We start from the raw sequence: 115,343 nt of genomic DNA, 5'->3' as shown, positions 1-115,343 counted from the left end.
GACCAAAGTCTTCAAAAAATCACCGCAGGATGCAGCCGTACTGACGCTGACAGTTGCGCTGCCAAACTATGCGGCTCTTGGCCTGCCAATTCTGGGCAGTGTTCTGGGCGAAGGTTCTGCGACTTCACTCTCCGTTGCGGTATCTATCGCCTGTGGTTCTGTGTTGATGACACCGTTCTGCCTGATGATTCTGGAACGTGAAAAAGCGCGTGCGGCGGGTGAATCTGTTGGTTCTACCCTCGCAATGCTACCGGTTCTGATGTGGCGTTCACTGAAAAAACCTATCGTCTGGGGCCCGCTGCTGGGTGTGATTTTGTCCGCGATCGGCATTCGAATGCCTGACTTGCTGCTGTCATCTATCAAACCGCTGGGTCTGTCTGCAACTGCTGCTGCGCTGTTCCTGACCGGTGTGATCCTTTCTGCCCGTAAGCTGAAAATCAACACCGTGGTGTGCGTGGCGACCGTGACCAAACTGCTGATTCAACCGTTCATTGCATGGGGTATCGTGCTGGCGTTGGGTCTGAGCGGACCGGTTGCGATTACTGCGATCCTGATGATTGCGCTATCTGCGGGCTTCTTTGGCGTGGTGTTCGGCAACCGTTTCGGTGTGCAATCGCCGGATGCAGAAGCCGTCTTGCTGCTAAGCTCCGTGCTCTCTATCCTGTCGTTACCGCTGTTTATCTCTTTGACTTCAGGAATGTAAATCATGAACACACCACGCCCACACGACTTACTCTGGCTAACCGATAGCGACGCGCTTGAGGATGTGAGCGAAGAGTGGGTCGCAAGCCAGTGGCGGCCTCGGTTTCCAGTGGTGGTGCGACGTGATGTGATTCATGAGGGGCGCATTCCGGTCGGTGTTCGTGGAATGCGCCGCGACCAGCGGGCGGCTGGGTGGGCGAATGCGGCAAAAATTAAACGCATTGTTTGCCCGGAAGAACTGGCCTCCCGCGACTTATTAGTTAACTCCCCATTTGTTTCTATGCCGCCTGTGCAGGGGGCAATTCAGCTAACACTACGGGAGTGGCCCTGGGTTTGGGGCATTACCGGAAGCTGCGGTTACGCGCTGGCGACGGAAGTCCCGGTGCTGCACGCTGATAGCGATCTCGACTTGTTGATTCGCAGCACCTCGCCGATTGAACGCGAAGCACTGGCGCAATGGCAGCAGGTCGTCGGCCAGTTGTTATGCCGTGCCGATACCCAGGTCGAAACGCCGCACGGTGCTTTTGCGCTGGCCGAATGGTTGCGGGATGGGCGCGTTTTGTTGAAAACCAACCAGGGACCGCAGCTGGTCAGCGACCCGTGGATGTTTTGTCGGGTGGATAAGCGATAGCGTCATCCACCGTTTACGCCAGCTATGGCGGGTGACGCGTTGCTTACCCGCCTTACAAAACCTATTCGACGGATATTGTTGGCAATCATATGAAAATACTCTTCACTTTCCCCGGACAGGGAACGCAACGTGCGGGCATGTTGCAGAAATTACCGCAAGATGGCGACATCATGTCGCAAGTTCGCGCTGTTTTAGGCGCTGAAGCCGACACGCTTGATACCCCAGAAGCGCTTAAACACACTCGCGCTGTTCAGCTGTGTTTGTTGATAGCAGGCGTTGCCGCCGCACAAGACCTTGAACGCCATGGCGTGCAGCCAGATATGGTGTGTGGGTTGTCCATCGGCGCATTTCCGGCAGCGGTAGTGGCAGGGGCGCTGAGCTTCGAAGATGCGTTGCGTTTAGTGGCTCTGCGGGGTGATTTAATGGAGCAGGCGTATCCGCAAGGTTATGGTTTGACGGCGATTACCGGCTTGCAACTCAGCCAGGTCGAAAAACTGGTGGAAGGCAGCGGAACCTATATCGCCAATATTAACGCCGAGCAGCAAATCGTGATTGCCGGGCGCGACGAAGAGATGGCGAACGTCGCCCAGCGTGCGCTGAAATGCGGGGCGCAGAAAGCCAAACAACTGGCGGTCAGCGTGCCATCGCACTGCGAATTACTGGCTGAACCCGCGCTAAAACTGCAACAGGCGTTTGCTGATGTGACGCTCAAGCGACCACGCTGTACTTATCTCAGCGGCAGTACCGCTCGCGTGGCCTGGCAACCTGAGAAAATTGCCGAAGATTTAGCGCTGAATATGTCGCGCACCGTGCGCTGGCGTGATGCGATGATTGCCGCCAACGAACGCGATGTGCGTCTGGCTATCGAAATGCCGCCAGGCAGCGTATTGACTGGCCTGACGCGCCAGGCCTTCCGTGAAGGTGACATGTTGTGTGCAGAACAAAACAGTGTGGAGCTTATCAAACGGCTGGCAGAACGGGTTAAAGCGCAGCGTTAGGCGCATCCGTAAACGAACGGGCGTACATGCGCCCTTCAGCGGCTAATGCCAGCAGGTTCGGGTCCAGTTCGCGGTTGCGGGCAAAAACAATCGCGATGGACTGTTTCATTTGATACGGTTCGGCGAGCTTGAGCAATTGCACTGAATTTTCATAGACTTTCTTCATCCGCCCCGGCATTAACGACAATCCCACGCCCGCCTGCACCAGACTCAGCATTGAGAAAATATCGTTCACACGCGTCACAATTTGTGGCTCAAAACCAGCGATGTGAAACGCCTCCTGGAAACCGTTATAGGTCGCAAATCCTTCAGCGAGGGAAACAAATTTTTCATCACGATAATCGCGAAGATCCGCGAGCTTACTGCTATCGAGCGGAGAGGTGCTGGATGCCGCGAGAAAAATATCGTCCTGGAAAAGTGGCAGCACTTCGAGGTGGTTACGGTCGATTTCACTTTCAGAAATTGAAATCAGAATCGCATCCAGAACACCGTCTTCGAGCATATTGAGCAGCATCTGATTGGAACCCATGGTGAGATCCATTTCCAGTTCCGGGCGACGAAGTTTCATCCCCATGATCAAACGTGGGACGGTTTCGAGCGTCAAAGAATAGAGCGTGCCAATACGCAGTCGCCCCTGTCCAACCCCTGCCGCCTGGCGGGTCTGCGCAATGCCACGCGCCATCAATTCCACCGCTTCTTTGCTGTGTTCCAGCAGCGTTAATGCTGCTGGCAGAGGCACCAGATTGCGGCCTTTATGAATAAATAAGGGGCAACGAACGCCTTCTTCAAGGGTATGCAATGCACGATGGACGCTCACACCGCTAATCCCCAGCGCCTCGGCTGTACGGGCAATGTTTCCCTTTTCCATAAACGACATGAATATTTCGAGCTTACGGAAGGTGATTTCTGCGTCTATTTTCATTGATTGCCTGAATGCCCTGGCCCTGGAAATTTCCCATAAAGTATCCTAAAACCATTATTTCTTCACGGGCTCATCATCTATTTGTTGTTTTTAAAGACAATATTTGTATGTTTTTTGATCGTGTGGCGGTGTGGTTTTGAGATCTGAATTGCAAATTGAATCGAAATTTCTAATTGAGTGAAATAATGTTTCATTTTCTCATAGTTCAGTGAGTAAATACTTCCGAAACGAATTAATTCCGTAACGAAACTATGGATATCAGGGAGTATTAGGGATGCTGGATTTGAAACAAGTTATGCCAAGAATTTCGCTCGTTGCGACCGCTGTTGCAGCAACAATCCTGCTTAGCGGATGTGGCGATGACGCTGCCAAAACGGGCACCGTAACGCTGAAAACTGCATTTAACCAGTCTGAAAACAACCCACAATACAAAGCCTTAGTTTCTTTCAGCGATAAGCTGGAAGCTGCAACGGATGGCCGTTACAAACTCGAAATCCACCCGAACGAACTGCTGGGTGATCAACGTGCTTCATTAGAACTGGTACAGTCTGGCGCCATTCAAATGGCAGTCGTGGCGAATCCACTGGTCGAAAACTTCAATAAAAACTTCTCTGTTCTGGCCATGCCGTACGTCTACGACAACCCTGAACATCAGCGCAAAGTGTTTACTTCTGGTGTGCTCGATAGCTTGTTTGCTTCCACTAAAGGCACGGGTTTTGAAGTGATGACTGCGTATACCGCAGGCGCACGTAGCGTTTACACCAAAGGTTCAGCGGTCACCAGCCCGGCGGACATGAACGGTAAAAAAATCCGTGTCATGCAGTCTGACACGATGATCAAAATGCTCAGCTGCATGGGCGGCACTGGCGTACCCATGGGCCAGGGTGAAGTCTATTCCGCTATTCAGCAAGGCGTTCTGGATGGCGCTGAAAACAACGAAATTACCTACGCTGACCTCAAGCAATACGAAGTGGCTCCTTATTTCTCGAACACGCGTCACGTGATGGTTGCTGACTTGCTGGTAGCGAACGAAAACTTCATTGCCAAAATGGATGAAAAGGATCAGGAAGTATTCCGCAAGCTAGCCAAAGAGAGCACCGCGACACAGTTTGATTTGTGGGATAAGGCCCTTGATGGTGCACGTAAAACCGCGACTGACAACGGCGCAACCTTTACTGAAGTGGATATCAAACCCTTCCAGGAGCGTTGCAAACCTCTGCAGGCAGCGATGTTGACCACGCCTGAGCAAAAAGCGTTGTACGAAACAATTCGTGAATTGGCCAGGTAATTCGGCTTAGAAGTCAGGGGGCAGGAATGCCCCCGTGGAGATATAAATGAAAGCTGTTCAATCCACCCCCTCAACTGCCGTGTCCAAATCTGATTTTTATTCGCAGGTCACGCGAGTAAAACAGGTCGTCGATAAAGTTGCCTCCTCGCTGTGTATTCTGATTGTGGGTTTAATGACGTTATTAGTGACGTGGCAGGTCGCATCCCGTTATCTGTTTAATAGCCCGAGTGCGGTGAGCGAAGTGTTAGCGCGTTATTTGTTTATCTGGTTAGTGCTTATTGGCGGAGCCTACGTTTTTGGCCTGCGTGAGCATATGGCGATTACCTTTATGCGCGATAAAATGCCACGTAAGCTGCGTATTTCAATGGAAATTATCGGTGAGCTTGCCACTTCTGTATTTGCCTTGCTGGTGCTGACTATCGGTGGTTATATCGGTATGAGCCGCCAGATGGCACAGCTTGATTCCGCATTACAAATCCCTATCGGCATTATCTACATTGCGATTCCGTTAAGCGGCGCAATGACGCTGTTCTATTGCCTGTATAACCAATATGGGCTGTTCAGAAAGTTTTCTTCGAAACAAGATTGATTAGGTGTCGACATGGATATTGCAATTATTGTTGCTCTGGTAATGTTCTGCGGAGTCTTTATTTTACTGATAGCGGGAACGCCAATTAGTATCAGTATCGGGATTTCGTCCTTTGCCTCAATGTTACTTATTTTACCTTTTGATGGCGCGATATTAACCTCCGCCCAGCGCGTATTTGTTGGTCTTGATTCATTTGCCTTATTAGCCATTCCTTTCTTTATTCTGGCCGGGAATTTAATGAACAATGGCGGGATAGCCATTCGTTTAATTAACTGTGCAAAGATGATCAGTAACTTCCTGCCAGGTCCATTAGCGCAGACCAACGTGGTCGCCAACATGCTGTTTGGTTCCATCAGCGGTTCTGGTGTGGCCTCTGCGGCAGCGGTGGGTGGCATCATGTCGCCGATTCAGAAAAAAGAGAACTACGACCCGGCGTTTAGCGCGGCGGTGAATATCGCCTCTGCCCCAACGGGTATGCTTATTCCACCGAGTAACTCACTGATTGTCTATGCAACCGTTGCGGGCAGCGTCTCTATCTCTGCGCTGTTTATGGCCGGTTATATCCCAGGTATTTTGTGGGGCTTAGGCGTCATGCTGGTGGCGGGTTTCATTGCGAAACGCCGCGGTTATGTTGCAGATCGTTCTGCGAATAAAGGCCAGACTCTGCGTATTTTGTTCGATGCAATACCAAGCCTGATGATGATTGTCGTGGTTATCGGCGGCATTCTGGGTGGCGTATTTACCGCAACCGAAGCGTCAGCCATTGCGGTGGTTTATTCGCTGGTTCTGGGCATCATTTATCGCAATATCAAAGTTGAAGATTTACCGCAGATATTCCTCAACACGGCGAAAATGACAGCGATTGTTATTTTCATGCTGGCAGCGTCATCGATTATGTCGTGGGTGATGGCATTTACTAAAATCCCTGCGCTGATTGCTTCAGGTCTGCTTTCAGCGACCGACAGCTTTATCATCATTCTGCTGATTATGAACGTGGTATTACTGCTGGTGGGCACCTTTATGGACCCAACGCCTGCGGTACTCATCTTCACCCCAATCTTCCTGCCAATTTGTATGCAGTTTGGTATGGACCCGGTTCAGTTCGGCATCATGATGGTATTTAACCTGTCACTCGGCACGATTACGCCGCCGGTTGGGCCAATCTTATTTACCGGCTGTAAGGTGGGGGATATTAAGATTGAGCGCGTGATCAAACCGCTGCTGCCATTCTTCGCGGTGATTGCCGTGGTGCTGATGTTGGTAACGTACTTACCGTCTATCTCCATGGCGTTGCCACAGAGCATGGGGTTGGTGAAATAAAAGAAGGGTGCTAGCCAAATGCCTTTAACAGTCTGGCGGGGGAAACCCCGCCAGATTTATATCCAGGGAAGGGCGATTTACCGTCACTAAACATCATTCTGATTTTTTGAATAACATAGGCAAATTGTTTCGATTTTAATCATTCTCAGGTCGTCCTATCATTTATCACATCAGAGCAACAACGCTCTACAACAGATAAACGACTTAAGGAATACCACCATGAAAACCATCAAAACTTTTGCTGTAGTTACTGCTCTCTCTGTCATGTCATTCGGTGCATTTGCTCAAAGCATCAGCACCACGGCTTCTACTCTTGACCGTGCAGAAGCAAAAATTGCCGCAAAAGCTGCTGAACAGGGCGCCTCTTATAAAATCACCAGCGCTCAGTTCGACAACCGCGTACACATGACCGCTGAGTTGACCAAATAACGAAGGGTGCTTGAGCCAAATACCTTTCACAGTTGGCGGGGTTTCCCCCGCCGGATTGCTCCTACCGTTGTGATTCACAAGCCATTGTTGCCGCTACCTCCTTGTCGCCATTCCGTATTCGCAGTTCGTAGAGCGAACGACCGGTTAAACAGGTGAATGCCAAAATCGTGATACAGAAAATGAGCAGACACCAGACGATAATGTGGTGCGGTTTCATGGTTTGCTTCTCCTTGCCATCAGGCTGGTAAGAGGCTAACCTCAATGTGTCGAGCATTGGGAGGCCTCACTTTGATTAATAGTCAAGTGGGGCTTTTTCCTGTCTGCCTTTCGGTAAGTTCCTGAGACAGCCAGTCTCAAGCACCCACGCGTATTCTACGAATTTTCTTCCACTTACCTACCTCCAACGCACCGCATTGCGAGGCAGCTTCCGATTTGGTTATTCGCTTAAAAATATATCCAGGCGAGCGACTGAGATCGTCAGCTTCCGCACATAGCAAAAACTATTGTTCTACAAATAACGATCTATTGTTCATTTTATTAGACTTTATCTGCCGTCAAAAACGCATAACATTGGTATCAAGAAATACCCAGTGGATACGTGATGAAACGAGTATCTACATGCAGACAAGTTTTACCGGAGAAAAGCAGTTATGAAACATAAAACAGTCGTTATCACTCTCACAACGCTATTCGCTCTGCTTTCCATGCCTGCTCACGCAATCAGCGAAAAATATAGACAGCAACTTGAGCGAAGCGGATGCACACAATTAACAGATGGCAATGGCTGCGACATTAACAAGAGCAAAGCAGAGAATATGCGCTCAACTGATGCAACCGAACGTCAGGAATTGACATCTTTTTTACGCGATTCGGTTGTCGCTCAAAAAACGGATGCTGCCTATGAAGCCCTTACCGGCTATGGGTTCCAGAACACTGCGCCAGCAGTCTGGAAAAAAGGGAAACTCACGGTAGATCTTGATATCCAAAGCGATATGATCAAACACGCAATAGTTAAACCCTAAACAAGATTTATTATATACATCGCTGTTTATGTCTGAATTTAATTTCTAACGACTCACATTGTATTTTCTCTCAACGATTTAAGAGAGGAAGACTTAATAAAATAAAGTCTTCCTCCGTATAACTAATGGTAAAAATATGATTGCAGCTGAAAGCGGTATGCATCTGATTCTCAAAGATATTGAATTGGATAAGGCAGGGAAGACTATTTCATTAAAAGCACAGCTATTAAGAGTCATCGCATGGACTGATATTAGCGAGAACAATAATGAAGTTTTTCCCATCGTAATTGAACGGGCAAGGTATTCCTCTGGCGCGCCAAAATGGCTCAACAATAATACAACCACCTCGGCCTTTGTTTTGCATCATAAACTCAGTCGCGAGAGAAATACTGAGACATTATTATTTTCAGTTGAGACTGGAGCAACGCTCAATGATATCTACCATCTTGCGAATGCTTGTATGAAAGCTGTGAGTTGGAATATACCTCTTTTGAAAACTAACAATAACCCTATTTAAAATTTATCAACTTACTTTTGCCAGAATATGATAACCAGTAAAATTAATAGGGAAATGAATTGCGCTATATACACATTGGTATATTTCTTGTTTTTTTTGGGTATCTGTGCAACTTCCTTTGCTATTATGACCATTTGCTCAGTAAGCAATTGAGACTCCTAATTGCGCAACAATTTCATGAGTCATTAAAATTTAATGAACATGAAACACTGTATGGAACAGGAACTAAAAAACGGTTACGTGATTTCTTTAAACAACTTTGATTATATGAGCTATATATGAAGATTTTTTTCACCTCGGTAATTTCAATACTACTTATATTATTTGTCATCCCTGCCTTGGGGAAATTTGTTGGACATGAACATGGCTTGTTAGGCTATATCTATGGTTTAATGTGCGTCGTTTTTTGCGTCCCACTCAACTGTATTCTTTACATGCTTCTTTTAGATCCATGGAAAAGAGATTCCAATTAACACCTTAAAATTCTGTTCAAAATATAAAACAGATCTATAGTTCTTTAAATGTGGATCAGGAGGCTCAATGTATAAGCACTACCAGGACATGGCACTATTTGCCTCTCTGGCTGCGGCTGGTAGCTTTACCAAAGTAGCCACGCAGTTTAACTTGCCGAAATCGAGGGTCAGTCAGCGTATAAACGCACTCGAAGAGATGCTGGGTATCCGTCTGTTGAACCGGACTACCAGACGTGTCTCGTTGACTTCGGCGGGTGAAAAGTATCTTTATTTTTGCAATGAGATGCTTGAGATCGGCGCTAAAGCGGATGAGTTTATCCAGTTAATAACCGCACGCCCGGCAGGAAAACTTCGGATAATTGCTCCTGCGGGTTTAATGATCTCTTCGCTTTCAAAGTGGAATCACGACTTCCTCAAAGCAAATCCTGAAGTGAATATTGAAGTGCTCACAGCCGACTCTTTCTTTGGCTCTGTCGAAGGTGCTTTTGATATTGCCTTCCGGGTCGGAAAACCTGTAGAGCAATCTTATATTGGTCGATTGCTGGGTGAGTATGAAAGATTGCTTGTGGCATCTCCTGAATATTTGAAGTCTAAGTCTGTTAGGCATCCCAAAGACTTAAATTTATTAGACTTACATATTCATAAAACATGGAAAAAATTGAACCTTACCAAAGATGATGAAGTAGTCTCCTTACAGGATAATCCGCGGCAGGTGACGGATAATCTTCCCTACTTGCTACAGTGTGCATTACAGGGTTCCGGCGTTGCTGTATTGCCCCGCTATTTTATTCAGCAATATCTTGATGCCAGCAAATTACAAATAGTGCTACCAGAATGGACCATTGAAAAGGTAGATATCTGGATGGTCTATCCGAGCAGCAGAAATAATTCGTTAATTTTAAAAAACTATGTTGATTTTGTTATGAAATCTGGCGTCATCGATCTTAAATAAAAATGATTTTGCCGAAATACCGATCCCTGCCATACGATCCGTATAGAAAGACAGAGATCTGCTGATACCTGTCTTGATATATACCCACCCATAAGCCTTTCCAATATTTCCCCATAAACCACCCTCACATCACAAATTTGCTCAAAAACACTCACTGAGAACTCTCACTTAAGCATTGCTAATGCGTGACTGTAATCACACTAAACCAGCCAATCATCACGATTACGCCCTTTTTTGTGGGGCTTATCACTATTGAGGCTGCGATTTCCACTTCGAAGTGGAAAACAACTCGCTACAAACCTTTAACAGCTGCCGATACCTTAAAAGCCTGACAGCGAAGAGGTACGTAGTGTGAAGAACGGAGCGGTAATGGTTAATGAAGCCGGAAGTACCGAGGTTACACAGCTCACGGAACGGGTGCTGGCGTTTATCTATACGCTGCTAAATAACAGGAACATCACGCCGAACGCGGTGCAAGAACAGATGCTGACTTCCCATGTTCGAGCCATGGCACATCGGTCATTGACTGGTGAACCCTTGCCAGAAGTTGAAGAGAGTCTGTTTGAGGAGATCTCTGCTGACTCGCTGGATATGGCGAAAGAAGTCGTCGAACAGTTTGGCAATTTACCGGTTGAAGAAGCGTGGTTGTTGTCAGTGCATTTCGAAGTCGCGAAAGACAATTTTTGAATAATCAGGAGTTAACGATGGAACAAATTACCGTAGTAATTGGCGACCGCCTGGGTAAAGGCCAGAAAGTAGCAGCAGGGATTGAAAAAGCGGGTGGCCGCGCAGTCGTTATTCCAGGTGTTGCCGCTGATATGAAATTGGGCGACGTAATGAAAGCAGAGAACGCGAGCTTCGGTATCTCGTTCTGCGGCAGTGGCGGTGCAGGCGCAATCACTGCGCAAACCAAACACGGCTACAAAGCCAAGTACGGCATGCGTTCAGTAGAAGAGGGCGTGACCGCCATCAACGAAGGCAACAACGTGCTGGGCTTCGGCTTTATGGATAAAGAAGAACTGGGTGAGCGCCTGGTTCAGGCCTGGGCCAGGAAGCACGGTAATTGAGTATGAAAGAACACTTCTCAGAAACGGTGAGAGTGAAAGGCCGTGGCGACACGAAAGCCAAAGCCTTTGCTGACGCCCTGAATCATGTTCAGGGCTCGGTGATGAAATCGTCTCCCCATATTTTGCTGCGTATTGAGCCACAGGATGTGCAGGTTGTTCAGGCGCGAGTCCAGACTAAGAAAGAGGCATTTTTGTTCTTCTTTCTGAAACGTGAAAAACAAATGTTCAGCGTGGAGCTGGATGTTTCCGTCAATGTGACGGCCATTAATCTCGATAAAGTGGATTTCTCCACGATCTAAAAATCACACAGAAAGGAAATTTTATGTTCCTGATAATTTTAATAAAATCGCTAATTATTGGCGGCCTGGTGGGCGTAGGGGTTGGCGCTGGGGCGGCTCGTATGTTTCATGCGCCAACCACGCAAGGGATGGGCGCGTTTCGTACTCTCGGTGAGCTGAATTCCTGCGAGGGCGATCCGGCTTCACACTTCTCATTTGGACTCGGCTTCTTCTTCAACGCCTGGGCGTCATCGGTCGCAGCAGGTGCATTCACCCAGGATGTTGACCATCGCATTATCCCACACTGGGGTGCGGCTGCGTTGATGATGAAAAACCGCAACGTTGCGGAAACTCTGCACGATCCGCGCAAGATGGCTATCGCGTGCGGCGTCATCGGCATGATTGTAGTGGCGTTCCTTAACACCACGGCTTCTGCGGTTCCGGCAGCGTTACAGGTCACGGCAATCAAAGTTCTGGTTCCTGCGGCGAACTTACTGGTTAACACCGTGATGCCCGTGATTTTCTGGCTGGCGGCGATTGATGCCGGTAAGAAATCAGGCTTCTGGGCCACGATTTTCGGTGGCTGTGCGCAGTTGATTATGGGCAACGCCGTTCCAGGCCTGGTGCTCGGCATCCTGATTGGCAAGGGTGTGGAAGAGAGCGGTTGGAACCATGTCACCAAAGTGATGATGGTTGCGATTGTGGCGCTGTTTGTTCTCAGTGGCTTCTTCCGTGGCTTCGACATGAAGATGATCGAATCCTTCCATCTGACCGTACCTAACTGGCTCGATCTGATTCACAACTCGCTGAGCGGAAAATAAGGGAGCCGATGATGGAAGAAAATAAAGGTTTTTGGTACGCCGACTGGTCTTTCCCGATTTTTGTTGGCCTGCTTTCTTCCGGCGTGTTCGCCGGGACACACATGTATTACCTGTACGGCATCGGCGCATTTAACGAAGTAGCATTTGTTTCAATGCTGCGTGCCGGGATTGATACCGGCGTTTATGGCGCAGTGGCGGCGTTTGGTGCCAGCTTCCTGTTTGCCCGCATCATCGAAGGTTCGCTGGTCGGGATTCTGGATATCGGCGGTGCGATTCAGACCGGCGTCGGGCTGGGTGTTCCAGCACTGTTACTGGGCGCAGGGATTGTTTTCCCAGTGGCGAACTTTGCGGCATCTCTGGCGACAGGGCTGGTGATTGGAGTGGCGATTGGTTACGTGATTATTCTGGCGCGTAAATTCACCATCAACCAGAGCAATTCGACCTACGGTGCAGACGTGATGATGGGCGCGGGTAATGCTTCCGGCCGCTTCCTTGGGCCGTTGATCATCCTGAGTGCGATGACTGCTTCTATCCCGATTGGTATCGGCTCCCTGATTGGTTCTCTGTTGTTTTACCTGTGGAACAAACCGATTACCGGTGGCGCAATTCTTGGCGCGATGATCTTTGGGGCATTTTTCCCGATCGCTTTGTAGCCCAGTGGTGGATAACGCTGCGCTTATCCACCCTACAACATCATTCGTAGGGCGGATAAGCAACGCGCCATCCGCCAGTAAGGAGAAAACCATGTTCGACTTAATCCTGCGCAACGCCCGTCTGGTGGACGATACGGTTATCGACATCGCGCTAAAGGACGGAAAAATTGCCGCGCTGGGTGAAATCAGCGGTATCGCGAAGGAAGAACGCCAGCTCAATGGCGAGTATTACGTCAGCGCCGGCTGGATTGATTCTCATGTTCACTGTTACCAAAAATCCCCTATTTATCATGACGAACCCGACAGTATCGGCATTTATACCGGTGTGACGACGGTTGTGGATGCCGGCAGTACCGGTGCTGATGATATTGACGAGTTTTACGAACTGACGCGCAAAGCCGCGACTGACGTTTACGCCTTGCTGAATATCTCCCGCGTGGGGCTTATCGCGCAAAACGAACTGTCGGAAATGACGAATATCGACAAGGTTGCGGTGCGAGACGCGGTGCAACGTCATCCCGGTTTTATCGTCGGTATTAAAGCGCGCATGAGCAGTAGCGTGGTAGGAGCAAACGGCATCAAACCGCTGGAACGCGCCAAAGAAATTCAGCGTGAAAACGGTGACTTACCGTTAATGGTGCACATTGGTAATAACCCGCCCGATCTCGACGAAATTGCTGACTTACTGACCAGTGGTGACATCATTACCCACTGTTACAACGGCAAACCAAACCGCATTCTGACACCTGCGGGCGAACTGCGAGCTTCTATTTCCAAAGCGATTTCGCGCGGTGTGCGGCTGGATGTTGGCCACGGCACGGCAAGTTTCAGCTTCGAAGTGGCGAAAATCGCCATCAGCAAAGGCATTTTGCCGCATACCATCAGCTCCGATATTTATTGCCGCAACCGCATCAACGGCCCGGTACATAGTCTCGGGATGGTGATGTCTAAATTCCTCTCGATTGGCATGTCTGTGCCACAAGTCATTGATTGTGTTACCGCTCATGCCGCCGACGGACTGCGCCTGGCAAACAAAGGGCGTGTGTCGGTAGGTCTTGATGGCGACCTGACCATTTTTGCCTTACGCCGTCAGCCGACGGTATTTACTGATTCAGAAAGTCAGACACTTCAGGGCGAGCAGTTAATCGTCGCCCTCGCTGCGGTTCGTGCCGGGAAGTGGTTTGACTCCGAACAAGGGAAACAAGAACATGCCTTCGATTTATGAGAAATACAATTTAAAACAAGTGATTAACGCATCTGGCCGCATGACGGCGCTGGGTGTTTCGACTCCGCGTGCTGAAGTGGTTGAAGCCGTGACTACCGGCATGAATCATTATTTTGAAATGAAAGACCTGGTGAACAAAACTGGGGAATACATCGCAAAATTGCTCGATGTGGAAGGAGCGACCGTAGTGTCTTGCGCCTCAGCGGGGATCGCGTTATCTGTGGCGGCAGTGTTAGTTAAAGACAACGCGTGGTTGATTGAAAACCTGCATGCCGCACCGCTTGAGAACAACGAAATCGTGTTGCCAAAAGGCCACAACGTGAACTTCGGCGCACCAGTGGGCACCATGGTTTATCTCGGTGGTGGCAAAGTGGTGGAAGCCGGTTACGCCAACGAATGTTCTGCCGATCAACTGGCTGCTGCGATTTCTCCACGCACCGCCGCCATTCTGTATATCAAATCTCACCACTCTGTTCAGAAAAGTATGCTCAGCGTAGAGCAGGCAGCCGTAGTCGCTCGCAAACATAACCTGCCGTTAATTGTGGACGCAGCAGCGGAAGAGGATTTGCAGTGCTACTACCGTGCCGGTGCGGATCTGGTGATTTACAGCGGCGCGAAAGCGATTGAAGGGCCAACCAGTGGCCTGGTGATTGGCAAAGCGCAGTATGTCGAGTGGGTGAAGCTGCAAACAGGCGGAATTGGCCGCGCCATGAAAGTCGGAAAAGAAGGCATTCTTGGCCTGACTTGCGCCATCGAGCATTATCTGACGGCTGCAAAAGAAAGCGGCGCGCAAATGACAGAAAAAATGACGCCGTTTATCGACAGTCTCAACACGCTTGAGGGCATCAACGCTCGGGTGGTGTGGGATGCCGCTGGCCGTGATATCGCGCGGACAGAAATCAAATTCGACGAAGCGGTTATTGGTATCAGCACCGTGGAATTAGTCAGCGCGCTCAAACAAGGCGAGTACGCGATTTTCTTCCGGGGCTACAAGGCCAACGAAGGAATTATCGAAGCCGATGTGCGCAGCGTGAGCCCACAACAGTTAGAGATTATTTATCACTGTATTAAAGCACTGGTAAGCAAGGAGAAGCAGGCATGAAACTGACCCCGAATTTTTACCGTGACCGGGTTTGCCTGAACGTACTGGCGGGCTCGAAAGAGAACGCCAGAGAGATTTATCAGGCGGCAGAAGGCCACGTGCTGGTCGGCGTGCTTTCCAAAAATTATCCGGACGTTGCCAGTGCCGTCGCCGATATGCGTGAATATGCGGCGTTGATTGAGAATGCACTTTCTGTGGGCCTGGGGGCGGGCGATCCGAACCAGTCAGCCATGGTCAGTGAAATCTCCCGCCAGGTGCAGCCGCAGCATGTCAACCAGGTGTTCACCGGCGTGGGGACTTCACGTGCATTACTCGGGCAAAACGAAAGTGTGGTCAACGGTCTGGTGTCACCAACCGGAACGGTCGGGCGGGTAAAAATCTCCACCGGCCCGCTGAGTTCTGGCGCTCCGGATGGTATTGTTCCTGTGGAAACGGCGATTAAGCTGCTGAAAGATATGGGTGGCAGTTCGATCAAATACTTCCCGATGGGTGGTCTGGAATGTCGTGAAGAGTTTGAAGCGGTGGCGCGTGCCTGTGCGGAACACGATTTCTGGCTCGAACCGACGGGCGGCATCGATCTGGAAAACTTTGAAGAGATCCTCAAGATCGCGCTGGACGCGGGAGTGAGCAAAATCATTCCGCATATTTACAGCTCGATCATTGATAAAGCGAGCGGCAACACGCGTCCGGAAGATGTGCGTACTTTGCTGGATATGACGAAGAAGTTGGTTGGCTAAAACCACCCTCACCCCGGCCCTCTCCCTGAGGGAGAGGGGGAAAACCGGGAAATTCCCTCTCTTGAGGGAGCGGGGGAAAGCCGGGCAATTCTCTCTCTTGAGAGAGCGGGGGAAAGCCGGGCAATTCCCTCTCCTGAGGGAGCGGGGGAAAGCCGGGCAATTCCCTCTCCTGGGGGAGAGGGTTAGGGTGAGGGCGACCAATCTAACAAACAACAAGGATCATCAATGTCTGCAACACGGCCGCAGTATGCCTGGATTGGCACTTACCATCCCAACGGAGCAGGCGTTTACCGCTTCCTGGTCGATGCCGAAAACGGTGCTCTGAGTGACAAAACGTTAGTCTGCGAATCGGCAAATGCCGCGCAACTGACGGCCACGAAAGATGGCAAAACGTTGTATGTCGCCAGTGAAGTGGAAAAGGGTCTCGTTGCAGCATTGCGGGTTGGCGATGACGGAAGTCTGAAGCAACTTAACCAGCTTTCATCAGGTGGTGCGGGGCCGGTTTATCTGGCACTGACCCCTGATGAACGTCATCTGCTGGTGGCCAACTACACCAGCGGCTCCGTTGCCGTATTGCCGGTTCATGATGATGGCAGCCTCGCTGAAGCTATCGATATCCAGCAAGATTCTGGCCCGGCGGGGGCAAAAAAACCTGAAGCCGCCGTAGAAGGTAGCTTTGCGGTAAGCGGGCACAGTGGCCCACACGCTCATATGATCAGCACCGATCCCAGCGGGAAGTTTGTCTTTACCACCGATCCTGGCCTCGACAGGATTTATCAGTATCGCTTCGATATTGAGAGCGGGAAACTGACGCCAAACGATCCCCCATTTATTGCCGCCTCCTCGAAAGGTGCCGGGCCACGCCATTTTGTGTTTACCCCAAAAGGTGACGGTTTGTGGCTAATCAATGAAGAGGCTTCTACGCTGACTCACTATCAATTTGATGCCAGTAAAGGAACATTGACTGAGGGTGACAGTGTTTCTACGTTGCCAGAAGGATTTAAGGGCACGAGCTTCGCCGCGGGTCTGGTGCTGAGCGAAGATGGCAAACAGCTGTATGTCGCTAACCGTCTGCGTAACAGTATCGGGCACTTTACCGTCACGGCGATGGGCAAACTGACTCATCAGGACGATATCTGGACGCGCGGCGACTACCCGCGCACCTTAACCCTCGACCATACTGGTAAGTATCTGTACGTCATGAATCAGCGCAGCGACAACATCACGCGCTTTAGCGTTGAGCGTGCATCTGGAAAACTGACTTTTGTTGAGGAGTACTGTGCGGTAGGAAGTCCGTCACAGATGATCCTGACACCGGCAAAGTAGTGGCTGTAACGGGCCGCCCGATTAACCAAAGGAAACGGCAGTGAGATTCCCTAATCAACGTCTGGCTCAGTTGTTTGAGATGCTACAAAACGAGACGCTGCCCCAGGATGAACTGGCGCGGCGTTTAACAGTTTCTACGCGCACGGTGCGCACGGATATTACTGCCTTAAATGCTTTAATGGCCGGGCATGGCGCGCAATTTGTTCTCAATCGCGGCGCAGGTTACCAACTCAATATTACCGATATGGCGCTCTACCAGGCGCTTCAGCAGCAGCCTTCGCGCCAGTTGCGCATTCCACGTAACTCGCCGGAGCGGGTGCATTATCTGGTGGTGCGTTTTCTGACTTCTGCATTCTCTCTAAAACTCGAAGACCTGGCCGAAGAGTGGTTTGTGAGCCGTGCAACTTTGCAAAGTGATATGGCCGAAGTTCGCGAGTGGCTCGCTCGCTACAACCTGACTATTGAAACGCGTCCGCGCCACGGCATGAAGCTGTTTGGTAGTGAAATGTCGGTGCGCGCTTGCCTGACCGAACTGCTCTGGCAGCTGACGCAAGAAGACAGTGATAATCCACTGCTGACCGAAGAAGCGCTTAACGCTGGCGTGCCGGAGCAACTGTCGGCTGAATTGCACAACTGTTTCACTCGCTGCCGTCTCCGCCTGACTGATGAAGGGGAACAGTTTATTCGCTTGTATTGCGCGGTCGCGGTGCGGCGTATCAGTGAAGGCTACCCGCTGCCAGATTTTAGCGCCGACAATGTCGACGAAGCAGTGCGTGAAGCCGCGCGGCAAATCACCGCGCTGTTGCAGAGGCTCGCTGGAAAACCGCTTTCGGAAGCAGAAGAACAGTGGCTGCAAGTGCATATCGCCTCACGCCAGGTGCAAGAAGTGGCACCGAGTGCTATTAGCGCCGACGATGACGAAGTGCTGGTGAACTACATTCTGAGTTTCATCAACAACAACTATAACTACAACCTGCTGACAGATAAGCAGTTGCATGCTGATTTGCTTACGCATATCAAAACCATGATCACCCGCGTGCGTTATCAGATAAACATCCCCAATCCGCTACTGGGCAATATCAAACAGCACTATCCGATGGCCTATGACATGACGCTGGCGGCGGTGTCGAGCTGGGGTAAATACACGCCTTTTGTTATCAGCGAAAACGAAATTGGTTTCCTGGTGCTGCATATTGGTGTCGGCCTTGAGCGCCACTACAACATTGGTTATCAGCGTAACCCGCGTGTGCTGCTGGTTTGCGATACCGGTAATTCCACGGTGCGCATGATTCAGGCGATGTTGCTGCGTAAATATCCGCAGATAGAGGTGCGGCGTATTATTTCGCTGCGTGACTACGAAGAGCTTGAAAGTGTTGATGAAGATTTTGTTATCTCCACCGCCAGAGTGACAGATAAAGCGAAGCCTGCCGTGGTGGTTGCGCCGTTCCCGACCGAGTATCAACTTGAACAGTTAGGCAAGCTGGTGCTGGTGGACAGAACTCGCCCTTATATGCTGGAAAAATTCTTTGATGCCAGCCATTTCCGTGTCATCGAGGAGCCAATGACGCAGCAGGAATTGTTCAGCACGCTATGCCAGCAGCTTGAGCAAGAAGGGGTGGTTGGTGAGGATTTTTATCCGTCAGTCGTCGAGCGTGAGGCGATTGTCAGTACCGTGCTGGGCGAAGGCATTGCGCTGCCGCACTCATTGGGTTTGATGGCGAATAAAACCGTGGTTTATACCGTGCTTGCGCCGCAGGGGATGAGTTGGGGTGATGATACGGCGCATGTCATCTTCTTGTTGGCTATCAGCAAAAGCGAGTATGAAGAGGCGATGGCGATATACGATTTATTTGTCACTTTCCTGCGCGAACGAGCAATGCCGAGGCTGCGAGACAGCAAGGATTTTGACGAGTTTAAAGCGGTGGCGATGGACTGTTTAAGCCGGTTTTAAGGGGGAAACAACCCTCATCCCGGCCTTCTCCCTGAGGGAGAAGGAGATAAATTCCCTCTCCCTCAGGAGAAGAAGAGAAATTCCCTCTCCCTCAGGAGAAGGAGATAGATTCCCTCTCCTGAGGGAGAGGGTTAGGGTGAGGGCAGAAATTACTTGAGCGTCGTAAACGCCGTGGTCACATGTTTTACGCCACTGACCCGGCTGGCAATATCTGCCGCAGCTTTAGCTTCACGTTCTGTTACCAGACCCAGTAAGAAGACTTCGCTATTCTCGGTCGTAACTTTCACGCTGGTTGATTTCACCTGGTCGCTTGCCAGCAATTGCGAACGCACTTTGGTGGTTATCCACGTATCTGACGAAGCCGTTCCTAAGCCAATCGGTGCCATATTACGGATTTCGTTGTACACCTCAGTGGTGCCATCAACGCCCAGGGCAATTTGTTTGGCTCGTGAAGCGAGTTCAGGATTTGGCGCCTGGCCTACCAGCAGTACTTTTCCTTGATAAGCCGTGACGTTGATACGTGCGTCTTTCTTAATCTGTTCGTCTTTAGACAATGCGCTATTTACGCGCAATTCCAGTGTACCGTCGTCAACCTGAGTACCGACTGAGCGTGGATCTGTCGCAGTTTTCGTGGCGACAGCCGCGGTACCCACTACTGCGGCAGCAACACAACCTTGTAGCAGTACCGCAGTAATAAGGACTGCAAGTGGCTTTAATGCCTTCATCTGTACTCCTTAATCGTCCTGGTGAGGGAATAACGTATTATCAATCAGATCGCATAAGCAGTTTACCGTCAGCATATGCATTTCCTGAATGCGTGCGCTGCGGTGAGAAGGGATGCGGATTTCAACATCCTGCGGCCCTAATAAGCCGGCCAATTCCCCGCCGTCATAGCCAGTCAATGCCACAATAGTCATGTCACGTGTCACGGCAGCTTCTACCGCTTTGACAATATCACGACTGTTGCCGCGGGTCGAAATCGCGAGCAAAACATCACCGGTATGACCGAGCGCACGTACTTGTTTAGCATACACTTCTTCGTGTAAACGATCGTTTGCGATAGCGGTTAAGACCACATTATCGGCATTAAGTGCAATGGCAGGTAAACTCGGGCGTTCAGTTTCAAAGCGGTTGATCATGCTGGCGGCAAAATGCTGGGCATTCGCCGCAGAGGTGCCGTTGCCACAGCACAGAATTTTATTGCCATTGAGCAGTGACTGAACCAGTGTCATTGCTGCACGGGAGATAGCATCTGGCAGAGCTTCAGCTGCGGCAATCTGGGTTTGAATACTTTCCGTGAAGCAGACTTTGATTCTTTCGAGCACGTTTATTTACCTGGTTACTTTAAACATCTGCGGTGAACGCGTTGGTTAACCACTCTATTTCATTGCCGGTGAAGGCTAACACATCGAAACGGCAATCCACAGTATCAAAACTTCCGGATGTGCGGGCTAACCAATAGCGAGCGGCATGTAATAATTTTTGTTGCTTGCGGCGCGTGACGCTGGCAGCGGCACCACCAAAGAGATCAGAGCGGCGGTATCGTACTTCTATAAACACGATAACGGCGCCGTGTCGCATGATGAGGTCGATTTCGCCACCGCGCGAATGAACATTGGCAGCAATAAAGCGCAGTCCTTTGCGTTCAAGAAAGCGGCGCGCTTCTGACTCGTAGTGCGCGCCTGCTTGTTGACGGGTCAGGAGGCTGGAACGATTTGACCCTGACTGAATTGCAGCCAATTTAACTTCCTGTTAATGACGCAATCTGGATTCGCAGATAGCGTACCGGTGTTGCCATTCACCTGATAACCAGGAACCTGGCGGATTTGAGAGAAGTTATTTGCCAGTGACCATGCATCGACACCCATCGCATACAGACGCGCCAGCGAGTAGTCGTTATGCACACTACCCAACGCTTGTTGCATCAAGGATGGGTTGTTACCGGCAAGCATCGGGATTTCACTGAACTGCAAACCATCCATTTCCAGACGGAAATCCGGGCCGTTCACGCCTTGAGAACTGCGCGAGCTGGCATACAGTTGCGCAGGGCTACGGCTGCCGGTACGCATGGCAATCATCGGTTTGATGAGTGCGACTTCATCTGGTGTCGCCACAATATAAGCCGCATCGACGCCGCCGGATGTGCCAGCGGTAATTTGCGCATCAGTCGGTGGTGGTGGAATAGTCAGCCCGCCGATGGTCACACCTTCGGGTTGAGCGGATGCAGGCGTGACCGGCGTCCCGCTTAACGCGATTCCTGAACCGCTGTTAATCCCTTGTTTGAGTTCGGCAACGGAGCCAAATTTCTGTTGCAGCACGGTGCTACCGCCCAGCTTCAGCCATTCATCGGCAAAGGCTTTCGTCACGCGATCGCCAAGTGTTGTGCGCGGTACCAGTAACAGCGGTGCGCGGTGGCCTTGTTGCCAGATATGGTCAGCCGCATCACGGGCTTCATCTTCTGGCGACAGAGCGAAGTAACAGATATTGGCACGGTTTTGCACGTTTTCCGGCTGGTTTAACGCCAGGATATTCAGGGGAGACGTGGTGGTCGCCAGCTGATCAACATTGTTTTTAAGCAGCGGGCCAACCACTATCGTCGCGCCATCTTGCTGGGCCTGAGCCAGTAACTGAGCCAGAGGTTGCGCGGTGGTGTCGTAAACTTTGATTTCAGCAGAAGGCTTCGCTGGAGCAGCGGCTGCCGCTGCTGCCTGAACTTGTGGTGCAGCTTGCGGCGCTGGCGTTGGCTGAGTAGAAGCATCCACAGGCTGTTGGGTTAAATCATCCACCGACGCCGCTGACGGGCTTGCCACCATATTAGGGTCGGTTGGCTGCGGCAGGGCAGCCTGGGTAGTATCGACAGGTTGAGCGCCGGTATCTGTGGTTTGCACCGGAGCGGTAGATTGCGCCACCGGAGCCGAGCCCATGTTTTTCGCCGCTTCAAAACCTTGCTGAATGGTGCGACCAAAAACCGCCGCCTGGCCACTTAATGGCAGCAGAAGGGCAATTTTGTCAGTCGAAGCGGGTTTGTAATTCTCCATATTGCTTAACTGAGTCGGCAGTGTTTTCGCACCCGGATTCTGTGGATAGCGCGTTTGCCAGTCTTTAATACCGGCTTTAAGCATTTCCGGATCGTTACGGTTATCGTTCCAGACGCGTTGCAGATCCAGCCAGCCTTGCAGCGTGTTCTCATCGGCATTGATAACCAGAGAGTTCATCTGTTGGGCTGTCATCAGCGTTAAAGCCTGCCAGGTACCATCAATATTCTTCTGATGCGCAGGGCCGGTCAGTATTGGCTCTTGTGCGATATAGGCACGCAACACTTCAATCGACGGACGGTTCTGGCTGGCGTCAATAACGGCCTGGTAATAGCGTGCATGCTGGTTTTTGTTGAGATCGGCAGGATTGATCTTCGCAAGCGCACTGTTCGCTGCGGCGTAGTCTTTCTGCGCAATTTTAATTTCAGGCACCAGCAGCGCTTGTTCGCGGCGCTGCTCATCGTTCATCTCTTTTGGCAGCTGATTGTAGAGATCAACGGCCTGCTGAGTTTTGCCTTCTTTTACCAACGCATGAATGGCGAGTAATTGCCAGGTGGTCTTGCTATCATCAGCGCTCTGCTGCATTTGTTGCAGGTAATACGCTGAATCGGCAGTGGCTTCGCCCTGCATATGCGCACTCGACTGGTCTGGTGCTTTAGTGGCACAGCCGGCAAAAAACAGCGCGGCCAGCACAACAGGCAGACAGCGCCCGGCTTTAGAACGAATCAATTTAAACGGTACCATTCTGTATCCAGTGTAATTTTTATCTCAGTGTTCAATATTAAATCGGCAATACGGATGAAACAATGAAACAACTCGAATCGGCGGCTATTTCTGCCAGCACGCTCTACATCGTTCCGACACCCATCGGTAACCTCGGCGATATCACACAGCGGGCATTAACCGTGTTGCAAAGCGTTGACCTGATTGCCGCTGAAGATACTCGCCATACTGGTTTACTGCTTCAACATTTCGCCATTAATGCGCGATTGTTCGCATTGCACGATCATAATGAGCAACAAAAATCAGAAACCCTGCTGGCAAAGCTGAAAGAAGGGCAAAGCATCGCGTTAGTTTCTGATGCAGGAACGCCATTAATTAACGATCCTGGCTACCACCTGGTACGCACCTGCCGCGAAGCGGGTATTCGCGTCGTGCCATTGCCGGGGCCTTGTGCCGCCATTGCTGCCTTAAGCGCGGCAGGTTTACCTTCAGATCGCTTCTGCTACGAAGGTTTTCTCCCGGCGAAATCTAAAGGTCGTCGCGATGCGCTAAAAGCCATTGAGCAAGAACCCCGCACGCTCATCTTCTACGAATCAACGCATCGCCTGCTCGATAGTTTAGACGATATCTGTGCCGTGCTCGGTGAATCACGCTATGTGGTGCTGGCGCGCGAACTCACTAAGACCTGGGAGTCTATCCACGGTGCACCGATTGGTGAGCTGGTGGCCTGGGTGAAAGAAGATGAAAACCGCCGTAAAGGCGAGATGGTATTGATTGTAGAAGGTTTTAAAGCGCCTGCAGATGACGCTTTACCCGCTGATGCCTTGCGTACACTGGCACTGCTGCAAACCGAACTGCCACTGAAGAAAGCGGCTGCACTGGCCGCTGAAATCCACGGTGTGAAGAAAAATGCACTGTACAAATATGCTTTAGAAAACAGTGAGAAATAGCGTTTCTCGAGCTGCTTCGCACGCTTTCATTACAGGTATCACTATTGTTAGTACGGTTTAAATAAGCGATGGTAATTTGCTCATACTTTAGGCGGTTCAGGATGAGCAAATTATGGCGGTGTTGATTCGTGGGGATTCAAATATGATAGTGATGCCTCTTTCTTATAGCGCCTCAGCGATTGCACGTTCGTTTGAAGTTATTGAAGAAATCACGATTGCTGAAAAGCGTTTCCTTATTATCTTTGATAAAAAAACACCTCGCGCTTCTATTGTGAAAGCTGAATTAGAAGATGTGGGTGGTGAGCCTCGTCATGTTGCCGTTGCGATGTTGGAACTGAATAACCAAAAAGATATTGGCGATAATGTTGTTTCAGTAGAACGGTTTTGGGAAGACGCAAGCGTTCTTCAGGTGGAAGATGTTTGTGTTGACAAGCGTTATCAGGAACTGGGTTTCGCTACGCAATTATATGAAACTTTGGTTCTCAAATGCGGTGTCGTTTTAATCAGTGATAACACGCAGTATGAAGGCGGGAAAGCTTTGTGGCAGAAGGTTGCCAGGAGCTCGAAAGCGTTGTCTGTCTTTATTCTCGACACGGATGCGGGTAAATTTTTCCCTTACGACGGGACGAAAGCTATTTACGACGGTATTAGCATTCCAGAAGAGAAGATCTGGAGTGTCCACCCGGATCACGACCGCGTCGGTGTTGTACTTATCGCCGAAGATAAGCGAAAAATCGAGACGCTAATCTCTGCAAATTAAAAACCCGCATTCGCGTAACACCGTTCACTTAAGCCAATGAATTAGGGGAAATGCCGGGATTTGGTTCCCGGAGGGACGCCAAACCCGGTGGTCGCCCCGGAAATCTCGTTCTTAAACTAACGGCGTTACGCACTCGCGGGTTTGTTATCATCGAATAAAAGCTAAACAATCACTACTTCAACCTGGCTTTTCTCCAGCGCTATTTTGTCTTCTACGCGAATACTTTCATCGGTAATCACACAGTTGATCTGCTCAAGCGGCAGCACCTGGTTAAATCCGCGACGATTGAATTTGGTCGCATCCAGTACGGCGACCACTCGATGAGCCGCTGCAGCCATGACGGCGCTGATGGAATAGCCTTCATTAAATGTTGTGATGCCGTTAGTCATATCCATACCGTCCGCACCCACGAACATTACGTCGGCACTGATACCTTGCAACGAATGCTCTGCAAGTGTTCCATGCATGGAGTGCGTTTTATGGCGTACAGTGCCGCCGCATACGACCAGGGTAATATCTTGATTTTCCGAAAGTGCAAACGCAGCTGGAAGACTGTTGGTGATAACGGTGATATTGGATTTTTTTAGTAGAGCTTCGGCAATAAGCAGCGTGGTGCTGCCGCTGTCGAGTATGACCGTCATCCCGTCATCAACCATGTTAACGGCGGCATCTGCAATGCGCTTTTTGGGATCTTTAGCGAGGTGGTAGCGGTCTTCCAGAACAACTTCCTGGTTTTCAGCATCCATCAGATAACTACCCGGGCGGGCAGCTCCGCCATGGAATCGAGTGACTAACCCTTTTTCTTCCAGCATGCGCAGATCAGCGCGGATCGTAACTTCCGAGATCCCAAAAGAATTCGAAAGATCGAGCACCAGCGCACTGCCTTGCGAATTGACTATGTCGACTATTTTGTTGCGTCTTTCAAAGGAGTTCATCTTGATTTGCCTGATAATTAACTCCACTCAGTGTAAACGAAAGGGATATGAAAGAGGAACGCTGAATTTCGAAATAATGTGTGAGTCATGGCTCGAAAATGATTGGGCGGATTAGTGCGAGCATTCTCCGCCCTCAAAATCATGCGAGCTTCAGCATGATTTTGCCATTCATCGGTTTTCCACCTAAAGCCTTCACTGCAGCAGCGTAGCTCTCTGGCTCGCCAACGTGCGCGATGAGCGGTTCAAGCTTAATTTTTTTCTCAGCCAGCAAGCGTGCAGCGGTTTGCCATTCCTCTCCTGGCCACGGTCCGGAATAGTTCATCCAACTGCCGGTAATGCTCATCTCTTTACGCAGGATTTGCCCGAACAATGCTGAAGGCAGATTGAGATCGTTATGTAGTGTTCCCACCAGCGCAAGTTGCGCGCGTGGCCCGGCTATATCAATTGCCAGCTCAACAGTTTGTGGCGCGCCAGCCGTTTCCAGTACCAATTGATCAAAACGCATTTCCCGCATCAGTTCACGAATTTCGGCAGCACTCTTCTCCTTACTGTTGAATGCCTGAGTTGCGCCAAGTTGTAACGCGAGATCTAGCTTTTCCTGATTAATATCAATGGCGGTTACCGATCGTGCGCCCAATGCGGCAGCACACTGTAAAGCCAGCAGGCCAATCGTTCCTGCCCCAATTACCACCACATTTTTGCCTTCACAGCCGTTAACCAGATGAAAGGCGTGTAGACCCACCGTAATGGGTTCAAGGAAAGCACCGTCCGCAAGCGTCATACCTTTCGGCAGTGGGAAGATATTTGCGCGTTTCATGACGATAAATTCAGCGTTTCCACCGTCGCTACGCGATCCGACAAAGGCGTAGTTTTTACAAAGTGAGAAATAACTGCGTTGGCATTCAGGGCATTTAAAACAGGGCAGCAATGGCACGCAGGCAACCGCGTCACCGGGCTGTAAATCTTCAATGCCGTGACCACATTGCTCCACGATACCGCTGAATTCATGGCCGAGCGTTATCGGATAAAAATGTGCTCCATTGTGGAAAACACGCGGGATGTCAGAGCCGCACAGCCCTGACCAGTGAATACGTACTAGCACTTCGTCATCTGCATGAAGGAGAGGCATTGGCTGTTCTTCAACGCGTATCTCGCCCTCAGCATGGATAACCACTGATTTCATAATGAACTCCGGAAAGGAAGTGGGGAGCCACAGCCCCCCGAAGGTTTACAAAGCGGAACTGGCTGGTTTGTTCTCAGAAAGCACAGCCTTCTCCTGAGCCACAAAATTGCGTGCACGGCGCCAGGTGAGCAGTACGCCAGTGAAGTAAATTGCACCAATCACGCAGAATCCGACTATGTTTTGCCAGGTCAGCAGTTGGATAAGCAGCCAGGTAATTGGCGAGCCGCCCTGATCCATTGAGGCCACCATGCCTCCCGCTTTCAGCGCGCCAGCATTTGCTGCCAGTTGCGTATGAAGGCCGATAGTTTGCGTGGCAATCCATAGAGTGATAGCCATGATGATGGAGCCAGAAATCAGCGTGCGGAACAGGTTTCCCTGATGCACTGCGACTGCCATAGCGACAAAGAAACCGATGGTTGCCAGGTCACCAAATGGCAAGACCTGATTTCCTGGAACCAACACTGCAATAAGGATTGTCAGAGGGATAAAAATAAGGCTCGCTGAAACTACAGAGGTATGGCCGAGCAGCAGCGCCGGGTCTAAACCAATCAAAAACTCCTGGCTACCAAATTTGGCTTGCAGGCGTTTCCGGGCGTGCTTCGCGATGGGGGTTAAACCATCCATAATAGGTTTGATCACGCGTGGCATAAGCAGCATAACCGCCGCTGTTTTCACTGCCAGTTGCAATACACCTTTAGCGTCATAACCCGCCAGCACACCAATCACAATCCCCATAATAAAGCCGACAGTAACTGGCTCGCCGAATGGACCGAATCGCTTCTGGATATCGTCCGCGCTGAAATGAATACGGTTCAGACCTGGGATTTTTTCAATGATGGTATCGACCAGTACCGCAATTGGCCCAAGATAGGCCGAGGAGCCATGTGGAATGGCGATACCATCAAGCTCGAAGTAATCTCGCGTATCCCTGGCAAACCAATCACCGAGCTTGTAAACGAACGCCGCATGAACCACAACACCTAGAATCCCTAGCCAGTAAGAGCCTGTCGCAAGATGCACCAGTGCACCGGTGAAGGTCATATGCCAGATATTCCAGATATCCACGTTCACCACACGCGTCATACGGGTGACAAGCATTAACACGTTAACCGCAATGGCAATGGGAATGGCCACCAACGCGATTTGCGATGCCCATGTCATTGGCGATGAACCAGGCCAGCCCACATCGACTACGTGAAGGTTTATTTGAAATTGTTCGGCCATAGCCTTTGCTGCAGGCCCGATGGAATCGAGCATCAGACCAATCACCAACCCGATGCCAACAAAACCGATACCAATATGCAGGCCAGATTTAAAGCAGTCCCCAAGTTTCATTCCCAGCAGTTTCGAGAAGATGATGATCACCACCGGCAGCATAACGGTGGGACCAAGGTCGAGGATGTAACGCATGATTTCGCTAAACATGGTTCTACTCCGCGAGGATGGTGAGAATTTTCTGCTGTAATGCTTCGATACCTACGCCGGAGATAAATGGCATTCCGTGTACCACCGGAATATCGCCAAAAGTTCTGTCGACACGGGCGGTCGTGCAGATGAGATCTGCACCGTCCATATAGGTTTCGATTTCGGTCACTCGGCATTGCACTAAATCGAGTTGAATACTGTGGGCTTCACAGAGTTCTTTAATTTCTTCTGCTGCCATTGTGGAAGTTGCCACAGCCCCGCCACAGGCAACAATTACTTTACGTTTCATAGGGTATCTCCGTCTTATACCCTTCATACTTTAAGCTGTAGGTGCGTTGGCTGCGTTTGCTCACCCGAATCACTTACTCATGTAAGCTCATCGGGCCTCGCTCTCTTGCCGCCTTCCCACAACTCAAATTATTTTGGGTATGTTTATAATTTATTATTACGAAGCCGCGCTCATTTGCGGTTCGAGTAGAGTGTTTCGGAATAATTCGCCCAGTTGTGATGACGATACTGCTAATAGCGAATCCATCACTTCCGGGTTTTGCAGCTCACTAAATAGGCGCTTGAGTAACTTCAATTGCGCTTCGGGGTTTTCGACAATCAGGGCAATAATCAATGTCACTGGAATATCGTCATCATCATCGGCACGCTGAAAACGCACTGGTTCGTCAGGACGAATCAGATAAATAGCCGGAGTTTTAGCGTGTATTGCTTCGCAATGCGGGATAGCAACGGCATGGCATTCCAGTGCGATCCCTGTTGGGAAAATGGCTTCTCTTTCGACCAGAGCCTTTGGGTAGCTTTCGTGCACGACACCTTTTGCCAGCATCTCTATACCGATGTGTTGCAGTGCAGCCTCGCAATCTGCGAAATGAATGCCGGTACGTACAAATATTTGAGTCATAGTGGGTCCTCAGGCAGCAGAAAGTGAGCAGCCATAACGATAAGCGCGCAGCACATCCTGAATTTTGTCCAGGATGAGGTTATTCGGTGTGGCGCGCAGCTGTTGTGTCATCACTCGTTCGAATTGCACGGGTAAATACTGGCTCAGCAACCCAAGAGGAATGGCGATAGCACTCAAATTGGTGACAAGGTTTTCAACGCTCTGGCGAATGCGCGGGTGCGGCCAGTAATAACGCATACGATCAGAAAGACTGAAGTGGATATCCACCATCGCCTGGCTAAACGTTGGGTGGTAGTACTTCTTCCAATAGTTCGGCTCATTAAGCATGACTTCATCAATGACCTGTAAAACCTGACTGCGTTTTTCCGGGGCCACAAGTTCACTTTCAATCTTGGCCAGGGCAAAAATCGCTTCGCGCAAAGCGAAAGTTAGCGCTGGGCCTACTTTCAATATCGCAAAGTGATCTTGTACCAATTCCCGATAGGCTTTCCGTGACTGGTAATCCGTAGAGTGAGCCTCGTAAACCAGCGGTGTTTTCTTGATCCATGCGGATAACGCTTCGGCTTCCTGGGGCTGGTAGTGAATAACCTGGGTATGATCAAATTCCACGCCGGGTTGCACAACTATCGCGATCACGCGTTCCAGCGCTTTTTCTAGCCCTAACGCTGCAAAAGCCAGGCGATGTGTCTCGACTGTATTCGCGGCGTCACTTTCACGCGTAACATGCACGCCTTCAATAGCGCTGGACTCGCCACCAGGAACAGGTACTTCGGTGCCAATCACGTAAGTCAGCTGCTTTTTTTGTTCGTCCGTAGCCGTTTGCTCGGCAGCCTGGCAAAGCAGGGCGGCACGATTTGCGACTATTTGCGGATCGAGCGGTACTGCGTCGTCTGCGCAGGACATCGACGCGTCCAGATGAATCTTGCTAAATCCTGCGGCGATATAGGCTTTGATCAAGGCGATAGATTTTTCCATCGCTTCTCCGGCAGATTGATCCTGCCAGCAGTTTGGGCCCAGATGATCGCCGCCGAGGATGATGCGTTCATGGGGAAAGCCAACTTCATTGGCAATCTGATAGACAAAATCACGAAAATTCGCAGGCTGCATACCGGTATATCCACCAAATTGATTGACCTGATTTGATGTGGCCTCGATAAGCACTTTTCTGTCACTTTCCAGATCGAAGCGTAGAGCCGCTTCAATCACCAGTGGGTGTGCCGAGCACACAGAACAGATACCAATATGCTCACCCGATTTATGACGTGCAATAATCTCTTTCATCTCAACCTCCGTTTTCTTTTGTTTATTTTCGTTATGTTTTGAATTGAGAGCAAAGATCATTATTCACTTTCGTGATCAATGTCTGATAAATATTCTGCAATGAGAATTTTCTCTTATTATTTAAATGCTTATGATTATTTGCTGTATTAAGACGTAAGAAAGCGTTCAGCTACCGAAGGCAACTGAACGCTTAAATCGAAAGTGTTTGTTAGTTAAACAAACGGGTTAGCCAGCTTCGCTTCGAGTCAGCGGCTCGTTCTGGGGCAGGCGTGGCGGGTAGCGTGGCGACTTCTCCTAAGCCGCTGGCAATGGCCTCACCAATAGCATTAAGCGCTTGTCTGGCATCAATTCCACGCGCCGTGAATCGCAGTCGTTGGCCACTCTTGACGCCAAGTGAAACGACACGCATCAGGTTTTTGGCATCCACCGTTCTCGACTGGGCATCAAGACTTTCAACCGTAATATCGCTTTCAAATTGCTTAACAGTTTTAACCAGAACCGCGCTCGGCCTGGCGTGCAGGCCGTGTGGGTTATGAATCAGAAACGTTGCTTGCTCACCTTCTGGCAAGGTTTCGGGCTCATGTTCGATTAACGCCTGACCATTAAGGATCGCCAGAATATCGGCGGGCGTTTTGGCTTGTGCAATGGCCTCAGGAACGCTGTCGTCACTTAATGCGTGGGTGAGCTGGCGCAAAATATCCAGGTGTTCATTAGACCTCGCGGCAATTCCGACCACCACATGCGCAACATTCCCGTCTTCCCAGTCAATTCCGTGACGAAACACAATCACTTTCACACCTGTGTTGAGTACGGCATCGCGAGTTTCTGGCGTGCCATGTGGAATGGCGATGCCATTGCCAAGGTAAGTCGAAATTTGTGATTCGCGCACCAGCATCCCGCTCAGATAGTTGCTGGTGGTATGGCCTGCTTCTACCAGGCGTTGTGCGACGTATTTCAACGCCAGCGTCTTATCTGCTGGCTCGTTGCTAAGGTAAATATCCTGTTCACAGAGCTGCATTTTGGCCTCCTTGTTGCACCTGAATTTCAGCTGGATCCGCAGGATGTTTGCGCATCAACCATAAACGCCAACTGCCAAGCATTAGCGCGCCACAGGCAGAACCCGCCAGAATACACAGCACCCATGCCAGAGGTTTACTCACTAACGGTAGGATCAGGAATCCACCGTGTGGTGCCGGAACCTGAATATGCAGGCTATAGCTCAGCACTGCGGAAATACTTGAGGCAATCATCATCATCGGGATCACGCGCAGTGGATCTTTTGCCGCAAAAGGAATCGCGCCTTCGGTGATATGCGTGCAGCCGAGAATGTAGTTCACCATCCCTGCGGCGCGTTCTTCTTCATTAAAACCTTTCGGGAAGAAGGTTGTGGCCAGGGCTATCACCAACGGTGGGGTAATGCAGGCTGCGGAAACTCCAGCCATAAAGTAGTAATTCCCCTGCCCAAGCAGTAAAGTGCCGGTAACATACGCGGCTTTGTTCACTGGGCCGCCAAAGTCAAAGGAGCACATCGCGCCAACTACAATACCCAGCAGGATAGGGTTGGAGTCCTGTAATGAAGCAAGCCAGTTCATCATACCGTTATTAATAGCGGCGATAGGTTGACCGAGCAGTACCATTAATACGCCAATCACCAGTACGCCAATCAGCGGCATAATAAAAATCGACTTCAGCCCTTCATATTGTCGTGGTAAACCCGCGAGAAGATTTTTCACCCATAACATTAAATAACCCGCTGCGAAGCCTGCAATAATGCCGCCAAGAAAGCCTGCGCCCGTAGCGTTCGCCAACAGCCCGCCGACAAATCCCGCCACCATGCCAGGTCTGCCCGAAATCGAGTAGGCAATATAAGCGGTGAATACTGGCACCATAATCGAAAAGGCCTGCTGGCCGATTTTCATCAACATGGCTGCAATGGCGTTATATTCAACGGATTTCGCATCAGCTGAATATATACCCCATAAAAATGAGATAGCGATTAATATCCCTCCAGCGACCACAAACGGAAGCATATTCGATACACCACTCATCAGATGTTTATAAGTCTGACGCCCGAAGGATTCTTTTTCCATTGGTAGTGCAGAAGTGCTTTTCTCTCCTTTTCTTACCGTCACCTCACCGTTAAGGATTTTATTTATTAAATCTACTGGATGGTGAATAGCTTCTTTAACGGGAACTTCTATTACAGGTAGTCCATTAAATCTATCGGGATTAACGTCTTTATCCGCAGCAATAATGACACCCGCTATACCGATTAAATCTTCTGCAATAATTGCATTTTCTACACCGCTCGCTCCGTTTGTTTCTACTTTAATATCGACTGAGAGTTTCTTTGCTGCATGCTTTAATGCTTCTTCAGCCATAAAAGTATGAGCAATACCGGTAGGGCAGCCGGTAACCGCGATTATTTTTTTCATAAGCAGACCTGTATAAGTTTATGTCTACAGTTGTTCGACCTTGATATGAGGTAGCAAAGTCATGATTGCGTTGAGCTTGCCTAATCCGGCGGAGCTTGCTACATCGGCTCCCGTTGCGCTAGCGAGTGCTAAAGCACTTTCAACATCATTGCGGTTTAGCCAGATACTGAGAAACGCAGCCAGGGCTGCATCACCCGCGCAGGCAGAACTCACCAGCTCAATGGCTGGGGCGGTACAAAACCAACAGCGACTTCCATTAGAGAAATACATTCCCCGCGCGCCAAGCGTCAGCAAAATATTCTGTGCACCGAGTGCGTGCATTTCAGCCAGGGCTGCTTTGGCTTGCTGATGATTGCTGACAGATAAACCGAATATCTCCGCCACTTCTTCATCATTTGGCTTAATCAATAGCGGTTTGAATTCCAGAAGCTCACGTAATACCGGATGGCTAATATCCAGAATGACGTTGATTTTTTTCATCTGGCACAAAGTCATTATCTCAGCGTAAAAACTGCTTTCTATGCCTTGCGGTAAACTTCCACTTATGACCAGCTGCCTGGCATCATTTAACTGTGAAATCGTATTGATAATTTGCTGTTTGCAGTCGTCATTGATATAAGAACCAGGATTAACTAATTTATATTCATGCGTGCCATCATTAATAAAAATATTAATTCTTGTAGGTTCTTCTACCCAGGCAGGTGTGACGCCAATTCTCTTTTTATGTAGCTCCTCAACAATATAGCGTCCAGTAAAACCACCGAAGATACCGAGCACGTGCGCGGGTTTTTTAAAGTGATTCAATATCAGCGCGACGTTAACCCCTTTTCCATTAGGGCAATACTCCGTGTGGTGAGTCCGGTTCACCACCTCCGGGGCGATGGGGTCGGTAAAAATGTTCATGTCGATAGCTGTGTTGAGAGTCAGTGTATAAATCACAGTACACTCCTTACAGTTGCCCTTCACAACCACAGACGGTGATAACTTTACGCACCACCTCTTTCATCGCCTGTTTCGCAGGCTGCATGTAATGGCGGGGATCGTTCGCTTTCGGGTTTTGCGTAAAATACTGTTTGAGTGCATCGGAGAAAGCGATTTTCAGTTCGGTAGCCACATTCACTTTGCAAACGCCCAGGCTGATGGCCCGGCGGATGTCACTTTCTGACAGGCCTGATGCGCCGTGTAAAACTAGCGGAATATCCACCTGAGCACGGATCTCAGCCAGGCGGTCGAAGTCGAGTTTAGGCTCTGCGGCATATAGCCCGTGTGCCGTGCCAATTGCCACTGCCAGCGAGTCAATTCCCGTGCGGGTAATAAACTCGCGGGCTTGTTGGGGGTTGGTATAAAGCGCGTCTTTACTATCAACGACCAGATCGTCTTCAACACCACCCAGACGCCCTAATTCCGCTTCCACACTCACATCATAACGATGGCAGAAATCGACAACTTCCTTTACCAGCGCCACGTTTTCTTCAAAAGGAAAATGAGAGCCATCGATCATTACCGAACGAATTCCCGCATGAACTTTGGTTTCGATATCCGGGAGGGATTCATGGTGATCGAGATGAATCGCCAGAGGAAGGTTGTATTCACGAGCCAGATCTCCAGCGATCGCCACGATGTTTCCTGTCCCGGCATAACTAAAGGTTCCAGGCGTGCCCGCAACAATCAACGGTGATCGCATTTCTGCAGCGGTTTCCACGACGACCTGAAGGGTTTCAAGGTTATGAATGTTAAAAGCAGGGACTGCATATCCGAACTGTTGTGCTTTGATGAGCATATTCTTGCTGGAAATGATGAACATAACTTTCTCCGATAACTTTCAATATTAAAGTTAAATTTCAATTTAACCTTCGTTTTGAAAGTAATGTAGCGATCATCCTCGCTGTTAGTTGTGATCCTTGCCGCAAAAATGCGATCATTTTTATAAAATGAAAGTTATTAGATGTATTTTAATTTTGTTTTGTAAGTTGTGGTGAGATTGTTGCTTACCATTAACTAATTGAAAATATTGTATTATTTTTATTTTTCAATCATGGCAAGCAGTTGTGCATTTGACTTCACCCAGTGGAAATTTAAAAATGAAAGTTATTAGTCGGGGAATGCACCCTGAACACCAGCCCAAAAGGTCATGTTGTGGCAAAACCCTCTACCAGTCTGTTGAAAAGGCGCCTGGATATCGCAGAGATCGTCCGTAAAACCGGCGAGATAAAAGTGGACGATCTTGCGGAGATGCTTGCAGTATCGGGTGTCACGATCCGTAACGATCTCAATTATCTGGAGCAGCAGGGCTATCTAAAACGCTCCTTTGGTGGAGCCATTTATACTGCTCAGCCAATGAATGTCACCGTGGGGCGTGAAACCTCGCATGCGCAGCCATTAGATAATGCAATCGTGCTCGAACTTGCCCGTCAGGTTGCCCGCCAGGTTCGTGACGGCGAAACTGTTTATTTGGGCCCCGGTGACGTGTTGCGTAAATCAATTCCCTTCATGGCTGAGTACAGGGAGCTGTGTCTGGTGGTTAATGATTTGGCCCATGTTGCACCCGCGCGTGATTACATTGATGGTGAAATGGTTTTACTCGGCGGAGTTCTGGAAGCTGGTGGTCAAACGCTGGGTGGCGAACTGGCTATTCAGTCTCTCAGGCAGTATCAACCTTCGCGCAGCATGGTTGTTGTCGAGAGCATTAGTGACGATGGCACGCTAAATGTTGCCAGTGAAGCTACTGCGGCTTTGCTCCGTGAGTCGATTAATGCCAGCTCGCAGTGTGTCGTGGTTATCGCTAAACGCCCGGTGCACGGTGAAGCGCGCCATGCGGTTGGGGCGATTGAAAATGTCAGTGCGGTGATAACGCCGCAGATGGTGGCGGCAGAATATCATTCGCGATTTCTTGCCTCTGGGTTATCAAACAGTTACACCAACAACGAATGCCTGACCTGGATTAATCCTGACCTGCATCCAGCACGGTGAAGGAAAACGTATGAACGTGACCATCGCGACACTTGGTGAATTACTTGTCGAATTTCTGGCGAAAAAAGAAAATCAGGGTTTCAGCGCTCCAGGGGAATTTTGGGGGCCGTATCCGAGCGGAGCGCCTGCCATTTTTGCCGACCAGGTGGCGAAGTTGGGCTTCAATTCGCTGCTGTTTAGTTGCGTCGGAAGTGACGCATTTGGCGAGATGAATATTGCCCGTCTGACGCGAGATGGCGTAAATGTCCAGGGTATTTCTGTGTTGCAAAAAGCGACAACCGGAAGCGCATTTGTCAGTTACCGCAACCAGACGCACCGCGATTTTATCTTTAATTTACCTAACAGCGCCTGCGGCCTGCTCAGTGCTGACCATCTTGATGAACGCCTTCTCAGGCAGTGTAATCATTTCCATGTTATGGGCTCTTCGCTGTTTTCATTTCGTTTGATTGATGCAGTGCGAAAGGCTATCGGGATTATCAAAGAGAATGGCGGTACGGTTTCGTTTGATCCGAATATCCGCAAAGAGATGCTCAGCATCCCTGAGATGTCTCAGGCGTTTGAATACATTCTCGATTACACCGATTTCTTCCTGCCGAGCGATGGCGAGCTGGACTTTTTCGGCCTGAGCAAAACTGGCGATGAAAACAAAATTGTCGCCAGTTTGTTTGCCCGCGGAATCAGCCATGTGGTGATTAAACGCGGCCCACGCGGTGCCAGTTATTACAGCAAGGAGCAGCAATATCATGTGCCCGGTTACCCGGTGGATGTGATTGACCCAACCGGAGCCGGGGATTGCTTTGGTGCCACGTTCGTCAGCCTGTTCCTTGCGGGATATAGCGTGCCGGATGCATTAGCCCGCGCAAATGCCAGCGGCTCGCTCGCGATATCCCAGCGTGGCCCGATGGAAGGCACTTCAACGCTTGCCGAAATTGAAGCGTTTATGGCACGCCAGTAAAAGCGGTGGATGACGCTTGCGCTTATCCACCCTACAAAACTCATCTTACTCTGCCGCTAATTTATACCCCCGTAAACGACTGACACTCAGCACAATGGCTAAAACCGTGGCGCTAACCGCCATCCACAAGCTGAGATGTATGGCGCTGTTCTGCGCATAAAGCGACATGAAAACACCGACAAATGCCGCGCCCAGGCACTGCCCGAAGGTGCGCATGATGGCCAGCACACCTGAGGCATATCCGCTGTTTTCCCGTGAGGCATTCGACAGCATCTCTCTGTTATTCGGACTTTGAAAGCAGCCAAAACCTATCCCACAAATCAAACTCCGCAGGCAAATGTCCCACGCTGGTGCGTGTTCCGGAAGCATGGCCAACAACCCAAGGCCAACGGCGAAGATACACAATCCCCCTGTCGAGATGATCGCTGCCGAATAACGGTCGGCGAGGCGCCCTGCATGGGGAGCCGCCAGAATGATCCCGATGGGCCATGGCGTGAACAGCAGGGCGGAAACCAACGCGCTGTACCCGTAAACGCTCTGGAACAGGAACGGTAGCGCGATGAAAGTAATGCCCTGGCTGACAAATGAGGCCAGCGAGGTCAACGCTGCCAGTGAAAAGCGTGACGAAGCAAAGAGGGTGAGTGGCAGCAAAGGTTTTGTCGCGCGTCGCTGAACCCAGATGAAAGCCAGGCCCGTGGCAATGGCTGTGCAGGCGAAAATTAGCGCGATTTTCAGGTCACCGTGACCGGGACGTGTGAAGGCGTCGGCCGCCATCACCAGTGCGCCTAATGTTACTGCCGATAAAAGCGCACCCGCATAATCGAACGGCTCACGTTTTAAAGCCGGATTATTCGGCACCACGCGCATCGTGAAAATCAACGCCATGATTCCCAACGGAATATTAATCGCAAACAGCCACTGCCAGCTCATCGCAGAGAGAATAGTTCCGCCCAGAATCGGCGCAATGGCTGTGCTGGTGCCAATCAGCAATGCATTCAGGCCGAGGACTCGCCCGAGCAGGCGGTTCGGGAAAACCGAGCGTAAAATTGCCGGGCCGATGCTTAATGTCGCCGCCCCGCCAATTCCCTGTAAAACCCGCATAGCAATGAGCATTTCCAGTGACGACGATAGCGCACAACCCACAGAAGCGAGGGTGAAAACGCTGAGGCCAAAGGTGAAGATCGCGCGGAACCCAAGGCGGCTCGCCAGTGCGGCAAAGATGGCGAGTGTCATCGCGGCAGATAACAGGTAACCGTTCGCCACCCAGACGGTGGTCGCGACTGAGGCGTTTAATGAGCGCGCAATTTGCGGCAGTGCGATGTTGATCATCGAGCCATCGAAAACGACCATCGCCGCCATGGTCATCACCGCGACCATCGCTAAGCCGCGCTCGCGTCCTGGTAGTCCTTCATCGCCGGGTTGATCGGTAAATAACGCCATCGTTTAAATCTCTTTCGCTGTATGTGCCAGAAATATAGCGGTGCAGAAGATAGGGCGGAAGGCGCAGCATTTGCATTTATAACCTGCACCAAACGCCTTCTCTCATTTTATTTTGGCTATACTCTGCGCGATGAATGAACCTGATCTGAACTTACTTATAGCCCTGGATGTGCTTCTTGCTGAAGGAAGTGTGGCGAGCAGCGCGCGTCGTCTGGGATTAAGCGCGTCGGCGATGAGCCGCACGCTAAGCCGCCTGCGTGCAACGGTTGGCGACCCGCTACTGGTGCGGGCAGGGCGCAATATGGTGCTGACGCCATACGCCGAGGAAATCCGTGAGCGTACGCAAAATGCGGTGTTTGAAGCGCGCTCGATACTTCGCCCTTCAACGGCGGCGCTCAATCTTGCCACGCTTGAACGCAGTTTTACGTTACGAACCAACGCGGGATTTATCGAAATCTTTGGCGCGGTGCTTATTGCCGCGGTGGCGGCTGTCGCTCCATTTGTGCAGTTGCGATTTATGCCCAAACCTGAGAAATCGGCTAAGTATTTGCGTGAAGGTTTAATCGACCTGGAGGTGGGGGTTCTGGGCGAGATGGGGCCGGAAATTCGCTTAACCGCGCTCTATCGTGACAAATTTGTCGGCGTAGTGCGCAAAGGGCATCCGCTGGAGATGGACGGGGATATTACCGCCGCGAAGTATGCCGCTTTAGGGCATGTCGTGGTTTCGCGTCATGAACAAGGAACCGGCCCGGTAGATGCGCTGCTGGCTGAAATGAATTTGCAGCGCAAGATTGTGTCGATGGTGCCGGGGTTCCCGGCGGCGCTGGCGGTGGCTCAGGCATCCGATTTGGTGGCGCTGGTGCCTGCGACTTTCTTGTTAAACCAGCCGGGGTTAAATGGCAATTCAGGGGAGGCGAGGTTGTTCGTTTTTGAGTTACCGGTGAAAACCAACGACATCACCATTTCGTTGATGTGGCATCCGCGTTCGGAAGCCGACCCGGCGCATCGCTGGCTGCGGCAGTTAGTGTTGAGTGTGTGTCGCGAAAAAGTGCCAGGATGAGGCTGGTGTCGGATGGCGCTGCGCTTATCCGACCTACAAAATCGGTTGGGCGGATAATCGATAGCCATTGTAGTTGTAGGGCGGATAAGCGATAGCGTCATCCGCCGTTTTCACAAGTATCAGTTGTAGGGCGGATAAGCGATAGCCGTTGTAGGGCGGATAAGCATTAGCGTCATCCGCCGTTTTCACAAGTATCAGGTCACTGGAGCTGGGTTAAACACTGCCAGCGCATTATGCAGCCCCCACTGATCCGAGAAGGTCTTCTTGCGCCCACTCGCAACATCCAGAATAAATTTGAACAACTCCCAGCCCACATCCTCAATGGTCGCTTCACCGGTGGCGATAGTCCCGGCATTGATGTCCATTAAATCGTACCAGCGGTTTGCCAGCGCAGTGCGGGTCGCCATTTTAATCACCGGGACTGCCAGCAGACCGTAGGGTGTACCGCGCCCGGTGGTGAACACTTGCACCGTGATACCAGATGCCACTTGTTGCGTACCGCAGACAAAATCACTGGCCGGTGTTGCTGCGTAAATCAGGCCGCGTTTGGTTGGGCGCTGCCCTGGCGAAAGCACTTCGACAATCGCGCTTTGACCGGATTTGGCTATGGAACCGAGCGCTTTTTCTACTACGTTTGCCAGTCCGCCTTTCTTGTTACCCGGGGATGGGTTAGCGCTGCGGTCGGTTTTTCCCATATCCAGATAGTTGTCGTACCATTCCATCTCTTCGAGCAGGCGTTTACCCACTTCTTCATTGACGGCTCGTGGCGTTAATAAGTGGATGGCGTCACGGACTTCGGTGACTTCAGAAAACATCACGGTAGCGCCACAACGCACCAGCAGGTCAGAGGCAAAACCTACCGCTGGGTTTGCGGTCACGCCGGAGAACGCATCGCTGCCACCACACTGCATGCCGACAACTAACTCTGACGCCGGGCAGGTTTCACGCTGGCGCTGGTTCAATTTCACCAGATGGCGTTCGGCGACCGTCAGGATGTCTTCGACCATCGATTGAAATCCGACGTGATGTTCATCTTGCAGGCGCACGATGCTGGCATCCGCGACGTTAATCGCCTGGACGTCATCAGTGCCTTCCAGCAGGCGCTCGGGTTGTAGCTTTTCGCAGCCGAGGCCAATCACCATCACTTCACCGCCAAAGTTAGGGTTCAGGGCGATGTTATGAATCGTGCGAATCGGGATAACTGCGGCAGGGGCGTTAATCGCCACGCCGCAGCCATAGAGGTGATTCAGACCGACCACACCGTCAACGTTCGGATAGCGCGGGAGCAAATCACGTTCAATAATTTTGATGACATAATCCACCACACCCGCGACGCAATGTACGCTGGTGGTGATACCAAGCAGGTTTTTGGTGCCGACGCTGCCGTCTGCATTGCGGTAACCTTCAAAGGTGTAGCCTTCCAGCGGTGGCAAAGGTTCAGGGACTTTGGTGGCTAATGGCAGGGTATGGAGCGGTGGCGCTTTTGGCAATTCAACCAGCGACTCGTCAATCCAGCTGCCGCGCGGAATATCGCGCACCGCATAACCAATGACTTCACCATAACGGATAATTTCACCGTGAACGGGAATATCTACCAATGCCGCTTTGTGTCCCTGCGGGATATGTTCGATAAGTTCCAGTCCATCCGGGAAACGCGTACCGGCTTTCAGACCATTGTCATTAACAATAATAGCGACATTATCTGTCTCATGGACTTTTATATAAAACGAGCCGGGGGATTGTTGTTTAATTTCTATATTCGACATTGTCACTATTCTCCAGGCATTAACCGCACTTGGTAAATTAATTATGTAATCGTGATTTACTCACAAGCTAAATAAAGAATGTCAGGCTGCGAGGAATAAAAATGTGACGCTGATCACTTTATATTATGAGGGGTGGCTCATGGACCAGGGTAATGAGTGAAATTGTGCAATACACCCCACAAACATGTGCGTAAGTTTAATTATTTGCTGTTGTAAGCGTTATTAATTGTGCATATGCCTAATGTCCATTCGATGTGTGCTGGCTATACTGTGTTGCGAATGACAAACACCCGATGAATTTAAATAGCGATATGAGTCCGTAAATATATTCGTGAAATAACGCTTTATATAAATAAAAAAATCCTTGAACTTAAGTACCCTCAACAGAGGATGTAGAAATGATTTTAGATACAGCAGTTGAGTCAAAAAAGGGTAAGCATACTCGATACTTAATATTATTAATTATCTTTATTGTGACGACGATTAACTATGCGGATCGCGCCACTCTCTCTATTGCGGGTACGGAAGTTGCTAAAGAATTGCAGCTCAGTGCAATCTCAATGGGCTATATTTTCTCGGCATTTGGCTGGGCTTATCTGCTGATGCAAATCCCCGGCGGCTGGTTATTGGACCGCTACGGCTCGAAAAAAGTGTATACCTACAGCTTGTTCTTCTGGTCGCTGTTTACCTTTATGCAGGGCTTTGTCGACATGGTACCGCTGGCTTACGCGGGGATTTCCATGTTCATCATGCGCTTTATGCTGGGCTTCTCTGAAGCGCCATCTTTCCCGGCAAACGCCCGTATTGTTGCGGCCTGGTTCCCAACTAAAGAACGCGGTACTGCGTCTGCCATTTTTAACTCCGCACAATATTTCTCGCTGGCACTCTTCTCACCATTGCTTGGTTGGCTGACCTTCGCATGGGGCTGGGAACATGTGTTTACCGTGATGGGCGGCATCGGTTTTGTACTGACCTTCCTGTGGGTGAAGTTTATCCATAACCCAACTGACCACCCGCGTATGTCGAAAGAGGAGCTGGATTACATCTCTAAAGGTGGCGCGGTGGTTGATATGGACCACAAAAAACCAGGTGCGGTCGTCGAGGGACCAAAACTGCATTACATCAAACAGTTGCTCACTAACCGTATGATGCTGGGGGTGTTCTTTGGCCAGTACTTCATTAACACCATTACCTGGTTCTTCCTGACGTGGTTCCCGATTTACCTGGTGCAAGATAAAGGTATGTCGATTCTGAAAGTGGGGATGGTCGCATCAATCCCGGCACTGTGTGGTTTCGCCGGCGGCGTGCTGGGTGGCGTATTCTCTGATTCGTTAATCAAGCGCGGTTACTCACTGACAGTTGCTCGTAAGATACCGATTGTTCTCGGAATGCTGCTCGCTTCAACCATCATTCTTTGTAACTACACCGACAGCACAGCGCTGGTCGTCACCCTGATGGCATTCGCATTCTTCGGTAAAGGTTTTGGTGCCCTGGGTTGGCCAGTGATTGCCGACACCGCGCCAAAAGAGATGGTTGGCCTGTGCGGTGCAGTATTCAACGTGTTTGGTAACGTGGCCTCAATCGTGACTCCACTGGTGATTGGCTACCTGGTTTCTGAACTTCACTCCTTCAATGCGGCGCTGATCTTCGTAGGCTGCTCGGCGCTGATGGCTATGGTCTGTTATCTGTTCGTGGTCGGTGACATTAAACGTATGGAATTGCAGAAGTAATTAACTCAACAGATAACTGGATAAATAAGGGCAACAGATGATTACCAACGTTTTCCCAAATAAATTCAAAGCAGCTTTGGCAGCACACCAGACACAAATCGGTTGCTGGTCTGCGCTGGCAAATCCAGTCAGCACCGAAGTGTTGGGTCTGGCTGGGTTCGACTGGATTGTGCTGGATGGCGAACATGCGCCAAACGATATCACCACTTTTGTTCCGCAGTTGATGGCCCTGACCGGAAGCCACAGTGCTCCGGTGGTTCGCGCACCAACTAACGATCCTGTGATTATCAAGCGTTTGCTGGATATCGGTTTCTATAACTTCCTGATTCCTTTTGTTGAGAATCTTGAAGACGCCCAGCTGGCGGTGGCTTCAACCCGCTATCCGCCTGAAGGAATCCGTGGCGTATCCGTTTCGCACCGCAGCAACGGTTACGGCACCGTGGTGGATTACTTCAAGCAGGTGAATCAGAACATCACCATCCTTGCACAAATCGAAAGCCAGCAAGGCATTGATAACATTGATGTGATTGCGGCAACCGAGGGTGTGGATGGCATTTTTGTCGGCCCAGGCGATTTGTCTGCGGCACTGGGTCACCTTGGAAACCCGTCTCACCCAGAAGTGCAAAGTGCTATCCAACACATTTTTGCTCGGGCAAAAGCGCACGGTAAACCGTCTGGCATCCTGGCACCCGCTGAAGCAGATGCGCGTCGCTACCTGGAATGGGGCGCGACCTTTGTCGCCGTCGGCAGTGATCTGGGCGTGTTCCGCTCCGCGACGCAGAAACTTTGTGATTCCTTTAAAAAATAACATCCACCCGTAATAACGAGAGAGTAAAGCTATGACACTGAAAGTTGGGTTTATCGGCCTTGGCATCATGGGCAAACCAATGAGTAAAAACCTCATCAAAGCCGGTTATTCACTGGTGGTTGCCGACCGTAACGCTGATGTGATTGCTGAAGTAATCGCCGCAGGTGCAGAAACTGCTGCAACACCAAAAGATATTGCTGAGCAGTGTGATGTGATTATCACCATGCTGCCTAACTCCCCACACGTTAAAGAAGTGGCGCTGGGTAAGAACGGCATCATCGAAGGGGCAAAAGCAGGCACCGTGGTTATCGACATGAGCTCCATCGCGCCGCTGGCGAGCCGTGAAATCAGCGAAGCGCTGAAAGCCAAAGGTATCGACATGCTGGACGCGCCAGTCAGTGGCGGCGAACCAAAAGCCATCGAAGGCACGCTGTCCGTGATGGTTGGTGGCGATAAAGCGATCTTCGATAAGTACTATGATTTGCTGAAAGCCATGGCCGGTTCCGTGGTGCATACCGGTGATATCGGGGCGGGTAACGTCACTAAACTGGCAAACCAGGTGATTGTGGCGTTGAACATTGCTGCAATGTCCGAAGCGTTGGTGCTGGCAACCAAAGCCGGTGTGAACCCTGAACTGGTATTCCAGGCGATTCGTGGCGGTCTTGCGGGCAGTACGGTTCTGGAAGCGAAAGCGCCGATGGTGCTGGATCGTAACTTCAAGCCTGGTTTCCGTATCGACCTGCACATTAAAGATCTGGCGAACGCGCTGGATACTTCTCACGGTGTTGGCGCGCAATTGCCGCTGACGGCTGCGGTCATGGAGATGATGCAAGCGCTGCGTGCAGACGGCCACGGCAACGATGACCACAGCGCAATCGCGTGCTACTACGAAAAACTGGCGAAAGTAGAAGTCAGCAAGTAATCAATCGTAGGGCGGGCAAGCCGTGCGCCCCCGCTAATAATTGGTGGATGACGCTTGCGCTTATCCACCCTACAAAACCTGCAAGTAAGCGGTAGATCAGGCATGGACACATTATGAAAATCGTAATCGCACCCGACTCTTATAAAGAAAGCCTCAGCGCCGTTGATGTGGCTAAAGCCATTGAAAAAGGCTTCCGCGAAATATTTCCTGATGCGGAATATGTATCGGTCCCGGTTGCAGATGGCGGGGAAGGTACGGTCGATGCCATGATCAGTGCCACGCAGGGCAAGAAAATCACCACCAGGGTCACAGGTCCATTGGGCGAGCCGGTGACGGCATGCTGGGGTATGTCCGGTGATGGTCAAACCGCGTTTATCGAAATGGCCGAAGCCAGTGGTCTGGCGCTGGTCTCCATCGAAAATCGCAACCCATTGATTACCACCTCGCACGGTACGGGTGAGCTGATTTTACGGGCTCTGGATAACGGTGCACGCAACATTATTATTGGCATCGGCGGCAGTGCAACCAACGACGGTGGCGCGGGCATGGTGCAAGCGCTGGGTGCAAAACTGCATGACGCGATGGGCAAACAGATTAGCCATGGCGGCGGCAGTTTAATGAGCCTGAATAGCATTGATATTTCGAATCTGGACAGCCGCCTGGCAGATTGCGTGATAAATGTTGCCTGTGATGTGACTAACCCATTAATTGGCGACAACGGCGCATCACGCATATTCGGGCCGCAAAAAGGCGCCGATGAAGCGATGATTGTCGAGCTCGACGCGAACCTGGCTCATTTTGCCAATGTGATTAAAAAAGACTTAAACATCGATGTGAAAAACGCAGCAGGTGCCGGTGCGGCTGGTGGTATGGGCGCGGCATTAATGGCGTTTCTCGGTGCGGAATTACGCAGTGGCGTCGAGATTGTGACGGAAGCTTTGCATCTTGAAGAGCATATCCACGATTGCTCGCTGGTAGTGACAGGCGAAGGGCGCATGGACAGCCAGAGTATTCGCGGCAAAGTTCCGGTCGGTGTGGCGGCCGTGGCGAAAAAGTATCGCAAACCGGTGATTGGCATTGCGGGCTCGCTGACCACCGATGTGGCGGTTGTTCATCAATACGGTATCGACTCGGTGTTTAGTGTGTTGACGAGTATTGGTACGCTGGAAGATGCGCTGAAAAATGCCTTCGACAATATTTATCGTGCCTCGCGCAATATTGCAGCAACGGTCGCAATCGGGATGAACATCACTCATTAAGCCTGGTGACATGGAGGGGCAAACCCTCTATAATCCGCGCCGAAGCTGACCAGACAGTCGCCGCTTCGTCGTCGTCCTTCTTCGGAAGGAGACAGGCGGAGGGGAGGAAAGTCCGGGCTCCATAGGGCAGGGTGCCAGGTAACGCCTGGGGGGGTAACCCACGACCAGTGCAACAGAGAGCAAACCGCCGATGGCCCGCGCAAGCGGGATCAGGTAAGGGTGAAAGGGTGCGGTAAGAGCGCACCGCGCGTCTGGTAACAGTTCGCGGCACGGTAAACTCCACCCGGAGCAAGGCCAAATAGGGGTTCATAAGGTACGGCCCGTACTGAACCCGGGTAGGCTGCTTGAGCCAGTGAGCGATTGCTGGCCTAGATGAATGACTGTCCACGACAGAACCCGGCTTATCGGTCAGCTTCAACCATTCAACGAAACGCCCCGCACAGTGCAAATTGTGCGGGGCGTTTTGTTTAAAACAACCCTCACCCTGGCCCTCTCCCTGAGGGAGAGGGGATTGGACCAGTGAGCAGTAGCTAAACTCCCTCTCCCTCAGGGAGAGGGGATTGGAGCAGTGAGAAGTAGCTAAACTCCCTCTCCCTGAGGGAGAGGGGATTGGAGCAGTGAGCAGTAGCTAAACTCCCTCTCCCTGAGGGAGAGGGAATTGGAGCAGTGAGCAGTAGCTAAACTCCCTCTCCTGAGGGAGAGGGGATTGGAACAGTGAGCAGTAGCTAAACTCCCTCTTCCTCAGGGGGAACGAATGATGGAACGCGTTTTTCTCCCTCTCCTGGGGGAGAGGGTTGGGGTGAGGGCAAACAATTGCCATAATAGATACCCATTCTCAGCCGGACCGCACCGCCATGATCAAATCACTGTATATCGACAACTACCGCTCGGTGCGCAAACTCTCCATCGACCTCGAACGGCTGAATGTGGTTATCGGGCCGAATGGCTGCGGTAAATCCAACATCTATAAAGCTATTCATTTGATCCACGGTGCCGCGATGGGGCAGCTATCCCATTGGTTATCGGATGAAGGCGGGATCCAGAAAGTGATGTGGGCGGGCGATCGCGCCAAAGGGTATGCCAGTGCGCCGCGCCGCATGACGCTCGCGGTCGATACCGACGATTTTGAGTATGAATTACAAATCGGTTTCCCCGATAAACTGCCTTATCCCACCATGTTCGATCTCGACCCTATCGTGAAAGAAGAACAAATCTGGTTAAGCGGTTTTCGCCGTCGTCCTTCCTCGTCAATTATGCATCGGCGCAACCAGGCGGTTTTCCTCAACGACGTGAATGGCGAGAAAGTGACGCATGCCGCGACCCTTTACGAAAACGAATCGTTGTTCGGCCAGTTAGGTGAACCGCACCTTTATCCTGAAGTTTCCAGCGCACGTGAAATCCTGCGTAACTGGCGTTTCTATCATGAATTCGATATCTCCAGGGGAGCCGGACTGCGTTTGCCGCAAGTCGGGTATCGCTCTCCAGTGCTGGCGGGTGACGGTTTGAATCTGGCCGCCGCTTTCCAGACCATCGTTGAAATTGGTGATAGCGAATTAATGTTTGCGGTGCTGGATGAAGCTTTCCCTGAATGCACGTTTTTCTGTGATAACAGTAACGGGCGCTTCCAGATGATGATGCATCGACAGGGGATCAATCGCCCGCTGGAGTCAGCTGAGTTTTCTGACGGCACATTGCGATTTCTCTGCCTGACCGTGGCATTGCTCAGTCCACGTCCCCCACGTTTTATTGCTCTGAATGAGCCAGAAAATAGCCTTCATCCGCAGATGCTGCCTGCGCTGGCACGCCTGATTGCCGAAGCGAGTCGTTACACGCAAATCTGGCTCACCAGCCATTCACCTGAACTGGCGACACTTATCGAAAAACATACGCCGTTTACGCTCTATCAGCTGTCGATTGAAAACGGAGAAACGCGTGTTAACCGCCTTTCCTGATAATTTGCTGTAACCAGATAGCTACATACCAGAGAAAAAATCTAAACCTTAACGTTATTGATACAATAAACAGAGATTAATTCTGATGCGCCGCCCTGGCGTGAAGTGTATCAAGTTCTGGTCGCCGTATTGTCACATCGCATTAACCTCAGGAGTTGCGCCAGCTCACAGAGTCCTGGAATGAGTAAGCCCTCTCAAAGAGAATGGTTTATTGAAAATCAATTAAAAACAATTGGTTAGATCTTTGGCTGCTGCTTTCCAATAACTCTTTTCTACTAAATCAACGAAACGCTTAGTGAAACCTGAACATTTTTCTCTAAATGGAGAAAAATCTACTCTTTTGCCTGGCTTGCCCTCGTGGAGTAGCAAATTTTTTCTCCGTTGCTCGCGCTATCCTTTTCGAATCCCGATTACTCGTCCAGAACAATAATTTCAGTCATTAGAATATCGGGTCATCACTCTGTATTTATTCATCACAATTAAAACCTACACTTACAAGCGAGCACTTTATGGAAACGGGAAGCATTACTGCGGTTAATATTCCAGCATCCGGTCGGGCTGGAATGACAGAAAGTGAATGGAAAGCAGCGACAAAATTCGACAGCACTGATGTCGGCTGGGTAATTATGAGTATCGGGATGGCGATTGGAGCGGGAATAGTCTTTTTACCCGTTCAGGTCGGATTAATGGGATTGTGGGTATTCCTGCTCTCATCGGTAGTGGGATATCCGGCAATGTATCTGTTTCAGCGCCTGTTTATTAATACGCTTGCCGAATCACCAGAGTGCAAAGATTATCCGAGTGTGATTAGCGGTTATTTGGGTAAAAACTGGGGCATATTATTAGGTGCGCTCTATTTTATTATGCTGGTCATCTGGATGTTTGTTTATTCCACGGCCATCACTAATGATAGCGCCTCTTATTTACATACCTTTGGCGTGACTGAAGGGCTGTTATCAGATAATCCCTTCTATGGCCTGGCACTGATTTGCATCCTGGTCGCTATCTCTTCGCGAGGTGAGCAGCTTTTATTTAAAGTCTCGAGTTTCATGGTGTTGGCAAAGCTGTTGGTGGTTGCGGCACTTGGGGTATCAATGATTGGCATGTGGCTCCTGTATAACACTGGCGCGCTGCCGCCAATGGGGCTGCTGATTAAGAACGCCATCATTACTTTGCCATTTACGCTGACCTCTATTCTGTTTATTCAAACACTGAGCCCGATGGTGATTTCGTATCGCTCTAAGGAAAAATCCCGGGAAGTGGCACGCTTTAAAGCGCTGCGCGCCATGAATATTGCCTTTGGTATCCTTTTCGTCACCGTGTTCTTTTATGCCGTGTCCTTTACGCTTGCAATGGGTCATGACGAAGCAGTAAAAGCCTATGAGCAAAATATTTCTGCTCTGGCTATTGCCGCCCAGTTTATTGATGGCGCTTCGGGTGCATGGGTGACCGTCGTTAGCGTCATGCTAAATATCTTTGCGGTAATGACCGCCTTCTTTGGTGTTTATCTGGGTTTCCGCGAAGCGACACAAGGTATCGTGGTTAATATTTTGCGCCGGAGAATGCCAGAAGAAAAAATAAACCAAAAATGGGTGCAACGCGGAATTATGGTGTTCGCCATTTTACTGGCATGGAGTGCGATTGTTCTTAATGCGCCCGTCTTAAGCTTTACCTCAATTTGTAGCCCAATATTTGGCATGGTCGGTTGTTTAATTCCGGCCTGGTTAGTTTATAAAGTTCCTGCACTGCATAAATATAAAGGCACTTCGCTGGTGATTATCATTATTACCGGATTGCTGCTGTGTATTTCTCCATTCCTCGCTTTCTCCTGATAAGCAGGTGTTGGTATTGTCGTTCTCAGTATTAAGGTTAAAAAATGGCAAATTCAGAAATGAACCCAGCGTGGGCTGAGCTAATCCGCGCTGTAAAACAAAATGTGAAGCCAGCGGTGGGGTGCACTGAACCCGTTTCACTGGCGTTGGCAAGCGCACTGGCAGCCTCGCATTTGGCTGGGAGAGTGACACGAATTGAGGCCAGAGTTTCACCAAATCTGATGAAAAATGGTATGGGCGTTACCGTCCCAGGCACAGGAATGGTGGGGTTGCCGATTGCTGCTGCGGTGGGCGCATTGGGCGGCGACCCTCATGCCGGTTTAGAAGTTCTCAAAGGCGCGCCGGTAGAGGCGATTGCCGCCGGGAAACTGCTGCTGGCCAGTGGCAAAGTGAAGGTAACGATTCAGGAACCTTGTGACGAAATCCTCTTTACCCACGTCACGGTCTACACCGCAGATGAGTCCGCCAGTGTGGTAATTTCTGGTGCTCACACCAGAGTGAGCCGTATCGAAAAGGACGGCGTGGTGTTGTTCGATGCGAAAGGGGAGGCGTATCCTGCTGAAAACGAGCAGGCGTGCCATATGGAGCGATTTACCCTCGAGCAGATTGTCGAATTTACCCAGGCCGTTCCCTTCGAAGATATTGGTTTTATCCTTGATGCGGCATTGCTCAACGGTGAACTGTCGCGTGAAGGGTTGCGGGCGCAATATGGTTTGCATATTGGTTCGACCCTCCAGCGCCAGCGGGATCGCGGCTTAATGGCTAAGGATCTGTTAACTGACATTATGATCCGCACCGCAGCGGCATCTGATGCACGCATGGGCGGCGCTTGTCTCCCGGCCATGAGTAACTCAGGTTCGGGTAATCAGGGGATTACTGCGACGATGCCGGTTGTCGTGGTGGCGGAGCACCTGGGTTGCGATAGCGAGCGGTTGGCACGTGCGTTGATGCTTTCCCATCTGACAGCCATCTACATTCACCATCAGCTACCTTCGTTGTCAGCATTGTGCGCGGCAACTACGGCGGCGATGGGGGCGGCGGCAGGGATAACCTGGTTGATTGACGGAAGTTATCGCAGCATCTCAATGGCCATAAGCAACATGATCGGCGATGTCAGCGGCATGATTTGCGATGGCGCATCAAATAGTTGTGCCATGAAAGTGTCGACCAGCGCCGCTTCGGCCTGGAAAGCGGTTCTGATGGCGCTGGACAATACTTCTGTCACGGGCAATGAAGGGATTGTGGCGCATGATGTGGAGCAGTCGATCCGCAATCTGTGTGCGCTGGCAAGCCAGTCGATGCAGCACACAGATCGTCAGATCATTGAGATTATGGCCAGTAAAGTCGCCTGATAAAATGGATGCTACAGACTGGCTTCTTCTTCGGCCAGTCTGACATCCGCTTCGATAACAATCGCTTCCAGCTCGTTCAACATCTGGTCGTAGCTAAGTTCGGATTCAGCGGTTGCCGTGATAATGGCAGCCGCTGCCACAGGTGATGAAACTGCTTTTTTTGTACTCTTCCGGGTAGCCAGTTTTTTGCTCACTGATAACTCCTTGCAGTCTAACTTTGGCACTGGTCAGACCGGTAAATCTATCAGTAATGCACGCAATGGGGTATCCGCAACCAGCGTAATGTTAGCTTCGTCACGGATAAAAGCGCCGTCCCCACAGGTAAGCCCTTCTTTTTCCTCGGCAGAAGTGACTGCATGAACCGTGCCGTGAATGGACTGCAAATAGGCGCGCGGACCATGTAACTGGAAACTTAGCTGCTGGCCTTTCTCAAGTTCAATCTGGTGGATCCACACTTGCTGGCGCAATTGCAGGCTACCCTGGCTGCCATCAGGCGAGGCCAGTAATTGCTGTGGCTGATTTGCCAGGGCGAGTTTTTGCACCAGTGGATTTTCACGTTCCGGACAGGCATCGAGCCACAGCTGCATGCGAGTCAGTGAATTTTCTTTACTGAGATTGTGCTCGCTATAGCTAAGCCCTGTCTGAGTAGAAAGCAGCAGCGCTTCACCCGCTTTAGCCTGAACATGGTTACCTTCGCTGTCGCGGTATTCCGCTTCGCCTTCCAGAATCAAATTAAGAATATCGACCTTTGGATAGGTACGCGGCTGGAATGAAGCGCCCGGCGCTAACACTTCCTGGTTGAGTACGCGCAACGAAGCATAGCCCAGCAATTTCGGATCGAAATAGTGACCGAAAGAAAACGTATAGCGTGCCTGGAGCCATCCATAGTCCGCTTTTCCGCATTGTTTGGCAGTTCTTGGCGTAATCATAATTTCTTGACCTCTTTTTACACTGTCCCCATGGTAAAACTCTGGACGCTGCATTGTTAGCCAGTTAATCTGCTGGGTATGTTCAAATTTCCTGAATGAGAACCCGATGGCTAAAGAGAGAGCATTGACGCTGGAAGCATTGCGGGTCATGGACGCAATTGATCGACGTGGAAGTTTCGCTGCCGCTGCTGATGAGCTGGGGCGTGTGCCGTCGGCACTGAGTTACACCATGCAGAAACTTGAAGAAGAACTGGATGTGGTGTTGTTTGACCGTTCTGGCCATCGTACTAAATTTACTAATGTCGGGCGCATGTTGCTCGAACGCGGGCGAATTTTGCTCGAAGCCGCTGACAAACTGACGACAGATGCCGAAGCGCTGGCTCGGGGTTGGGAAACGCATCTGACTATCGTAACTGAAGCACTGGTCCCTGCGACGAAGTTGTATCCCCTGGTGGAAAAACTTGCGGCTAAAGCCGATACCCAGTTGTCGATTATAACCGAAGTTTTGGCCGGTTCCTGGGAGCGCCTGGAGCAGGGGCAAGCTGATATTGTCATCGCCCCGGATTTGCACTTCCGTTCGTCCTCGGAAATCAATTCGCGCAAACTCTACAAAATAATGAGCGTGTATGTCGCAGCACCTGATCACCCGATTCATAACGAACCGGAGCCGCTATCGGAAGTGACTCGCGTGAAATACCGTGGAATTGCAGTGGCGGATACGGCACGTGAACGTCCGGTGCTGACGGTGCGCTTACTCGAGAAACAGCCGCGGCTTACAGTCAGTACCATGGAAGATAAGCGTCAGGCGCTGTTAGCTGGGCTGGGGGTGGCGACGATGCCTTACCCATTGGTTGAGCAGGATATTGCCGAAGGTCGTTTACGCGTGGTAAGCCCTGAATATACCAACGAAATTGACATAATTATGGCGTGGCGACGCGATAGCATGGGCGAGGCAAAAGCCTGGTGTCTGCGAGAGATCCCGAAATTATTGAAATAAAAGATGCCCTCACCCCGGCCCTCTCCCACAGGAGAGGGAGAAAACCGGGATGGTGCTCCCACAGGTGAGCGAGAAAACCGGACAGTTCCCTCTCCTTTGGGAGAGGGTTAGGGTGAGGGGAAATGGCCTACTCGCTAACGAACTGCGTATCCATCTCTTTTGGATCACTTCCGTATTTGTTCTGGCCAGGTGTCCCATTCTGGCAGTTAAACGCCAGAATAATCAGCCAGCCCACAACGGGAATCAACAGCAGTAAAAGCCACCAGGCCGAACGATCGGTGTCGTGCAAGCGCCGGAACTGCACAGCCCAGTACGGCAAGATGATCAGCACACCGTAAATCGTCGTGAGCGCACCTTCATCCCCTGCGATCCGTAGGCCTAACATCTTGTCCAGAATGCTTAATACACCGGTCAGAACAAGGTTCACAAGGATGAACATCCAGTATTCTTTGCGGCGAGCACGCCCACTAAAGCCAACGTAATTTCTTAAAACTTTGAAATACCAATCCATTTGTAGCCTGCCTTGAGTAGTCATCAATCACTTGATCTTTAAGTGATCTATTTTCAAGAATAGCCACGAATAGATTTTACGTAAATCTTAGTGGGATGAATTTTATCAACCTTTGTTAAACCTCTCATCGCGACCGTGTGGCTCATTTAAATCCTGTGCGGGTCCTACGGAAATAATACCGGTCGGGTTAATCGTTTTATGGCTGCGGTAATAGTGATTACGGATATGGGCGAAATCGACGGTCTCTGCAATGCCTGGCATCTGGTAAATATCGCGTAAGAATCCGTACACATTCAGGTAATCGCTAATGCGGTGTTTGTCGCATTTAAAGTGCGTGACGTAGACCGGGTCGAAACGTATCAGTGTGGTCCACAGGCGAATATCGGCTTCAGTAAACTGATCACCGGTTAAATAACGGTGCTGGCCGAGAATTTGCTCAACGCGTGCCAGTGCTTCAAACACTTTGGTCACCGCTTCATCATAAGCTTCCTGGGAAGTGGCGAAACCGGCTTTATACACGCCGTTATTAATCGAGTCGTAAATCCAGCTATTCAGCTCATCAATCTTGCTGCGTAACGGCGGCGGATAATAATCTCCCGCCCGCGCCCCTTTTGCATCAAACGCGGTATTCAGCATGCGAATGATTTCCGCAGATTCGTTGCTGACGATAGTCTGGGTTTTCTTATCCCATAAAACCGGAACGGTAACGCGACCGGTGTAATCAGGGTCGGCTTGCAGATAGAGCTGATAGAGATATTCGTGCTGGTACAAACCATCGCCGGTAGCGTTCGGGAAGTCGTCATCAAACGTCCAGCCATCCTGCAACATCAGCGGGTTCACCACCGAAACCGAGATAAACGATTCGAGACCTTTCAGGGCGCGCATAATTAAGGTGCGATGCGCCCACGGGCAGGCGAGGGAAACATAGAGATGGTAACGATCTTTTTCCGCAGCGAAACCCCCTTTGCCGTTCGGCCCGGGCTCGCCATCGGCAGTCAGCCAGTTACGAAACGCTGACTCTGAACGTTTGAAGCTGCCACCGGTTGATTTTGTGTCATACCAGACATCGTGCCAGACGCCATCGATTAGCTGTCCCATGTTTCTTTCCTCGGTTCATAGACTTTAAAAACGAAAAAAGCGAAGGGATTAACCTTCGCTTTTATTGCAACTAAGTATAGAGCCTTACCAGTTTTTCTTCAGCACGCGGTCGATGCTGTATGCACCCGGTCCGAAGATAGCCAGTAACAGGTAACCACCGGCAATGGTGAAGTTCTTCATAAACATGATGGAGTTCGGGCCCTGGCTGAAGTCGCCGTGGAACAGGAACGCCGTCAGAAGTGTAAACACCGCAGTGATAATCGCCGTGGTACGAGTGAAGAAGCCGAACAGAATGGCCAGACCGCCGCCGAACTCAAGCAGAATGGTCAGTGGCAGCAGGAACCCTGGGACGCCCATCGCTTCCATATATTGTTGAGTGCCAGCGTAACCATTAATTTTGCCCCAACCTGCAACGATAAACAGAATTGGCATCAAAATACGAGCTAACAGTACACCAGCATCATCTAATTTTTTCATTTTACTCTCCAGCGAATCTCTTTTGGGTGCTATCAGCCCAGGGATGTTTGTCTTTGCAATTTCCGGTAGTTACCGATGACTGCGGTTGATGTGGAGGATAATAGACGGGGCGGGTGAGGATTGTTAGCTAGGAAATCTGTCGATGTTTTTCAAATATCTTGATTATCCCGTCACACTCCAGTCTGGAGTATGACGGGGATAGGATTTTACGGGTTATCGCGACTGCTGCTGAATCGTCGCCCGAACCATACGCCATGCGCTCCAGGCACCAAACCCACGTCGGGTCCAGCGCATCAGGAAGCTTGGGTGGCGTACGGTCCAGATAGCCATCACGCTGCTGGCGATCAAAGCATAGCTGCGTAAGCTTAATAACGTGTTCCAGCCGCGGTCATAAGCACCTGTGGCTTCCAACCAGTCACGTCTGCCAGCACTTAAATCCAGCCGTTGTTGTTGAATCTGGCTGAGTAAGAGTGCTTTGCGCTTATCAAGTTCACGTTGGCTCATGATTAATCATCTTCCAGCAATGCACGGTCATTTTCTAGCTCACGCCGCGTATGGCGAAGCAGGGTCGACTGGCGAGATTTTCGCAGCGTCCAGATACCACCGATCAACGCCAACAACAGTAAGACGACGGTCGTTGCGATCATGGCATTCAGACGATACTGCGGTTCGACAGCCCAGAAAACCAGCACCACCAGACTCATTAATCCGAATGCGGCAAACAGCATGGTTAACCCGAGCATCAGCAGCAATTGGACCAGATGAGCTTTTTCCTCTTCCAGTTCAACTACCGCAAGGCGCAGACGCGTCTCCACCATCCCAACGATGATAGTGACGAGGCGATGACCTATGCCGAGGACGCCTTTACCCGGCCCTTGAGGTTGATGGGAGTCAGGCATAATTAGCGTCGAGTCATCAGAACACCGAGCACGACGCCAATCGCCGCACCAATGCCCACGCCAGTCCATGGATTTTCACGAACGTAATCGTCAGCTTTTGCGGCAGCTTCACGCGTTTGCTTAGCAATCACATCACTGGTATCGCCCAGGCGTACACGGCTTTCTTTCAATGCTTTTTCCGCTTTGCCACGCAGTCTTTCGAGTTCGGATTTAGATTTATCCGTCGAAGCACTCAGCACTTCTTCCAGGGTATCTGCCAGGGATTTCAACTCAGCGCGCAAGTGTTCTGATGTAGTATCTTTTGACATAATTTTCTCCAGGTTTTTGAAGTTTGGCGGTTATTTTTATTGAGGAAATCTAGTAATCACGAGCCTCTAAGGTTTTCAGCTCATGCTCAGCTTCAGCAAGCTTCTGTTCACGCTTAGAAATTTTATCTGCGTCGCCTTTCGCGCGCGCTTCTTTAAGATCAGCTTTGCGTTCGGTGATTTCAGCTTTTTGTTCGTTGATTTTCTTCTGATGAGCCGCGCGTAAACTGCTGTCTGTGCAATTGGCGCGAACTTCTTTCAACGCTTTGTTAAGCCCATCAACACGACTTTTGTTCTGATGTTTCTCCGCATAGCCAATTTCACGCTGAATATCCTGCTCTTTTTCGCTACACAGCGAGTTTGCATGTGCCAAAGAGGTCATTGATAACAAGGCGATAGCCAATACGGTACGAGTGTTCATGATAAAAACCTTCCATTGTGATGTACGTTTAGCCATGAGGTTAAGCACACATAGAGTCCAGAAATACGACGAAAAGGATATTGTTTAACGATTTAAGTAAAACCAAGCATAGTCAGAAATTGGGTAAAAACCCAATCCCTATTAATAAATTAGGATTACTGGAAAAGATTAACCGATGCGAATATTTTCGTTGAGCATGCGTGTCAGCCAACGGCCGGCATTGTCTTCTTCTTCCTGTTGAGCGATGACGTAACCATGCGGCAGCGTTCGGTAGAGCACGACTTTAGCGGCTTCGCTTTGTGCGCTTGAATCAAACTTAATCAATAACGAATTGTTTTCAGGGGTGATGCTTTTGAAGCGGATCCCGTTGGCATCAAGATGATGCCAGACGAAAAAGCCATCAGGCATGCTGATACCCTGCTGGCTGGAGCGTATTTCCAGAGTTGATTCAGTGCGTTGCATTCCTGACCATATCAATATGGCCGCGACTGCAACGACACTTATCAGCATCGTGGCCCGTAAGCCACGAAAAAAGTGTGTTTTCATCGTTATCCCTCTTAACTGCGGTTACCGTATTTTTTACGCCAAAGCACAATCAACGAACCGATCAGGCCGCAAACCAGCAACACGACTGGTAACAGCATCAGGCAGGACATCAATGCATCTTCATATTTCAGGAATACCGGCGTTTTGCCGAGCAAATATCCCAGCGTGGTTAAAATCAGAACCCATAACAACCCGCTCATCCAGTTGAAGAACTGGAAGCGTGCATTACTCAGACCTGATAAACCGGCAATAGTTGGAAGCAGGGTACGAACAAAAGCAATAAAACGGCCAACCAGTAACGCAGACAGGCCATGTTTATGGAATAAGTTGTGCGCGCGCTGATGGTAGTGAGCCGGGAGGTGAGAGAGCCAGTTCTGCACGAGGCGCGTGTTGCCAAGCCAACGCCCTTGAATGTAACTGAGCCAACACCCGAGGCTTGCGGCGGTGGTTAACAGAAGCAAGGTTTCTGGAAAACCCATTGCACCTTTAGCAATCAGGACCCCGACCAACACCAACAAACTGTCGCCAGGCAGGAATGCCGCCGGAAGCAGACCATTTTCAAGGAATAAAATCATGAATAACACGAAGTAAAGCATGCCAATCATTCCTGGATTGGCGAGCGTTTCAAAATCCTGGCTCCATAGAGCGTTCAACAATTGCGTGAAAAGTTCCATTCAGTGTTCCTGGTACATCGGTTATGACCGCTAAGCAAAGTCAGATTGGAGAAGCACGGCTTTATTTGTGTTGTTTTAATGTGCTGTTGCCGATTGCAACCCACCGCTTGAAACCTGATCTCGTTACAGTTCCGTTTTAACTCGTTCAGGGAGGTGAAAATCAAAGCTTACACCCACAGTGAAATTGCATCTAATTGTAACAAAGCTCTGCGTGAGGCGTCACAGTATTTATGCTTTGTTGAGGATTGATTTTGATGACTCGCTGAGGTGCTGGCGAGGGTATTTACAAACGCTGACACTATTGGTTGGTTTGCTTACCCTCGCGCGGGGAAATGACTATTTTTGACCGTTTGCCGCGGTATCGAGATGAATCACTGGATTATCTGCAAACAGGTAGCGATCAGCATTAAATTCGAAGTCATCACTGGTCGCGTCAAACAGCATTTGTTTGGTGTTTTCGAGGTGTTGCCACATCGCCACTTTAGCCGCATGAGGGTCTTTACGAATCAATGCCTTAAGAATCTGGTCATGATCGTCACACCAGTTGTCAGCGGTGCGTTTATCAATATGCTCGTGCAGTTTCTTCCAGTATGGGTTGTGGATGCGTTGGCTCCACATTTTTTCCACGATAGCGGCGAGGGCGCTATTTTGCGACGCCAGAGCAACCTGAGTGTGGAAATGAAGGTCCCATTCTGAATCCTGGAAATTGTGCTCATTACGCGCCATTTCCTGGATTTCCATGAGCTTGACGATATCTTGCTTGGTGACTTGAGTCGCCGCAAATTCAGCGATATTGCTCTCAATCAGTTGGCGAGCTTGCAGCAGCTCAAACGGGCCAAAGTTTGCGAACTCAAACTGTTCATCAGGAGGGGTGGTGTATTTCGCCTGATTGGCGATGACATGGATGCCGGAACCTTTGCGGACTTCGACGTATCCTTCCACTTCCAGCATGATGATAGCTTCACGAACCACAGTGCGGCTCACGTTCTTTTCTTCAGCAATAAAGCGCTCGGCCGGGAGCTTTTCACCAACCAAATAAACACCGTTTTCGATGCGTTGTTTAAGTTCAGCAGCCAATTGCTGATAAAGACGACGTGGTTCCATAATATCCATCTGTAGCTCCGGGAAAGATCCTGCGGTTAACCTTATTTGTTATACCACTTTTCAGAGTTAGGCTCCATATTCCAGATACACAAAAGCCGCCATTAAGGCGGCTTTGAATGCGAATAGAGAGGCCGATTAAGCGAGCGCTTGTTTCGGTTTTTGCTCGTCGTTCAATTCACTGATTGGTTTGTTTTTCAGCACGGTCCAGATAACGATAGCACCGAGGATGTCAAACACAGCCAGAGCAGCAAACAGTGGGCTGAAGCCAATGGTATCAGCCAGTGCGCCGACCACCAGAGCAAACATGGTACTTGCAGTCCATGCCGCCATACCGGTCAGGCCGTTCGCCGTTGCCACTTCGTTACGACCAAACACGTCAGAAGAGAGTGTAATCAGTGCGCCAGACAGTGACTGGTGGGCAAAGCCGCCAACACACAGCAGAGCGATTGCCACGTACGGGCTGGTGAACAGGCCGATGGTACCTGGAGCAATCATCAGAATCGCACCCATGGTCACAACCATCTTACGAGATACAATCAGGTTCACGCCGAATACACGCTGGAACAGGGGTGGCAGGTAGCCGCCAACGATACAACCCAGGTCAGCAAACAGCATTGGCATCCAGGCAAACATCGCAATGTGTTTCAGGTCAAAGCCATACACTTTAAACATGAACAACGGGATCCAGGCGTTGAAAGTACCCCAGGCTGGTTCTGCCAGGAAACGTGGCAGAGCAATACCCCAGAACTGACGGTTCTGTACGATTTTCCAGGCGCTCATTTTTTTGCTGTTTTCGGTCTGGTGCTGTGCTTCCTGGCCGCCAATGATGTACTCACGTTCTTCATCAGACAGTTTTTTCTGGTCACGTGGGTGTTTGTAGAAGACTAACCAGCACATTGCCCAAGCAAAGCTCAGCACACCAGAAATGATGAACGCCATCTGCCAGCTGTGCATCACAATCGCCCAAACCACTAATGGCGGAGCAATCATGCCGCCGATAGAAGAACCGACGTTGAAGTAACCTACTGCGATAGAACGCTCTTTAGCCGGGAACCATTCGCTACTGGCTTTCAGGCCAGCAGGGATCATCGCCGCTTCAGCAGCACCCACGGCGCCACGAGCGATTGCCAGACCACCCCAGCTTCCTGCGAGTGCCGTTGCACCGCAGAAAATTGCCCATGCAACTGCGAAGAAGGCATAGCCCACTTTAGTACCCAGTACATCAAGCACGTAGCCAGCAACAGGCTGCATAATGGTATAACAAGCTGAGTAAGCGGCGATTATGTAGGAATATTGCTGAGTGGAAATATGCAGCTCTTCCATCAAAGTTGGCGCAGCCGCTGCAATCGTATTACGTGTCAGATAACCCAGTATGGTGCCCATGGTAACCAGGGCAATCATGTACCAGCGCAAGCCTTTAATCTTTCGCATTTTGAATTTCATCCCGTCTTTTAGACAACCGCACATTGTACGGTTGTACGTCCGGCACTGCTGCCAGAGCGCTTGTTCTGTTAGAGGGTTCATAACCGGGGGTATTACCCAGTACGACCCGTACCTTGCCATAAAAATAAAGTGTCATTGGCAACTCCGGTTTCCGTACCGTGATGCGCTGTTCGTGAAACCAGCGTCTGCTGTAATTCCATTACTTTCATATTGCGACGGCAGGAAGATAACTTGTCATACAGCTTTAAAAGTTGAGTGATATCACAAAAGTGTCGATCAGCTCACTCCAAGGTAGAAGGGGCTTTCAGGCCAGAACTGACGCGGGATACGGGTGGTTTTCATACATAATATTAACAATAAAAGTGTGGTTTTTGTGACGAATACCTCAAAAATCCACTCGGTCTCTGGAAATTGGTGTGATAACTTTATTTGCATTATGCGTAAGCATCGAACTGCTATGAACAGAGGAACCCTACAATGGCCCAGTTTATGACTGAAGATTTTCTCCTGGATACCGAATTTGCTCGCCGTTTGTATCATGAGTTTGCAGCCGATCAGCCAATTTTTGACTACCACTGCCACTTACCGCCGCAGCAAGTTGCCGAAGATTACCGCTTCAAAAACCTGTATGACATCTGGTTAAAAGGTGATCACTATAAGTGGCGCGGGATGCGTGCAAACGGTGTGGAAGAGCGTCTTTGTACAGGCGATGCGACTGACCGCGAGAAATTCGATGCCTGGGCTGCAACGGTGCCACACACCATCGGTAACCCTCTGTATCACTGGACTCACCTCGAGCTGCGTCGTCCGTTCGGTATCACTGGCAAACTGTTGTCTCCAACCACTGCCGATGAAATCTGGAACGAATGTAACGAGTTGCTGACTCAGGATAGCTTCTCTGCTCGTGGCATCATGAAGCAGATGAACGTCAAAATGGTCGGGACGACTGATGACCCAATCGACGATCTGCGTTTCCATCGCCAAATCGCACTTGATGCCTTTGAAACCAAAGTGCTGCCAAGCTGGCGCCCGGATAAAGCTTTCAACATCGAACAAGCGACCTTTGCTGAATACATGGGCAAGCTGGCAGAAGTGTCTGATACCGACATCCGTCGTTTCAGCGATCTGCAAACTGCACTGAGCAAGCGTCTGGATCACTTCGCAGAACATGGCTGTAAAGTTTCTGACCACGCATTAGACGTGGTGCTGTTTGCCGAAGCAGACGAATCAACACTCGATGGCATTCTGGCGCGTCGTCTTTCCGGCGAAACCCCAAGCGAGCACGAAGTTGCCCAGTTCAAAACTGCGGTTCTGGTGTGGCTGGCTGCGGAATATACCCGTCGCGGTTGGGTTCAGCAGTACCACATTGGCGCACTGCGTAATAACAACCTGCGTCAGTTCAAACTGCTGGGGCCAGATGTGGGCTTTGACTCCATCAATGACCGTCCGATGGCTGAAGAACTTTCTCGCCTGCTCAGCAAGCAGAACGAAAACAATGAACTGCCAAAAACTATCCTGTACTGCCTGAACCCGCGCGATAACGAAGTGCTGGGTACCATGATCGGCAACTTCCAGGGCGAAGGTATGCCAGGCAAGATGCAGTTTGGTTCCGGTTGGTGGTTCAACGATCAGAAAGATGGCATGGAGCGTCAAATGACGCAGCTGGCGCAGTTGGGTCTGTTAAGCCGCTTTGTGGGTATGCTGACTGACAGCCGTAGCTTCCTGTCATACACCCGCCATGAATACTTCCGTCGCATTCTGTGCCAGATGATTGGCCGTTGGGTGGAAGCAGGCGAAGCGCCAGCAGACATCAAACTGCTGGGCAGCATGGTAGAAAACATCTGCTTTAACAACGCCCGAGACTACTTTGGCATTGAACTGAACTAATCAGGCTTTGAGGTTGATATGCAATACATCAAGATCCATACGCAAGATAACGTCGCTGTTGCGTTAGTGGACCTGGCTGAAGGTGAAGTCGTTACCGTTGAAGGTGCAGAAGTTACACTGCGCCAGCCGGTGCTTCGTGGCCATAAATTTGCGCTGGTTACCATTGCGCAAGGTGAGAACGTCGTTAAATACGGTTTACCGATTGGCCATGCTTTGGCGACGATCGAAGCCGGGGAGCACATTCACTCACACAACGCGCGTACTAATCTGAACGATTTGGATGAGTATAGCTATCAACCTGATTTCCAGTCTCTTGCAAGCCAGGCGGCAGACCGCGAAGTGAGCGTTTACCGTCGTGAAAACGGCGCTGTGGGTGTGCGTAACGAGTTGTGGATCCTGCCAACCGTGGGCTGTGTTAACGGCATCGCGCGTCAGATCCAGAGCCGTTTCCTGAAACAGAATAACGACGCCGAAGATATCGACGGTGTCTTCCTGTTCAGCCACCCGTTCGGTTGCTCGCAACTGGGCGAAGACCACATCAACACTCGCACCATGCTGCAAAACATGGTGCACCACCCAAATGCGGGTGCGGTACTGGTGATTGGCCTGGGCTGTGAAAACAACCAGGTGAGCGCCTTCCGCGAAACGTTGGGCGAGTTCGATGAGTCTCGCGTGAAGTTCATGGTTTGCCAGCAGCAAGACGACGAAGTGGAGGCCGGGCTTGAGCAGCTGCAAGCCCTCTATGAAGTGATGCGCCATGATAAGCGCGAGCCAGGCAAAATCAGCGAACTGAAATTCGGCCTTGAATGCGGCGGTTCAGACGGTTTGTCCGGTATTACGGCTAACCCAATGCTGGGGCGTTTCTCCGACTACATGGTGGCTAATGGCGGCACGACTGTGCTGACGGAAGTCCCAGAAATGTTTGGCGCTGAACGCATTCTGATGAGCCATTGCCGCGACGAAGCCACGTTTGAAAAAACCGTCACCATGGTGAACGACTTCAAACAATACTTTATCGAACACAACCAGCCGATCTACGAGAACCCATCACCAGGGAACAAAGCTGGCGGTATCACCACGCTCGAAGAAAAATCTCTCGGCTGTACGCAAAAAGCCGGTGAGAGCGAAGTGGTTGATGTCCTGCGTTATGGCGAGCGCCTGAAAACGCCTGGCCTGAACTTGTTAAGCGCACCAGGTAACGATGCCGTTGCCACCAGTGCTCTTGCCGGTGCAGGTTGCCATATGGTGCTGTTCAGCACCGGACGCGGCACACCGTACGGCGGTTTCGTGCCAACCGTTAAAATCGCCACCAACAGTGAACTGGCAACCAAAAAGCCACACTGGATCGATTTTGACGCCGGCAAACTGCTGCACGGCAGCGATATGAACACCTTGCTGACCGAGTTTATCGACACCATTGTCGATATCGCGAACGGTAAAAAGACCTGCAATGAACGCAATGATTTCCGCGAGTTGGCAATCTTTAAAAGCGGCGTCACGTTGTAAATAGTCTGCCTGGTGTTAACATGAAACGGCATTTTGTTTTTCAAAATGCCGTTTTTTTTCGCCTCGTTTTACTCTCAAGGATTAGTCATGACCGCGTATTGGGTTGCCCAGGGCGTCGGCGTTCTCGCCTTTGTGGTTGGCATTACCACGTTCATCAACCGTGATGAACGGCGTTTCAAGCTTCAACTGGCGGGTTACAGCGCCATCATCGGTATCCACTTCTTTTTGATGGGCGCAAGCCCGGCCGGGATGAGCGCGGAACTTAACGCAATCCGAACCGTGATTTCCCTGCGCACTCGCAGCCTGTGGGTGATGGGGATTTTTATCGCGCTGACGCTTGGGTTGGGATTATCTAAATTTAACCACGCGATGGAATTGCTGCCGATATTCGGCACCGTCGCCAGTACCTGGGCATTATTCCGCTGTACAGGGCTGACCACACGTTGCGTGATGTGGTGTTCCACGGCGTGTTGGGTGACGCATAACTTCTGGTTGGGCTCGATTGGCGGCACGTTAATCGAAGGGAGTTTTCTGGTGATGAATGGCCTGAACATCATTCGTTTCTGGCGCATGCAAAAGCGGGGAATTGATCCGTTTAAAGTCGAAAAAGAAGTACAGCAACAAGAGGGATGATGAAGCTCTTTTGTAGGCCGGTTAAGCGTAGCACCAGCCGAAAAATATCTGCTCCCTGCCTTGTAAGACAGGGAGCTTAGAGCATTAACCGCGTAGCGGGTTGTTATTCGCCAGGCGTGCATCTTCTGCCTGACAAGCCGCCGCAGTAAACAGCACGTCGGTTGAGGAATTCAGTGCGGTTTCGCAAGAATCCTGTAATACGCCGATGATGAAGCCAACCGCAACCACCTGCATGGCAATCTCATTCGGGATACCAAACATGCCGCAAGCCAGTGGGATCAGCAGCAGAGAACCGCCCGCCACACCCGATGCCCCGCAAGCACACAGCGACGCCACCACACTCAGCAACAGCGCGGTTGGCAAATCAACCGGTACACCCAGCGTATTCACCGCCGCCAGCGTCAGCACGGTAATGGTGATAGCAGCACCCGCCATGTTGATGGTTGCGCCCAACGGAATAGAAACGGAATAGGTATCGCGGTCCAGATTCAGCTTTTCACACATCGCCATGTTGACTGGAATGTTAGCCGCAGAGCTACGGGTGAAGAAGGCAGTGACGCCACTTTCACGCAGGCAAGCGAACACCAGCGGGTACGGGTTGCGACGAATCTTGATGAACACCAGCAGCGGGTTGATGACCAGCGCCACGCCGAACATACAGCCCACCAGAACCAGCAGCAGTTGTGCGTAGCTCCACAGGGTGTCAAAGCCGGTGGTGGCAAGTGTTGAGGCGACCAGGCCAAAAATACCGACAGGCGCAAATCGAATCACCACTTTAACCATGAACGTCACCGCGTCGGAGACATCGTTAACCAGGTTTTTGGTGGTTTCATTGCTATGACGCAGCGCGAAGCCCAGACCCACAGCCCACACCAGAATACCGATGTAGTTTGCGTTCAGCAGCGCGTGAATCGGGTTGGCCACCATGCTTAGCAGCAGGTCGCGCAGAACTTCCACAATACCTGATGGCGGGGTGATATCGGTTGCGCCAGTCACCAGATGCAGCGTGGAAGGGAACAGGAAGCTCACCACGACTGCGGTTAGTGCAGCGGTAAACGTCCCCAGAAGATAGAGCACCAGAATCGGGCGAATACTGGTTTTCTGACCGTGCTTATGGCTGGTGATTGATGCCATGACCAGCATCAAAACCAGCACTGGCGCGACGGCTTTTAGCGCACCGACAAATAATGTACCCAGCAACCCAGCGGCAATGGCTGCGGGTTTTGAAATGGCAGCCAGCGCGATACCCAGCACCAGTCCAATGAGAATTTGTTTGACCAGACTGCCTTGCGCCAGCCGTTTGATAAGACCTTGGGATTGTGTAGCCATGAATAACCTTCCTGTTTTGTATGTCGTCCCATCCCAGTCTGTACTCTGAGGCACTTTACTGACTGGATGTAATTATTGCGTTTGCCTGGTGGAGTATAAGGAAATGTCGAAGGGTAGTAAGTGGTATTCACTGATAATTACGGTGTGGACTAGATTTTATAACTAATCATTAACAAATATGTGACATTAGCTACAAATTGTTCAGTAAATCTAATGTCTCTGATTGACTTGCCAGCATTGCGTGCCACAAAAAGAAAAACCCCGCCGAAGCGGGGTTGGATACGGTCAGTTTTGACGGTCGGGTAAGCATTCCGACATCCGAAAAACACGCAGCATGGCGTGTTACTTCGCCAGTTTCTTCTGATCGTTACGGTAGTTCACGATAGCGTTGATGATAAGCGTTAACGCCAGAATGCCACCGACCACACCCAGCGAAATCGCGATAGGGATATGGTAGAAATCGACAATCATCATCTTCACACCGATAAATATCAGGATAATCGACAGACCGTACTTCAGCATAGTGAAGCGCTCAGCCACGCCTGCCAGCAGGAAGTACATTGCACGCAAGCCGAGGATGGCAAACAGGTTGGATGTCAGCACGATGAACGGGTCAGTCGTAACGGCGAAAATAGCCGGGATACTGTCGACCGCGAAAATCACGTCACTCAGTTCAACCAGGATCAGCACCAGCAACAACGGTGTTGCGAACAGCACGCCATTTTGACGGGTGAAGAATCTTTCGCCTTCAATTTTATCCGTCATGCGCAGGTGGCCGCGAATCCAACGCACCAGCGGTTTATCACCGATACCGCCTTCATCTTCCTTCGAGAACGCCATCTTAAGACCGGTGAACAGCAAGAAGGCGCCGAACACATACAGCAGCCACTCAAACTGGGCAATCAACCAGCTACCCGCGAAGATCATAATGGTACGAAGCACAATCGCGCCCAGCACGCCGTAAACCAGCACCCGGCGCTGCAAAGCTGCAGGCACAGAGAAGTAGCTGAACAGCATCAACCAGACAAAAACGTTATCGACCGCGAGGGATTTTTCAATCAGATAACCGGTGAGGAAGGCGAGCGCCTGAGCGTCTGCCACTTCACGGCCAGATGTCCCGGTGAGATACCACCAGAATGCCGCATTAAACAGCAGCGAAAGCGTAACCCAAACCAGGGACCACACGGCCGCCTGCTTCATGGTCATGGTGTGTGAGCCTTTGCGACCCTGAAGCAGCAGGTCGATGGCCAACATAATAAGGACCACGACAGCAAAACTGCCCCACAGTAATGGAGTGCCAACACTATTCATAAAAGGGTTTCCTTCAAACAAAACAAAAACGGCCAACGTCGGAAGACGCCAGCCGCTAATGCTTGCAACAGGGATCTCGCCTTCCGGCAAGGTCTCACTTACAACGTTTTAAACGTTGCTCGGTAACCGGGTGTTTGCACACCGTAATGACGATTAACCGACAATGAAGTTACTCCCCTTTGCGGGCGGGAAAATATTATATCTGACACATTTCGTCAACATTCCGCCCTTCGGTTTACACAGCTTTACGCCGATATATCAGGCAGGTGAATGTGCAGACACTTCATCCGCCGGGAATTTCACGCCAGTTTGCGCACGGATTTCCGTACTTAGCGCTGCAGTGATACGCGACGTGACTAACCCAGGATGATTCACTTCGTTGTTGGCAACCAAACGAGCAAAGACTTCGGCTTCATAAAGCATAGTATTGATATGCTGCGGTAGCGTCAGATCCTGAGGTTTTCCGCCACGCGGGATAAAAGTGATGCGCTGGCATTCAGAGATTTTCTCGATGACCAGTGAACCGGCCTCGCCCTGAATCTCACTTGGGATAACCGAATCGCTCACTTTGGAATGCAGCAGATTTACGTCGAAATCACCATAATTCAGTTGCACCGAACCATGTGCATCGACACCACTTTCCAGAAGGCATGCCGTGGCGTGGACGGATTTAGGTTCGCCCCACAACGCTGCGGCAGAAGCCAGCACGTAAAAACCGATATCCATAATCGAGCCGTTAGAGAACGTCGGATTAAAGGTATTTGGGTTCTCACCATCCAGATAACGCTGATAACGCGAAGAGTACTGACAGTAGCTGAGCAGCGCTTTACGGATCTTGCCCACTTTGGGCAACGCTTGCTGCAGGGCGATAAAGTTCGGCAGGCTGGCAGTTTTAAATGCTTCGAACAACACGACCTGGTTTTCGCGTGCGCAGGCAATCGCCGCTTCCACTTCACGCAAATTAGACGCCAGTGGCTTCTCACAAATCACATGCTTTTTATGGCTCAAAAACAGCAGCGATTGCGGAGAGTGCAGGGAATTCGGGCTGGCGATGTAAACCGCATCTATCGCGTCGCTTTTTGCCATCGCATCAAGATCGGTAAAAAGGTGTTCCACCAGATAATCACTGGCGAAGGATTGCGCCTGATCCAGCGAGCGGGAGTAGACCGCGGTGAGTTTATATTTGCCACTTTCGTGGGCAGCATCGACGAACTGACGGGTGATCCAGTTAGTTCCAATAACAGCGAGGCGTATCATAAACGGGTGCTATCTCCGAAGGCGGGGTGTGTTTGAAAGACTATCACGATGTATGGGGAAAACCAGTGGTGGGCTAGCGTTTTGTGAGAAGTGCATTCAGCCATATTTCATCGCGCTCAGGACGTTTGTCGTGTGTCTTCCACAGCGTTTCAATTTCTACTTCTGATGTGCTCTGCAGTAACGTTCTGAAGCTGGTTTCGTTCATATCCGTAAACTGGCGACCATCCTTCTCGCGCTCACCGTCGCCATACTTAAATGACACGTACCAGATGCCGCTAGTTTTAAGCGCGTTCGCAAGCTTCTGTATCACGGTCGGTAATTCCTGCGCGGGGACGTGCAGCAGGGACGCGCAACACCAGATCCCGTGGTATTGTTGTTGAGCATCCACATCCGAAAAAGTCATCTGCTGAACAGATAAACCCGTATGTTGGCTCGCTAAAGCCACCATCTCTGACGAGGCATCAAACGCATCAACCTGATAACCCATTTCATGAAATGCCTTAGCATCGCGCCCGGAGCCACAACCAGCGTCCAGCACTCTCGCGCCAGGCGATAAATGTCGGGTAAAGGATTCGTACAGCGAAGACATATCGACATTCACCGTGCCATCAAAAAAGGTTTGGGCGTTGTTTTGGTAATAATTCAGGGTCATTAAAGAATCCACTCTCTCACTTCTGATGGCTTCCAAATCCTAAGACGGCAGGCCAGTGCTGCATTCCACTTAGTGTTCAAGAACATCTTACGTTTCTGCTCATTATTCCCTGTCTGATTTAGTATTGCTTCGTGCAATGGCAGCTTGCTGTTAATGAAGTATTCATTTCGGTCGTGCAAACGATATAGCAAATCAATATGTGGCACTCGCGCATGCTTACCATTTTCACCGCGATTGCAGCACTGGCATGCCAGGACCAGATTCCAGACACCGTTAAGATTAACCCCCGGCATACCTTGCTGTGCCACCAGAGGGATAAAATGATCAACTTCCGCCAGCAGTGGCCCCGCTTTCAGACTGATGGGCGTATTACAGTAAAAACAATGGCCTTTCTGGTAGCCATTCAGGCTGTTGCGGCAACTGGTGAGTGAAATTCGCGAGTTATTAAGCAGTGTATACAGCGTTTCTTGCTGCGGATCATAATGGACATCCAACAGCTGTGGCGGCAAGTTCATCTCCCACGCTTTCTCGACTAACCGCCAGCGAGCATCCGTTTCGTGCGCCAGATTATGGAACTGCGGCGTTTCTGTTAGTTGATAAAACTCATCAGTCAGCCGGATGCCTTTATGTGTACGGTGTTCATTGATGAAAAACTGCTTATCAATGGGCCCGCCACTGACGTTGTGAAAAGCATTAAGCACCACCGAAAAACCATGTTTAACCGTAGCCAGACGCAGTGCATTTTCTGAAATCTCACCATTATTGAACTGCATACAGGCGGAAAGAAACTTACCCGGTTTGCTGGTATTAAGGATTTGTTTTGGTGATTGCTTCAAATGCGCGCATATGTGCTTGCTGAACGGTACGGCTAAATCTTCAAGCAAAATGAGTGTGTTGTGGCGTTCCACATCATATAGCGCATGTGCCAGGGCAAACTTGTAAGTTGCGAAGTTGTTCCCAAAAAGGATCACACCACGCCAGTAATTTTCCAGCGCAGGATTGACCTGGTAAAAACGCATACACAATGTCCTGTTTACGGTTTGGCAATGCAGAAGGGGAGATGGGTTACTGAAACCCGTAACGGGATCACATAACAAATGAAAGGTGATGTAAACCTGGGAACAATAGATTTAGTGAATTTGTGAAGCAGGGCAGGAAGCGAAGGGCTAGCCCGAAAGGGCAACGAATTGATGATGCGCTGTTTTTTTCAGCACTCAGTACACAGAAGGCAGAATGGAGCTTGCAAGGCGACGAGCTACAGGTATAATCCACATCGTTTTCCGCATACCTCTTCGTGCCGAAGTGGCGAAATCGGTAGACGCAGTTGATTCAAAATCAACCGTTGAAAGACGTGCCGGTTCGAGTCCGGCCTTCGGCACCATATGTATGTAAATAGACCTCAACTGAGGTCTTTTTTTATGCCTAAAATCCAGTCCCCGCAAGGCTTAGCCCCGCTTTTCAGTCAACCGACGTCAATCTGAGTTACCCCACATCAACATGCTTGTGAGTATAGAACCGAGTATATATGCTGGTTCGATAACGCTTATATACTCACGGCAGCATATGGAAGGAATACCTTCATGGCCCTGACTGATACCAAGGTGCGTTCGGCAAAACCTGAAGCAAAGGAATACTCGCTAGTAGACGGCGATGGCATGTTTTTGTTGATACACCCTAACGGCTCCAAATACTGGCGCTTTCGTTTCCGCTTTGGTGGTAAACAACATCTGATGGCTTTTGGTGTTTACCCCGAAACGTCACTGGCTGATGCTCGTCAAAAGAGGGAAGAGGCCAGGAGGCTTGTTGCTGCCGGTGTCGATCCTCGTGAGCATAAGCGTGCAGTAAAAGAAGAACAGGCTAAAGAGGTCATCACTTTTGAATCTGTTGCCAGAGACTGGCACGCTAGCAATCAAAAGTGGTCTGAGTCCCATAGTGCCCGTGTCCTTAAAAGTCTGGAAGATAATCTGTTCGATGCGATTGGTAAGCGGAATATCGCTGAGTTAAAAACCAGAGATTTACTTATTCCCATCAAAGCCGTAGAGATGTCTGGGCGTCTTGAAGTGGCGGCGCGTCTACAGCAACGAACAACAGCAATTATGCGATTTGCCGTGCAAAGCGGTTTAATTGATTACAACCCCGCACAAGAGATCGCTGGAGCAGTTGCCACAGCTAAACGAAAGCATCGTGCTGCGCTAGAACTTAATCGCATTCCTGAACTACTTCATCGTATCGACACATATTCCGGCAGACCACTAACACGCTTAGCTGTCGAGCTGACGTTGTTAGTCTTCATTCGATTTAGTGAGTTACGTTTTGCTCGCTGGTCAGAAGTCGATTTTGATACTGCAATGTGGACGATTCCGGGAGAGCGTGAGCCACTGGAAGGTGTGAAGCATTCACATCGAGGATCGAAGATGCGTACTCCTCATCTTGTTCCTTTATCACGCCAGGCTCTGACCATTCTGGAACAGATCAAAAGCATGAGTGGAAATCGTGAGCTGATCTTCGTTGGCGATCATGATCCACGTAAACCCATGAGTGAAAACACGGTGAACAAGGCGCTGCGGGTGATGGGCTACGATACGAAGGTTGAGGTTTGCGGGCATGGTTTCAGGACTATGGCATGTAGTTCATTAATTGAGTCAGGATTGTGGTCGAGGGATGCGGTCGAACGGCAGATGAGTCACCAGGAACGTAATTCTGTGCGTGCTGCTTATATTCATAAGGCCGAGCATCTGGGGGAGCGCAGGCTGATGGTGCAGTCGTGGGCTGATTATCTGGATGCGAATCGCAATGAGGTCATATCACCTTTTGACTATGCAACAATTAATAAACCATTATCCTGATTTGTTATAAACAGCATAAAAGCCATTTATCTGTGAAATGACTGAATGGCTTTCATGCTTACTGTGAACTGTTACGCCAACTGCAGTGTGGCCACCAGACAGGCTTCCTTCCTCAGTACCATGTTCAACACATTCTGATAAAGCTTTTGTTTAATTGCTTCGCTACATCGGAGGCCATGTGCAATGTGGTTTAGAGTAAGTAATGCCGTTGGCCTGTACCGGGAGTAGATTTTATTCTAGTCACTGTCAGAAACCTGCAACAGTTGTCTGACAACGCCGAACGGTTCTCAGCCATCGCCGGGGATCATCAGTCAGCTGTTGAAGGCGGTATATTCTTCCGACAGCCAGACGGATTTGCCGACATTATTGCTAACCGTCTCCGCCAAGCTCAGGATAGAATTAATCGTTTATACGCGTCTCACGGATATAACTTTTCCTGACAATTGATCGCCCAGTCATACGGCATAAACCATTTTAATAGTATGGTTTTATGCTTGTTCTCCAGCCCAGTCTCGGTATCCTTTAACAATCTTACTTCCAGTTTTATGCTTACCACTTTTGCCGATAGTTGAATAATGCCGGGAAGCGTGATCAGCGATTAGCCAGCGTACTTCAGGAAGGTTTGCCTTCCTAGTCTCGTCTTACCGAAAGCATCGCTGAAAGGTATCTCGAAAAAATATGATGAATATTTACCGGAGATGTTGCTGACGCAGGAGTATGGATACGCGCTTTTAATGTTGAACTCGTTACGAAGTGATTGCGGTGTCATTTATATTAAGGGAAGACAATGAGAAAGAACTGGACTATTGAGGAAGACTGTAGGCTGCTAAACTTTGTGCGTCAGCGCTTTTCAGAACTGGTCAGCTATGAGCGTCTTAATGCCACGATGCCATTTAGCCAGCAACTCCACACTGCATTTGACTCACCTAATCGCGATGCCGCAGCGCTGTTATTTCGCCTAAAAGATGCCGGTGTTCTGGGATTTGCCAGCCGTCCTGGAGGCGATCCCACTAAACAGCCGTTTCGCTGCCAGATAAACAATGATTTGGCTCTATACGACTATAGCCTCACCTTTCCCACACTAAGAAAAGCATTGCATCCAGATACCGTTGCTGCGGTGCTAAACCACTTCACGATTAGCAATCCACACGAATCTCTGTCCAATACTATCAATGAAATCGCAACAGCCTTGCATCTTGCCCCCATGCAGGTGGAAAAGATTCTGCTCGAAAACGGCCAAATAACCATCAATAGTTACCGTAAGTGTGAGCGTGTTGGAAAGAAGACTATCAATAATAATCTGCAAGATCTCATCTCCAGACAAATTCCTGACATAACGCTGGTCGAAGATATTAATACTTGCCGCGCCCAAGTCTCTCAACTTTACCACGTGCATGAACGTGATGGCGCTGAGGTCATTTTCAGTTCCGACGGCACGGGATTTGGCAAAAGCTATGGAGTGATTCAAGGGTACGTCGAATATCTAGCGCGCTTCGCCAAAACCCAAAAGCCAGATTACCTGTTTCCTGAAGGCGGCTTTACCAACCTGCTGTTCATGTCGCCGCAAAAATCACAAATCGACCTGGACAGCAGCCAGAAAGATAAAATTCTTGCCTCTGGCGGCGAATTTGTTTGCGTTCTCTCTCGTAAGGATATTGCCGACCTTGACTTTATGGACTGGGCTTCTGGCCTGAAAAACCGCGATCGCTATATTCAGTGGTACGAAGGGGCAAAAAGCAGCAAATATATCGGCGGCGCTGTGCGTTCACTCAATTATTACGTATCACAAATTGATCGTTGTGAAGAGCAATTAAAAAAGCTAACGACGTATAGCAGCCAAGATACCAGCTATGACAAAGAAATACTTGAAGAGCAGTTAAAAAACTGCCGTCACAGCATCCGCAATACAATTGAGTCAGCCTGTAAATCACTATTTGGATCAGATAGTGAAAAAGCCTCCATTAAAGAATACATTCGTCGTGGACTTCTGGCGCGCCAGGAACGAATGCAAAATGCGGATATAGCAAGAAAACAAGGAAAGCAAGAACCGAAAATAAGCGTACACGAAGTCTACTTCGAGCTTATCAAACAGGTATTACCTTTCGAAGTTTGCCAGTACCGCCCGTCGGTATTGCTAATGACCACTAACAAGTTCGACACCTCTACTTACCGTCTGGCACCTCGTAAAAGAGGCGAAGGTGTGCGCTTTGAATCCGTGGACTTTGATCTGCTGATTGGCGGTAAGCTGAAACCCAAAGATCCACAGATCAGCACCGTTGCGGCAGTCGATCATGCCGGGCAGGTTGCCTATCTTCGCGACGAACATTTCAGACGTAATCCAGACTGTCATTTTCGCCATAAAAATATTCGCTTTACGGTGATCATCGATGAACTTCATGAAGCCTACACCCGCCTTGAAGAAACATGCCATGTAAAGCTGATCACACAGGAAAATAACCTGGCACACGTTATTTCCGTCGCAGGACGTATTTACAACGCGGTACTCAGCCTTGAGCGCCGGAACAAGCCCAAAGAATCGCAAACGACCTTTGAGCAAGAGATGGTCAAATTCATCACTACTCTGCGCAATTTACTGGCAGAAAAGTGCGAACTATCACCCGGCACAACGCTGGGATCGATACTGGAGATGTTTCGCGACCAGTTAGGGGCATTTGAAGTCAACGGCGACGCCGCTGAACGCATCATCTCAATCACCCGGAACGTGTTCAGCTTTAACCCCAAAATGTACGTCAATGAAGAGGGGCTGAAACGCATTCGTATGCGCAACAGCGAAGGCGACATAACGCGCACCGAGCTGTATTACGAAGTCGAAAATGAAGCCAGTGACACCAATCCCACCCTGCACGACCTGTTCCAGTTGGTCTCCGTCATCCTTGCCGCCTGCTCTGAAATCACCAACCGACACTTTAAGCGCTGGGTAAAGAACGGCGGCCAGGATAACTCCAGCAGCCAGAATACGCCTTTGGGCCAGTTTGTTGACGCAGCCAATAACGTAGCCGGCGTGGTGCGACATATCTTCGATCGCACCACCGATAAAAACTTGTTGATTAATCATTTCTACACTTACCTGCAACCCAAAACCGTATTCACGATGACGCCGATAGCTGAACTCAATTACGTGAACAGGGGAGCCGAGCGCACAATTATTCTGGCGTTTGAGATGGATCTGATACAAGAGTTGCCCGAAGCCATGCTGCTGCGTTTATTAACCAGCACGCACAATAAAGTAATTGGGCTTAGCGCCACCAGCGGTTTTAGCCACACCAAAAACGGTAACTTCAATCGTCAATTCCTGGCACGCTATAGCCGTGACCTGGGCTATCGAGTCGTAGAACGCGAAAAAGCAGATATGGACACGCTTAAAGCATTACGCAGGTTGAGGGCCAATATCCGCAACGTCGACTTCAAAGTGTTTGATGATGAACAAGAGGAATTAACAGACATCTACCAAAACTGTGAGCTCTTTCGTAGGACGTATGACAATTTTTTTGACGCTCTGAAGAAGCCTTTGGAATACGCCCTGAAAAGTACCTATAAACGACGCCAGTACCGCAGGGAGCTGGAAGCGTTATTGCTTGCTGCCTGGGAGGGCAAAAACAGCCTGATTCTGTCACTTTCAGGGGCGTTTAAGCGGGCCTTTATCAGCGCCTGGCGCACGCATCAGACGACCTGGCGCCAGCAGCACGGTATGCACTCCCGTTGCGATGAAAAAACGGATAATGATAAGAAACATGACCAGATCCTGATCTTTACCCCATTCAAAGGGCGTCACACGATCCATTTGGTCTTTTTCGATTCACCGTTGGCCAATGTCGAAGATATCAGGCAAGAAACTTATATCCAGAACAGCAACACCGTACTGGTATTTATGAGCAGCTACAAAAGTGCAGGCACCGGCCTCAACTACTTCGTTAAATACCATAATGGCGATATTAATGATACAAACGCGCCGCGTCTGGATGTCGATTTTGAACGCTTAGTGCTCATCAACTCTTCGTTTTATAGCGAAGTAAAGGGCAACAGCGGTAACCTCAATACATTACCCAACTACGTTACCGTACTTAAACACTACGCCGATGACGATATTACCATCCACAAGCTGGCTGATTTCAGCGTTAATTTCGCCCAAGGTGAAAATTATCGCCTGCTGATGGCCGAACATGATATGAGCCTGTTCAAGGTTGTCGTGCAGGCCGTAGGCCGGGTCGAGCGTCGCGATACCCTATTGAAAACAGAAATCTTTTTACCTCGCGACGTGTTCCATTATGTCGCATTCCAGTTCGCCGCTCTCAATGAAGATAGCGGCAACGAGGTGGTGTCAGAAAGCATGTCCTTGCTTAACCACCGGCTCATGGAGGAATGTGAAAAACTGAGTCAGGGCCAGTCATTCAGTAATGCGGAACAGCGGCTGACGTTTGAGCAAGCTATCGTAGCGAATGGTCGTCGCATCGATGAAGTTCATAAACGAGTCCTGAAAACCGACTGGATAAATAGGGTACGCGCTGGCAATGTCGATTATCTCGCACTGTGTAATTTATTCCGCGATCCTGACTCCTTTACAGATCCTCAGCGCTGGCTAGAAAAACTCCAGGCCAATCCCTTGTATGCCGCCAATCGACAAATGCAGTCCATCCACGACGCCCTGTTTATCGATCGCCAGCAAGGGAATCAAACTATTTTACTTTGCCACAAACGCGGCCCGGATGGGCTTACCCACAGCAATTATGCCGCCCTGTCGGACTTCGCTGGCGGTGCCAGAGTATATCAGCCTGAGCTCACCCTCTTCCCGCAGTACAGAAACGATGTCGATTATACCCCTGGCAACCTGGTGGGTGAGTTGATTAGTGAATGCGACAAGATTCAGAAAAGGGCATTCAAAAAATGGGTACCCAACCCCAGACTGGTTCCGTTGCTTAAAGGCAATGTCGGTGAATATCTTTTTGATAAGGTGCTGAAACGTTATGGGGTGACCCCTCTTACCGACCAGCAGGTGTTTGAGCGCCTTGCGCCGTTGGTCTATGAGTTTTTTGACCGCTTTATTGAAGTAGGTGACGACCTGCTCTGCATCGACGTTAAACGCTGGGCGACGCAGTTGGACGATTTGACGCGGGCAGAAGAAACGCTTGAGAAAAGCAGCAACAAGATTAGTCAAATTCGCAATATCGCCAGCCAAAAGGCGGATACTGAGGGGCAGAAACAGATCCAGGCGGCACTGGTAGGCCGCTATGAACGCATTCGATTTGTCTATCTGAATGTCGCCTACAGCCAGAATCCCAATAATCTGATGTGGCAGGATAACGTGGATCACACGATCCACTACCTCAACCTGTTGCAAACTGACTACCAGTATTATCAGCCCAAAAATCGAGAGAGCGGACGTGCTCAGGAAAACTCGAAACTGCGCATGACTTTGGACATTAACCCAATGTTACTAACCCTGCTGGGTGTTGAAAAGTTGCCGACTAAAGGAAAAGCATCATGATCCCTAATCTGAATGAGCTGACGGATACTCCGATTGCCCGTACCAATTTGATCAAGCTTGAAGAAGATCAGCTGACGACCATCCAGCGTCTATTGGCCCCTGTATCTAATATCTATACGATAGACTTTATGGTTCAGCGCTTTACTAAAGAGCGAAAAGAAAAATCCGCTGATTACTATGCGCGAATTCATCAGGAGGTAAAATCTTGCGTGCGGCAGAAGCTTGGGTTGGAGGCCGGGCAGGAGGTAAAATATGAGCTGCATTGCTTACCAAATTACCATCACGTCTTTTTTTTCCTGGCGCCTGCAACTACGCCGAACAGCCCGGCTCACAGGACGTTGGCAGAACGCATTGAAACGCTTTGTCAGCAGCTCACCGCTGAAAATTATGACCTATCTCGCCTGATTCAGGGATTATTCAGCCTCCATTTGAAAATGGTAATGCTGGAAAAAGCGAGTGAGCGCTTTTCGGTACCGCCAACCTACTTCAACTCAACGCTCTATCTAAACGCTCGCCTGAGTCAGCCCGTCACGCAGAAAAGCGGCACTGGAGTGATGGAAGCCTTCGAACTCGACATTTACGCCTCAGAATATAACGAACTCGCCTTTACCCTGCACAAACGAAAATTTCTCGTCGAACCGGCGGACGAGTTGCACCTCTCTCTGGATGAGACCAGCGTGTGGTTTAATATCGATAATCGTCGACTCAAAGCCCGGCGCAAACTTGATGCCCGAGATAATAAACTGGACTTTTTCCGTGAACGAAGCGGCTATGGCGAATGTCAGGCCTACACCTATAACGTGGTTATGAATACCGCCCGCGAGCGCCTCAGTGAACTAGAGATCCCACACCAGCCTATCCCATTTCAGGCCACCCATGAGGTCAATCAGTTTGCTACCGACCTCGATCAACAGCTGGCTAATACGCTCTTGGTGGTTAATAACGGTGTCGAATTCAGCGCCACACAAGAAGCTTATTTCTTTGACGCATTAGCCATCCAGTTCCCCGGATATCAACTCTGGCCGTTGGCGTCGCTTAAACATTCTCAGCAAACCGGCTTTTCTGAGCTGCCTGCCAATACTTCTATTTTGGTGCTCAATGCCGTAGATGAAGAGCGGAGCAACAGCATCCGTCAGCAAGATAATGAATCTGTTGAGTACAGTGATTTCTATGCAGCCTTTGCCGACGCCCGGAAGCAATCTGAACTCAATTGGGATACTTATACCCAGCTTAAGCTGGGTCGTTTGCAAGGGTGGCTAAATCAGCAACCGCTGCCTGTGGTCCTGCAAGGTATAAATATTGATCGCAAATTGTTGGATGCAATTGATTTTATTAATGAACGCTTGGTAAGCGACCCTGCTCAATACGAAATCGAAATTACGAAATCTCACAGTCGCCTCAAGTCAGCGGTTACCCTGCTAAACAGTAAGGCACGCCGAACAAAAACCGAACTATGGTTTAAGGAGAGCTTACTCAATCAGCATCACATTCCACTGCCAGAACTGGCGGACGGGCACTATACCGCCTATGCGGTACGCAAAACGAAGAGCAATCATTCCCTGCTTGGCTATGTTGAACTGAAAGTAGAGCATGGCCAACTTTGGGTTGTTGATGCCGGGATCGCTGAAGGTAAATTAGATTGGTTATCGGTCGATCATCCCCCATTGGGACGGTTAAAAAAAATATTCGACAAAAGCTTCTATCTTTACGACCACGCTGCAGATGTCCTACTTACCACCTACAACAGCGTGCGCGTGCCGCGCCTGATTGGCCCAGCGCAACTTAATATCGTCGATTCATACGCTTATCAGGAGCAAGAAAAAGCGCTGACGGAGCGTAAAGGGGATAAATTTAACGAGTACACCATCACCCGCTCAGCAAAACCGGATCAAAATGTATTGCCCTATCTGATATCACCTGGCCGTTCCAAACACGACTCGCTGACCAAAGCGCAAAAGATGAAGCATCACCATATTTACCTGCAACCGCATGAGAATGGAGTGTTTGTTCTGGTGAGCGATGCTCAGCCTACAAATCCTACTATTGCACGGCCTAACCTGGTGGAAAATCTGCTGATATGGGATGCCAGGGGCAAAGCCGTAGATGTATTTAATCACCCGTTAACTGGCGCTTACCTTAATAGCTTCACCTTGGATATGCTCAGGAGTGGCGAAAGTAGTAAGAGTTCGATTTTTGCAAAGCTTGCTCGTTTGATGGTGGAGAACTAACACGGCCGTAACCCTACGGCCTCCCTCATCATGAATTCTACCCCCACCGACTCAAGGTGGGGGAGTTGACCCAGCTCACTTTTTAACTATCGTTGTTTGAAATATAGGTGTGAATTCTGCGTATTACATTCCATTTTATCCCCTTGATACTGCCCTTCATATTATCTATAAGCCCCTCTTGTTTTCGCAGTGTGCAGCGTCAGATCGCTGAGATAGTGTTACGGCCACTGCCTCATACAGACAGAAAAGCCGATGAATAAGCAAAATTATGCACCGGGTAAGCGGCTGGTTATTCGTGATGCAGAGTGGCGCATTCGGCGGGCGCATTCGGCGGGCGGATGACAGCGGAGATGGTGGTAGCCTGCTGACCTGTGATGGCATTTCGGAGCTGGTACGCGGTAAAGAAGGGCTGTTTCTAACAAAGCTTGAACAAAAAGTCGAGATTCTCGATCCAGCAAAAACAAATCTGGTTGAAGATGAGTCAGCCAATTACCAGGCGGCTCAGTTGTACATAGAGAGCCAACTACGCCAACGCGTACCGACTGACAGCAAAGTCCATTTTGGACATCAGGCTGCGATGGATTCTATGCCATTTCAGCTTGATCCCACGCGTATGGCGCTGGCGCAGCCACGCCAGCGGATATTAATTGCTGATGCGTTAGGGCTGGGTAAAACGCTGGAAGCGGGGATTCTGGTTTCAGAGCTGATTCGTCGTGGACGTGGAAAACGTATTCTGGTTCTGGCGGTTAAATCTATGCTTACGCAATTCCAGAAAGAGTTCTGGAGCCGTTTTGCTATTCCGTTGACCCGGCTTGACTCCTCTGGCTTACAAAAGGTGCGTAACCGCATCCCAACCAACCACAACCCATTCCACTATTTCGATAAGACCATTATCTCCATAGATACCCTGAAACAGGACATATAATATCGCCACCATCTTGAAAACGCCTGGTGGGATATTATTGTCATCGATGAAGCGCATACTCGATGTGTTCGACCGTATCGATCAGGGCAAAGAAGCGATGCAGACCATTACGCTCACGCCGGAAAATCAACATGCTTATGCCCGTGCCGCGCTGACGTATCGCTATGGCGAAGAACATCACCCCATCACTCAAACGCAGGTGCTGAGTGCCCGGCGCTGGGAGGATGAGAAGAGCGATCTGTGGAACACTTTCCAGCGTGTACAGGAGAATCTGATAAAAGGCGGGCTAAACGCTCGTTCGGCACAGGGCAAACGCCGTCACACCCGGGCCAATCAGGGTATCGATGGCGATATCAAACTGAACCGCGCTCTGTGTGTGTTGGCAGAGAACATGCTGCAACACGTCTCATGAACCTTTCATCTTAATCACATGCTGTTAAGGATCCCTATGTCTGAACTGATGTTAACCCCAGCCTTTCCACCCAATGAGCAGCGCGTTATTCGCCGGGCAATGCGTCTGCTGGAAAAATACCAGCGTCACCCAGGTGAGCAGTTTCTTGCCACAACGTTCACAAAAGTGTGGCTACAGCTGAATCTCTACAGCAGGAGCGAGAAGCTTTTAAGGTGCTTTATCTCGATAACCAGAATCACCTGCTGGAATATGAAACGCTTGCGCCTGGCACTATTAATCACGTTGAAGTTCATCCCCGCGAAATCGTGAAATCTATAACGCGGCAGCGGTGATTCTGGCACATAACCATCCATCAGGAGCCGCAGAGGCCAGCCAGCAGGACAAACACCTCATGAGCCAGGTCATCAAAGCCCTGGCGCTGGTGGATGTACGAGTGCTGGATCACTTCATTATTGCTGGTGGCGATACCATTTCTTTCGCGGAATACGGCCGGTTGTAACTACACAGGAAATCATCATGGAAAAGAACACTACGTCTGATCAGTGTTGGTGGGGCCTGCGAGACGATATCACGCCATCGTTTGGTGCACGGTTAGTCCAGCAAGGCTATCGGCTGCATTATCTCTATCTCTCTGATCGCGCATGTTTTAACGGCGAGTTCACGCGGGGGCAGTTACAGGCGCTGAACCGCACGTTTCCACGGTTTGTTAAGAAGATGGAGGCGGCACTGAAAAGTGGTCAACTGGACCCTCGTCAGGCAAAACGGTTTAGCGTCTCGCTGAACGGTCTGACCTGTGATGCCGACACCAACGGCAGTTACGACTACGTCTATATCACCATCTATCCATCAAGCCAAACGAAAACCCTCCTGCTCTGATATGCAAGGAAATCCCTATGCCACACGCCTTATCACTGTCTTCGCCTGCAGCGGCTTCCCCGCGCCTGTCTCCACTGGAAGCCCGGCAAAAGCTGCTGACGTATCTGCTGGAGCGTCATTACGGCCTTGCACTGAACGACACACCCTTCTGTGACGATGCGGTTATTCAGGAACGTATCGAGCGCTCTTGGTCGCCGATGGACGCGGTGAACTTCATTGTGGATCGCTGTGGGCTTGTACGTATCGATAGGAATGGCTTCACCGTCGACGCTCAGGAACCGTTCCTCACTCCGCTACTTACCCGCCCGTGGTTTCTGTCAGTGCTTGGCAATCATGAACTGATGTTACTGGAGTGCCTGCTGCATGATGGCAGTGCAAAGCACTGGCAAATGAATGGTGGTGGCTGGCCAGGAGCAACGGGTCAGGGCATTGTTGCCTCAGATCGCCGCACTGCCACTGGTTATTGAAGTGACAATCCAGAGTAATAGGTTCGTTATTTGCCACGCTGATTATCCTGATAATCACTACATCTTCGGCAAACCGGTCAATGAAGAGGCGATCCTCTGGAGCCGGGATCGGATTGTCGAGTCATCTAATGGGCAGATTAAAGCAATCAGCGGCGCAGACCAGTTCATTTTCGGCCATACGCCGCTGCAAACACCGCTGCAAACACCGCAGCAATTTGCCAATCAGTATTATATCGACACCGGTGCCGTGTTCGTCGGCAATCTGACATTGCTCCAGATTCAGGGAGGTGACTCGCAACTGTAATGAAATCAGTATAAGTCCGGATCATTTCCTGCGAACCGCTTTCCCCATTTACCTTTCTGACCTTCACACACTCATTATTCACCTCATAATGCGCCTGCCACTCCCGGCAGGCGCTTTTGCTTTGGTACGGACAAAATATCATGCAAACAGAAGCTGAAGTCTTAACCGACCACACCGAGTTGATTTGCTCGACCAATATTGAACGAATCGTAACGGGACGTGATGCTGCTCTGAAGCAGATTGAAGTGCTGATCCGCCAGCTTAATGCTATCTCGCGACTGACTTCCGGCATTGGTGGCGACGTAGCGGATCATTGGGCAATGCGTCAGGGGCATTCGTTTGACTGCTGGCTGGTTCAGTCTGTCGACAAAGCGATGCCCGTGATAACCCGCGCGAGCAGGTGTTTGAGGACGACCTCTTCACCCTTCGTTATTTCCAGAAGGGGAGTGGGCATATCACGTTTAAGCGGCCTGATCTGGTGGAGAAGATGAACGATATCGTGGCGAAGCACTATCCAGGAGTGTTGCCAGCGAAATGAGATGTGATGTTTTTATTAAGCACTGCTATTTTCGTTTTCTGGCAGAACGAGAGTTGCACCACAGGAGTATCCTGGCTGGTCTTGCCGAGGTAGATTCGGACCGCATGGTCAGCCACTCTGATACGCAAGGATATCGCTATCACTCGATAGATACAGGCGATCGTCAGTTATAACTTAAATGGTACACTTTCTTCACCTGCGGTATATAGACCTTTTTTTAGTTGGGTCAATAGTTCCCTGAGGCTATCAAGTAAAAAGGAAGAAAAGCCTTCTTTTCCCAGACTTGTTTCGTACACGGCTGAGGGAATAAAGCGCTTCATTTCATCATGGAATTTACCTTCAGCAATAATATCTGGTAGCGAATCTATTCTGGCCTGAAGGTTTTGTTCGAAATTATCAATCCTGTAATCATTGATCTTTTGGCTAATCAAATGGATGTCAGTTTTTGCACCCTGTTGTTTTAACCAAATTAGATCCCACATATCACGGAATCGGATATGGCTGGTTGTTGCTGGAAAAGATACCAGTTTATCGGCCATAACCTCTTGAAGCGTTTCCACTCTTACCAGCGTATCGCTATACCCATCAGGTAATACGGTATAGTTACGAACTAACTGTCGGTACGCATGGGTATAAGCAGGAATGTTGGCGACTTCAATTTTGATACGCTGTCTGGGAATATCTTTGCGCTCAGGTGCTGTAGTGACTGAAATTTGCCACTTATCAACTTTCACTTCCGCGTATTCAGGCTCTTCGCGTAAATCTTTTGGTTCTTTAACGGTTACTTCGAGCCCGTATCGTGTTCCAAGGTAGCCTTCAATACAGCTTTTCATTTGCGCCAGGTCGGCAGAGCAAAAATCAGGGCCTCCGGCGAAATCGAGATCTTCGCTGAATCGGCTAGAGCCATAGCATAATCGTAAAGATGTTCCCCCTTGAAAGGTTAACGATTTAAGTAATCCTGCCTCTGACAGGCAAAACAGAATGTCATAATGCAGCAGTTCTTTTTCCACTACCGGGCGTAAATTATCCAGTCCTCCCTGGCGGATCGCTTCTTCAACCAGTGCATCAAACTCCACCTGTTTAGACATTATTCAGCTCCTGAGGATTAATTAAATGAGTATTCCGACCAACACGGCGGAGATCGCGTAACGCAGTGTCTTTTTTAGCAAATTTAATCGGTGACTTTGTTTCCACCGTTCCGCTGAGAATGTCGCTCACGGACCTTTCAGTATGGGTTAATTCAATCACTCCCCAGGGCGTCTTAAATTCACCCGCTCTCCCGGTGGTCATTACGGTAAGCCTGTCCATTGGGATCTGCGAGATCACACCATACTGCGAGAGTGCTGATTCAAGGCTGACATAATTGTACTCGCCTCTGCGGATTGTTTTCACGATGTGCTCAAGGATGTAGCTGTCTTTTGACGCACTGTTGTAGACATATACGCCCTGGGCTGCGCGAGTGAGGATGTTCGCATCCAAAAGACGTTTGAGGGATGATTTTAACCCCCGTTCAGATTCATCAGAAAACATGTTCCGGAAGTCGTTCAAATGAAAAACATACCGTCCCTGCGAGCTGTACCTATCCAGAGTGTTAATCGCTGTGAGTTTATCCATGCTGTTATCTCTACAAAAAAGACCCTTTTAAGTGGTTTTTCAGTATACATAGTGAGTTTAGCATTTACGTCAACATAAAAGACCTTAAATAGGGTCTTTTGTGTAAATATGATTTGTGAACTTTGATATCACTAGCATCTTTTTCTCTAACTCTTTTATTAACTCATTTATGTGTTTTATACCCGTTTACGTGTTTTAATGATTGCTATCTACCTGATTTGAAAGATGACACTATGCCGCAAAACAACATCAAACAGCTTCGTACCCAGTTGTCGATCACTCAACGCGAGCTGGCGTTTATGGTCGGCACCAGTCAACAGCAAATCCAACGTATCGAAACAGGCGCGGTTGCCGCAAAGCTGGGTCTCGCACAGTCAATATGCAATGCCCTGGATAAACCTTTAAACGTCGTGTTCCCGGAAAGCAATCGATTGATAAACGACTTCCGTAGTAAGCGTAGTAAAACCGATGAAGATCTTGAGACGATAGCCTCAAGTGGCATTGAAATGGATAGTGGTCTTTGGACCGTAAAGCTTTGGCTGCAGGGGCAGCAGGACTATTTGTTGTTACCTATTTCGGCTGCGGATAAGCGGCGGTTTTATTATTATTTTCAGGAGAAAACCACGCCAAACACAGAATGTTTCTTCGTTTTTGATTCCGCTGAACATCGTTACGCACTCAATATTCGTGAGGTGGTATTTCACCAGTTCCTGTCTGATGGCTTTGCACCCATCGTGAGCGAAGAGGATGATGGCTACGAAGACGATTATTTTGATGTTCATATCACGTTGGCGAACGGCGGGTCAGAGATACCGCTGAGTGTTGAGCCTGATGTGGCAGCAAATGAAGAGACGGGCGAAATCGGTCAGTTGAATGCGTTCTTTGAAATGCTGGATAGCGATGCTGAATCAACGGAGCGCTATATGCTAACCGATGAGGATGGCGAAGATGCTTTTATCCGTATAGGTTCTATTGCCATGGTGCGAGTCGCACTTGACGCGCTGGAGCCAGTAGAAGAAGAGGATGAGTAATCATTGAGTTAGCTGATTTTCCAGAGAATCGCATTGAGTATATATGTGAGTATATCTGGCGGTTACCTTGCTTTGTAATGTTATTTATTTCAATAGGTTATGTCGTAAAATGCGGTTCGGCCTTCGCACCATTAGTATGTAAATAGACCTCAACTAAGGTCTTTTTTTATGTCTAAAATCCAGTCCCCGCAAGGCTTTGCCCCGCCTTTCAGTCAACCGACGTCAATCTGAGTTACCCCACATCAACATGCTGGTCCGATAATGCTTATATACCCACGGCAGTATATGGAAGGAATACTCGTTAGTAGACGGCGATGGCATATTTTTGTTGATACACCTAACGGCTCCAAATACTGGCGCTTTCGTTTCCGTTTTGGCGGTAAACAACACCTGATGGCTTTTGGTGATTACCCAGAGACCTCTCTGGCTGATGCCAGACATAAAAGAGAAGCTGCCAGAAATTGGTGGCGGCAGGCATTGACCCCCGCGAACAAAACGTGCAGTAAAAGAAGAGTTGGCTAAATAACTCTTTACCTTCGAAGTGGTTGCCACAGAATGGCATGCGACTAATAAGAAGTGGTCAAAAGATCATAGCTCCCGAGTTTTGAAAACCCTGGAAGACTTTCTTTTCCCGGCTATTTGCAAACACAATATCACCGAACTTAAAACTCGCGATTTGCTGGCACCTATCAAAGCGGTAGAGAGGTCAGGGAGTCTTGAAGTCGCTTCTCGTCTTTAGCAGCGTACGACATCAATCATGCACTATGCCGTACAAAGCGGTTTGATTGACTACAACCCAGCTCAGGAGATGGCAGGGGCTGTCGCTACAGCAAAACGGCAACATCGTGCTGCACTAGAACTTAATCGCATTCATGAACTACTTCATCGTATCGACACATATACCGGCAGACCACTAACACGCTTAGCTGTGGAGCTGACGTTATTGGTCTTCATTCGCTCTAATAAACTAGTTTTGCTCGCTGGTCAGAAGTAGATTTTGAAAACGCTATGTGGACGATTCCGGGAGAACGTGTGCCTTTGGAAGGTGTGAAGCATTCACATCGAGGATCGAAAATGCGGACTCCTCATCTTGTTCCTTTATCTCGCCAGTCTCTGACCATTCTGGATAAAATTAAAAACATGAGCGGAAATCGCAAGCTAACTTTCGTAGGCGATCATGATCCTCGTAAACCGATGAGTGAAAATACGGTTAACCATGCACTCCGGGTTATGGGCTATGACACTAAGGTGGAAGTCTGTGGTCACGGTTTTAGAACCATGGCATGCAGTTAGTTGATTGAGTCTGGGATGTGGTCTAAAGATGCAGATGAGTCACCAGGAGCGTAACTCTGTGCGGGCGTCTTACATTAATAAGGCGAAGCATTTGGATGAACGCAGGCTAATGCTGCAGTGGTGGGCCGAAATAAACAGGAAGTGTAACAACTGGAGTAATTGACTGTAAATAATATCGACCGGGAACCATGATATGTTCCCGGGATTGTGAATCGATCATGAAGCGTTAAATAGCTCTGAATTGCTGGCATAAGGCACTTTCCCTGATGGGACAAGTTTCGCTGCAGCATTTAAATGTATATCTTGATCGTCAAAGAAAATATGAGGTTTAAAGGCCTGAAGTACTTTAGTTTTTTCAACCCCGCCAAGGAAAAAAGCTTCGTCAACATACACACCCCAACTCCTGAGCGTTTTAATTACTCTCATTTCTGAAGGGCTGTTTCTAGCGGTAACTAAAGCAATTCGCACAGGAGAATATTCCATTCGAGTAGGTAGACGGTCTTGAAGTTTTGCTAGTTTTTTTAGCAGAGTAGCGTAGGGGCCTTCTGCCATTGGGATATCTTGTTGGGCATCTTCTTGTGCGTGGAAAGCTGCCATACCCTGAGTTTTGTATACCAGCTCACTTTCATCTGAGAAAAGGACTGCATCACCATCGAAAGCAATGCGAACTTGTCCTTCAGGAATTTCGGAAGAGCCTGAAGGTGGGTCTTTTAATATTGCAGCGGCACAAAATCGAGAGTCGATGACTTTTTGTGCATCATCTACGCTAGTTGTTAAAAACAGATCAACATCGAAGGCGTCAAGATAGTCAGCTACCGTTTCACCCGCTGTGAAGGCAGAGCGTGTTATATCTAACTTGTCGTGGCGAATTGTATTCAGAACTCGGATACCCGTGTCGGGGCTGTTGCGCGACATAACGACGACTTCAACCAGAGATGATTTATCATCCGGTTGACGATATTGATTCAGACCCAAAAGCGCTTTGACTAAAGGATAGCCTGTGCCAGGCTGTAGAGGTTGATTCTCGTGTTCCAGCATGTAGGCTCGATACTTTTCAATAGCGCTGTCAGGATCGGTCACATAGATGTCACGAAATATCCGATCAGACTCGCTCATATCAAAAAGAGCGGTGGCACTAATACCAATTACAAGCGTGTTACTCAAGTCTAGAGGCATTTTTACTCCTGCTGGATGTTACATCGAGTCATTAATTATTCGCCCCGTGCTAAATGTTGATAAGCAGTTCTGCATATTTATTGGATAATCAAATGAACTATAAAATAATAATTCATCGATGTAAGCCATTAAAAGTATCCGAATAGGGCAAAAAACAGAGAAATTTAGTCTTAGAAGAACGCTGCTTTAGTTAGTGAGTTGCCCCCTAAATCATTTGCGGAATTTAACATCTGTGCTGCTTGTTAATCACCGGTATAGTGACTCATCCATGTTACCCTCTATTATGATTTAACAAATTATAGAAATTAGCTTATCCGATAGGAGCCATCATTCATTTTTGCACCATCAGCTTCCGCATCTCTTTCAAACATCATTCGAATACTAATTCCCAGAACATCTCCATTTGCCTCATTTTGTTCCTTTTTCAAGGCTGCTTGTAGTTGCGATATGTCACCTGCGCTGTCGCCCATTGGCCAGAGTGCAGCACGCGCTAAGTTTCTCTTTCGTGACATGAGTCCTTGAAGCAAACAGTCAAAAGAATGCTCCTGATAACCTGCATGGATGGCCATAGGCATATGGATTTGAACGGGATACTTTTGTCCAATGCGGTGAACGCGATCATTACATTGCTCTTCAACAGCCGGATTCCACCAACGAGATAAGTGAATAACGTGAGTGGCGGCAGTTAATGTCAGTCCTGTTCCTGCAGCTTTGGGACCAAGAACTAATAAGTCAAAGCCACCATCCTGTTCAAGATGACACTGGAATCGACGTACAATAGCCTGACGTTTTTGGATAGGTGTATCGCCATTAATGTGATCAATTTTCTCAAGGCCAAATTCTTGTAGTGCTAACTCCATAAAACGGAATTGCATCTTTCGATGCTCAATGAAAACCAGGACACGTTCGCCTTTTGCTTTAATCTGATGCAGAATTTTGAAGCAAGCATTCAGGCGAGCAGAAGCATCGATAAAACTCTGATTGTTCCCACTCATCTCCATCGCCGGGTGAACTGAAACTCCACGTATATGCTGTAGCATTTTCAGTGCTGCGCCAGGACCACCTTGCGAAAGTTTGAGCCGGGCGGTTTCGTAGGCAATTGCCTGCCCTTCAGGCATTAAACGTGGATGCAGAAAACGTGTTTTAGAGGGCAGCTCTTTCGCAACATCTTCTTTTAAACGACGAAACGCTAAAGGCGGTAGCTGATTGCGGGGTTCAAAAACCTGCTGATACAGTTGAAGCATATTCAGTTCATCAGGTTCGCTGTAAAGGCTGTTGAAATTACGTAAGGTATCCAGAGACCCGGGAGCCAGTTGATCCATGACCGCCCATAAGTCACTTGTTGTATTCTCAATAGGTGTGCCTGTAAGGCCAATTCGATAGTCAGCATTGATGGCTCGAGCGGCACGGGCGCGAAGCGAATCAGGATTTTTTATTGCCTGGATTTCATCAAAGACAACGGCTGAAAAATGAATTTTCGCGAGGGAATGCTGATAATTGGTGAGCGTTGTATAAGTTGTTAATATCCAGAAACGATGGCCTTTACCCTCTTCAATAGCTTCGTGAAGCTGCCGAAAATTTAATAAGGGAGTACCATCTTTCGTCTCGATACCTTTAGCATCGAAATTTTTATACTGACTTAATGATGAACCATATAGGCGGAGCAAATGGCCGAGCCCTCCGCTATCGGTATGCTGTGCTACCTCTGCATTCCAATTTTCCAGCAAGGATGTGGGTGCCACAATTAATATCGGTCCGCGTTCTTTATTGCTGGCAGTATTGACTTGGTTGTTCTCTTTTAACCAGCGAAGAAATGCAATTGTTTGAAGCGTCTTACCCAATCCTTGTTCATCTGCGTTCAAGATGCCAGGCATTCCTGACTTCCAAGAAGAAAGTTGCAGGCTAAAGCTCTCTAGTTGATGCGATCGCAATGCGGTTTTAACGCCTGTCGGCAAGTGCTCGTCGATAAATACAGGACGTTCTGTAAGATCCGGCCTCCAGGATATTTCCTCAAAATTATCTTTGGTATCCAGGATAACCGTAGCAGCAGGTGGATTATCAACTGTGGGCTTAACTTTTTTTTCTGTTATTTCTGTCGCGCCTTCCATCTCTTTAAGATCAGCCAGGCGTTTTTCAAGTGCGCCTAACGTGTCTTCGGTAGCTTTAATTGGATAAGAACCGACCTCAATTTCCTGTTGCGATGCATCTATGGCATTACGTATTTGCTCGCAGACTTTTGCCAGCGCCTGGCTATCCATCGCATCAATAATTTTGGCCAGGGCGTCGGGGATTACCTCTGGTAACCAGGTCGTTTTGCCGGTCATGTGAGCAGAAACAGCCCCTTTTTGATAAAGCAAAATACCCTTAACGCGTTCGGAATATTCAACGGTTTCAATAAAAGCGGGACCTGCAGCGGCTTCAATGGCTTCTTCCTCGCCGACCTCATCGAGCCCATCCAGCTTACCTGATTGCCTCAGATATTTTTCAACAGCATCGGTAATTGCAGGTCGTGGGTTTTCTATAAAAGCACGTCGTTCTTCAGGAGCAGACTTTTGTTTCTGTACCATGATGTCAAGAATAGGGCGTGCGCTTCGGTCAATGACCAGATAATTACCTTCACCAACACGATAAGCTGAAAGAGTCCCTTGAGTTCTGACGCGCTGCTGGAAACGACGTAAAGTTTGTTCACCTAACTCACCTGCAGCTTCGCTGACAGTTTCTCCGTTATTTTCTAGTACTTCTATGTTCCTGCCAGAGAAAGGGACTATCTCGAAATCATCAGCGCCATTTGAGCTGGTGGAAATAGAAAAACGATCGGCAATCCGGACTTCTAAACCTTGCATGAAATCGGTCATCGATATCCGAACGTCATTGAGCTCATTGCTCATCTGGACGCCGGGGTCAAGAGACTGTCGGAAGCGAGCGAGCGATTCCCAGTCGGAAGCTTCACCGCCACCCGGTGTAAATTTTTCTGCGACTTCAATGGCTTCCATCATCCATAATGGCAACCGGCGTAACCCTTGAGATGTGGCTAAAATTACCCCTGTTCGTTGTGGTATTTGGCGAATACCATTGCGTAGCCATTCATACTGTAAACGAAAAGTATCGCTACCTAATGAACCTTCAATGTCGGTTTTTAATGTCAGATCGACAAGAGGAGGTAAGCACAGATTCTGTGCTGTTTGTGAGTCAAGCAGGCCAGCCAGCCGATGACTCATTTGTATAGAGTCATGACTTATTTGCAAATGTTCTTCAAATTCTTCCGCCAGGGCTTTCAGATCAGCTATAGCGAAAGCTAAGGCGCGATCGTTATGCGTGAGACCAGATAATGTTGCGGATTGCTGCCGTTTAAACAGGCGGTTGATTAAACTCTGTTTTTCTTCAACGATATTCAGAGTGATCGTTTCTGCATTATGATTAAAGGTAAATGTCATGACAGATACTCAATTTGTTCACGCACTTTATCCTGCCAGCCGCTCAAATGCGGAATAGCAACTGGGTTCGGTAGCATACGGATTTGTTCGCAATTGTATTTTAATTGGTACAGTTCTGGGCTGTGTTTATTATCACTTCGGAAAATATGAACTTTATAACTGTGTGAACCTTCAATTACGATGCATTTACCAATTTGTAAAATGAGCAATGAGGTTTTATCACGATTACCAAGAGCCGTTTGAATTCCGAAGTTCAGCGTTGAAGAGTCCCTCATTGAACCTTTCATTTCTTTTGCTTTTTGGGAAGCAATGCTGCTAAATGCCACCCACGCTGCTGTGATTTTTCCTTGGTTATAAAGCCCTAACCAAAATTCACGTCGTGGTTCCCACATATGGCTGTCTTCCACTTTTGAGACCACATCCAGGAAAAACAAAATGTTCTCACGCGTCAGCCAGTTGATGATGAGATTACGGCATTTTTCATCCACGCTACCCCATACGCCACCGCGACTCAGACGTGGATCTTCGTAAAAAGCTACAAGTGTTTCAGTCAGAAAACGTGAGAGTTTTTCGTCGGGTTGCTTATACAGCCAATGGGATAACATCGCATTGATGGCCTCAGAAGCACCATCCATCAACGCGTTACTTTTGCCATCGGGTTTCAACCAGGCAAACAGCTTCTCAATAGCTGCTTTTTCATATAATTCGGGCCTAAGCAAAGCGATATAAGCCAGATGAGCATGCGACATTAAACCCGGCTCGTGCGGGCGTGTGATGCCAAACTGTTTGAGCTCTTTCCACGGTGAGTCCATCATCACCATTTTTTCTGCCAGCGCTTGATGCGCATGCTTAGCATCAAAGAATTCAGGCAATTGATCGATAACATCTTTCCATTTATCGCTCATGTGCTCGCTGGCGATATCAAGACAGTTTTTAATTTTGGTTGTGTGCGCTGAACCAGGTTCGTAACTGCGGATGTATGCCGAAATCATTGCTGAAATAAAGGATGGTGAGTCCGTAACAATGGTTTCCCGCAGATAAAACTCTTGCAGCGCGATAAAGTCGTCTTGAACTCTGAATTCTTTATCAAAAACAATAGGTGCGCCGGAGCAGATGAATGACATCTTCACCTCATCCCATTGCCAGCTCTCTACATACCCGAGCAGCTTGCGTAAAACCTTTTCACGATCGCGTTCGGCAATCTCTCTGACTACGTCTGGCCAGCGCTCATGAATGGCTTGAATCTTGACCGATAAACTTTTTGATACTGCTATTGCTGGCTTGAAAAGTGCGACTGGCTTCAGAAAGATATCGCTCAATTTCATGGCATGCTCTTCTTCAACGGTTCAATCAGACGCTGGCGAATGTCTTCAATTTCCGCAGCATTGGCTGGTGTATGCATAATAATGCGAAGATCGATGCGGCGATTCATTGCCATATTCTGTTGTGAGTCATTAGGGCGAACAGGGCGCATTTTACCGTACCCCGCAACCGAAAGAACCGGCTGATGCCGCATATTGAAATGTGCGACCAAATCCGGTGCAGCCGCAAGCATGCTGGTAAATGTCGTTATTGCACGGTTAGTCGAAAGATTCAGGTTATAAACATCATCACCTTTCGAGTCAGTATGGCCTTCAATCTGGACCGCCTCAATGATGGCGAATGAAGGATTACAGCTTTTATTCCAACCCGCATTCTGGTTGAAGGTATAGCAGGGCAGGAGTGAGTCGAGGGTTTTTGCCAGCGCTTCGACAATCTTTCGCTTGTCATCGCTTAAGGCAAAACTATTGCTGATAAATAGCCCTTCGCCCTGGAAGCGCAGAGTTCCTTCCTCAGGAATCACATCAACTGGCAACAATGGGAAAGACTGTTTGAGATTATCGCGTAGCTGATAAAGCAGGTTAAGGCGAGCTGTTGCTGCGCGAGACATATACTGTTCCAAAGGATCGACTCGCTTCAATATTGCTATTTCAGAGCGGAGATCTTCAATCGTTTTATCGCGTGATTGGACCGCTTGTTCATATTCGTCGCGGGGAACAGTATTTTTATCGTTATACCGGCTGGCAAAGAATGCGAGCAACACCATAACAATAAAAAGGAAGCTCACCGTCATGTCCGTCATTGAAACAAAGACGGATTCTTCTTCCTCTTCATTTGAACGCTTACGATTGGCGTTCCCTCTCATGACATGCGTCCCTGTTTAGGCGCAAAGTTTTCAGCCTGGTCGACAATACTCTGCATGGTATCCAGTGCTGGCATTAACGCGGACTGCATAGTTTTAACGTGATCGAAAAGTGTTTCTACAGACGTTGCAACTTGCTCCTGATAAGAGTCGAACGCCTTGCCGAGCTTCTCATCAATGCTATCAAGCCTTTCGCCCTGACCACGTAATACAGTAATCAGAGACTGAAGGTTCGTCAGAGTGGATTCAATCGCACGCTGCTGTCCACCCAATGTCTCTTGCGCTGCCGAAAGTGTCATAGCGGATTGCTCAGCATTCGTTTTCGCTGCGGTGGCAATAGCTGAAAGGCTATTCTCGCTGCTCTCACGTAGTTGACGCGTGCTGATTTCAATACGTTCCATCGTCGAGCGGATCGGGTCGGCTGCGTCAGTAAGCGATTGAGCCGACGAGCGGAAGCTACCTGATGCATTTTCAGAAGCAATGGCTCCCTCTTTAATACCCTCTGAAGCACGACGTAAAGCGGTACTTGTTTCGTCAAGCATGCCCATGACGCCTTCCAGTTTTTCCGCAATGGTGGAAAGAGGGGAAAGAAGTTGGCTGCTGGCGTTCTGTGTCATCGTTTCTGTCGCTTTGGTAATTTCTCCGGCTGTATTACCAAATGCGCTCAGAATGTGTGTCGCAGCCTGGCCGATGGCATCGCTCGCTTGTGAAGCTGACTCTGACATGCGAGCTTGCGCGGCTTCTGCGCCCTGTTTTGCTGCGGTTTCCAGTTCTGTACGGATCCCAAGAGCGGCGGCCTTCATATCTGCAGCCGCTTCGCCCATCGCTCTTGCGCCATCACCCGTATTGTCTTTAATACCTTGTAGCGTTGAGTTCATGGTTGCGAGTAGATTTTCGGCACCTTGATTGAATGCAGACGTTGCCGTTTCCGCTGTTTGTGACATGCCTTCCCGCAGCGTTTCAACCGCCTGACCTAATCGCCCAATAGCGCTTTCCATTTCGTTGCCCATTTTCCCTGAGCTTTGATCCATTCTTTCCGCAAGCAGTTTGATTTGATCGCCTGCCAGCGAAATGCGTTCACTGGCTTGCGTTAAGGCCCGGCCAACATCTTCAGAAAAACGCGAGGAGAGACTTTGTACCATCTCGCCGACACCATCATTACCTAAGCGGCTAACTTGTTCTATGACGGGGGTAATTGCTGAACTGATGGATTCCGATATCGCTCTTGGCAGATCTTCGCGAAGTGGGCGACCAATTTCTGCCACCATCTCAAGTCCCAGCTTGCGGAAATGTTCTCGACTTTCAATCGTCGCCTTTAGCTGACGAATGGATAAATCTTCCAGACTGATATATGTCAGGCGTTTTTCAATCAAACTATTGAGGCTATGAACCCTTTTTTCCAGCTGTGAGGTGCCGCTACGCAAGCCTATGGTAAAAACTATTGAGCAGCACAGCCCCGTCAGCGACATGATGAACTTCGCTGAGGCGATGGTGAGCAAACCTTCTAATGCCGCGCTGCCGCCATCGTCCAGCGAGGTGCTCATCGAATTAAGCGCAGAAATCAAGCCGAGGAAGGTCAGAGACAGACCAATAGTCACAAACAAGCCCGGAACGATGCGCCAGAAGCCCTGTGTGAAATGCAAATCATCCAAATTAAAAAACTGACTTGGGCGAACGGCATTACGCACCACAAGGGTACCGTCCTGATCGTCGACAATATGGGTTTCCCGATATTCCTTCCATGCCTCGGCTACATTTTGCTGTTCTTCGGTCACGTTTAAGTCGGTGATACCGGCATCGATATTGGTAACATGCAGGCTAAATTCATCTTCGGGGGTTTTGGCAATAATGGAATGGATACTGTCAAGCGCAGTAAGGCGGCGTTTAACCAGTTTTCGCCAGCGTACAACGGTAATACAAAGTGCAGCCACTAATAAGATAGTCACATAGCCGGGAGCCGCATCATTCTTCAATATTGAAGCAACATACAAAATACCATTACGCACCAGGACGCCGGGGGCCAGCAAGATGTCCATTTTTTACACCATAAGTCACTGAGAGGGGGGAGATTTTCTTTATAAGATTACTCTAATTGATTTCCTGAATCTTATCTATTCTTCAGCATTGTGGGGTGGTTAGGCTTATTTGAAAATTTTAAGTTCTAAAATTCAGAGGATTGGGTAGGTCAGGGTACTCTCTAAGAAAATGGGTCCGATATAACGCATAAGCGTTCTCAATGTTAATGACATTTTCTCAGTCATTAATCTAAGGCATTTGGTGCTTGTACTCATTCACGTGCGCTGTATGATTTTGTTCATCTCATTATTCCATCTGGCGTTTGCCTAATCGATAAGGTTGTCGATCGCAGACGGTGGATCATTCATTAAAGCTTTCCTGGAAACACTATGACTAACACAAACTTTTCTCAAACGGCTGCCTTTATCTGGTCGGTCGCCGATCTGCTTCGCGGTGACTTTAAGCAGTCCCAGTACGGGCGCGTGATTCTGCCTTTTACACTGTTGCGCCGTCTTGAGTGCGTGTTAGCGCCGACCAAAGATGCTGTGGTTGCGGAAGCGGAGAAGCTGAAGGCAAGCCCATTGCCGGAAGAAGGACGAGAGAAGTTCCTGTTACGAGCTACCAAAGGCCTGTCGTTCTTCAATACCTCGCCGATGGATCTCGGCAAGATGGGGCAGAACGACATTAAGGCCAACCTCGAGAACTACGTGCAGTCTTTCTCAAAGGATGCGCGTGAAATCTTTGAGCATTTCAAATTCAGTGAGTTTGTTGGCCTGCTGGATGATGCGAACCTACTGTTTAAAATCGTTAAGAAATTCGCCACCACAGACCTGAGCCCGAAAGCTATTTCTAATCATGAAATGGGTCTGGTGTTTGAAGAGTTAATCCGCCGTTTTGCGGAGAGTTCAAACGAGACGGCCGGGGAGCATTTTACCCCACGCGATATCGTGCGTTTGACCACTTCGCTGGTGTTTATGGAAGATGATGAAGCGTTATCTAAAGACGGCATCATCCGCACCATTTATGACCCGACTGCGGGCACTGGCGGTTTCCTCTCTTCTGGCATGGAATATGTGCACGAGCTAAACCCAAACGCGGTGATGCGCGCATTTGGCCAGGAGCTGAACCCTGAGTCTTATGCTATCTGTAAAGCCGATATGCTGATCAAAGGCCAGGATGTCAGCCGCATCAAGCTGGGCAACACGCTTTCCAATGACCAGTTACCGCAAGACCAGTTCGACTACATGCTGTCTAACCCACCGTTTGGCGTGGACTGGAAAAAGATTGAAGGCGAGATTAACGACGAGCATCTGCAAAAAGGATTTAACGGCCGCTTTGGTCCTGGCCTGCCGCGTGTATCCGATGGTTCACTGCTGTTCCTGATGCACCTGATTAGCAAAATGCGCGATAGCGATAAAGTGGATGGCTCGGTGAGCAACGGTGGGCGTATCGGGATTATCCTCAACGGTTCACCATTGTTTACCGGTGGGGCGGGTAGCGGCGAGAGCGAAATCCGCCGTTATATTCTGGAAGCCGATTTGCTGGAAGGCATTGTCGCGCTGCCGACGGATATGTTCTACAACACCGGCATTGCCACTTACGTGTGGATTCTGTCGAATAAGAAAGCCCCGGAGCGTAAGGGTAAAGTCCAGTTGATTGATGGCACCAACCTGTGCGGCAAGATGCGTAAATCGTTAGGTTCCAAGCGTAATCTGATGGGCGAAGACGATATCAAGCTTATCACCCGTACCTTTGGTGAGTTTGAAGTGGTGGAAGCGACTTCTCTTGAAGAGTTGGGGCTTGAGAAAGCACCGGAGCAAAAATCTAACCGTGGTCGCCAGTCAGCTACTGCTAAAACCGAAGCGCCAAAAACCTTCGCCAGCAAAATCTTTAATAGCACTGATTTTGGCTACCGCCGCCTGACCATCGAGCGCCCATTGCGTTTGTCTGCACAGGTGACTGACGAAGCGATTGCCACTCTGCGGTTTGCAACCAAACCGCTGAATGCACCGATGGAACGTTTATATGAAGAGTTCTCCGCACAGTGGCAAGACGATAACTACGGCGACTTTGCCGATATCGAAATTGAAGCCCGCGCCATTATCAAAGCCGAATTTGCTGAGCTGAAAGAGAAGCAAATTAAAGACCTGCTGGATAGCAAGCTGTGGCAGTCTCAACGTGCATTGATGAATAAGGCGCAGCGAATCCAGACGGCGTTGAGTGCTAAAGCGGGTGGCGAAGCGCTGGTGAGTAATGACTTTAATGAGTTCCAGTTAACTCTGAAAGGCGCGATTAAAACCGCAGGCGTTAAGCTCGATACCAAAGAGAACAAACAGTTTATCGACGCCATCACCACGAAAAACCCAGCCGCTGAACCGGTAGTGAAAAAGGTACTGAAAGAAGCCGCGCAGCCGCTGTACGGTGCATTTGAATACAAAGGCAAAGTGGTGGAGTTCGAGCAGGATGGTGATTTGCGTGATAACGAAAACGTGCCGTTAAACCCTGCTATTGCCACCAGCGATCTGATTGAAAACTACTTTAAAGCAGAAGTATTGCCGCACGTTGCCGATGCCTGGATTAACGCTGATAAGCGCGATGCCCAAGATAATGAAGTAGGGATTGTAGGTTATGAAATTCCGTTTAACCGCCATTTCTATGTCTATCAGCCACCACGCCCTCTAGAAGAGATTGATGCCGATCTGGATGCCGTAAGCGCCGAGATTATGAAGTTGCTGCAGGAGGTACATTCCTGATGGCTAAATATAAGGCGTATCCGGAGTATAAGGATTCTGGGGTTGAGTGGATTGATTCAATACCTTCGCATTGGTACGTAAAGCCCACGTTCGCATTATGCGAAGCAACAGCAAAGAAAAATATTGATGGTGCAGAGAGTAATGTACTCTCATTAAGTTATGGTAATATTATTCCGCGAGATGTAGAGACTAACTTTGGTCTTTTACCTGAGTCTTTTAATACATATCAGATCATTGATTATGGGGATGTTATCCTAAGGTTAACAGACCTGCAAAATGATAAAAATAGTTTGCGTGTCGGTCTGGCAAAACAGAATGGTATCATTACATCGGCCTATTTAAAGCTAAAAGCAAAAATTGATATGAATTCTACTTTTTTGTATCGATTGTTACATTCGTACGATACAACAAAGGTATTTTACGGCATGGGTGGCGGTTTGAGGCAATCAATGAAATTTGAGGACTTCAGAAGATTACCATTACTACTGCCTCCTATAGCAGAGCAGCTAAATATTTCTGCCTTCCTCGATCACGAAACCGCAAAAATCGATAACCTGATCGAAAAGCAGAAGCAACTGATTGAACTATTAAAAGAAAAACGTCAGGCAGTGATTAGCCATACTGTGACTAAAGGGTTAAACCCTGATGTGGCGATGAAAGATTCTGGTGTTGAGTGGTTGGGGGAAGTGCCGGAGCATTGGGATGTTTCACAAATAAAATATCTTTCTTCATTTGTGGGGACTGGCGGAACACCTAAAAATCCAGAATCATTTACTGATATTGATGGAATTAATTGGTTTTCTCCGGGTGATTTTAATGGTTCATTAGTTTTACAAGATGCAAAGAAAAAGATATCAAAATCATCGGTTCATAATGGTGATTCTAAAATTTACCCCGAGAATTCAATTGTTGTTATTGGCATTGGGGCTACCCTTGGGAAGGTAGCTTTAGCTGCAAGTTTGTTTTCATGTAACCAGCAAATCAACATAATTGTGCCGAATGAAAAAATCGAACCTAACTATTTAGCTCATTCATTATCAAACCAAATGGAACAAATGAAACAATCATCGAATGCTTCTACCATTGGAATTATGAACCAAGAAAAGACAAAGCAAATTTGGATTGCTCTGCCAAAGATAGACGAACAGCTTGAAATTATAGAGTTTCTTTTAAAGAAAACTACGGAGTTTGATTTATTACTCAACTGGTCGGATAAACAGATACAACTACTCCAGGAACGCCGCACCGCCCTTATCTCCGCCGCCGTCACCGGCAAAATCGACGTGCGCGATTGGGTTGCACCCGACACCAGCGATATCGAGGCATCAGAGGAAGCTACCGCATGAGTATGGATACCACCAAAGAGCTGATTTTCCAGGATGAAATGATTGCTCAAATGGAAGATAAAGGCTGGATTCGTGGTAAGTCTGACGGCTATGACCGCGAACGTGCTTTGTTCTCGCAGGATGCCATCGCCTTTGTGCAAAACACGCAGCCGTTGGAGTGGGAAAAATTCTCTAAAATTTACCCAACCGATACCGAGCGTCATTTCCTCGACTTGCTGGTGGCGCAACTTAAAAAAGCCGATAACAACGCCACCGATCAGCTGTCCCGAACTTACGGTACGCTGGGCGTATTGCGCCACGGCATCAAAAGCCATAATGCGCGCTTTTCGCTATGCCAGTTTAAGCCCGAGCATAATCTCAACCCGGAAACCCTGGCGCGTTATAAACAGAATATCTGCCGTATTGTGCCAGAACTGGTTTACAGCCCGTATGCCACCAAAGCTGCACTGGATGAAACTGTCTCAGTAGCCAGGAAATGGCGTATCGATCTGGTGCTGTTTATTAACGGCCTGCCGATAGCCACACTTGAGCTGAAGTCCGAATTCAAGCAAGCGGTGCACAACGCGATCAAACAATATAAGAAAACGCGTTTGCCGAAAGACCCTGTCACCAACAAACCTGAGCCGTTGCTCACCTTCAAACGTGGTGCGCTGGTGCACTTTGCCGTCAGCCAGTATGAAGTGTTTATGGCAACCAAACTGGCAGGGGATGACACCTTCTTCCTGCCGTTTAACAAAGGCACCAAAGAAGGCGGCGCGGGGAATGAAATCCCCGAGAATGAAAACGAATACGCCACCAGCTATTTGTGGAATGAAGTGCTGCTCCCAGACAACCTGCTGAAAATCCTCGCCAGTTTTGTGCATCTGCAAATTGAAGAAAAAGAAGACTGGAATGGGCTAAAAGTTAAAAAAGAGAGCCTGATCTTCCCGCGTTACCATCAGTGGGATGTGGTGAATAAACTGATTAGCGCCGCTGCGGTAGAAGGCACTGGCCATAAATATCTGATTCAGCACAGCGCCGGTTCCGGGAAATCTAACTCTATCGCCTGGACTGCCCACCAGCTTTCCCGTCTCTATGATGAGAAAGGTGAGAAGCAGTTCCATTCGGTGATTGTGGTTACGGACCGTACCGTGCTGGACGATCAGCTTCAGGACACGATTTACCAGTTTGAACATGCGGATGGCGTGGTCGGGCGCATTAACAATAAAGAAGGCGATGGCTCAAAATCAGAAAAGCTCGCCAGTGCGCTGGAAAACTCACAGCCGATTATTATCGTTACCATCCAGACCTTCCCTCACGTACTGAAAGCCATCGAAAACAGCGTCAGCCTAAAACAGCGCAAATATGCGGTGATTGCCGATGAAGCACACTCATCACAAAGCGGTTCTACGGCGCGTCAGCTTAAAGAAGTGCTGATGAAAGACGAAGCGGATGAGGAAGTGGTGCTGTCATCGGAAGATATTCTGGATGCGACCGTTGCCGCGCGTAAAAACAGCAGTAATCTGAACTACTACGCGTTTACCGCTACACCGAAAGCCAAAACGCTGGAGCTGTTTGGCCGCAAGCCAAACCCTGTGGAACCCGCATCAAAGACCAATAAGCCGGAAGCTTTCCATGTTTATTCAATGCGCCAGGCCATCGAAGAAGGCTTTATTCTGGATGTGTTGAAGAACTACACCAACTACAAAGTGGCCTATAAGCTGCTGCAAAAGCTGGACGACCCTGACAGGGAAGTGGACAGCAAGAAAGCCAAAATCAAACTGAACCAGTGGGTCACGCTGCACGAACATAACGTGTCGCAAAAAGTAAAAGTGATTGTTGAGCATTACCGCAAACATGTAATGCATTTACTGGGCGGGCAGGCCAAAGCGATGGTCGTCACCAGTTCACGCAAAGCGGCGGTGCGCTACAAACTGGCATTTGATAAATACATTGCTGAGAACAACTACCAGAAGATTAACGCCATGGTCGCGTTTTCTGGTGAAGTGGAATTTGTGGAGAGTGACCACAATAGCCTCGCACTGCTGAACCAGAAGTTTACCGAAACCAATATGAACCCAGGGCTGAAAGGCCGGGATATGCGCATAGCCTTTGATAGCGATGATTATCAGGTAATGCTGGTGGCGAATAAGTTCCAGACCGGGTTTGACCAGCCGAAGTTGTGCGCTATGTATGTGGATAAAGCGCTCGGCGGTGTGGAGTGCGTACAAACTCTATCGCGCCTGAATCGTACTTATCCGGGTAAAGCGCAGTCGGGCACATTCGTACTCGATTTCTACAACGAACCCGAAGAAATTCTTGGAGCCTTCCAGCCTTACTATCAAACGGCTGAACTGACCGATGTCAGCGATCCACAACTGGTCTTTGAGCTGTTCCAGAAGCTACGCACCAGTGGTATTTTCCAGTGGAATGAAGTCGAGCAATTCTGTGATGCCTTCTTCACTAAAAATAAATCTAACGCCGCGATAAGCAATATCTGCAAACCTGCCGTTGAGCGCTGGAAGAAGCGTTATAGCTCTGCCGTTGAGGCTTATAAGCTGGCAAAAGAAATCTTTGAACGCACGAAAAAAACCAACGATGTGGTGCTGATCACCAACGCGGAAAACAGCTTCAAAGACTGCAAACAAGAGAAAGATAAACTCGATATCTTCAAGAAAGATCTCGGCAGTTTTGTGCGCTTCTATGAATTTATGTCGCAAATCGTCGAGTACGATGACAAGGAACTGGAGAAGCTCAGCCTGTTTGCCCGCCATCTGCGACCGTTACTCCATGAGCAGCGCATTGAAGAAGACGAGATTGATTTAAGCAACGTGGAGATGAGCCATTACCGCTTATCAAAACTTCACGAGCAGCATCTCAAACTTCAGGAAGACGCCGAAGAGTACAAAATCGAGCCGGGTAATGACGTCGGTACAGCCAAGCCGAAGGATAAGAAAGAAGAATTCCTGTCGAATATTCTGGCGCGCCTGAATGACCTGTTTATTACTGATAACCTTAGCGATAAAGACATGATTAATTATGCCTTTACCGTGCGCGACAAGTTATCGGAAAACCAGGCCGTGATGACGCAGATTGCTAATAACACCCGTGAGCAAGCCATGCTGGGGGATTTCCCTAAAGCGATTGATGACGCGGTGATGGACAGCAACGACGCCCAGCAAGAGATGATGATGCAGTATCTGTCTAACCCTGAACTGGCGAAAGGGTTTGCGCGGGTGGTGTTTGATATGTTGAAAGGGGCGTAATTTTCAGCTGACCAGATTGGTGAAAATGTTGACGGGTATGAACGTGGGTAAATGTGTCTATATCAGTCAATGTTTTCCTCAGATTTATCGCAATGACATAGATTACGGCCATTGCTCAGACGTTCGGATTGTTAATAAGGAAATTAAAGGATGAAGGCTAAAGAAGCCAAGTTGCTCAACTTTCTGCAGACTGCACCTCAGTTAGTCATCCCGATCTACCAGCGTATTTACTCATGGAGCCTGAAAGAGTGTGAACAGCTGTGGGATGATATTCTCCGTTGCGGACTGGATGAGAACAATCAAGGGCACTTTATCGGTTCCGTGGTGTATATCGAAAATGGGCTTTATTCGGTGACATCTCAATCACCCTTGTTGATTATTGATGGTCAACAGCGCGTCACTACAGTGTCTTTGTTAATCGCAGCTTTAGCCGAAGCTGTTGGCGATCAAGAGTTTATTGAAGGGTTCAGCCAAGCCCAATTACGTGGTTTCTATTTGACTAACCCCTTATTGTCAGGCGAGAAGCGATATAAACTTATTCTGTCGCAAACGGATAACGAGACGTTACGGGCAATTATCGATGGAAAATCTCTGCCGGAGAATTACTCTTTACGTGTTAAGGAAAACTTTGAGTACTTTAAAGATAAACTAAACAATGAAAAATTGTTGGAGACTGTCTGTAAAGGACTCAGCAAATTAATTGTGGTGGATATATCTCTCCAGCGCGACCATGATAATCCACAGCTTATATTTGAAAGCATGAACTCAACGGGTAAAAAATTAAGCCAGGCCGATCTCATTCGCAATTACATCCTTATGGGGCTGGAAAATGAGCGCCAAACGACGTTGTATAATGATCACTGGCGTAAAATGGAACTTCTGTTTGGTCAGGAGGCTTACTCCGAACAGTTCGATGCTTTCATGCGTCACTACCTGACGGTAAAAACCGGTGACATTCCTAAGATTGATGATATTTATGAGGCGTTTAAGCAGTACTTCCGTCGCAATAATCAATCTGTTGAATCTGCTGTTGCAGATATACATAAATATGCCACCTACTATTGCGCCATTGCGTTAGGTATTGAAAAAAATAAACACCTTAAAGAGATATTCCATAATATCCGCGAGTTGAGAATGGATGTTGCATATCCGCTGATGCTGGAGCTTTATGATGACTACCAGCTGGATATTTTGAAACTAAGCGACTTCGCGGAAGCCCTGCGCCTGATGGAAAGCTATGTATTTCGTCGCGCAGTATGTGCCATACCAACCAACTCAATGAATAAAACTTTTGCCGGGTTGAGTAAAAGTTTTGATAAGAACCAATATTTGGAGAGCCTTAAAGCTGCGTTTACGTTGCTGCCATCTTATCGTCGTTTTCCGACAGATGAGGAGTTTAAGAGGGATATTCAGACCCGCGATCTTTACAACTTCAGAAGTCGTAGCTATTGGCTCAGAAGGCTTGAAAATCATAAGCATAAAGAACCGATCCCGGTAGATGAATACACTATCGAACACATCATGCCGCAGTGCGATAACCAAACAGAAAAAGTACCGGCTGCATGGAGAGCTGAGCTAGGAGATGAATGGCAGCGGGTATGGGAAACATGGCGTCATTCGCTGGGTAACCTGACATTGACGGGCTATAACTCTGAGTATAGCAATCGCTCATTTGCTGATAAGCGCGAGAGGGAAGGTGGTTTTAAATACAGTCATTTACGCCTGAATGACGGGCTTTCGGCTCTTGATAAATGGAGTGAAGAAGCCATTATAGCCCGAGCAAAAAAAATGGCCGAACAGGCAAGCAGTGTCTGGCCAGGTGCCAATCTTCCTGATGATATTCTAAAAAATTACCAGCCTAAGAGTGAAGGTAACCTCACTTATGGCTTTGAAGACCATCCCTATCTGGCTAAAGAACATGTTCAGGTGTTGTTTGAAGCATTCCGTAAAGCAACGTTGGCACTTGATCCCTGCGTCACAGAGGTCTTTCTGAAGCTTTATATTGCTTATAAAGCTGAGGTGAATTTTGTGGATGTTGTACCGCAAGCAAAGCGTCTGCGTCTTTCACTGAATATTCAATTTGCTGAAATTAATGATCCGCGTGGATTATGCAAAGATGTCACTAGCTTGGGTCGTTGGGGAAATGGTGATGTTGAGATCGGATTCGAGAAACTTGAGGATTTACCTTACGTTATGTCTTTAGTCACACAAGCATTTGAGCGACAAATGGATAACTAGTCTTTAAGAAACAAAAGGGGTGGAAACAGCCCTTTTGTTTCTTAAATTTGACGAAATAAAATCCACTATATAAGTCGGAGAAAATACTCGGTACCGATACTCAATAAATCGAACTCGGACTCACTTGGATGTGTCCTCTCGTATTTTTCTTTTTGTGACATTCTCCAGGCTTTGTTTTAAAGATTGACCCTGACCGCGAATATGAACCATTCATAATCAGAAGTATCTGGCTTCATGTTGGATGCGTATTCTGACCCAGGTTTTCCGCCGCTATAACCTGCCGCTGCCTGGCCAGGAAAGCACCTGGTGATAACTAATCCTCAAAGACGAGAGAATTAAGTCGCAGGTCGTTCATTGATCATGAATTTTTCTCTATGATCCCGCTGAGATTTATTTTCCAAAGAGGATATTCATGCTTACTGTTGCGATACAGGAAAAAAATAGCCATTTCGCTCACGGCTTAAAAATTATTATTGAAAAACTTTGCCAACGACGACACGAAAATTTTCACTTTTTATCTTCAGAGCATCAGGACGTGGCTGATGTGGTATTTATGTCCCTGGAAGACGGCTGGATCAGCGCCGACTGCTATAAAATTCCGCAAACTACTCGGGCACAAAGGGTGATTCTTATTTGCCGCAAACAGGAGCACGAAAAGCTAATGTTTCGCCCCTGTCTGTACATGCTTCCGGTTATTTTTCGTGAAGATGAAATTGACGAAGTAACCCGCAAAATAGCGCGCTGGACGGAGCCCGCCAGGCGCGGAAAAAACACGCGTGCGGTCCCGATAAACGTCTGTCACTACTGCACTACCCGACACTTCACTGTGGCAGAACGTGAGTTTCTCAGGCACACCGCCTGCGGCCATTCGCTGGCCGATGCCGCATTTCTGATGCATATTGATCAAGCCACCGCCACCCAGTATCGCCAGGCTATTATGAGAAAACTCAAGCTCCGAAATCAGCATGAATTAATGAGTTTTATAAAAGCAAATCTGCTTTTTTTATAGGACTGACGGCTAATTTATTTATAACTCATCATGGTTGTATTTTATTTTTCATTTAACAAATTCTCGTCTGAAAAATAACCATCATTAAGAAATTTCCCGCCCCCCATTAAGTGAAGGCCAATATCAAACAGGCTTTTATCCTGCCAAAATAACTTTCTTACGACATAATCAGAAATTGACGGGCTGCCGGTTTCTGATTATTCCTTTTGTGCTCTTAACCGGGCGCCGAACAAAAAGACTGTGAGTGAGCATTTGTATTTAGCTGCACGCAAAAGAAGGTATCGTCGTAACAACAACGATGCTTCCCACCATGTAGACTGTCTGTCGATACCGATGGTCTTTGACCGTCTCGAATATTTACACCAAAAGATCCAAACCGAGCGCCTGCACAAGCCCGTCGACATGGCGCTGGTCACCCACGACAAGTACCTTTCACTGGCGTTGACTCAACATCTTTTTAAATGCCAGAACACGCGAGTTTGTGCCAGCCTTGCAGAACTGAAGGGCTGGTTTGAGCAAACTCCGCTACCCCGCATTGTTATCGATCTGGACTGCGTGACACTGCCGGTCATTGATGTGCTGAATACCATACGCCGATGGCACGTAGAGCGGCCAGGCATCAACATTACCCTGCTGACCGCTAACCGCAGCCCGGAACAGACCTGTTTTATTGTTGCTGCCGCCGCCTGCCGGGTCATCGAACGCCGCCTTGAGACAGCGTTTTTATCCAGTTTATTGATGCAACAACCTTGTTCCGTGCCGCCGGTTCAGACTTACTACACCCGCGAAAACGACACACTTTCCCACCGGGAGTGGAATATCCTGATGGAGGTCGCCAAAGGACATTCTTTAAAGCTTATTGCCCACACATTAAAGAAGCCTTACCACTATGTCGTTTATACCCTGGGAAGGGTGACCGCACGCGTGGGTCTCAGCAGCCGAAAGTCGCTCATCCATTTGCTGCATGAATTATCGGTGACAACTTCCGGGGAAATATCCCAGGATAACTCACTGAGTTTCGAGTGAAAGCTAAGAAAATACTTATTTTCAATGTTTATATTTTGTTAAATGAGATCATGTAATTAACAATTATAACTTTTCCTGGAATTGTCCGATCTCCTGCATAGAACAGCCGCAAACGCTTTTTCTCGTGACGTAGGGAATCATTCACTTAACAAATAATAAACATTTAACACTAAAGACTATTTTTATATTTAAAAAAAACTTTTAAACCTAATATTTAAATTAGAGCGGGAGCTTTCACCAATTAACAATTCATCAGCCTTTTGAGACAGAACTTAATATCGCCATGACCCCCTGTCGGAAACGTCAGACTTTCTCTCATATAATATGGATGTATAATCACCGCTCCTAATTAATCCATTGGAAAAACGTTCGCAGCATAGTAATAAAATGTTTTTATCATGGAGCCCATCGCTAATCAGAAATAAATAATTTAAAGGACGAAATAATTTTCAGGGAGAATCCTGTATCCACGCACATAAAAATAAGCCTGACAACATTTCATAACTTTCGCTGCCAGTGACGTTATGTCAACGCGATGTTTTCCTCAAACAATCCGAGGCAAAAAAAATGAAACCTGCATCCGTAATCATTATGGACGAGCACCCTATTGTCCGCATGTCGATAGAAGTGCTGCTACAGAAAAATAAAAATATCAGTGTCGTGCTGAAGACCGACAATGGTCGCGAGGTCATTGATTATATGCGCACCCACCCCGTATCCCTGGTGATACTGGATATTGAGCTGCCGGGCGTTGATGGCTTTACTTTACTCAAGAGAATCAAAAGCATACAGGAAGATACTAAAATACTCTTTCTGTCTTCGAAATCCGAGAGATTCTATGCCGGACGCGCAATTCAGGCTGGCGCTAACGGTTTTGTCAGCAAGAGAAAAGAGCAGGAAGATATCTATAGCGCGGTGGAAATGCTGTTAGCAGGATATTCGTTCTTTCCTTCTGACACGCTACATTTCATCAGCCACCCTAAATCACGTAAGGGCGATATTGATGATATGCCGCTGTCTAATCGCGAGATTACCGTATTACGCTATCTCGCCAATGGTTTATCAAATAAAGAAATTGCTGAGCAGTTATTATTGAGTAACAAAACAATTAGCGCCCATAAAGCCAATATATTCTCGAAACTGCAGGTCACTTCCATCGTCGAGTTAATCGATTATGCGCGGGTCAAAGAATTATTATAGATGGCATCGCCGATGCAAACGAAAAAACCGGGCAGAAGATCCCGGTTTTTCCTTTTGCGTAATGAACATCCAGCTACTTAATAATAATTAATCATAAAAGTCGCATCTGCATCCGCTTTACCCGCGTTTGGGTTGTCCGCTATCGCAATGTAGTTGGCAAGAAAGGTCAGTGAGGCGTTTCCGTTACTGTCTATCGCCACATCCTGGCTTGCCTGGTCCAGCGGCAGCCGGGATTTATCTTTATTAAGCAGTTCCACCGCCACGTTGGTGGCGCTGCTAGTTTCATTGAGCGCCAGCAAATCCGGGCTACCAGCGACTTTTACACCTGAAAAAGTAATAGACGCTGAGCCCGGCGGGCAGCCGTTGAGCTTAAGGGTAAACGGCATACTTTGCGTGGTGCTGCCCGTGGTGCGGAGCTGTTTGGTAGGCCATGTGCCGAGCTGCACAGTTTTGTTGTCATCGCCCGTTTCCACGTAACAGCTATAATCCACGACCTTACCCCGCAGCTCGATGTTGACCTCCCCGAGCGGAGAATCAGCCAGGACGTTGCCCGCCACCAGAACGCCTGCCAGCGCAAATACCCTGACATTCTTAGTCATAATCCACCCGCAAGTAGCCGCGCGCAGAAAACAGTCCTTCCGCCGGCTTTTTCCCCGTCACGCTAACCGGCCACGCACGGATATTGACCCGCGCAGCCGCCGCGTCGTCGAGACGGAAGTTTATCTTGCTGGCCATGTTGTTCGGCGTGAGCGGAATGCCGCTATCGTTCGCCACGATAAAGCCGACGTCGCTGTTATCGGAGACCATCATATCGCCGGAGAGTTTCTCCGCCTCGAGGCGCAGCGACAGATAGGCCTGCGCTTCGACGTTGGTGCACTTGATAGCCACCGTTTTGGTTTGCGGCGTCACGCTCTGCGGACGATTTCCTGCTCCGGCCTGACTGAACAACGCCGCCCCGATATCCCCAAAATCAAATTCAACGATTTGCCCGGCGTTGATTTCACAGGTCTGCGGCACTTCCACTTTGCCGCTGTAGCTAATGGTGTAAACCGGCGTGTTCAGCGGGTCGGTGTTGCGCGTGGTGACATACACCGTAAACATGGTCTGCTTAGGGATCGGCACCATATTGATAAAACGGCGCATCACTTTCAGGCGAAAAACTAAATTTGAGTCATTGACCGGGAACGGCTTCTGTTTAGAGACGTTCGGGTGATTCCCCATCTGGATGTAGTTGCGCGGGGGATAAAAAACGCCCGCATAGCTGTCGGTTATCTTCATCCCGCCGTTGAGATAATCATTTATCTTCAGATAGTTGTACCCATCCAACGTTTCCTGAATGGGCAGGGTGGTGATGTAGCTACGCATCGTGGTATTCCCGCTCGTACCGGACGGACAGGTCGCGTTGACGCCGACCCACTGCGATTTCTCGGCAAGAGTCACGATTTGCCCCACCTGGTTGTTCGAACTGTTAAAAGTGTTGGAAAGATCGTATGAGATCTCCGTCGGCACGCCGTTAGCGTTCCGGCAGACTGTGGCATGAGCTGGAACTGCGCAGGTCAGCACCACGATCCCCACCAGAGAAACGTTTAATTTCATATTCATATCCTATGAACAGGTGGCGGTTGCCATCACGACAGCCTGCTTCAGGCTCCCTTCCGGCAGCGAATAAGGTGCGAAGCACTGCGATCCTTTGCCGTCGCCCCACTGGATAAGCAATTTGCCTTTCAGAGGCAGGCCGCTGAGGTAGATTTGCCCTTCGTCACCCACCATGCTTGTCGCCCCGCTGGTTTCTTCGCGTACTACCGAGCCAAACGGCACCGGACGCGCACCGCGTTTCACGGTAATAATCGCCCGCACGCCGATTCGCGCATTGAACGCCGCCCGTACTAGCGCTCCCTGAGTAGGCACCACGCTGCTGACGTTGTTTTCGATATCGGTGTGGTTATCCATCGAGTTGGTGTCCAGCGCGATGCGGTTATAGCGATAGACCGTGGCGTATGGCATCACGGCGTAACCGCGCCAGTCGGTTTTCACGCCGGTCTGGTTTTCGACGTTCACGCCTGAGGCTCCGGGCGCTTTGATGAGCACGTTGGTATCGCCGAGCGGCTGGCTCAAGGTCACACCATCAGCATGGCCAACGATGCCGCCGGACATCTGCCAGTTAAGATCGTGCTGGTCGCGGTCATAGTTGTAGCCGACGCCAAGCGTGCCGTAAGTCGCCTGCCAGTTCGCATTGGCGCTGCCGCTGTAGCCACTGGTACTACTGCGTCCCTGCGTCACGCTGTAGTTAAGGTTGCGCCCCTCAAGCAGAGTACCGCCCACGCCGGTCTGGAAAGTGTTATCTCCATCGGCGTTGCGGCTGGCGGCGAAGGTGGCATAAGCGCGGTCGAGGGCGCTGTCGCGCGAATAGCCGTGCCCCAGCAGCGTGCTGAACGGCACGGACAGGTTAAACGCGACAATTCTGTCGGAATCATTAATCCCTACGGATTTGCTCCATGACGCCGAGACGGAATAGCTGATACCGCGCCAGCCGCTGGCATATCCTGCCTGATACCAGGTGTTGTTTCCGTCGGCCCCCCAGTAAGTTTGCTGGCTGCCGGAAACGTAGAGCGAGCCGTAGTCGCCCAAAGCCTGGGAGATATTCACCTGGAAGCGCCCGCGCTTGCTGTAACGCAGGTTGTGATAGCTCTGCACCACCGGTTCTTTATGCTGATTGCCGTCCTGGTCTTCGTACTCATAGCCTTCCATATTTTTGTACGCCACTTCGTCGAGCGTATAGAAACCGCGCGTGGAGTAGCGATAGCCGAGCAGCTGGAAGTTGGTGCCGTAGTCACTCAGTGATTTGGCGTACAGGAACCGTAGCGACTGGCCCTGATGCTCGCTGTCGTCGGCGAGTTTGCTGCGCGCGTGGGTCACATCCATGGAAATGGCCCCCCATTCGCCGAGGTTTTTACCCAGGCCCAGCGCGGCGGCGGTGTAACGCTCCGCGAGCTGCGTGCCGCCATAGGCCGTGTAGCCGTTGGGTAGACCGGCGATCAGCGTCGCCTGGGTGAAGAACGGTTTGTCCTGCTGGCTGTTGCCGCTGCGGAAATCCCCGGCCACAAGGTCGTACTTCAGCCGGCCTTCACGCTGTAAAAGCGGAACGGTGGAGTACGGCACGGTGTACTTCTGCTGGCTGCCGTCTTTTTCTTCCAGCGTCACTTCCAGATCACCGCTGGAGGAGGTCGGGTTCAGGTCGCTAATGGCAAATGCACCGGGCGACACGTAGCTCTGATAAATCACAAAGCCGTTCTGCCGGATGGTGATTTTGGCATTAGTCCGCGCGATGCCGCGCACCGTTGGCGCGTAACCTTGCAGGCTGTCCGGATACATACTGTCGGACGAATAAAGGCGCGCCCCGCGAAAGCCCAGGCTGTCGAAGACGTCGGTGCCGGTATTGCTGTCGCCCAGCACCATCTCGCCTTTGAGCGGGATTATCGTGCGCTGCAGGTAAGTGCTGATGTTTTTCCAGCTGTTTGTCCGGTAGCCATCGCCGCTGGTGTAGCTCCAGGCGCCGTTGTTGCGCAGACGCCACGGCCCGTAGTTCAGGCCGCTTTGCAGGCTGAGATAATAGTTGTCGTCGTTGCTGCCACGGTTGCCCGTGAAGGAGTAGTTCGCCAGCACCGCCGGAATACCCTCATCCCACTGATCGGGTGGAATATAACCGCGTGCGCTGTTTAGCAGCGAAGCCTGTGGAAGGCTGATGTCGAGGCGCAGTTTGGCAAAATCAAATGTGGTTTCCGCACCCGGAATCGCTTCATCCAGCGGCACGCATTCACCGGCTTTGTATTTCACCAGATCCGGGTAAGCGAGCATGTTGAGCCCCAGGCGTTTAAGCCAGCCCACGTCGAGACAGGGCGTTAGCCCGCCGGTTTTGACCGTTTCGCCCGGACGCTCTGCTGATGCTTCAATAAAGCGCAGGTCTTCCGTCGCGATAAATTCCTCGTTGCGCCAGATGTCGACCCGATATTCGCCCGGCGCCTGATGGCTGCCTTTTTCAAAGCGCGATAAATCCGCCACGGCAGCGTCGTCCTCGGACAAAAAGCGCGGGTTAAAGTAGCTTTCCCCGGCGCTGATCCCAGGCCATAGGGCGGCCACGATCGTCGCCGCAAGCGGCGTGAGCGACTTTTTCATCATTTCCCCGCATCCCTTTTGCGATCAGGTTGCATTACTGCATCCTGCCTGCCTGCACAGGCGTGACCGCACCGTAGTCATTCACGGTCTGGAAGGAGACACTCCCTTGCGCACCCGCAGGTACGGTCACCTGTGCCACGCTTTTCGGCGCAACCATGGTGTTCGGCAACTTCTCATTGCCGACTTTCAGGTTGACGGTGGAGACGTAATACGGCGATGGATTGTGAATGCTCAGATGCCCGCCGCTGCGGCTGAACCGCACCTGCTTAAGCGCCTCTTCCGGCTGCATCTGTAAATTTTTCGGGCGCACAAAAAGTTTGATGCGCGAGAGAATGGCCAGTTGCAGCACGTTGCTGCTGTCGACGGTGTTTTTATCTACCGAAGGGATGGCTTTAACATTCATCCAGAAAATAGACTCGCGGTCGGCTGGCAGAGGTGGCCCGACGTAAATAATACGCAAGGTGTTTTCACTTTTCGGTTCGCTGACAAACAGCGGCGGCGTGACGATAAAACTTTTGTCTTTCGCACCGAGGTTATTTTCCACCCACGAGTTCACCAGATAACGCTCTTTGGTGTCGCTATTGGTAATAGAGAGAGAAGTCTGCTTTGCATCGGCGGGATAAATAACGCGCGTCGCGCCCAGGCCAATACCCCCATCCGCCTGAGCAGAAAATGAGGTCAATAACAGACAAAGCACTGCGGCTACGCCCGATTTAAAAAGAGTATTCATCACGACAGATACCATCTAATTACAGGGTGAATAACGATGACTCACGGATAAACCAGCGTGAACCAGACGTCTGAATGAATATTTCCCGGCTGCATATGTTCTGAAACCGAGCGGTAGCGGGCGGTGAAATGAAAAGTCATTTCCTGGGTTTTAATTGGGGCGAAATATCCCGGTGCGGTATTGGGAATAATAAGCTGCTGTTCGCTGTCAAATAAGGCAAGCCCAATTCCCGCGCTGGCGTCGTTGCCATTAATAGTGGTTGCCGCCAAAAAAACCTGTGGGTCTTCAACGGGTGTTACCCCTTGAAAAGCGATGCCCACATGTTCCGAGACTTCAGTGAGGCACTCGGTCAGCCGGATAGCAAAAGGGATGCTCACGGGCGCATAGCTGCCGACATCCTGAAATAGAGTGCTGCGGTACTGCCCCATCTGCACCGTCATCTCGTGGCTTTCCGGCGCAACCGTGCAGGCGCCGTTCACCAGCATCCCCTGCATATGCACTTTCCCGCCGTCAATCACCACTACCCGCTTCGCCAGTACCGGGCTTCCCACTGCCAGTAACAGGAGGAACAGGATTTTCCTTATCATGTCTGTCTTCTCAGGATCCAGCCTCTTCCGTGAGGCCTGTTTCATCCATGTACCTGTTGTTACTCGTATTTCATTACGAAGGTAGCGTCCGCATTTGCCTGGCCCGCTGTAGCGGTGGCAGCCGTTGCTTTATAGCGAGCGGTGAATGGCAGGGTGTTGGTGCCGTCGGTCAGGTTCTGAGCGGTAGAGAAAGTTGCGCCGTCTGGAGTCAGCACTTTGGAAGCGCGGTCGAGGATTTCGATACCCACGCCTGCAGCGGTGGTGGAGTTGTCACCGGAGTTAATCGCAAGCAGAGTAGGATCGGTCGCGTCAGTCTGGCCCGCGAATGCAGCAGAAGCGGTCGCCGCTACGGTGCTGTCACAATCGTTCAGCACGATAGTGAAAGGAATCTGAGCAGAAGTATCACCGGCTTTAGTGAAGGACGCTGTGCGGTACTGGCCCAGTTTGACGATCTGATCGGAAGACTGAGTGCTGACGGCACAGGCCGCATTCACCAGCTCACCTTTAAAGTGAACGGTACCGCCGTTAACGGTAACTGGGGTAGTGACTGGATCTTCCGCGTGTGCCACGCCGCTCATCAGGGCAATGCCAGCGACCATAGAAAGAGCGATTTTGCTGAATTTCATGAGTATTCCTTCAAGTTTTAAGCGCACATCCGGATAATGCTTCCCTCATTATTCCGTTTGAATCATCATCGGCCTGTAAAAGGCCCATTGAGAACTCCCCCATCCCTGCGGAGATAGTTAATTCGCTATTCTTTAATTAGAGAGATTGCTGAATCGACACCCACCAGCCTGATAAACAAGCCAGTGCTCTCCGATATAGCTCAGAAATAAATTTAATTAATCGAATATTAAAAACGCCATCTGGCGACGAGGGATAAATTAAAAGATATACGGGCTAAATAATACCCGCGAAATCTTTAAGTCTCCTAAGCTCTGTCCTAATAATCCCTAGGAAATAACTGGTGCTTTAAACGTTAATTTCGCTTCAGGCACTCATCACGCATTCCACAAACGGGACGACAAAACATCTGGCAGATAGTACCGAAAGCCTGAAATGTACATATAAATGAACAATGCGTGTGGGGGGCCTCGTGGCTCGGCTGTCACAACAGTTCGCTTGCAAGAGGCCGGATACATTCACGCACGATGCTGCTTCCATCAAAAACTTTGCTCTCCATGCCGCCAAACTTCTTACGCCTTCCTATATATAGAAGGAAGAGTAGGAGATGGCATGCTTAGGGTAGATCTCGCGGTTGGGAACGCAAGATTCGGCTTCGCGGAGGATATAAATGAGCAGTGAGGCTGAAAAACGTGTCTTCATGGGACGTTTCTGGTGTTGTTGAGGAAGGTTTAACTGACTTTGAGGTGAGTTTATCAAGGGGAGTTGAATAGTTTTGTGGATAACTTTGTGCACAACTGCGTATAAGGCGGGGTTTTGCTGGGGATTGCAGCAGTCAGTCAAATTACTGCATATTTGGGGTTGCAGCCTCAGCAGAACTCCCTATAATGCGCCTCCATCGA

General features: G+C 49.4%; 98 protein-coding genes, 1 tRNA gene, 1 other RNA gene and 6 pseudogenes (1 of these 106 running past the window's edge). 57 read left to right on the top strand and 49 right to left on the bottom strand.

From position 1 onward, the window contains the following. From WBL83_RS21270 to mdcH, 3 genes are all read left to right on the top strand, one after another. Positions 1 to 703 carry the 3' portion of an AEC family transporter gene (locus WBL83_RS21270; RefSeq protein WP_424591000.1) on the top strand. The gene continues 257 nt to the left of window position 1, outside the view, so the window shows 703 of its 960 coding nt (coding positions 258–960); its start codon lies off the left edge, out of view; the stop codon is at positions 701 to 703. Beyond that, positions 704 to 1,333, top strand: coding sequence for a malonate decarboxylase holo-ACP synthase (locus tag WBL83_RS21265; protein ID WP_424591017.1), 630 nt, complete (start codon positions 704 to 706; stop codon positions 1,331 to 1,333). It begins immediately after the preceding gene. A gap of 89 nt (positions 1,334 to 1,422) precedes the next feature. Continuing rightward, positions 1,423 to 2,331 (top strand): malonate decarboxylase subunit epsilon, encoded by a 909-nt coding sequence (gene mdcH / locus WBL83_RS21260; protein ID WP_424590999.1) that lies wholly within the window; start codon positions 1,423 to 1,425, stop codon positions 2,329 to 2,331. Here the strand turns inward: mdcH and WBL83_RS21255 are convergent. Further along, positions 2,315 to 3,253, bottom strand: a complete 939-nt coding sequence (locus WBL83_RS21255; RefSeq protein WP_424590998.1) for a LysR family transcriptional regulator — start codon at positions 3,251 to 3,253, stop codon at positions 2,315 to 2,317. The genes mdcH and WBL83_RS21255 overlap by 17 nt on opposite strands. 274 nt (positions 3,254 to 3,527) lie before the next feature. Between WBL83_RS21255 and WBL83_RS21250 the strand changes: the two genes are divergently transcribed. From WBL83_RS21250 to WBL83_RS21235, 4 genes are all read left to right on the top strand, one after another. Further along, the gene (locus WBL83_RS21250; protein WP_424590997.1) at positions 3,528 to 4,541 is read left to right on the top strand and encodes a TRAP transporter substrate-binding protein; all 1,014 of its coding nucleotides are present in this window, start codon (positions 3,528 to 3,530) and stop codon (positions 4,539 to 4,541) included. A 46-nt stretch (positions 4,542 to 4,587) separates the two neighbouring features. Then, on the top strand, positions 4,588 to 5,130 hold the full coding sequence (locus WBL83_RS21245; protein WP_424590996.1) for a TRAP transporter small permease: 543 nt from the start codon (positions 4,588 to 4,590) through the stop codon (positions 5,128 to 5,130). 12 nt (positions 5,131 to 5,142) lie between these two features. Further along, positions 5,143 to 6,450: a TRAP transporter large permease gene (locus WBL83_RS21240; protein WP_424590995.1), complete on the top strand. Its 1,308-nt coding sequence runs from the start codon at positions 5,143 to 5,145 to the stop codon at positions 6,448 to 6,450. Positions 6,451 to 6,669: 219 nt separating this feature from the next. Next, positions 6,670 to 6,879 (top strand): YdgH/BhsA/McbA-like domain containing protein, encoded by a 210-nt coding sequence (locus tag WBL83_RS21235; RefSeq protein ID WP_424590994.1) that lies wholly within the window; start codon positions 6,670 to 6,672, stop codon positions 6,877 to 6,879. Between the two features lie 61 nt (positions 6,880 to 6,940). On the opposite strand, the gene WBL83_RS21230 is transcribed toward WBL83_RS21235, so the two are convergent. After that, positions 6,941 to 7,096: a type I toxin-antitoxin system Hok family toxin gene (locus tag WBL83_RS21230; RefSeq protein ID WP_424590993.1), complete on the bottom strand. Its 156-nt coding sequence runs from the start codon at positions 7,094 to 7,096 to the stop codon at positions 6,941 to 6,943. Between the two features lie 487 nt (positions 7,097 to 7,583). Here WBL83_RS21230 and WBL83_RS21225 point away from each other — a divergent pair. The 13 genes and pseudogenes from WBL83_RS21225 to WBL83_RS21165 all read left to right on the top strand — a co-directional run. Then, positions 7,584 to 7,694: pseudogene (locus tag WBL83_RS21225) on the top strand (hypothetical protein); the annotation flags it as partial. A gap of 343 nt (positions 7,695 to 8,037) precedes the next feature. Then, positions 8,038 to 8,418 (top strand): hypothetical protein, encoded by a 381-nt coding sequence (locus WBL83_RS21220; RefSeq protein ID WP_424590992.1) that lies wholly within the window; start codon positions 8,038 to 8,040, stop codon positions 8,416 to 8,418. Between the two features lie 540 nt (positions 8,419 to 8,958). Beyond that, a complete protein-coding gene (locus WBL83_RS21215) occupies positions 8,959 to 9,843 on the top strand; it encodes a LysR family transcriptional regulator (protein WP_424590991.1) in 885 nt (294 codons plus the stop codon). 369 nt (positions 9,844 to 10,212) lie between these two features. Then, on the top strand, positions 10,213 to 10,530 hold the full coding sequence (locus WBL83_RS21210; RefSeq protein ID WP_424590990.1) for a glycine dehydrogenase: 318 nt from the start codon (positions 10,213 to 10,215) through the stop codon (positions 10,528 to 10,530). A 17-nt stretch (positions 10,531 to 10,547) separates the two neighbouring features. Continuing rightward, on the top strand, positions 10,548 to 10,910 hold the full coding sequence (locus WBL83_RS21205) for an SFCGS family glycine-rich protein (RefSeq protein ID WP_424590989.1): 363 nt from the start codon (positions 10,548 to 10,550) through the stop codon (positions 10,908 to 10,910). A 2-nt stretch (positions 10,911 to 10,912) separates the two neighbouring features. Next, complete coding sequence (locus tag WBL83_RS21200) at positions 10,913 to 11,209, top strand: DUF4312 family protein (RefSeq protein WP_424591016.1); 297 nt, start codon at positions 10,913 to 10,915, stop codon at positions 11,207 to 11,209. A 23-nt stretch (positions 11,210 to 11,232) separates the two neighbouring features. Beyond that, the gene (locus WBL83_RS21195) at positions 11,233 to 12,009 is read left to right on the top strand and encodes a DUF4311 domain-containing protein (protein WP_424590988.1); all 777 of its coding nucleotides are present in this window, start codon (positions 11,233 to 11,235) and stop codon (positions 12,007 to 12,009) included. 11 nt (positions 12,010 to 12,020) lie between these two features. After that, positions 12,021 to 12,662: a DUF4310 family protein gene (locus tag WBL83_RS21190; protein ID WP_424590987.1), complete on the top strand. Its 642-nt coding sequence runs from the start codon at positions 12,021 to 12,023 to the stop codon at positions 12,660 to 12,662. 91 nt (positions 12,663 to 12,753) lie between these two features. Next, positions 12,754 to 13,887: an amidohydrolase/deacetylase family metallohydrolase gene (locus WBL83_RS21185; protein WP_424590986.1), complete on the top strand. Its 1,134-nt coding sequence runs from the start codon at positions 12,754 to 12,756 to the stop codon at positions 13,885 to 13,887. Then, positions 13,871 to 14,989, top strand: a complete 1,119-nt coding sequence (locus WBL83_RS21180) for a DgaE family pyridoxal phosphate-dependent ammonia lyase (RefSeq protein WP_424590985.1) — start codon at positions 13,871 to 13,873, stop codon at positions 14,987 to 14,989. Before WBL83_RS21185 ends, WBL83_RS21180 begins: the two co-directional genes overlap by 17 nt. After that, positions 14,986 to 15,726 carry a 2-dehydro-3-deoxy-phosphogluconate aldolase gene (gene dagF / locus WBL83_RS21175; protein WP_424590984.1) on the top strand — a complete coding sequence of 247 codons (741 nt, stop codon included), beginning with the start codon at positions 14,986 to 14,988 and terminating at the stop codon, positions 15,724 to 15,726. Before WBL83_RS21180 ends, dagF begins: the two co-directional genes overlap by 4 nt. 225 nt (positions 15,727 to 15,951) lie before the next feature. Then, complete coding sequence (locus WBL83_RS21170) at positions 15,952 to 17,052, top strand: lactonase family protein (RefSeq protein ID WP_424590983.1); 1,101 nt, start codon at positions 15,952 to 15,954, stop codon at positions 17,050 to 17,052. Positions 17,053 to 17,092: 40 nt separating this feature from the next. Beyond that, positions 17,093 to 19,003, top strand: coding sequence for a BglG family transcription antiterminator (locus WBL83_RS21165; protein WP_424590982.1), 1,911 nt, complete (start codon positions 17,093 to 17,095; stop codon positions 19,001 to 19,003). 149 nt (positions 19,004 to 19,152) lie between these two features. On the opposite strand, the gene dolP is transcribed toward WBL83_RS21165, so the two are convergent. From dolP to WBL83_RS21145, 4 genes are read right to left on the bottom strand one after another with little or no spacing between them, the layout of a single operon-like run. Continuing rightward, a complete protein-coding gene (gene dolP, locus WBL83_RS21160; protein ID WP_424590981.1) occupies positions 19,153 to 19,728 on the bottom strand; it encodes a division/outer membrane stress-associated lipid-binding lipoprotein in 576 nt (191 codons plus the stop codon). Between the two features lie 9 nt (positions 19,729 to 19,737). Then, positions 19,738 to 20,328 carry a DnaA initiator-associating protein DiaA gene (diaA, locus tag WBL83_RS21155; protein ID WP_202304095.1) on the bottom strand — a complete coding sequence of 197 codons (591 nt, stop codon included), beginning with the start codon at positions 20,326 to 20,328 and terminating at the stop codon, positions 19,738 to 19,740. Positions 20,329 to 20,347: 19 nt separating this feature from the next. Continuing rightward, on the bottom strand, positions 20,348 to 20,743 hold the full coding sequence (locus tag WBL83_RS21150) for a YraN family protein (RefSeq protein WP_424590980.1): 396 nt from the start codon (positions 20,741 to 20,743) through the stop codon (positions 20,348 to 20,350). Beyond that, entirely contained in the window at positions 20,701 to 22,782 is a 2,082-nt protein-coding gene (locus WBL83_RS21145) for a penicillin-binding protein activator (RefSeq protein ID WP_424590979.1), read from the bottom strand. Before WBL83_RS21145 ends, WBL83_RS21150 begins: the two co-directional genes overlap by 43 nt. Before the next feature lie 62 nt (positions 22,783 to 22,844). Here WBL83_RS21145 and rsmI point away from each other — a divergent pair, with 62 nt between their 5' ends. Further along, entirely contained in the window at positions 22,845 to 23,711 is an 867-nt protein-coding gene (gene rsmI / locus WBL83_RS21140) for a 16S rRNA (cytidine(1402)-2'-O)-methyltransferase (RefSeq protein ID WP_424590978.1), read from the top strand. Between the two features lie 112 nt (positions 23,712 to 23,823). Continuing rightward, on the top strand, positions 23,824 to 24,471 hold the full coding sequence (locus WBL83_RS21135; protein ID WP_424590977.1) for a hypothetical protein: 648 nt from the start codon (positions 23,824 to 23,826) through the stop codon (positions 24,469 to 24,471). A gap of 161 nt (positions 24,472 to 24,632) precedes the next feature. Here WBL83_RS21135 and WBL83_RS21130 read toward each other — a convergent pair whose 3' ends face one another. The 10 genes from WBL83_RS21130 to WBL83_RS21085 all read right to left on the bottom strand — a co-directional run bounded on the left by WBL83_RS21130 (position 24,633) and on the right by WBL83_RS21085 (position 34,444). Further along, positions 24,633 to 25,406 (bottom strand): DeoR/GlpR family DNA-binding transcription regulator, encoded by a 774-nt coding sequence (locus WBL83_RS21130; RefSeq protein WP_424590976.1) that lies wholly within the window; start codon positions 25,404 to 25,406, stop codon positions 24,633 to 24,635. 139 nt (positions 25,407 to 25,545) lie between these two features. Then, the gene (gene gatD, locus WBL83_RS21125; RefSeq protein WP_424590975.1) at positions 25,546 to 26,589 is read right to left on the bottom strand and encodes a galactitol-1-phosphate 5-dehydrogenase; all 1,044 of its coding nucleotides are present in this window, start codon (positions 26,587 to 26,589) and stop codon (positions 25,546 to 25,548) included. 45 nt (positions 26,590 to 26,634) lie between these two features. Then, positions 26,635 to 28,014: a galactitol-specific PTS transporter subunit IIC gene (locus WBL83_RS21120; protein WP_424590974.1), complete on the bottom strand. Its 1,380-nt coding sequence runs from the start codon at positions 28,012 to 28,014 to the stop codon at positions 26,635 to 26,637. 4 nt (positions 28,015 to 28,018) lie between these two features. Continuing rightward, complete coding sequence (gene gatB / locus WBL83_RS21115; protein WP_151994004.1) at positions 28,019 to 28,303, bottom strand: PTS galactitol transporter subunit IIB; 285 nt, start codon at positions 28,301 to 28,303, stop codon at positions 28,019 to 28,021. A 156-nt stretch (positions 28,304 to 28,459) separates the two neighbouring features. Beyond that, positions 28,460 to 28,924 carry a PTS galactitol transporter subunit IIA gene (gatA, locus tag WBL83_RS21110; RefSeq protein WP_424590973.1) on the bottom strand — a complete coding sequence of 155 codons (465 nt, stop codon included), beginning with the start codon at positions 28,922 to 28,924 and terminating at the stop codon, positions 28,460 to 28,462. A 9-nt stretch (positions 28,925 to 28,933) separates the two neighbouring features. After that, on the bottom strand, positions 28,934 to 30,205 hold the full coding sequence (gatZ, locus tag WBL83_RS21105; RefSeq protein WP_424590972.1) for a tagatose-bisphosphate aldolase subunit GatZ: 1,272 nt from the start codon (positions 30,203 to 30,205) through the stop codon (positions 28,934 to 28,936). Positions 30,206 to 30,413: 208 nt separating this feature from the next. Then, positions 30,414 to 31,223: an HPr family phosphocarrier protein gene (locus WBL83_RS21100; RefSeq protein WP_424590971.1), complete on the bottom strand. Its 810-nt coding sequence runs from the start codon at positions 31,221 to 31,223 to the stop codon at positions 30,414 to 30,416. Then, a complete protein-coding gene (locus tag WBL83_RS21095; RefSeq protein ID WP_424590970.1) occupies positions 31,210 to 32,640 on the bottom strand; it encodes a PTS fructose transporter subunit IIC in 1,431 nt (476 codons plus the stop codon). Before WBL83_RS21095 ends, WBL83_RS21100 begins: the two co-directional genes overlap by 14 nt. A 24-nt stretch (positions 32,641 to 32,664) precedes the next feature. Further along, positions 32,665 to 33,579: a 1-phosphofructokinase gene (gene pfkB, locus WBL83_RS21090; protein WP_424590969.1), complete on the bottom strand. Its 915-nt coding sequence runs from the start codon at positions 33,577 to 33,579 to the stop codon at positions 32,665 to 32,667. A 10-nt stretch (positions 33,580 to 33,589) separates the two neighbouring features. After that, entirely contained in the window at positions 33,590 to 34,444 is an 855-nt protein-coding gene (locus WBL83_RS21085) for a tagatose bisphosphate family class II aldolase (RefSeq protein WP_424590968.1), read from the bottom strand. A gap of 332 nt (positions 34,445 to 34,776) precedes the next feature. Here WBL83_RS21085 and WBL83_RS21080 point away from each other — a divergent pair, with 332 nt between their 5' ends. Further along, positions 34,777 to 35,610, top strand: coding sequence for a DeoR/GlpR family DNA-binding transcription regulator (locus tag WBL83_RS21080; protein ID WP_424590967.1), 834 nt, complete (start codon positions 34,777 to 34,779; stop codon positions 35,608 to 35,610). 10 nt (positions 35,611 to 35,620) lie between these two features. After that, on the top strand, positions 35,621 to 36,565 hold the full coding sequence (locus WBL83_RS21075) for a sugar kinase (RefSeq protein WP_424590966.1): 945 nt from the start codon (positions 35,621 to 35,623) through the stop codon (positions 36,563 to 36,565). A 45-nt stretch (positions 36,566 to 36,610) separates the two neighbouring features. Here the strand turns inward: WBL83_RS21075 and WBL83_RS21070 are convergent, their stop codons facing one another. Continuing rightward, complete coding sequence (locus tag WBL83_RS21070; protein WP_424590965.1) at positions 36,611 to 38,005, bottom strand: MFS transporter; 1,395 nt, start codon at positions 38,003 to 38,005, stop codon at positions 36,611 to 36,613. A gap of 130 nt (positions 38,006 to 38,135) precedes the next feature. Between WBL83_RS21070 and WBL83_RS21065 the strand changes: the two genes are divergently transcribed. Next, positions 38,136 to 39,065 carry a LysR family transcriptional regulator gene (locus WBL83_RS21065; RefSeq protein ID WP_424590964.1) on the top strand — a complete coding sequence of 310 codons (930 nt, stop codon included), beginning with the start codon at positions 38,136 to 38,138 and terminating at the stop codon, positions 39,063 to 39,065. A 194-nt stretch (positions 39,066 to 39,259) separates the two neighbouring features. Here the strand turns inward: WBL83_RS21065 and garD are convergent, their stop codons facing one another. Beyond that, on the bottom strand, positions 39,260 to 40,831 hold the full coding sequence (gene garD / locus WBL83_RS21060) for a galactarate dehydratase (RefSeq protein WP_424590963.1): 1,572 nt from the start codon (positions 40,829 to 40,831) through the stop codon (positions 39,260 to 39,262). 398 nt (positions 40,832 to 41,229) lie between these two features. Between garD and WBL83_RS21055 the strand changes: the two genes are divergently transcribed. The 8 genes from WBL83_RS21055 (at position 41,230) to WBL83_RS21020 (ending at position 50,686) form a co-directional block, all read left to right on the top strand. Further along, complete coding sequence (locus WBL83_RS21055) at positions 41,230 to 42,561, top strand: MFS transporter (protein ID WP_424590962.1); 1,332 nt, start codon at positions 41,230 to 41,232, stop codon at positions 42,559 to 42,561. A 37-nt stretch (positions 42,562 to 42,598) separates the two neighbouring features. Next, positions 42,599 to 43,369 carry a 2-dehydro-3-deoxyglucarate aldolase gene (garL, locus tag WBL83_RS21050; RefSeq protein WP_424590961.1) on the top strand — a complete coding sequence of 257 codons (771 nt, stop codon included), beginning with the start codon at positions 42,599 to 42,601 and terminating at the stop codon, positions 43,367 to 43,369. 31 nt (positions 43,370 to 43,400) lie between these two features. Further along, positions 43,401 to 44,291, top strand: a complete 891-nt coding sequence (gene garR, locus WBL83_RS21045) for a 2-hydroxy-3-oxopropionate reductase (RefSeq protein ID WP_424590960.1) — start codon at positions 43,401 to 43,403, stop codon at positions 44,289 to 44,291. A gap of 113 nt (positions 44,292 to 44,404) precedes the next feature. Further along, entirely contained in the window at positions 44,405 to 45,550 is a 1,146-nt protein-coding gene (gene garK / locus WBL83_RS21040; protein ID WP_424590959.1) for a glycerate 2-kinase, read from the top strand. Between the two features lie 41 nt (positions 45,551 to 45,591). Next, positions 45,592 to 45,970: RNase P RNA component class A (gene rnpB / locus WBL83_RS21035), an RNA gene on the top strand. Positions 45,971 to 46,404: 434 nt separating this feature from the next. After that, positions 46,405 to 47,502, top strand: coding sequence for an AAA family ATPase (locus WBL83_RS21030; RefSeq protein ID WP_424590958.1), 1,098 nt, complete (start codon positions 46,405 to 46,407; stop codon positions 47,500 to 47,502). Between the two features lie 509 nt (positions 47,503 to 48,011). Next, entirely contained in the window at positions 48,012 to 49,334 is a 1,323-nt protein-coding gene (locus WBL83_RS21025) for a hypothetical protein (protein ID WP_424590957.1), read from the top strand. Positions 49,335 to 49,378: 44 nt separating this feature from the next. Beyond that, complete coding sequence (locus WBL83_RS21020) at positions 49,379 to 50,686, top strand: serine dehydratase subunit alpha family protein (protein ID WP_424590956.1); 1,308 nt, start codon at positions 49,379 to 49,381, stop codon at positions 50,684 to 50,686. 11 nt (positions 50,687 to 50,697) lie between these two features. Here WBL83_RS21020 and WBL83_RS21015 read toward each other — a convergent pair whose 3' ends face one another. Together WBL83_RS21015 and WBL83_RS21010 are read right to left on the bottom strand one after the other, a co-directional pair. Beyond that, positions 50,698 to 50,826, bottom strand: a complete 129-nt coding sequence (locus WBL83_RS21015) for a hypothetical protein (RefSeq protein WP_424590955.1) — start codon at positions 50,824 to 50,826, stop codon at positions 50,698 to 50,700. An 87-nt stretch (positions 50,827 to 50,913) separates the two neighbouring features. Beyond that, complete coding sequence (locus WBL83_RS21010; RefSeq protein ID WP_424590954.1) at positions 50,914 to 51,615, bottom strand: pirin family protein; 702 nt, start codon at positions 51,613 to 51,615, stop codon at positions 50,914 to 50,916. A gap of 106 nt (positions 51,616 to 51,721) precedes the next feature. On the opposite strand from WBL83_RS21010, the gene WBL83_RS21005 reads away from it, so the two are divergent. Continuing rightward, positions 51,722 to 52,612 carry a LysR family transcriptional regulator gene (locus WBL83_RS21005; RefSeq protein WP_424590953.1) on the top strand — a complete coding sequence of 297 codons (891 nt, stop codon included), beginning with the start codon at positions 51,722 to 51,724 and terminating at the stop codon, positions 52,610 to 52,612. Between the two features lie 127 nt (positions 52,613 to 52,739). Here WBL83_RS21005 and WBL83_RS21000 read toward each other — a convergent pair whose 3' ends face one another. The 11 genes from WBL83_RS21000 to WBL83_RS20950 all read right to left on the bottom strand — a co-directional run bounded on the left by WBL83_RS21000 (position 52,740) and on the right by WBL83_RS20950 (position 60,078). After that, the gene (locus WBL83_RS21000) at positions 52,740 to 53,123 is read right to left on the bottom strand and encodes a DUF805 domain-containing protein (protein ID WP_424590952.1); all 384 of its coding nucleotides are present in this window, start codon (positions 53,121 to 53,123) and stop codon (positions 52,740 to 52,742) included. Between the two features lie 105 nt (positions 53,124 to 53,228). Continuing rightward, positions 53,229 to 54,221 (bottom strand): glutathione S-transferase family protein, encoded by a 993-nt coding sequence (locus WBL83_RS20995; protein ID WP_424590951.1) that lies wholly within the window; start codon positions 54,219 to 54,221, stop codon positions 53,229 to 53,231. An 84-nt stretch (positions 54,222 to 54,305) separates the two neighbouring features. After that, on the bottom strand, positions 54,306 to 54,698 hold the full coding sequence (locus tag WBL83_RS20990; RefSeq protein WP_424590950.1) for a DoxX family protein: 393 nt from the start codon (positions 54,696 to 54,698) through the stop codon (positions 54,306 to 54,308). Between the two features lie 213 nt (positions 54,699 to 54,911). Continuing rightward, on the bottom strand, positions 54,912 to 55,202 hold the full coding sequence (locus WBL83_RS20985; RefSeq protein ID WP_424590949.1) for a YqjK-like family protein: 291 nt from the start codon (positions 55,200 to 55,202) through the stop codon (positions 54,912 to 54,914). A gap of 2 nt (positions 55,203 to 55,204) precedes the next feature. After that, on the bottom strand, positions 55,205 to 55,597 hold the full coding sequence (locus tag WBL83_RS20980) for a phage holin family protein (protein ID WP_424590948.1): 393 nt from the start codon (positions 55,595 to 55,597) through the stop codon (positions 55,205 to 55,207). Between the two features lie 2 nt (positions 55,598 to 55,599). Continuing rightward, positions 55,600 to 55,905: a DUF883 family protein gene (locus tag WBL83_RS20975; RefSeq protein ID WP_424590947.1), complete on the bottom strand. Its 306-nt coding sequence runs from the start codon at positions 55,903 to 55,905 to the stop codon at positions 55,600 to 55,602. 49 nt (positions 55,906 to 55,954) lie between these two features. Then, entirely contained in the window at positions 55,955 to 56,323 is a 369-nt protein-coding gene (locus tag WBL83_RS20970) for a DUF1090 domain-containing protein (protein ID WP_424590946.1), read from the bottom strand. 168 nt (positions 56,324 to 56,491) lie between these two features. After that, complete coding sequence (mzrA, locus tag WBL83_RS20965) at positions 56,492 to 56,869, bottom strand: EnvZ/OmpR regulon moderator MzrA (protein WP_424590945.1); 378 nt, start codon at positions 56,867 to 56,869, stop codon at positions 56,492 to 56,494. An 11-nt stretch (positions 56,870 to 56,880) separates the two neighbouring features. Then, on the bottom strand, positions 56,881 to 57,543 hold the full coding sequence (gene yqjA, locus WBL83_RS20960) for a DedA family general envelope maintenance protein YqjA (protein ID WP_424590944.1): 663 nt from the start codon (positions 57,541 to 57,543) through the stop codon (positions 56,881 to 56,883). 336 nt (positions 57,544 to 57,879) lie between these two features. Beyond that, positions 57,880 to 58,656 carry a transcriptional regulator ExuR gene (gene exuR / locus WBL83_RS20955; protein ID WP_424590943.1) on the bottom strand — a complete coding sequence of 259 codons (777 nt, stop codon included), beginning with the start codon at positions 58,654 to 58,656 and terminating at the stop codon, positions 57,880 to 57,882. A gap of 126 nt (positions 58,657 to 58,782) precedes the next feature. After that, complete coding sequence (locus WBL83_RS20950) at positions 58,783 to 60,078, bottom strand: MFS transporter (RefSeq protein ID WP_424590942.1); 1,296 nt, start codon at positions 60,076 to 60,078, stop codon at positions 58,783 to 58,785. Between the two features lie 489 nt (positions 60,079 to 60,567). Between WBL83_RS20950 and uxaC the strand changes: the two genes are divergently transcribed. The 3 genes from uxaC to WBL83_RS20935 all read left to right on the top strand — a co-directional run bounded on the left by uxaC (position 60,568) and on the right by WBL83_RS20935 (position 64,116). Further along, positions 60,568 to 61,977 (top strand): glucuronate isomerase, encoded by a 1,410-nt coding sequence (gene uxaC, locus WBL83_RS20945; protein ID WP_424590941.1) that lies wholly within the window; start codon positions 60,568 to 60,570, stop codon positions 61,975 to 61,977. A gap of 18 nt (positions 61,978 to 61,995) precedes the next feature. Then, positions 61,996 to 63,483, top strand: coding sequence for a UxaA family hydrolase (locus WBL83_RS20940; protein WP_424590940.1), 1,488 nt, complete (start codon positions 61,996 to 61,998; stop codon positions 63,481 to 63,483). Between the two features lie 87 nt (positions 63,484 to 63,570). Next, the gene (locus WBL83_RS20935; protein WP_424590939.1) at positions 63,571 to 64,116 is read left to right on the top strand and encodes a YgjV family protein; all 546 of its coding nucleotides are present in this window, start codon (positions 63,571 to 63,573) and stop codon (positions 64,114 to 64,116) included. 84 nt (positions 64,117 to 64,200) lie between these two features. Here WBL83_RS20935 and sstT read toward each other — a convergent pair whose 3' ends face one another. The 5 genes from sstT to WBL83_RS20910 all read right to left on the bottom strand — a co-directional run bounded on the left by sstT (position 64,201) and on the right by WBL83_RS20910 (position 69,684). Continuing rightward, the gene (gene sstT, locus WBL83_RS20930) at positions 64,201 to 65,445 is read right to left on the bottom strand and encodes a serine/threonine transporter SstT (RefSeq protein ID WP_424590938.1); all 1,245 of its coding nucleotides are present in this window, start codon (positions 65,443 to 65,445) and stop codon (positions 64,201 to 64,203) included. A 342-nt stretch (positions 65,446 to 65,787) separates the two neighbouring features. Beyond that, complete coding sequence (locus WBL83_RS20925; RefSeq protein ID WP_424590937.1) at positions 65,788 to 66,756, bottom strand: TerC family protein; 969 nt, start codon at positions 66,754 to 66,756, stop codon at positions 65,788 to 65,790. A 258-nt stretch (positions 66,757 to 67,014) separates the two neighbouring features. Further along, the gene (locus tag WBL83_RS20920; RefSeq protein ID WP_424590936.1) at positions 67,015 to 68,013 is read right to left on the bottom strand and encodes a Gfo/Idh/MocA family protein; all 999 of its coding nucleotides are present in this window, start codon (positions 68,011 to 68,013) and stop codon (positions 67,015 to 67,017) included. A gap of 73 nt (positions 68,014 to 68,086) precedes the next feature. Beyond that, positions 68,087 to 68,665 carry a class I SAM-dependent methyltransferase gene (locus WBL83_RS20915; protein ID WP_424590935.1) on the bottom strand — a complete coding sequence of 193 codons (579 nt, stop codon included), beginning with the start codon at positions 68,663 to 68,665 and terminating at the stop codon, positions 68,087 to 68,089. After that, the gene (locus WBL83_RS20910; protein WP_424590934.1) at positions 68,665 to 69,684 is read right to left on the bottom strand and encodes an HNH endonuclease; all 1,020 of its coding nucleotides are present in this window, start codon (positions 69,682 to 69,684) and stop codon (positions 68,665 to 68,667) included. The genes WBL83_RS20915 and WBL83_RS20910 overlap by 1 nt, the downstream gene beginning before the upstream one ends. 277 nt (positions 69,685 to 69,961) lie before the next feature. On the opposite strand from WBL83_RS20910, the gene WBL83_RS20905 reads away from it, so the two are divergent. From WBL83_RS20905 to WBL83_RS20855, 11 genes and pseudogenes are all read left to right on the top strand, one after another. Continuing rightward, positions 69,962 to 70,046 (top strand) — tRNA-Leu (locus tag WBL83_RS20905). 199 nt (positions 70,047 to 70,245) lie between these two features. Further along, positions 70,246 to 71,511, top strand: a complete 1,266-nt coding sequence (locus tag WBL83_RS20900) for a tyrosine-type recombinase/integrase (protein WP_424590933.1) — start codon at positions 70,246 to 70,248, stop codon at positions 71,509 to 71,511. Between the two features lie 787 nt (positions 71,512 to 72,298). After that, positions 72,299 to 77,014, top strand: a complete 4,716-nt coding sequence (locus WBL83_RS20895; protein WP_424590932.1) for a hypothetical protein — start codon at positions 72,299 to 72,301, stop codon at positions 77,012 to 77,014. Beyond that, entirely contained in the window at positions 77,011 to 79,242 is a 2,232-nt protein-coding gene (locus tag WBL83_RS20890) for a hypothetical protein (RefSeq protein WP_424590931.1), read from the top strand. Before WBL83_RS20895 ends, WBL83_RS20890 begins: the two co-directional genes overlap by 4 nt. A 252-nt stretch (positions 79,243 to 79,494) precedes the next feature. Then, positions 79,495 to 80,365: pseudogene (locus WBL83_RS20885) on the top strand (DEAD/DEAH box helicase); the annotation flags it as partial. Beyond that, entirely contained in the window at positions 80,265 to 80,579 is a 315-nt protein-coding gene (locus tag WBL83_RS20880; protein ID WP_424590930.1) for a DUF932 domain-containing protein, read from the top strand. The pseudogene WBL83_RS20885 and the gene WBL83_RS20880, both read left to right, overlap by 101 nt. Positions 80,580 to 80,615: 36 nt before the next feature. Further along, a pseudogene (locus WBL83_RS20875) lies at positions 80,616 to 81,078 on the top strand (JAB domain-containing protein). Positions 81,079 to 81,095: 17 nt separating this feature from the next. Beyond that, positions 81,096 to 81,455 (top strand): type IV toxin-antitoxin system YeeU family antitoxin, encoded by a 360-nt coding sequence (locus WBL83_RS20870; RefSeq protein ID WP_424590929.1) that lies wholly within the window; start codon positions 81,096 to 81,098, stop codon positions 81,453 to 81,455. 17 nt (positions 81,456 to 81,472) lie between these two features. Then, positions 81,473 to 81,745: pseudogene (locus WBL83_RS20865) on the top strand (TA system toxin CbtA family protein); the annotation flags it as partial. Positions 81,746 to 81,884: 139 nt separating this feature from the next. Then, complete coding sequence (locus WBL83_RS20860) at positions 81,885 to 82,226, top strand: hypothetical protein (RefSeq protein ID WP_424590928.1); 342 nt, start codon at positions 81,885 to 81,887, stop codon at positions 82,224 to 82,226. Between the two features lie 140 nt (positions 82,227 to 82,366). Then, positions 82,367 to 82,764 (top strand): annotated as a pseudogene (locus WBL83_RS20855) (DUF4942 domain-containing protein). 167 nt (positions 82,765 to 82,931) lie between these two features. On the opposite strand, the gene WBL83_RS20850 reads toward WBL83_RS20855, so the two are convergent. Next, entirely contained in the window at positions 82,932 to 83,852 is a 921-nt protein-coding gene (locus tag WBL83_RS20850) for a nucleotidyl transferase AbiEii/AbiGii toxin family protein (RefSeq protein ID WP_424590927.1), read from the bottom strand. Further along, positions 83,845 to 84,378: a type IV toxin-antitoxin system AbiEi family antitoxin gene (gene abiEi, locus WBL83_RS20845; protein ID WP_424590926.1), complete on the bottom strand. Its 534-nt coding sequence runs from the start codon at positions 84,376 to 84,378 to the stop codon at positions 83,845 to 83,847. Before abiEi ends, WBL83_RS20850 begins: the two co-directional genes overlap by 8 nt. Positions 84,379 to 84,611: 233 nt before the next feature. On the opposite strand from abiEi, the gene WBL83_RS20840 reads away from it, so the two are divergent. Both WBL83_RS20840 and WBL83_RS20835 read left to right on the top strand, forming a co-directional pair. Then, positions 84,612 to 85,409 carry a helix-turn-helix transcriptional regulator gene (locus tag WBL83_RS20840; RefSeq protein WP_424590925.1) on the top strand — a complete coding sequence of 266 codons (798 nt, stop codon included), beginning with the start codon at positions 84,612 to 84,614 and terminating at the stop codon, positions 85,407 to 85,409. 283 nt (positions 85,410 to 85,692) lie between these two features. Beyond that, positions 85,693 to 86,832 (top strand): annotated as a pseudogene (locus WBL83_RS20835) (tyrosine-type recombinase/integrase); the annotation flags it as partial. Between the two features lie 86 nt (positions 86,833 to 86,918). Here WBL83_RS20835 and WBL83_RS20830 read toward each other — a convergent pair. The 5 genes from WBL83_RS20830 to WBL83_RS20810 all read right to left on the bottom strand — a co-directional run bounded on the left by WBL83_RS20830 (position 86,919) and on the right by WBL83_RS20810 (position 95,530). Next, positions 86,919 to 87,878 carry a 5'-nucleotidase gene (locus tag WBL83_RS20830; protein ID WP_424590924.1) on the bottom strand — a complete coding sequence of 320 codons (960 nt, stop codon included), beginning with the start codon at positions 87,876 to 87,878 and terminating at the stop codon, positions 86,919 to 86,921. A gap of 305 nt (positions 87,879 to 88,183) precedes the next feature. After that, positions 88,184 to 91,312, bottom strand: a complete 3,129-nt coding sequence (locus tag WBL83_RS20825; protein WP_424590923.1) for a DEAD/DEAH box helicase — start codon at positions 91,310 to 91,312, stop codon at positions 88,184 to 88,186. After that, positions 91,309 to 92,637: an EH signature domain-containing protein gene (locus WBL83_RS20820; RefSeq protein WP_424590922.1), complete on the bottom strand. Its 1,329-nt coding sequence runs from the start codon at positions 92,635 to 92,637 to the stop codon at positions 91,309 to 91,311. Before WBL83_RS20820 ends, WBL83_RS20825 begins: the two co-directional genes overlap by 4 nt. Continuing rightward, complete coding sequence (locus WBL83_RS20815) at positions 92,634 to 93,497, bottom strand: OmpA family protein (protein WP_424590921.1); 864 nt, start codon at positions 93,495 to 93,497, stop codon at positions 92,634 to 92,636. The genes WBL83_RS20820 and WBL83_RS20815 overlap by 4 nt, the downstream gene beginning before the upstream one ends. After that, positions 93,494 to 95,530: a hypothetical protein gene (locus WBL83_RS20810; protein WP_424590920.1), complete on the bottom strand. Its 2,037-nt coding sequence runs from the start codon at positions 95,528 to 95,530 to the stop codon at positions 93,494 to 93,496. The genes WBL83_RS20815 and WBL83_RS20810 overlap by 4 nt, the downstream gene beginning before the upstream one ends. A 369-nt stretch (positions 95,531 to 95,899) precedes the next feature. Between WBL83_RS20810 and WBL83_RS20805 the strand changes: the two genes are divergently transcribed. From WBL83_RS20805 to fimZ, 7 genes are all read left to right on the top strand, one after another. Beyond that, positions 95,900 to 98,263 carry a type I restriction-modification system subunit M gene (locus tag WBL83_RS20805; RefSeq protein WP_424590919.1) on the top strand — a complete coding sequence of 788 codons (2,364 nt, stop codon included), beginning with the start codon at positions 95,900 to 95,902 and terminating at the stop codon, positions 98,261 to 98,263. Continuing rightward, positions 98,263 to 99,609: a restriction endonuclease subunit S gene (locus tag WBL83_RS20800; protein WP_424590918.1), complete on the top strand. Its 1,347-nt coding sequence runs from the start codon at positions 98,263 to 98,265 to the stop codon at positions 99,607 to 99,609. Before WBL83_RS20805 ends, WBL83_RS20800 begins: the two co-directional genes overlap by 1 nt. Further along, positions 99,606 to 102,854, top strand: a complete 3,249-nt coding sequence (locus tag WBL83_RS20795) for a type I restriction endonuclease subunit R (RefSeq protein ID WP_424590917.1) — start codon at positions 99,606 to 99,608, stop codon at positions 102,852 to 102,854. Before WBL83_RS20800 ends, WBL83_RS20795 begins: the two co-directional genes overlap by 4 nt. A gap of 150 nt (positions 102,855 to 103,004) precedes the next feature. Beyond that, on the top strand, positions 103,005 to 105,092 hold the full coding sequence (locus WBL83_RS20790; protein ID WP_424590916.1) for a GmrSD restriction endonuclease domain-containing protein: 2,088 nt from the start codon (positions 103,005 to 103,007) through the stop codon (positions 105,090 to 105,092). Between the two features lie 412 nt (positions 105,093 to 105,504). Then, positions 105,505 to 106,101 (top strand): fimbria biosynthesis transcriptional regulator FimW, encoded by a 597-nt coding sequence (locus WBL83_RS20785; RefSeq protein WP_424590915.1) that lies wholly within the window; start codon positions 105,505 to 105,507, stop codon positions 106,099 to 106,101. A 240-nt stretch (positions 106,102 to 106,341) separates the two neighbouring features. Then, on the top strand, positions 106,342 to 107,127 hold the full coding sequence (locus tag WBL83_RS20780) for a helix-turn-helix transcriptional regulator (RefSeq protein WP_424590914.1): 786 nt from the start codon (positions 106,342 to 106,344) through the stop codon (positions 107,125 to 107,127). Positions 107,128 to 107,694: 567 nt separating this feature from the next. Further along, complete coding sequence (fimZ, locus tag WBL83_RS20775; RefSeq protein WP_424590913.1) at positions 107,695 to 108,327, top strand: fimbria biosynthesis transcriptional regulator FimZ; 633 nt, start codon at positions 107,695 to 107,697, stop codon at positions 108,325 to 108,327. Positions 108,328 to 108,404: 77 nt separating this feature from the next. Here the strand turns inward: fimZ and sfmF are convergent, their stop codons facing one another. From sfmF to fimA, 6 genes are read right to left on the bottom strand one after another with little or no spacing between them, the layout of a single operon-like run. Further along, a complete protein-coding gene (sfmF, locus tag WBL83_RS20770) occupies positions 108,405 to 108,926 on the bottom strand; it encodes a fimbria assembly protein (RefSeq protein ID WP_424590912.1) in 522 nt (173 codons plus the stop codon). Next, positions 108,919 to 109,923, bottom strand: coding sequence for a type 1 fimbria D-mannose specific adhesin FimH (fimH, locus tag WBL83_RS20765; RefSeq protein ID WP_424590911.1), 1,005 nt, complete (start codon positions 109,921 to 109,923; stop codon positions 108,919 to 108,921). Before fimH ends, sfmF begins: the two co-directional genes overlap by 8 nt. Positions 109,924 to 109,932: 9 nt before the next feature. Further along, positions 109,933 to 112,503 (bottom strand): fimbrial biogenesis usher protein, encoded by a 2,571-nt coding sequence (locus WBL83_RS20760; RefSeq protein ID WP_424590910.1) that lies wholly within the window; start codon positions 112,501 to 112,503, stop codon positions 109,933 to 109,935. 31 nt (positions 112,504 to 112,534) lie between these two features. Further along, entirely contained in the window at positions 112,535 to 113,230 is a 696-nt protein-coding gene (gene fimC / locus WBL83_RS20755; RefSeq protein ID WP_424591015.1) for a type 1 fimbria chaperone FimC, read from the bottom strand. 41 nt (positions 113,231 to 113,271) lie between these two features. Continuing rightward, positions 113,272 to 113,817, bottom strand: coding sequence for a type 1 fimbrial protein subunit FimI (gene fimI, locus WBL83_RS20750; RefSeq protein ID WP_424590909.1), 546 nt, complete (start codon positions 113,815 to 113,817; stop codon positions 113,272 to 113,274). 59 nt (positions 113,818 to 113,876) lie between these two features. Continuing rightward, positions 113,877 to 114,443 (bottom strand): type 1 fimbrial major subunit FimA, encoded by a 567-nt coding sequence (gene fimA / locus WBL83_RS20745; RefSeq protein WP_424590908.1) that lies wholly within the window; start codon positions 114,441 to 114,443, stop codon positions 113,877 to 113,879. Between the last annotated feature and the right edge of the window lie 900 nt (positions 114,444 to 115,343).

The sequence above is a fragment of the Buttiauxella sp. genome, assembly GCF_049686335.1.
Taxonomy (GTDB): Bacteria; Pseudomonadota; Gammaproteobacteria; order Enterobacterales; family Enterobacteriaceae; genus Buttiauxella.
Note: the sequence above shows the minus strand (reverse complement) of the source record. Positions and strands in the feature narration are given on the sequence as shown.

Excerpts from the sequence above, each read along its gene's own strand:
- fimC (WP_424591015.1), bottom strand. The coding sequence starts at position 113,230 with ATGAATACTCTTTTTAAATCGGGCGTAGCCGCAGTGCTTTGTCTGTTA.
- WBL83_RS21205 (WP_424590989.1), top strand. The coding sequence starts at position 10,548 with ATGGAACAAATTACCGTAGTAATTGGCGACCGCCTGGGTAAAGGCCAG.
- WBL83_RS21100 (WP_424590971.1), bottom strand. The coding sequence starts at position 31,223 with ATGCAGCTCTGTGAACAGGATATTTACCTTAGCAACGAGCCAGCAGAT.
- WBL83_RS21025 (WP_424590957.1), top strand. The coding sequence starts at position 48,012 with ATGGAAACGGGAAGCATTACTGCGGTTAATATTCCAGCATCCGGTCGG.
- WBL83_RS20850 (WP_424590927.1), bottom strand. The coding sequence starts at position 83,852 with ATGTCTAAACAGGTGGAGTTTGATGCACTGGTTGAAGAAGCGATCCGC.
- WBL83_RS21210 (WP_424590990.1), top strand. The coding sequence starts at position 10,213 with ATGGTTAATGAAGCCGGAAGTACCGAGGTTACACAGCTCACGGAACGG.
- WBL83_RS21085 (WP_424590968.1), bottom strand. The coding sequence starts at position 34,444 with ATGTTCATCATTTCCAGCAAGAATATGCTCATCAAAGCACAACAGTTC.
- WBL83_RS21070 (WP_424590965.1), bottom strand. The coding sequence starts at position 38,005 with ATGGCGTTATTTACCGATCAACCCGGCGATGAAGGACTACCAGGACGC.
- WBL83_RS20975 (WP_424590947.1), bottom strand. The coding sequence starts at position 55,905 with ATGTCAAAAGATACTACATCAGAACACTTGCGCGCTGAGTTGAAATCC.
- dagF (WP_424590984.1), top strand. The coding sequence starts at position 14,986 with ATGAAACTGACCCCGAATTTTTACCGTGACCGGGTTTGCCTGAACGTA.
- fimH (WP_424590911.1), bottom strand. The coding sequence starts at position 109,923 with ATGAAATTAAACGTTTCTCTGGTGGGGATCGTGGTGCTGACCTGCGCA.
- WBL83_RS20810 (WP_424590920.1), bottom strand. The coding sequence starts at position 95,530 with ATGGACATCTTGCTGGCCCCCGGCGTCCTGGTGCGTAATGGTATTTTG.
- WBL83_RS20950 (WP_424590942.1), bottom strand. The coding sequence starts at position 60,078 with ATGCGAAAGATTAAAGGCTTGCGCTGGTACATGATTGCCCTGGTTACC.
- WBL83_RS20795 (WP_424590917.1), top strand. The coding sequence starts at position 99,606 with ATGAGTATGGATACCACCAAAGAGCTGATTTTCCAGGATGAAATGATT.
- WBL83_RS21130 (WP_424590976.1), bottom strand. The coding sequence starts at position 25,406 with ATGAACTCCTTTGAAAGACGCAACAAAATAGTCGACATAGTCAATTCG.
- WBL83_RS21220 (WP_424590992.1), top strand. The coding sequence starts at position 8,038 with ATGATTGCAGCTGAAAGCGGTATGCATCTGATTCTCAAAGATATTGAA.
- WBL83_RS21120 (WP_424590974.1), bottom strand. The coding sequence starts at position 28,014 with ATGTTTAGCGAAATCATGCGTTACATCCTCGACCTTGGTCCCACCGTT.
- WBL83_RS21170 (WP_424590983.1), top strand. The coding sequence starts at position 15,952 with ATGTCTGCAACACGGCCGCAGTATGCCTGGATTGGCACTTACCATCCC.
- WBL83_RS21180 (WP_424590985.1), top strand. The coding sequence starts at position 13,871 with ATGCCTTCGATTTATGAGAAATACAATTTAAAACAAGTGATTAACGCA.
- WBL83_RS21020 (WP_424590956.1), top strand. The coding sequence starts at position 49,379 with ATGGCAAATTCAGAAATGAACCCAGCGTGGGCTGAGCTAATCCGCGCT.
- WBL83_RS20870 (WP_424590929.1), top strand. The coding sequence starts at position 81,096 with ATGGAAAAGAACACTACGTCTGATCAGTGTTGGTGGGGCCTGCGAGAC.
- WBL83_RS20995 (WP_424590951.1), bottom strand. The coding sequence starts at position 54,221 with ATGGGACAGCTAATCGATGGCGTCTGGCACGATGTCTGGTATGACACA.
- garR (WP_424590960.1), top strand. The coding sequence starts at position 43,401 with ATGACACTGAAAGTTGGGTTTATCGGCCTTGGCATCATGGGCAAACCA.
- WBL83_RS21145 (WP_424590979.1), bottom strand. The coding sequence starts at position 22,782 with ATGGTACCGTTTAAATTGATTCGTTCTAAAGCCGGGCGCTGTCTGCCT.
- WBL83_RS21095 (WP_424590970.1), bottom strand. The coding sequence starts at position 32,640 with ATGAAAAAAATAATCGCGGTTACCGGCTGCCCTACCGGTATTGCTCAT.
- garD (WP_424590963.1), bottom strand. The coding sequence starts at position 40,831 with ATGTCGAATATAGAAATTAAACAACAATCCCCCGGCTCGTTTTATATA.
- WBL83_RS21000 (WP_424590952.1), bottom strand. The coding sequence starts at position 53,123 with ATGGATTGGTATTTCAAAGTTTTAAGAAATTACGTTGGCTTTAGTGGG.
- garL (WP_424590961.1), top strand. The coding sequence starts at position 42,599 with ATGATTACCAACGTTTTCCCAAATAAATTCAAAGCAGCTTTGGCAGCA.
- exuR (WP_424590943.1), bottom strand. The coding sequence starts at position 58,656 with ATGGATATTATGGAACCACGTCGTCTTTATCAGCAATTGGCTGCTGAA.
- WBL83_RS21075 (WP_424590966.1), top strand. The coding sequence starts at position 35,621 with ATGAACGTGACCATCGCGACACTTGGTGAATTACTTGTCGAATTTCTG.
- WBL83_RS20900 (WP_424590933.1), top strand. The coding sequence starts at position 70,246 with ATGGCCCTGACTGATACCAAGGTGCGTTCGGCAAAACCTGAAGCAAAG.
- WBL83_RS21255 (WP_424590998.1), bottom strand. The coding sequence starts at position 3,253 with ATGAAAATAGACGCAGAAATCACCTTCCGTAAGCTCGAAATATTCATG.
- WBL83_RS21065 (WP_424590964.1), top strand. The coding sequence starts at position 38,136 with ATGAATGAACCTGATCTGAACTTACTTATAGCCCTGGATGTGCTTCTT.
- WBL83_RS20830 (WP_424590924.1), bottom strand. The coding sequence starts at position 87,878 with ATGCCTCTAGACTTGAGTAACACGCTTGTAATTGGTATTAGTGCCACC.
- WBL83_RS21010 (WP_424590954.1), bottom strand. The coding sequence starts at position 51,615 with ATGATTACGCCAAGAACTGCCAAACAATGCGGAAAAGCGGACTATGGA.
- gatB (WP_151994004.1), bottom strand. The coding sequence starts at position 28,303 with ATGAAACGTAAAGTAATTGTTGCCTGTGGCGGGGCTGTGGCAACTTCC.
- WBL83_RS20840 (WP_424590925.1), top strand. The coding sequence starts at position 84,612 with ATGCCGCAAAACAACATCAAACAGCTTCGTACCCAGTTGTCGATCACT.
- fimZ (WP_424590913.1), top strand. The coding sequence starts at position 107,695 with ATGAAACCTGCATCCGTAATCATTATGGACGAGCACCCTATTGTCCGC.
- WBL83_RS21235 (WP_424590994.1), top strand. The coding sequence starts at position 6,670 with ATGAAAACCATCAAAACTTTTGCTGTAGTTACTGCTCTCTCTGTCATG.
- WBL83_RS20920 (WP_424590936.1), bottom strand. The coding sequence starts at position 68,013 with ATGATACGCCTCGCTGTTATTGGAACTAACTGGATCACCCGTCAGTTC.
- garK (WP_424590959.1), top strand. The coding sequence starts at position 44,405 with ATGAAAATCGTAATCGCACCCGACTCTTATAAAGAAAGCCTCAGCGCC.
- gatA (WP_424590973.1), bottom strand. The coding sequence starts at position 28,924 with ATGACTCAAATATTTGTACGTACCGGCATTCATTTCGCAGATTGCGAG.
- WBL83_RS20800 (WP_424590918.1), top strand. The coding sequence starts at position 98,263 with ATGGCTAAATATAAGGCGTATCCGGAGTATAAGGATTCTGGGGTTGAG.
- rsmI (WP_424590978.1), top strand. The coding sequence starts at position 22,845 with ATGAAACAACTCGAATCGGCGGCTATTTCTGCCAGCACGCTCTACATC.
- WBL83_RS20815 (WP_424590921.1), bottom strand. The coding sequence starts at position 93,497 with ATGAGAGGGAACGCCAATCGTAAGCGTTCAAATGAAGAGGAAGAAGAA.
- WBL83_RS20980 (WP_424590948.1), bottom strand. The coding sequence starts at position 55,597 with ATGCCTGACTCCCATCAACCTCAAGGGCCGGGTAAAGGCGTCCTCGGC.
- WBL83_RS20985 (WP_424590949.1), bottom strand. The coding sequence starts at position 55,202 with ATGAGCCAACGTGAACTTGATAAGCGCAAAGCACTCTTACTCAGCCAG.
- mdcH (WP_424590999.1), top strand. The coding sequence starts at position 1,423 with ATGAAAATACTCTTCACTTTCCCCGGACAGGGAACGCAACGTGCGGGC.
- WBL83_RS20805 (WP_424590919.1), top strand. The coding sequence starts at position 95,900 with ATGACTAACACAAACTTTTCTCAAACGGCTGCCTTTATCTGGTCGGTC.
- dolP (WP_424590981.1), bottom strand. The coding sequence starts at position 19,728 with ATGAAGGCATTAAAGCCACTTGCAGTCCTTATTACTGCGGTACTGCTA.
- WBL83_RS20970 (WP_424590946.1), bottom strand. The coding sequence starts at position 56,323 with ATGAACACTCGTACCGTATTGGCTATCGCCTTGTTATCAATGACCTCT.
- WBL83_RS20760 (WP_424590910.1), bottom strand. The coding sequence starts at position 112,503 with ATGATGAAAAAGTCGCTCACGCCGCTTGCGGCGACGATCGTGGCCGCC.
- gatD (WP_424590975.1), bottom strand. The coding sequence starts at position 26,589 with ATGAAATCAGTGGTTATCCATGCTGAGGGCGAGATACGCGTTGAAGAA.
- WBL83_RS20790 (WP_424590916.1), top strand. The coding sequence starts at position 103,005 with ATGAAGGCTAAAGAAGCCAAGTTGCTCAACTTTCTGCAGACTGCACCT.
- WBL83_RS20915 (WP_424590935.1), bottom strand. The coding sequence starts at position 68,665 with ATGACCCTGAATTATTACCAAAACAACGCCCAAACCTTTTTTGATGGC.
- WBL83_RS21230 (WP_424590993.1), bottom strand. The coding sequence starts at position 7,096 with ATGAAACCGCACCACATTATCGTCTGGTGTCTGCTCATTTTCTGTATC.
- WBL83_RS21245 (WP_424590996.1), top strand. The coding sequence starts at position 4,588 with ATGAAAGCTGTTCAATCCACCCCCTCAACTGCCGTGTCCAAATCTGAT.
- WBL83_RS20825 (WP_424590923.1), bottom strand. The coding sequence starts at position 91,312 with ATGACATTTACCTTTAATCATAATGCAGAAACGATCACTCTGAATATC.
- uxaC (WP_424590941.1), top strand. The coding sequence starts at position 60,568 with ATGGCCCAGTTTATGACTGAAGATTTTCTCCTGGATACCGAATTTGCT.
- yqjA (WP_424590944.1), bottom strand. The coding sequence starts at position 57,543 with ATGGAACTTTTCACGCAATTGTTGAACGCTCTATGGAGCCAGGATTTT.
- WBL83_RS20935 (WP_424590939.1), top strand. The coding sequence starts at position 63,571 with ATGACCGCGTATTGGGTTGCCCAGGGCGTCGGCGTTCTCGCCTTTGTG.
- WBL83_RS21185 (WP_424590986.1), top strand. The coding sequence starts at position 12,754 with ATGTTCGACTTAATCCTGCGCAACGCCCGTCTGGTGGACGATACGGTT.
- WBL83_RS20910 (WP_424590934.1), bottom strand. The coding sequence starts at position 69,684 with ATGCGTTTTTACCAGGTCAATCCTGCGCTGGAAAATTACTGGCGTGGT.
- abiEi (WP_424590926.1), bottom strand. The coding sequence starts at position 84,378 with ATGGATAAACTCACAGCGATTAACACTCTGGATAGGTACAGCTCGCAG.
- WBL83_RS20890 (WP_424590931.1), top strand. The coding sequence starts at position 77,011 with ATGATCCCTAATCTGAATGAGCTGACGGATACTCCGATTGCCCGTACC.
- WBL83_RS21195 (WP_424590988.1), top strand. The coding sequence starts at position 11,233 with ATGTTCCTGATAATTTTAATAAAATCGCTAATTATTGGCGGCCTGGTG.
- WBL83_RS20880 (WP_424590930.1), top strand. The coding sequence starts at position 80,265 with ATGCAGACCATTACGCTCACGCCGGAAAATCAACATGCTTATGCCCGT.
- WBL83_RS21215 (WP_424590991.1), top strand. The coding sequence starts at position 8,959 with ATGTATAAGCACTACCAGGACATGGCACTATTTGCCTCTCTGGCTGCG.
- fimA (WP_424590908.1), bottom strand. The coding sequence starts at position 114,443 with ATGAAATTCAGCAAAATCGCTCTTTCTATGGTCGCTGGCATTGCCCTG.
- WBL83_RS20990 (WP_424590950.1), bottom strand. The coding sequence starts at position 54,698 with ATGAAAAAATTAGATGATGCTGGTGTACTGTTAGCTCGTATTTTGATG.
- WBL83_RS21250 (WP_424590997.1), top strand. The coding sequence starts at position 3,528 with ATGCTGGATTTGAAACAAGTTATGCCAAGAATTTCGCTCGTTGCGACC.
- WBL83_RS20925 (WP_424590937.1), bottom strand. The coding sequence starts at position 66,756 with ATGAATAGTGTTGGCACTCCATTACTGTGGGGCAGTTTTGCTGTCGTG.
- sstT (WP_424590938.1), bottom strand. The coding sequence starts at position 65,445 with ATGGCTACACAATCCCAAGGTCTTATCAAACGGCTGGCGCAAGGCAGT.
- fimI (WP_424590909.1), bottom strand. The coding sequence starts at position 113,817 with ATGATAAGGAAAATCCTGTTCCTCCTGTTACTGGCAGTGGGAAGCCCG.
- WBL83_RS21240 (WP_424590995.1), top strand. The coding sequence starts at position 5,143 with ATGGATATTGCAATTATTGTTGCTCTGGTAATGTTCTGCGGAGTCTTT.
- WBL83_RS21005 (WP_424590953.1), top strand. The coding sequence starts at position 51,722 with ATGGCTAAAGAGAGAGCATTGACGCTGGAAGCATTGCGGGTCATGGAC.
- WBL83_RS21200 (WP_424591016.1), top strand. The coding sequence starts at position 10,913 with ATGAAAGAACACTTCTCAGAAACGGTGAGAGTGAAAGGCCGTGGCGAC.
- WBL83_RS20820 (WP_424590922.1), bottom strand. The coding sequence starts at position 92,637 with ATGAAATTGAGCGATATCTTTCTGAAGCCAGTCGCACTTTTCAAGCCA.
- WBL83_RS20940 (WP_424590940.1), top strand. The coding sequence starts at position 61,996 with ATGCAATACATCAAGATCCATACGCAAGATAACGTCGCTGTTGCGTTA.
- sfmF (WP_424590912.1), bottom strand. The coding sequence starts at position 108,926 with ATGACTAAGAATGTCAGGGTATTTGCGCTGGCAGGCGTTCTGGTGGCG.
- WBL83_RS21055 (WP_424590962.1), top strand. The coding sequence starts at position 41,230 with ATGATTTTAGATACAGCAGTTGAGTCAAAAAAGGGTAAGCATACTCGA.
- WBL83_RS21190 (WP_424590987.1), top strand. The coding sequence starts at position 12,021 with ATGGAAGAAAATAAAGGTTTTTGGTACGCCGACTGGTCTTTCCCGATT.
- WBL83_RS20895 (WP_424590932.1), top strand. The coding sequence starts at position 72,299 with ATGAGAAAGAACTGGACTATTGAGGAAGACTGTAGGCTGCTAAACTTT.
- gatZ (WP_424590972.1), bottom strand. The coding sequence starts at position 30,205 with ATGAAAGAGATTATTGCACGTCATAAATCGGGTGAGCATATTGGTATC.
- WBL83_RS21135 (WP_424590977.1), top strand. The coding sequence starts at position 23,824 with ATGGCGGTGTTGATTCGTGGGGATTCAAATATGATAGTGATGCCTCTT.
- mzrA (WP_424590945.1), bottom strand. The coding sequence starts at position 56,869 with ATGAAAACACACTTTTTTCGTGGCTTACGGGCCACGATGCTGATAAGT.
- WBL83_RS21030 (WP_424590958.1), top strand. The coding sequence starts at position 46,405 with ATGATCAAATCACTGTATATCGACAACTACCGCTCGGTGCGCAAACTC.
- WBL83_RS20785 (WP_424590915.1), top strand. The coding sequence starts at position 105,505 with ATGCTTACTGTTGCGATACAGGAAAAAAATAGCCATTTCGCTCACGGC.